The sequence below is a fragment of the Acinetobacter sp. YH12137 genome (genome assembly GCF_013418535.1).
In the GTDB taxonomy this organism is placed as follows: domain Bacteria; phylum Pseudomonadota; class Gammaproteobacteria; order Pseudomonadales; family Moraxellaceae; genus Acinetobacter.
This window is the reverse complement of sequence record NZ_VPBW01000005.1, coordinates 57,672-151,669: the sequence shown is the minus strand read 5'-3', so window position 1 is coordinate 151,669 and position 93,998 is coordinate 57,672. Positions and strand designations below refer to the sequence as shown.

Annotated in this window: 84 protein-coding genes and 1 pseudogene (1 of these 85 only partly in view); 41 read left to right on the top strand and 44 right to left on the bottom strand. The window is 42.6% G+C overall.

The window, feature by feature from the left end; translation table 11 throughout:
• A pseudogene (locus FTU72_RS16260) lies at positions 1–237 on the top strand (DDE transposase); the annotation flags it as partial.
• A gap of 38 nt (positions 238–275) precedes the next feature.
• Here FTU72_RS16260 and FTU72_RS04755 read toward each other — a convergent pair.
• Positions 276–4,799 (bottom strand): translocation/assembly module TamB domain-containing protein, encoded by a 4,524-nt coding sequence (locus FTU72_RS04755; RefSeq protein WP_180032299.1) that lies wholly within the window; start codon positions 4,797–4,799, stop codon positions 276–278.
• A 38-nt stretch (positions 4,800–4,837) separates the two neighbouring features.
• Positions 4,838–7,594 carry an autotransporter assembly complex family protein gene (locus FTU72_RS04750; RefSeq protein WP_180012066.1) on the bottom strand — a complete coding sequence of 919 codons (2,757 nt, stop codon included), beginning with the start codon at positions 7,592–7,594 and terminating at the stop codon, positions 4,838–4,840.
• Between the two features lie 174 nt (positions 7,595–7,768).
• On the opposite strand from FTU72_RS04750, the gene FTU72_RS04745 reads away from it, so the two are divergent.
• Both FTU72_RS04745 and coq7 read left to right on the top strand, forming a co-directional pair.
• Positions 7,769–9,088 (top strand): MFS transporter, encoded by a 1,320-nt coding sequence (locus tag FTU72_RS04745; RefSeq protein WP_180012064.1) that lies wholly within the window; start codon positions 7,769–7,771, stop codon positions 9,086–9,088.
• A gap of 3 nt (positions 9,089–9,091) precedes the next feature.
• Positions 9,092–9,727 carry a 2-polyprenyl-3-methyl-6-methoxy-1,4-benzoquinone monooxygenase gene (gene coq7, locus FTU72_RS04740; protein ID WP_004783823.1) on the top strand — a complete coding sequence of 212 codons (636 nt, stop codon included), beginning with the start codon at positions 9,092–9,094 and terminating at the stop codon, positions 9,725–9,727.
• Positions 9,728–10,163: 436 nt separating this feature from the next.
• Here the strand turns inward: coq7 and FTU72_RS04735 are convergent, their stop codons facing one another.
• The 5 genes from FTU72_RS04735 to FTU72_RS04715 form a co-directional block, all read right to left on the bottom strand.
• Positions 10,164–10,598 carry a 2-amino-4-hydroxy-6-hydroxymethyldihydropteridine diphosphokinase gene (locus FTU72_RS04735; protein ID WP_004783827.1) on the bottom strand — a complete coding sequence of 145 codons (435 nt, stop codon included), beginning with the start codon at positions 10,596–10,598 and terminating at the stop codon, positions 10,164–10,166.
• Positions 10,555–10,935, bottom strand: coding sequence for a dihydroneopterin aldolase (gene folB, locus FTU72_RS04730; RefSeq protein ID WP_004783828.1), 381 nt, complete (start codon positions 10,933–10,935; stop codon positions 10,555–10,557). Before folB ends, FTU72_RS04735 begins: the two co-directional genes overlap by 44 nt.
• A gap of 132 nt (positions 10,936–11,067) precedes the next feature.
• On the bottom strand, positions 11,068–12,366 hold the full coding sequence (locus FTU72_RS04725) for an AarF/ABC1/UbiB kinase family protein (RefSeq protein WP_159123174.1): 1,299 nt from the start codon (positions 12,364–12,366) through the stop codon (positions 11,068–11,070).
• A 58-nt stretch (positions 12,367–12,424) separates the two neighbouring features.
• Positions 12,425–13,195 carry a HesA/MoeB/ThiF family protein gene (locus tag FTU72_RS04720; RefSeq protein ID WP_166135057.1) on the bottom strand — a complete coding sequence of 257 codons (771 nt, stop codon included), beginning with the start codon at positions 13,193–13,195 and terminating at the stop codon, positions 12,425–12,427.
• A gap of 39 nt (positions 13,196–13,234) precedes the next feature.
• The gene (locus FTU72_RS04715) at positions 13,235–13,423 is read right to left on the bottom strand and encodes a hypothetical protein (RefSeq protein ID WP_180012062.1); all 189 of its coding nucleotides are present in this window, start codon (positions 13,421–13,423) and stop codon (positions 13,235–13,237) included.
• 258 nt (positions 13,424–13,681) lie between these two features.
• Here FTU72_RS04715 and FTU72_RS04710 point away from each other — a divergent pair, with 258 nt between their 5' ends.
• Entirely contained in the window at positions 13,682–14,191 is a 510-nt protein-coding gene (locus tag FTU72_RS04710) for a pyridoxamine 5'-phosphate oxidase family protein (RefSeq protein WP_180012060.1), read from the top strand.
• Positions 14,192–14,380: 189 nt separating this feature from the next.
• Here the strand turns inward: FTU72_RS04710 and FTU72_RS04705 are convergent, their stop codons facing one another.
• The 3 genes from FTU72_RS04705 to FTU72_RS04695 all read right to left on the bottom strand — a co-directional run bounded on the left by FTU72_RS04705 (position 14,381) and on the right by FTU72_RS04695 (position 18,281).
• Positions 14,381–16,027: an AMP-binding protein gene (locus tag FTU72_RS04705; protein ID WP_179993314.1), complete on the bottom strand. Its 1,647-nt coding sequence runs from the start codon at positions 16,025–16,027 to the stop codon at positions 14,381–14,383.
• A 254-nt stretch (positions 16,028–16,281) separates the two neighbouring features.
• A complete protein-coding gene (locus tag FTU72_RS04700; protein WP_179993313.1) occupies positions 16,282–17,418 on the bottom strand; it encodes an acyl-CoA dehydrogenase family protein in 1,137 nt (378 codons plus the stop codon).
• Between the two features lie 92 nt (positions 17,419–17,510).
• Positions 17,511–18,281 (bottom strand): 3-hydroxyacyl-CoA dehydrogenase, encoded by a 771-nt coding sequence (locus FTU72_RS04695; protein ID WP_166134944.1) that lies wholly within the window; start codon positions 18,279–18,281, stop codon positions 17,511–17,513.
• Positions 18,282–18,419: 138 nt separating this feature from the next.
• Between FTU72_RS04695 and FTU72_RS04690 the strand changes: the two genes are divergently transcribed.
• The 4 genes from FTU72_RS04690 (at position 18,420) to FTU72_RS04675 (ending at position 22,146) form a co-directional block, all read left to right on the top strand.
• Positions 18,420–19,442, top strand: a complete 1,023-nt coding sequence (locus FTU72_RS04690; protein ID WP_166134947.1) for an AraC family transcriptional regulator — start codon at positions 18,420–18,422, stop codon at positions 19,440–19,442.
• Between the two features lie 228 nt (positions 19,443–19,670).
• Positions 19,671–20,024 (top strand): hypothetical protein, encoded by a 354-nt coding sequence (locus FTU72_RS04685; protein WP_004783846.1) that lies wholly within the window; start codon positions 19,671–19,673, stop codon positions 20,022–20,024.
• A gap of 323 nt (positions 20,025–20,347) precedes the next feature.
• Complete coding sequence (locus FTU72_RS04680) at positions 20,348–21,319, top strand: aliphatic sulfonate ABC transporter substrate-binding protein (RefSeq protein WP_179993312.1); 972 nt, start codon at positions 20,348–20,350, stop codon at positions 21,317–21,319.
• Positions 21,319–22,146, top strand: a complete 828-nt coding sequence (locus FTU72_RS04675; RefSeq protein ID WP_179993311.1) for an ABC transporter permease — start codon at positions 21,319–21,321, stop codon at positions 22,144–22,146. Before FTU72_RS04680 ends, FTU72_RS04675 begins: the two co-directional genes overlap by 1 nt.
• 69 nt (positions 22,147–22,215) lie before the next feature.
• On the opposite strand, the gene prmC is transcribed toward FTU72_RS04675, so the two are convergent.
• Together prmC and prfA are read right to left on the bottom strand one after the other, a co-directional pair.
• Positions 22,216–23,034, bottom strand: a complete 819-nt coding sequence (gene prmC, locus FTU72_RS04670) for a peptide chain release factor N(5)-glutamine methyltransferase (RefSeq protein WP_159123180.1) — start codon at positions 23,032–23,034, stop codon at positions 22,216–22,218.
• Positions 23,034–24,122 (bottom strand): peptide chain release factor 1, encoded by a 1,089-nt coding sequence (prfA, locus tag FTU72_RS04665; RefSeq protein WP_179993310.1) that lies wholly within the window; start codon positions 24,120–24,122, stop codon positions 23,034–23,036. The genes prmC and prfA overlap by 1 nt, the downstream gene beginning before the upstream one ends.
• Before the next feature lie 359 nt (positions 24,123–24,481).
• Here prfA and FTU72_RS04660 point away from each other — a divergent pair, with 359 nt between their 5' ends.
• From FTU72_RS04660 to FTU72_RS04645, 4 genes are all read left to right on the top strand, one after another.
• Positions 24,482–24,910: a glycine zipper domain-containing protein gene (locus FTU72_RS04660; protein WP_034171622.1), complete on the top strand. Its 429-nt coding sequence runs from the start codon at positions 24,482–24,484 to the stop codon at positions 24,908–24,910.
• A gap of 249 nt (positions 24,911–25,159) precedes the next feature.
• Positions 25,160–25,609: a hypothetical protein gene (locus FTU72_RS04655; RefSeq protein ID WP_004783858.1), complete on the top strand. Its 450-nt coding sequence runs from the start codon at positions 25,160–25,162 to the stop codon at positions 25,607–25,609.
• Positions 25,610–25,764: 155 nt separating this feature from the next.
• Positions 25,765–26,769, top strand: coding sequence for an LLM class flavin-dependent oxidoreductase (locus tag FTU72_RS04650; protein ID WP_004783860.1), 1,005 nt, complete (start codon positions 25,765–25,767; stop codon positions 26,767–26,769).
• 280 nt (positions 26,770–27,049) lie between these two features.
• Complete coding sequence (locus FTU72_RS04645; protein ID WP_179992468.1) at positions 27,050–27,613, top strand: flavoprotein; 564 nt, start codon at positions 27,050–27,052, stop codon at positions 27,611–27,613.
• A 243-nt stretch (positions 27,614–27,856) separates the two neighbouring features.
• Here the strand turns inward: FTU72_RS04645 and FTU72_RS04640 are convergent, their stop codons facing one another.
• Entirely contained in the window at positions 27,857–28,693 is an 837-nt protein-coding gene (locus FTU72_RS04640; protein ID WP_166134959.1) for a pyruvate, water dikinase regulatory protein, read from the bottom strand.
• Between the two features lie 154 nt (positions 28,694–28,847).
• Here FTU72_RS04640 and ppsA point away from each other — a divergent pair, with 154 nt between their 5' ends.
• The 12 genes from ppsA (at position 28,848) to alr (ending at position 42,089) form a co-directional block, all read left to right on the top strand.
• On the top strand, positions 28,848–31,226 hold the full coding sequence (gene ppsA / locus FTU72_RS04635; protein ID WP_004783865.1) for a phosphoenolpyruvate synthase: 2,379 nt from the start codon (positions 28,848–28,850) through the stop codon (positions 31,224–31,226).
• A gap of 522 nt (positions 31,227–31,748) precedes the next feature.
• On the top strand, positions 31,749–32,555 hold the full coding sequence (locus FTU72_RS04630) for an RDD family protein (RefSeq protein WP_179992467.1): 807 nt from the start codon (positions 31,749–31,751) through the stop codon (positions 32,553–32,555).
• A 301-nt stretch (positions 32,556–32,856) separates the two neighbouring features.
• A complete protein-coding gene (gene cyoA / locus FTU72_RS04625; RefSeq protein ID WP_005236020.1) occupies positions 32,857–33,933 on the top strand; it encodes a ubiquinol oxidase subunit II in 1,077 nt (358 codons plus the stop codon).
• 3 nt (positions 33,934–33,936) lie between these two features.
• Positions 33,937–35,925 (top strand): cytochrome o ubiquinol oxidase subunit I, encoded by a 1,989-nt coding sequence (gene cyoB, locus FTU72_RS04620; protein WP_179992466.1) that lies wholly within the window; start codon positions 33,937–33,939, stop codon positions 35,923–35,925.
• A 4-nt stretch (positions 35,926–35,929) separates the two neighbouring features.
• Positions 35,930–36,550 carry a cytochrome o ubiquinol oxidase subunit III gene (gene cyoC / locus FTU72_RS04615; protein ID WP_166134969.1) on the top strand — a complete coding sequence of 207 codons (621 nt, stop codon included), beginning with the start codon at positions 35,930–35,932 and terminating at the stop codon, positions 36,548–36,550.
• Positions 36,547–36,876, top strand: coding sequence for a cytochrome o ubiquinol oxidase subunit IV (locus FTU72_RS04610; protein ID WP_171064814.1), 330 nt, complete (start codon positions 36,547–36,549; stop codon positions 36,874–36,876). Before cyoC ends, FTU72_RS04610 begins: the two co-directional genes overlap by 4 nt.
• A gap of 10 nt (positions 36,877–36,886) precedes the next feature.
• Positions 36,887–37,765 carry a heme o synthase gene (cyoE, locus tag FTU72_RS04605; protein WP_180052488.1) on the top strand — a complete coding sequence of 293 codons (879 nt, stop codon included), beginning with the start codon at positions 36,887–36,889 and terminating at the stop codon, positions 37,763–37,765.
• Between the two features lie 283 nt (positions 37,766–38,048).
• Entirely contained in the window at positions 38,049–38,435 is a 387-nt protein-coding gene (gene rpsF / locus FTU72_RS04600) for a 30S ribosomal protein S6 (RefSeq protein WP_004696436.1), read from the top strand.
• A 12-nt stretch (positions 38,436–38,447) separates the two neighbouring features.
• On the top strand, positions 38,448–38,675 hold the full coding sequence (gene rpsR / locus FTU72_RS04595) for a 30S ribosomal protein S18 (RefSeq protein WP_004278792.1): 228 nt from the start codon (positions 38,448–38,450) through the stop codon (positions 38,673–38,675).
• 9 nt (positions 38,676–38,684) lie between these two features.
• On the top strand, positions 38,685–39,131 hold the full coding sequence (gene rplI / locus FTU72_RS04590) for a 50S ribosomal protein L9 (protein ID WP_004783880.1): 447 nt from the start codon (positions 38,685–38,687) through the stop codon (positions 39,129–39,131).
• A 216-nt stretch (positions 39,132–39,347) separates the two neighbouring features.
• Complete coding sequence (gene dnaB, locus FTU72_RS04585) at positions 39,348–40,787, top strand: replicative DNA helicase (RefSeq protein ID WP_004783882.1); 1,440 nt, start codon at positions 39,348–39,350, stop codon at positions 40,785–40,787.
• Between the two features lie 231 nt (positions 40,788–41,018).
• Complete coding sequence (alr, locus tag FTU72_RS04580; RefSeq protein WP_179992464.1) at positions 41,019–42,089, top strand: alanine racemase; 1,071 nt, start codon at positions 41,019–41,021, stop codon at positions 42,087–42,089.
• A gap of 62 nt (positions 42,090–42,151) precedes the next feature.
• On the opposite strand, the gene FTU72_RS04575 is transcribed toward alr, so the two are convergent.
• The 5 genes from FTU72_RS04575 to FTU72_RS04555 all read right to left on the bottom strand — a co-directional run bounded on the left by FTU72_RS04575 (position 42,152) and on the right by FTU72_RS04555 (position 46,413).
• On the bottom strand, positions 42,152–42,583 hold the full coding sequence (locus FTU72_RS04575) for a BLUF domain-containing protein (RefSeq protein ID WP_179992463.1): 432 nt from the start codon (positions 42,581–42,583) through the stop codon (positions 42,152–42,154).
• Between the two features lie 114 nt (positions 42,584–42,697).
• Positions 42,698–43,432 (bottom strand): proteasome-type protease, encoded by a 735-nt coding sequence (locus FTU72_RS04570; protein WP_004783888.1) that lies wholly within the window; start codon positions 43,430–43,432, stop codon positions 42,698–42,700.
• 20 nt (positions 43,433–43,452) lie between these two features.
• Positions 43,453–44,232 (bottom strand): transglutaminase family protein, encoded by a 780-nt coding sequence (locus FTU72_RS04565; protein ID WP_179992462.1) that lies wholly within the window; start codon positions 44,230–44,232, stop codon positions 43,453–43,455.
• On the bottom strand, positions 44,229–44,831 hold the full coding sequence (locus tag FTU72_RS04560) for an alpha-E domain-containing protein (RefSeq protein WP_004783892.1): 603 nt from the start codon (positions 44,829–44,831) through the stop codon (positions 44,229–44,231). The genes FTU72_RS04565 and FTU72_RS04560 overlap by 4 nt, the downstream gene beginning before the upstream one ends.
• A gap of 22 nt (positions 44,832–44,853) precedes the next feature.
• Positions 44,854–46,413, bottom strand: coding sequence for a circularly permuted type 2 ATP-grasp protein (locus FTU72_RS04555; protein WP_179992461.1), 1,560 nt, complete (start codon positions 46,411–46,413; stop codon positions 44,854–44,856).
• Positions 46,414–46,654: 241 nt separating this feature from the next.
• Between FTU72_RS04555 and FTU72_RS04550 the strand changes: the two genes are divergently transcribed.
• Entirely contained in the window at positions 46,655–47,677 is a 1,023-nt protein-coding gene (locus tag FTU72_RS04550) for a YafY family protein (protein ID WP_166134987.1), read from the top strand.
• A 459-nt stretch (positions 47,678–48,136) separates the two neighbouring features.
• Positions 48,137–49,807 (top strand): FMN-binding glutamate synthase family protein, encoded by a 1,671-nt coding sequence (locus tag FTU72_RS04545; protein WP_004783900.1) that lies wholly within the window; start codon positions 48,137–48,139, stop codon positions 49,805–49,807.
• Positions 49,808–49,889: 82 nt separating this feature from the next.
• On the opposite strand, the gene FTU72_RS04540 is transcribed toward FTU72_RS04545, so the two are convergent.
• The 4 genes from FTU72_RS04540 to FTU72_RS04525 are packed head-to-tail and all read right to left on the bottom strand — an operon-like array spanning position 49,890 to position 53,628.
• On the bottom strand, positions 49,890–50,933 hold the full coding sequence (locus FTU72_RS04540) for an alpha/beta hydrolase (RefSeq protein WP_180012056.1): 1,044 nt from the start codon (positions 50,931–50,933) through the stop codon (positions 49,890–49,892).
• Positions 50,933–52,072, bottom strand: coding sequence for a YdcF family protein (locus FTU72_RS04535; protein WP_166134989.1), 1,140 nt, complete (start codon positions 52,070–52,072; stop codon positions 50,933–50,935). The genes FTU72_RS04540 and FTU72_RS04535 overlap by 1 nt, the downstream gene beginning before the upstream one ends.
• Positions 52,073–52,077: 5 nt before the next feature.
• A complete protein-coding gene (murB, locus tag FTU72_RS04530; protein WP_166134992.1) occupies positions 52,078–53,115 on the bottom strand; it encodes a UDP-N-acetylmuramate dehydrogenase in 1,038 nt (345 codons plus the stop codon).
• 3 nt (positions 53,116–53,118) lie between these two features.
• Positions 53,119–53,628, bottom strand: a complete 510-nt coding sequence (locus FTU72_RS04525) for a low molecular weight protein-tyrosine-phosphatase (RefSeq protein WP_004783908.1) — start codon at positions 53,626–53,628, stop codon at positions 53,119–53,121.
• Positions 53,629–53,746: 118 nt separating this feature from the next.
• On the opposite strand from FTU72_RS04525, the gene FTU72_RS04520 reads away from it, so the two are divergent.
• Both FTU72_RS04520 and FTU72_RS04515 read left to right on the top strand, forming a co-directional pair.
• Positions 53,747–54,904, top strand: a complete 1,158-nt coding sequence (locus FTU72_RS04520) for an iron-containing alcohol dehydrogenase (protein WP_125278997.1) — start codon at positions 53,747–53,749, stop codon at positions 54,902–54,904.
• A 54-nt stretch (positions 54,905–54,958) separates the two neighbouring features.
• Positions 54,959–55,393, top strand: coding sequence for a thioesterase family protein (locus tag FTU72_RS04515; RefSeq protein ID WP_104425981.1), 435 nt, complete (start codon positions 54,959–54,961; stop codon positions 55,391–55,393).
• Between the two features lie 7 nt (positions 55,394–55,400).
• Here the strand turns inward: FTU72_RS04515 and dnaX are convergent, their stop codons facing one another.
• The 5 genes from dnaX to FTU72_RS04490 form a co-directional block, all read right to left on the bottom strand.
• Positions 55,401–57,491 carry a DNA polymerase III subunit gamma/tau gene (gene dnaX / locus FTU72_RS04510; RefSeq protein ID WP_179992460.1) on the bottom strand — a complete coding sequence of 697 codons (2,091 nt, stop codon included), beginning with the start codon at positions 57,489–57,491 and terminating at the stop codon, positions 55,401–55,403.
• 275 nt (positions 57,492–57,766) lie between these two features.
• On the bottom strand, positions 57,767–58,210 hold the full coding sequence (locus FTU72_RS04505) for a copper resistance protein NlpE N-terminal domain-containing protein (protein ID WP_180012052.1): 444 nt from the start codon (positions 58,208–58,210) through the stop codon (positions 57,767–57,769).
• An 83-nt stretch (positions 58,211–58,293) separates the two neighbouring features.
• Positions 58,294–59,556, bottom strand: coding sequence for a serine hydrolase (locus FTU72_RS04500; protein WP_179992458.1), 1,263 nt, complete (start codon positions 59,554–59,556; stop codon positions 58,294–58,296).
• 59 nt (positions 59,557–59,615) lie between these two features.
• A complete protein-coding gene (locus FTU72_RS04495) occupies positions 59,616–60,470 on the bottom strand; it encodes a MaoC/PaaZ C-terminal domain-containing protein (RefSeq protein ID WP_179992457.1) in 855 nt (284 codons plus the stop codon).
• A gap of 157 nt (positions 60,471–60,627) precedes the next feature.
• The gene (locus tag FTU72_RS04490; protein WP_004783922.1) at positions 60,628–62,019 is read right to left on the bottom strand and encodes a 3-oxoacyl-ACP reductase; all 1,392 of its coding nucleotides are present in this window, start codon (positions 62,017–62,019) and stop codon (positions 60,628–60,630) included.
• A 240-nt stretch (positions 62,020–62,259) separates the two neighbouring features.
• Here FTU72_RS04490 and FTU72_RS04485 point away from each other — a divergent pair, with 240 nt between their 5' ends.
• Positions 62,260–63,777 carry an acetyl-CoA C-acetyltransferase gene (locus FTU72_RS04485; RefSeq protein ID WP_179992456.1) on the top strand — a complete coding sequence of 506 codons (1,518 nt, stop codon included), beginning with the start codon at positions 62,260–62,262 and terminating at the stop codon, positions 63,775–63,777.
• Between the two features lie 96 nt (positions 63,778–63,873).
• Here FTU72_RS04485 and aceI read toward each other — a convergent pair whose 3' ends face one another.
• On the bottom strand, positions 63,874–64,305 hold the full coding sequence (gene aceI, locus FTU72_RS04480) for a chlorhexidine efflux PACE transporter AceI (protein WP_034170552.1): 432 nt from the start codon (positions 64,303–64,305) through the stop codon (positions 63,874–63,876).
• 94 nt (positions 64,306–64,399) lie between these two features.
• Here aceI and FTU72_RS04475 point away from each other — a divergent pair, with 94 nt between their 5' ends.
• The 4 genes from FTU72_RS04475 (at position 64,400) to FTU72_RS04460 (ending at position 68,379) form a co-directional block, all read left to right on the top strand.
• Complete coding sequence (locus tag FTU72_RS04475; RefSeq protein ID WP_179992455.1) at positions 64,400–65,290, top strand: LysR family transcriptional regulator; 891 nt, start codon at positions 64,400–64,402, stop codon at positions 65,288–65,290.
• Positions 65,291–65,379: 89 nt separating this feature from the next.
• Positions 65,380–66,351, top strand: coding sequence for a transaldolase (tal, locus tag FTU72_RS04470; RefSeq protein ID WP_179992454.1), 972 nt, complete (start codon positions 65,380–65,382; stop codon positions 66,349–66,351).
• An 82-nt stretch (positions 66,352–66,433) separates the two neighbouring features.
• Positions 66,434–67,093: a leucine efflux protein LeuE gene (leuE, locus tag FTU72_RS04465; protein ID WP_179992453.1), complete on the top strand. Its 660-nt coding sequence runs from the start codon at positions 66,434–66,436 to the stop codon at positions 67,091–67,093.
• Positions 67,094–67,203: 110 nt separating this feature from the next.
• Positions 67,204–68,379 (top strand): benzoate/H(+) symporter BenE family transporter, encoded by a 1,176-nt coding sequence (locus FTU72_RS04460; RefSeq protein WP_180011521.1) that lies wholly within the window; start codon positions 67,204–67,206, stop codon positions 68,377–68,379.
• Positions 68,380–68,416: 37 nt separating this feature from the next.
• On the opposite strand, the gene FTU72_RS04455 is transcribed toward FTU72_RS04460, so the two are convergent.
• The 3 genes from FTU72_RS04455 to FTU72_RS04445 all read right to left on the bottom strand — a co-directional run bounded on the left by FTU72_RS04455 (position 68,417) and on the right by FTU72_RS04445 (position 70,054).
• Entirely contained in the window at positions 68,417–68,761 is a 345-nt protein-coding gene (locus tag FTU72_RS04455) for an SMR family transporter (protein WP_179992451.1), read from the bottom strand.
• A 66-nt stretch (positions 68,762–68,827) separates the two neighbouring features.
• A complete protein-coding gene (locus FTU72_RS04450) occupies positions 68,828–69,832 on the bottom strand; it encodes an alpha/beta hydrolase (protein ID WP_180031081.1) in 1,005 nt (334 codons plus the stop codon).
• A gap of 78 nt (positions 69,833–69,910) precedes the next feature.
• Positions 69,911–70,054, bottom strand: a complete 144-nt coding sequence (locus FTU72_RS04445) for a hypothetical protein (RefSeq protein ID WP_166135019.1) — start codon at positions 70,052–70,054, stop codon at positions 69,911–69,913.
• Positions 70,055–70,107: 53 nt separating this feature from the next.
• On the opposite strand from FTU72_RS04445, the gene FTU72_RS04440 reads away from it, so the two are divergent.
• Positions 70,108–70,551: a universal stress protein gene (locus FTU72_RS04440; RefSeq protein ID WP_125279008.1), complete on the top strand. Its 444-nt coding sequence runs from the start codon at positions 70,108–70,110 to the stop codon at positions 70,549–70,551.
• A gap of 125 nt (positions 70,552–70,676) precedes the next feature.
• On the top strand, positions 70,677–71,123 hold the full coding sequence (locus FTU72_RS04435) for a universal stress protein (RefSeq protein ID WP_104425970.1): 447 nt from the start codon (positions 70,677–70,679) through the stop codon (positions 71,121–71,123).
• 41 nt (positions 71,124–71,164) lie between these two features.
• Here the strand turns inward: FTU72_RS04435 and FTU72_RS04430 are convergent, their stop codons facing one another.
• Positions 71,165–71,374 (bottom strand): hypothetical protein, encoded by a 210-nt coding sequence (locus FTU72_RS04430; RefSeq protein WP_004783945.1) that lies wholly within the window; start codon positions 71,372–71,374, stop codon positions 71,165–71,167.
• Positions 71,375–71,583: 209 nt separating this feature from the next.
• Positions 71,584–74,193, bottom strand: coding sequence for an aminopeptidase N (gene pepN, locus FTU72_RS04425; protein WP_179992449.1), 2,610 nt, complete (start codon positions 74,191–74,193; stop codon positions 71,584–71,586).
• Between the two features lie 681 nt (positions 74,194–74,874).
• Here pepN and FTU72_RS04420 point away from each other — a divergent pair.
• The 3 genes from FTU72_RS04420 to thiM all read left to right on the top strand — a co-directional run bounded on the left by FTU72_RS04420 (position 74,875) and on the right by thiM (position 77,334).
• Entirely contained in the window at positions 74,875–75,132 is a 258-nt protein-coding gene (locus tag FTU72_RS04420; protein WP_004783954.1) for a hypothetical protein, read from the top strand.
• A 168-nt stretch (positions 75,133–75,300) separates the two neighbouring features.
• Positions 75,301–76,461, top strand: a complete 1,161-nt coding sequence (locus FTU72_RS04415) for a hypothetical protein (RefSeq protein WP_179992448.1) — start codon at positions 75,301–75,303, stop codon at positions 76,459–76,461.
• 39 nt (positions 76,462–76,500) lie between these two features.
• Positions 76,501–77,334 (top strand): hydroxyethylthiazole kinase, encoded by an 834-nt coding sequence (thiM, locus tag FTU72_RS04410; protein WP_166135031.1) that lies wholly within the window; start codon positions 76,501–76,503, stop codon positions 77,332–77,334.
• A 475-nt stretch (positions 77,335–77,809) separates the two neighbouring features.
• On the opposite strand, the gene FTU72_RS04405 is transcribed toward thiM, so the two are convergent.
• Entirely contained in the window at positions 77,810–79,333 is a 1,524-nt protein-coding gene (locus FTU72_RS04405) for a TerC family protein (RefSeq protein WP_179992446.1), read from the bottom strand.
• A gap of 960 nt (positions 79,334–80,293) precedes the next feature.
• Here FTU72_RS04405 and FTU72_RS04400 point away from each other — a divergent pair.
• Positions 80,294–80,758, top strand: coding sequence for a MarR family winged helix-turn-helix transcriptional regulator (locus FTU72_RS04400; protein WP_179992445.1), 465 nt, complete (start codon positions 80,294–80,296; stop codon positions 80,756–80,758).
• An 83-nt stretch (positions 80,759–80,841) separates the two neighbouring features.
• Here FTU72_RS04400 and FTU72_RS04395 read toward each other — a convergent pair whose 3' ends face one another.
• From FTU72_RS04395 to FTU72_RS04375, 5 genes are all read right to left on the bottom strand, one after another.
• Positions 80,842–81,504 (bottom strand): SOS response-associated peptidase family protein, encoded by a 663-nt coding sequence (locus tag FTU72_RS04395; protein ID WP_004783965.1) that lies wholly within the window; start codon positions 81,502–81,504, stop codon positions 80,842–80,844.
• 92 nt (positions 81,505–81,596) lie between these two features.
• Positions 81,597–83,039, bottom strand: a complete 1,443-nt coding sequence (locus tag FTU72_RS04390; RefSeq protein ID WP_179992444.1) for an aldehyde dehydrogenase family protein — start codon at positions 83,037–83,039, stop codon at positions 81,597–81,599.
• 464 nt (positions 83,040–83,503) lie between these two features.
• Positions 83,504–85,669, bottom strand: a complete 2,166-nt coding sequence (locus FTU72_RS04385; RefSeq protein ID WP_034702314.1) for a malate synthase G — start codon at positions 85,667–85,669, stop codon at positions 83,504–83,506.
• A gap of 363 nt (positions 85,670–86,032) precedes the next feature.
• Positions 86,033–87,184 carry a cell division protein ZapE gene (gene zapE / locus FTU72_RS04380; RefSeq protein WP_104425963.1) on the bottom strand — a complete coding sequence of 384 codons (1,152 nt, stop codon included), beginning with the start codon at positions 87,182–87,184 and terminating at the stop codon, positions 86,033–86,035.
• A gap of 83 nt (positions 87,185–87,267) precedes the next feature.
• Complete coding sequence (locus FTU72_RS04375) at positions 87,268–88,275, bottom strand: AraC family transcriptional regulator (protein WP_166135051.1); 1,008 nt, start codon at positions 88,273–88,275, stop codon at positions 87,268–87,270.
• Between the two features lie 144 nt (positions 88,276–88,419).
• Between FTU72_RS04375 and FTU72_RS04370 the strand changes: the two genes are divergently transcribed.
• Both FTU72_RS04370 and FTU72_RS04365 read left to right on the top strand, forming a co-directional pair.
• Positions 88,420–89,916: an NAD(P)/FAD-dependent oxidoreductase gene (locus FTU72_RS04370; protein ID WP_179992443.1), complete on the top strand. Its 1,497-nt coding sequence runs from the start codon at positions 88,420–88,422 to the stop codon at positions 89,914–89,916.
• 65 nt (positions 89,917–89,981) lie between these two features.
• Positions 89,982–90,890 (top strand): lysine exporter LysO family protein, encoded by a 909-nt coding sequence (locus FTU72_RS04365; RefSeq protein WP_179992442.1) that lies wholly within the window; start codon positions 89,982–89,984, stop codon positions 90,888–90,890.
• A gap of 101 nt (positions 90,891–90,991) precedes the next feature.
• Here FTU72_RS04365 and FTU72_RS04360 read toward each other — a convergent pair whose 3' ends face one another.
• The 5 genes from FTU72_RS04360 to rpsA form a co-directional block, all read right to left on the bottom strand.
• A complete protein-coding gene (locus FTU72_RS04360) occupies positions 90,992–91,213 on the bottom strand; it encodes a hypothetical protein (protein ID WP_005236122.1) in 222 nt (73 codons plus the stop codon).
• Between the two features lie 87 nt (positions 91,214–91,300).
• The gene (gene pyrF / locus FTU72_RS04355) at positions 91,301–91,981 is read right to left on the bottom strand and encodes an orotidine-5'-phosphate decarboxylase (RefSeq protein ID WP_373685617.1); all 681 of its coding nucleotides are present in this window, start codon (positions 91,979–91,981) and stop codon (positions 91,301–91,303) included.
• Positions 91,982–92,224: 243 nt separating this feature from the next.
• Positions 92,225–92,590 carry a lipopolysaccharide assembly protein LapA domain-containing protein gene (locus tag FTU72_RS04350; protein ID WP_005236124.1) on the bottom strand — a complete coding sequence of 122 codons (366 nt, stop codon included), beginning with the start codon at positions 92,588–92,590 and terminating at the stop codon, positions 92,225–92,227.
• Positions 92,591–92,612: 22 nt separating this feature from the next.
• Positions 92,613–92,918 carry an integration host factor subunit beta gene (locus FTU72_RS04345; protein WP_005097312.1) on the bottom strand — a complete coding sequence of 102 codons (306 nt, stop codon included), beginning with the start codon at positions 92,916–92,918 and terminating at the stop codon, positions 92,613–92,615.
• A gap of 164 nt (positions 92,919–93,082) precedes the next feature.
• Positions 93,083–93,998 carry the 3' portion of a 30S ribosomal protein S1 gene (rpsA, locus tag FTU72_RS04340; protein ID WP_004783987.1) on the bottom strand. Its footprint extends 761 nt past the window's final position, so only the last 916 of its 1,677 coding nucleotides appear in the window; its start codon lies beyond the right edge, outside the window; it ends in the stop codon at positions 93,083–93,085.

Here is a 93,998-nt window from a genome sequence, read left to right as displayed (position 1 = left end):
GCGCAACGTGCAAAAGTCAGTCCTTTGAGAATGAGCTTTCATATTACCTCTATTGCTATCCTTAACCTATTGAAGTTTGATTCTTTGGCTTCCGCAGGTAATTTGCCTAAACATCTAGAAAGTTTAATGGAAAAATCTAAAAGCTATGTTTTACCGAAAAAAAGAAGTAGAAACTACCCACGAGTTGTGAAAGGGAAACCACAGAAATACCCAAAAAAATGCCAGTCAATCTCTTAACTGACTGGCATTACTCATTTAGAGGGCTTTTTATTAGATTAGAATCTCCAGTTATAGAACAAGTCAATTGCACGCTCTAAAGACTGACTGGCTTCCAGATATAAACGCTGATTCATTTGATAACGTAAAGTCAGCTTGTTCACTGGGGTAAATACGCCAACCCCATAACGGATATATAAGTCTGGCGTAATATAACCGGTTACAGACACCTGAGTATCATCCCCGGTTCCCTGTGCATCCAGTGCCAGGCCGCTCAGGCCAAAGCTACGACCAATCTGGTTGGTCAAGGCACGCGTACCGCCCAAGCCCAGACTAATCCCTGCGGCTGCAATGGTGTTGTTTACATCAGATCTGAAACCTTCCGCCTGACTTAAACCTGAAGCCCCTTCATTGATACGACCAGTAATCAGGGCATTCAACGCTTCCTGTTCAGACAGACCAGCATCGTTATACACCTGAATGGCAGGACTTGAGGCTGTACCAGTGACACGTACACCCACCGTACTACCTTGAATGGATTTATTGGCATCAATATCTAAAGTTGGATTCGACAGTGGGCCATTAAAACGCGCAATCGCACGGTTCAGATCCAGACTTTGTCCATAGGCTTCAATTTTCACCCGTTGCGATACCCCGATCGCGCCATTGGCACGCATCGCAGATTCCAGACCACGTTGCGTCAGATTGACACGACCTAAGAGTGGAATACGGCTGTCAAAGCCCTGGAAGATCACCTGGTTTCCTAACGACACTGCAACATCTGCGCGAATATCCCATGGACGTGCAGCTTTCAGAATGGCGAGCTGGTCATCTCCCTCACGTACTACGCGTACGTCAGAAGACAAGCCCACCACAGGTTCAGACGCTTCAGGCATTGAAATCAGTGCACGAGGAACATCGACCTTGCCACTCAAGCTCAATTTTTTATTGAACGGATACATATCCAAGGTCAAATCAGGTGTAACCACCGCAGTAATCAGTGGTGCCTGACGAATCAGCAAATTTTCACCCTGAAGTTTAAGCTGTACGCGAGGATCCCCTTTCCAGTCTACAGAGCCAGTTAATTTACCAGCGCCACGACCACTATTAAATGCACCATTAATAGTCGCGGTATTTTGACGGACTGATGAATAGAGCTGCACATTGGTCAGATTGACTGGCAATGAAATCATACTGATCGCCCCGTCCTTAACCCGAATTTCACCTTCAAGTAATGGATCGGTTAACGTTCCACTAATTTTACCTGCATAAGACAAGGTACCATCCAGATTACGCACATCCTGAATGAATGGCTTAAAGACCTTCAGTTGAACCTGGTTAAAGGCAATCTCCCCACGCATTGGTTTATTGTCACGATATGGATCAATAATCACATTGGCATAGCCTGTACCAATATCCGGCGTTTTCACATCCAGACGAATCTGTAGTCCAGCAGCCACGCTTTTTGCGACCAGCCCCACTTCATCATATTTTAAAGTCGAGCCTAAATATTCCGGATCATCAGAAGATAAGCCGATCACCCCATTGCGGGTTACCAGACGTGCATCAATCTTCGGTTTGGCACCTTGTGCCCAAGCTGCCTTGGCATAACCGTTCACTTTACCGGTTAATGCTATGCCTTCTGGCAGGAAGGCACTAAAGTCAGCCAGATCCAGGTTACGAGTAATAAAAGAAGCACTGCCTCGGGTTTTATTGACTCGAATTGGCTGATCAAAGCAGAGCTGGCTTTGCTGGCTCATCCAACAATGAGCGCCGACAAACAGATCCGACTGAGCAGTGTTATAAATCACAGCTGCATTTTGACGCTGCACCAGATGGGTACGCAGTGAGTCAAAATCACCGCGCTGGATCTGGCCTAACCAGTTATTTTGCGCATTAAAACCACCTGCGAGCTGAACAAAAAATTTAGACAGCTTATTTTCAGCCTGAACTTGCAGCACATGCGCGGCGCGCGTTCCAGCTAGTGAAACTTCACCGCGTACAATCTGTCTATTGCCACTACGCAACTGATCCATGGTCGCAGTCAATAAAGTAGGTGTGGTTTGTGAAGTCGGCAACTGACCGCGTACCCGAATCTTGTCTACGCTAAACAGGTTCTTGAAGGCAAAATTATCCACTGCCAGATTTGCAGTTGCTTGTAAACGCGGTTGTGCCTGCATATTAATATAGCCTTGTACCCGGCCTCTTAATCCTGGATAAAGCTCATATAATGCCGGTGCATTCACTTTAAGTTGCAGATTCTGTGCATTACCTGTGGCCTGGAGCTGGTTGCTGGCATAAGACAGGAACAGGTTATTGGCTTCAAACTGTTGTGGTACAAAACCACGCTGCTTGGAGTCAATCAATACAGCCAGATTACCCTTACCACGTACCGGTTTATTATTCAACATACCGGCCAGATTTAAGCGTTGAATCTGGACACGCTTCACTGCATCCGACCAGACACCTTGGGTTTGCAGATTACCAGACAATTCACCTTTAAGCTTGGCATTAAAATACTGAGGTTTGAAACGCACCAGAGAGGCATTTACATTCCAGCCAATACCATTTGCCAAGTTCACCTGACCATTGGCATTAATTTTTCCAGCGACACCATCATGACGCAGTTCCTTGATATTCAGCATATCAGGCGTACCTGACAAGCGCAGTTTTAACAATCCTTGACTGGCCTTGATCTGGCTGGCACTTAATGCACCATCATAATTGACCGCATAACTTTTGAATCCGCCGCCTGCTTTTTCATCATGGAACAACAAGGCAATATTACTATTACCTGTCAGGTGAACGGTTTCATTTTGCGCAGCCAGTCGTCCGGTCAGATCTACACCGCTGAGATTAATAATTTGCTGATTCGGGCGTGCATAACCACTGGCTTTTACCCGACCATTCAAGCGGTCAATTGGTGAAGCTGCAGCCAGAGTCTGAGTATTCAGGTTCTGGGCATTTAATACTGCGGACCATCTGAGCTGACGTTTTTCTTCTGGCAGTTCAATTCGTGCATTACCTGTTAGACTGCCGGCCTGTCCATTTCCACTATATTTAAAACTTGGAACATTCAGGATGTTATTTTTCAGGTTCAATTGTGCCTGATACATTCCTGTCGGCAACAGCCCTTCTTCATGCTGAGCAACCTGGGTAGCGACATGAATATTTTGCTGGCCTTCGACCAGTACCAGATCAACATCGCCTGATTCACTTTTTAACCAGCCGATATAAGGCACAGCACGATCAATATTTTTCCAGGCCACATCCAGTAACATCGGTTGAGCTTTATTGTCTTTAACCGGCTTCTGATCCAGCTTGATATTCCAGGTTTCATAGCGGTCAAAATCCACCAGTCCTGTTAGATGCAGGCCATTTTCCAGGTTACCGGTAGAGGCAATATTACCGTCCAGACTTGGTGGCAGAAAGTCCTGCACCACCTGTGGAATTCGCCGATGTTTCGGATCAATCCCATTCATGCGACCTGTCAGATCCCAATCCACCCGATCAGCCCAGCCTACAGTACCCGCCAGGCTTACCGAGCCTTTCATCAGCTGACCATTTAAATCAGTAATATTGAGCTGATTGACCAGATCGGTATACATCACTGCGGTATATTGCCCATTCGGGATATTTTCACCTTCAATATCGGTGCGGACATTCAAATCCAGGCGCTTGGTATTCCCATTAAACTCAGCCACACCATCTTTCGTAAACAGTTTTTGCTCTGTCAGGATTGGCCAGTGATATTGTTTAAACTGGAGTTCACCACGCATAGGTACATTAGGACGCATCGGGTGCAGAACCGCCCAGCCTGTCAGCAAATCTGGAGTGTTGGTCGCGACCCCGGCCTGAATGGTATCCAGTGTACCTCTAGCACGTACTTGAATATCATGAATATTCAGGCTTTCTCTGAGTGAAGGCAGATTTAAAATACCACGTGCATCTAGTGGATACTTGCCTTCAAACTGCATTTTCCCGGTAGCTTCGCGTACTGACAGATAGCCCATATCCATGCGGGAATCTTCGAAATTCAGCTCGGTACCTGACCATAATGCTTCATTCAGTTCGATATTATAAAAATCAACTACATTAGTCTGGGTTTTAATCACCAAGTGATCGAGAAGTAAATGATCAACCCGCAATACAAACGGTAAACGAATAGCATTGAACTTGAATGGCTCATCACTTGGCGGATTTTTATTAATAATCTGTAAATTCAGTACATCTGCTTCAGTCAGATGAATTTCTTTTTTGATAATTGCTCGCCAACCCAGCTTGACATCAGCACGATCAATTTTGACATCGACCGGTTTCAGGGTAACCAGAACATTTTTCAGGATAATCCCGCGCCACAGGTTCCCGCCTTCATATTCATAATGAATGATTTCCTGGCGCTGCATCACCTGATCAAGCAGGAATTTACTGCCTTTATCAGTAGAAAACAGGATCGCCAGTACAGACAGCAGAAAAATAAGAGAAAAAAGAACTGACAATAGAATACTTCTAAAGATACGGCGCTTTTTCGGCACAACTTCAGGTTGTTGCTCTTGTTCTGGCTGTGGTTGGTTCTCGACCATGATCTACCCAAATAACTATTTTTTAATTAATAAATGTTTTATAACTGCGAGCCAATAAAGAAGTGCAGACGAATCGGATAATTGTCATCCGACAGTCCGGTCGCCACATCTAAACGAATTGGGCCAATCGGTGAAGCCCAACGAATCCCCAGCCCCGCACCATATTCTGTTGGATTACTAAAATCCTCATTATAGGCATTTCCGGCATCCGCAAATACCGCAGCGCGCCAGCCTTCCCTGAACTGATAATTATACTCCAGTGAAGCCACACCCAAAGCCTGTCCGCCCACTTTAAAGCCTTCAATTTCCGGAGAAAGACTCTTATAGTCGAAACCACGGATACTCTGGTCACCGCCACTAAAATAACGCAGGTTATAGGGTACTTTGGCAAAATCTTCAGTAAAGATATACCCCAGATCCGCACGACCGACAAACTGGTGATCGGCATTTTCACCCAGTGAATAGATAAAACGCCAGCCTGCGTTCACAATCGCCATATCGGCATCAGACAATAGAGCTTCACTGCCCAATTCGACTTTATAGGTCTGCTTAAAACCCTTGGTCGGGTTCACCCGGCGATCACTATCGGTACGGGAAACTTCATAACCCACCAGTAGAGACTGCTGTTCATCTTCAGTATTGAATCTGAACGCTTCCGGAATCTGGCTAAAATCAACCGAACCATCCTGAGTCAGACGATCGAGGCGGTAACGTAGACCGTAAGTTTGTTGCCAGCTGCCACGCGGATTTTTAATAATCCGGTCAGCACCGAGTACCGCGGATTCAATTAGCAGGCCATCACCTTGAGCCACACCATCACGTTCTTCACGCTCATAACCACCTACGATACTGATATAGTCATTAAGTGGATGGTTGTATGGAATATTATAACGGCCATCAATTGACTGACGGATTTGTGACAATTCAAGGTTGGCATCAAATGAGTGACCACGCTTGTTTACGATCGCGCGGCGATATTGTCCACGTAAGCGTGTTCCGGTATCCGTACCATAACCCAGACCAACTTCGGCACTGTTAAGACGGTCTGCATTCAGTGTCACGATCACCGGAATTTTTTTCTCTTCACGAGCCTGAGCCTTTAAACGTTCTTCTTCGTCTTCTTTAGTCTGTTGCTGAACCCGCAAAGTTCTTAAATTTGGATTCTCTGCATCACGACTACCAGCAAACTGATCTTCATCCACCACATCCTGTGTAACTTCCTGATCGGATGCCGGTGCAGCTTTCTTGGCTACACCTATTTCATCTTCTGAAAACTTCTGTTCTTCTATCAGACTCTGAATATCCGGTGCCAGTTCCAGCTCTCGATCAATAGGATCAGGACGAATCGCATCCACCAGCGTATAGTTAAAATAACGTGAGTTCGTCAGGTTGTTGGCCAGACTATTCACACGCCAGAAGGTGTAATCAGCACCATCTTCCCAAGTAACCAGACTTTCCAGTACATCACGATTTAGCGGAAATTCTTTTTCAGGATCACTCATCCTGAACTCTACATTACCCAGTTTATAACGCTCACCTGTTTCAAAGCGCAGGTTCACATCGGCTGTATTTTCGGGTTGGGCAATGCGCACATCATGCAAGCGCCAGTACGCATCAAAATAACCATTATTGCTGGCTGCGGTATTAATCCGGTCTTTGGTTTTTTCATAATCCCCATGGTTAAAGATATCACCTTCTTCCTGTTCCGGTAGAAGACTAATAACCTGGAACTGCGGCTGTTCACCACCTGGGCCACTAAACTCAATATTATGGGTATTGATAATGACCGGCTCATTCGGAGTCACATAGACTCTAACCCGACTGTCAGATAATTTTTCAAATCTGAACTGGGCATTGTAATAACCTACAGCTTGGGCAGCCTGATTGGACAGATTACGGAGTTGCGGTAATGCAGATGAAAAATCTTCAAAGGATTCCTGGGTAAAGCTGGAAAGTTTAGCTTTTACATTATTTCTGAGATTCGTATAACCTTCTGACTGGGCTTTACGATTCAATCCGCCATTGCTTTGCGCAGTGCCATTTCCATTCACAATGACCACATCTGCACTGATCCGAGGCAAACTGGCGGTCATAATCTGGCGAGGTGGACGGATTTTATAAAACAGTCGCTTGAAAATATTCGGACGTTTGTCATTTTCAGGCGTTGTTGGTGCAGGCAATTCGGATAAGGTCGCATCCGACTCATTTCTTTGCACGATGATCTGACTATCGGCCTGAATGGACTGCATAAGCTGATCAACATTCACAGGTGCCTGATTGATTTCAACCAGTTCCTGCTGACTCATATCATTGACTACTGTTTCAGTTTGCGCGGTCTGGCGATAGGCTTGCGCCTCGCGTTTCGCTTCTTCCGCAACCTGATAAATCTCATTGGCCATGCTCTGGTCAATCGTTTGCACCGGCAGGCTTTCTAAATCATCAAACTCAATTGGCTGAAATTCACCCAGAGACGTTCCCATAGTCTGCTGCTCTTGCAGCATTTGCATACTATCTACGGTCGAAGTTTCAGGTTCTAAGGCTTCTTCAACTTTTTCTGTCGCTTCAGCTTCGGTCGTAGCTACCCCTTGTCGAACGGCTTCCTGGGATAACTCTTCGATCATTTCTGCCTGAGAGAGTGCTACCGGAGTTTCCGTCTGCTCAGTTTGTGCCATGCCCTGATGCGATAACATCATGAAAAATATACTCATACATAGCCTGGCTCGGCCATGATACGGTACGAGAGACCCCATACTACGATTCAGCATCGTTTGTTTAAATTTTCTCTTTGCGGGCATAGCAAACTCTAAACGAATACATTCTTTAATTGATTATTTGACCGAAAAAGATAAGCTAAAGAACTTAAATTATTGGGTTTTGCCTTTACATGGACGAAAGTATCTTACATGATTTTTCTCAATGTTTACGTATATCTCACATTTCTTAATAAATCTTAATGTAGCACGTCTTATATGAACAACAATGAACATTTGTTAGCGAGCCGCCGCTTTTTACCCATGTTCCTGACCCAGTTTTTTGGTGCACTGAATGATAATGTTTTTAAACAGGCATTATTACTGGTGATTACCTATGGTTGGATTCAGCAACAATCAGCCAGTATTAGCACACTAAATAACCTTGCCGCATTATTGTTCATTTTGCCTTATTTTATTTTCTCTGCGACGGCAGGCCAGATTGCAGACAAATATGAACGTTCCCAGCTGATTCGCTATCTAAAGATTTTTGAAATTGTGATCATGATTCTGGGGACTGTTGGTTTCCTACTCGGTCATTTATGGATGCTATTGTTCGCCCTGTTTTTAATGGGTACTCAATCCACTTTTTTCGGCCCGATTAAATATGCCATTTTGCCTGAAGTATTAAAACCGGATGAATTGATGTCAGGTAACGCACTATTTCAGTCAGGCACTTCATTAGCGATTTTATTCGGTATGATTCTGGGTGGTGCAGTCATTGCTGCTTCTACAGGCAATCTGATCTGGATCAGCCTGACGGTGTTAAGTATTGCCGTGGTTGGCTATCTCTCCAGTCGTTATATTCTGAAGCAGAGTATTCCAGCACCCGAAATCAATATTGACTGGAACTTTTTCCGGACCAGCTTTCAGACCATTAAATATGCTAAAAGTTTACCGCTGGTTTTTTTAATTCTGCTGGGTAACTCCTGGTACTGGTTTTATGGTGCGACTTATTTGACCCAGATTCCACAGCTTACCTTACAAAACCTGCATGCTTCTGAAAATGTTGCCAGTCTGCTTTTAACCTTTTTCTCTGTCGGGATCGGTTTAGGTTCTTATCTATGCCGTAGATTAGGTGGTACTGAGGTCAATATTAAAATGGTTCCTATTGGCGCTATTGGTCTTGTAGTTTTTGCATTGTATCTGGCAGCAAGTCTTGCCTTTGTCCCGGAACGTACTGGTGCTCTACTTGGCTTGGCAGATTTATTCCAGCAAGGCTGGAGCTATTATCATGTCATGCTGGCAGTAATTTTATTGGGCATTAGTGGCGGTTTTTATATCGTGCCGCTGTATGCCATGATGCAAGCGCATTCTCCCCGCTCACATCGTGCACGTGTGGTTGCAGCAAATAACATCCTGAATGCCGTTTTCATGGTATCTTCTGCTATATTCTCAATTATTATTTTAAGCATTTTAGAGTTTGATCTTAAAATACTTTTCTGTATTACTGCAGTGTTGAGTGGCCTGTTTACTTTATGGCTGCTTTATAGATTGAAATCGATGATCAAAACTGCAAAAGCCCCTTTGGAGGATTAATTCATGCGTCAATATACAGGTGTCGATAAGCTTATTCATTCTTTTGACCAGGCATTACGCAGTCTTGTTCCCGGAACGACTTCCTCACAACGGGAAAATCCAGCCAAACCGGTCGAAACTCAGCTTACCGTAAGTGATGCCCGTCATGTGGCTGGTTTAATGCGTGTGAATCATAGTGGTGAGGTTTGTGCCCAAGCGCTTTATCATGGACAGGCATTAACCGCGAAATTACCAAATGTACGTCGGGAAATGGAACAGGCGGCAATTGAGGAGCAGGATCATCTGGCCTGGTGTGAAGACCGCTTACAAGAACTGGATAGCCATACCAGTTTACTTAATCCGGTCTGGTACGGCCTTTCCTTTGGGATGGGTGCAATTGCCGGCATTGCGGGTGACAAATACAGTCTGGGTTTTGTTGCTGAAACCGAACGCCAAGTGAGTATGCATTTACAGCATCATATTAATCAGCTGCCCGCACAGGATGAACGCTCACGTCGCATTCTGGAACAAATGAATGAAGATGAACTGCATCATCGTGATACAGCTTTGGCTGCAGGCGGTGTAGATTTACCCCTTCCAGTCAAGATTGCTATGACCGGTATTTCCAAGTTAATGACTAAAACCAGTTATTATATTTAAGTATCAAATGAAGCCCTCTTTTTTGAGGGCTTTTTTTATTCTTATGAATTCTTAAACAAGATAACTCATTGATCGTTTTTTGAGTGTAGATCAATCAATTTAACCGCCTATCCAACAGAATATTGATTCACATTTTAATCAAACTCTATTCGTTTATTTAACTGTTATAATCGAACCGGTTTCATCTCGTATTTATTAAAATTCTAGAACGATTGAGACAGGTATAACTATTAAATAGCTATGACCTATTTATCAAAAAAATAATGCTTTAAAGGTGACGTATGGAAACAGGTATTATTCTTGGCATTCTATTCGCAATTATTGTGTTGTTAGTTATTTTTTATAAAAAGAAAAAGTAAATAACAGTTTTTTGGCAAATACAGATCCCCTACTTAGATAAAACTGAAAAATTCATTAGATTAATTTCAGATACAGATTAAATTTTGACTTGTGGATATTGAAGACGGCGATCATATTCAAATGCAGGATGAGACCAGATGTCATGCATCGGGATTTTTACGTCTAGTGCAAGCGGTAATTTTTTGGGATTAAATTCCATCTGGCTTAAATCATTTCCCCATGCAATCAGGTCGACATCCAGGCTGATCTGATGCGATGGTCGAACCCGCCCTGAATCCGTTTCCATTTGCTTTAATAAATCTGTCATATCTTGAACAGAAACTTCACTGTATAGGAGGCAGGCCGCATTCCAGTAATCTGCTCCGATACTATCCCGACATGGAATGAGGTAAATTGGAGAAAACCGGACTTCCCCCAACTCACTGATCCGTTGCTGGGCAGCCTGAAAATGTTGCTGTGGATGACAATTACTCGCCAGTGCTAGGGCGAATATCGTTGCGGTGGCGTTCAAGACGTATCCCTACAGAATTGGCTTGCGCGATAATGGCAGGCTTACGGATCGTAATCATAATCGATTCTACACTTTCAAAGGTAGCAAAAAGCGCGTCTAGTACCAGTTTTGCTGCATGTTCGATCAATTTTGGCTGAGCTTCCTGAATCACCCGCGCTGAAATCTCGCAGATTTCGGCATAATTCAAAGTATCTTCCAGTTCATCTGACTGTGCCGCTTGTTCTAAGTTGGTACGAATGTTTAGATCCAGCATTAAAGGCTGAATGATTTGACGCTCCCAATTAAAGCAGCCGACTACTGTATCGACCTTTAAGCCTTCAATAATAATTGCGTCCATTTTAAAACTCGGAATTTAATATTTACCAATAATCTCCCTAAATCCCTCTTTAATACAGAGGGACTTTCATCACTTCTATTTATTTTGTAATGAAAGCCTCCCTTTCTTAAAGGGAGGACGGGAGGGATTAAATTAGTGCTTTAACAGCAAATTTGGGTCCATAGTCTGAACCATCTGCAAACGCTGATCTGCATAGATATCTGTATACGGCGCCAGAATTCTCATGAAACGGTCGAAATACAGCATTTGCTTGAACAATAAAGCAAAGTCACGTGGGAAACGAATGCCATGACGTTCACCGACTGCTACCATATCCATCATGATATCGTTGAGATCTGCAGGGCTTGAAGTTAATAGATCCTGAGGATCAGCTAACATCACACCACTAAATAAACGTTCAAGATCAGCCGCAAGCACTTTGGTATCAATCTCAACTGCAGTCATACCCATTTTCAGCATATTCTCTGCCATCAGGGTATAATTGGTATGCTGCAAGGCATCCATAAAGGCCATACACGCTGTCCAGACTTCTGGTTTAAGCTGGCCGACAATACCAAAATCAATAAAGCCCACACGACCATCTTCAAGCAGCATCAGATTACCCGCGTGTAAATCAGCATGGAAACTGTTACACATCATCAGGCTGCCAAACCAGGTGTTCATTGCAGTGATGAGAACCTGTGACGGGTCTTTAGCGACCTTTTTCACCACTTCAAAATCAGTCAGTGGCACGCCATATAAACGTTGCATGGTCAGCACACGACGTGTTGAATATTGATGATAAACCTTAGGAGCAGTTGCTGCCTTATTATTGGTGATATTCAGATAATTGACGAAATCATCCAGATTTTGTGCTTCCTCGATGAAGTCAACCTCACGCACCATTCGGGTTTTGATTTCTTCGACAATATCTGCCAATGACGCAAATTTTACTTTCGGCACTGCTTTTTCCAGCAGTTTGGTCGCCCAATGCAATACATTTAAATCGGTATATAGAATTGTTTCCACACCCGGTTTTTGTACTTTAATGACCACATCTTCACCAGAAACCAGCTTGGCCGCATGTACCTGTGCAATGGAAGCAGAAGCCAGTGGTGTTTCCTCAATTGAGGCAAAGATTTCATCCAAGTTTCGGCCAGAAAACTCTGATGCTAGCACTTCCTGGATATAGCTGAATGGCAAGGTCGGTGTTTGATCCAGACAGCCCTGAAACTCTTCCACATATTCACGCGGAAACAGCGACGGCGTACTGGCAATAAACTGACCGAGCTTGATATAGGTTGAGCCTAAAGACTCAAATGTTTCACGCATGAGTTTGGCATTACTTGGCTTTTCAGTGGCATATTTAATGCCGGCCTTCGCCGCAACTACCGCGGTTTCACCCATACGGGCAACCGAACGTATTCCATCTAACCAGATATTTTTTTTCATAATGTCTTAGGAAAAATTAATTACATGCAGTGTAGCAAAAAAATTAAATTTTGCAGGCCTATCTTGCCTGACAGACCGGGCAATCTGTATCTTTTTCGAAACTTAAAATGCGCTGTTTGAAACTCAGACCATCCCAGAGTAGAAGTTTCTGTCTAAGTGGCATTTTACCCAGGCCTAAATAAAGCAATGCATGATGAGCTTGCAAACTCGCCATCACATTTGGCGTAGTCGCCAATACGCCTGAATCTGCACAACGCAAACTGGTATCAGCCTGATGTTCAGGTGGAAACAGGCAGGCATAGCAAGCTGAATCCCCTTCCATCATGAACAGTTGCCCTTGCAAACCAATCGCAGAAGCACTGATTAAAGGCACATTCAGTTTTACACAGCTTTGATTGATCAGATAACGTGTCTCGAACTGATCACATCCATCCAGCACCAGATCTTGATGTTCAATGATACTTTCTGCATTTTCAGTTGTTAAAGCCTGATTAATATATTCAACCTGAACATTCGGATTAATCTGAGCCAGCCTTTTCGCGAGTATTTCTGCCTTATAAAAGCCTAAATCATTTGGCGTAAATGCCAGTTGTCGTTGTAGATTACTCATCTCGATGGTATCAGGATCAATCAGAGTAATTTTGCCTACACCCGCTCGTGCCAGAAGTTCTGCCAAGGCACAACCAATCCCGCCACACCCCACGATACAGATATTAGAAAATTTCAGCTTTTCCTGTGCTTCAATATCCCAACCATCCAGAAGAATCTGGCGACTATATAAGTGCAATTCAGCATCGGTGAGTTCAAACTCTGGGGATATGGCATCCATAGTCGATATAGACAACGTCGTTCCTTGTTTCGAAGATTTTTAAGAAGCATATGCCACAAAAAGTGCATTTACCGAAATTTCAATATGCGGATAAATCTCGAGCAAATTAACTTCTCTGCGCATAAACAGCAAATCAATAAATGGCTTGGCAATACTAGCGCCAAATAGCATATCAGTTAAATGCTCCGTATCAAGCTGATAGTGTCCTAATAAATATGTAATAGTCATATTATGAATGCACTTAACTTGATCTATATGCCACTTAATTTATTCACGTATTACATCTTCCTGGAACCTCGTTCTTCTATTCTTTTATCACCCTGTAACTGAATTTCGATTGTTTAGCACTTCTGTAGCTGCTACCTGCAATTCAGTAGGAAAATGTATCAGTTCAGTGAGACCCTCTGTATCCATTCCCAAATATGATTAAGCTGCTTAAGGAATAGCAATTATCCTCGCTTTCAATAAATAGTATGGAGCATATAGATGAACGAACAAAATCAGCATAATTATCGTGAAAAATTATGGGAACTAATTAAAGATGTGCGTTACACCATGATCAGCCATATGACCGAAAGTCAGGAAATTCATTCTCAGCCAATGACCATGCTCAATTCTGAGCAAATGAATGAAGATCAGAATTTGTATTTCATCATGCGTGACACCAATGATCTGGTGAAAGCTGCCAATACTGGTCGTACTCAGATTGGCCTGTCTTTCGCTAAACCTTCTGATGGTATTTATGTATCAATCAGCGCAAATGCACAGATCAGTACTGACCGTATTTTGATTGAAAAATTATGGAATCCATGGGCAGAAAACTGGTTTGAAGGTAAAGATGATCCTAGCGTGCGTGTACTGATTGCTGAAGCTGAAAGTGCAGAATACTGGAATGTCACCGATAACAAAGTAACGCAGCTATTTAAGGCATTAAAAGGTGGTGTGACTGGCGAAGCTGGGGAACCAGATGCTGAGCACAAAAAAGTTGATCTATAAGTAAATAAGAATTCCACCTTCAATTTAGCCTCTTAATAAGAGGCTAAATTTTTGATTTATTTTATTTAAAAGATGAAATATATTATATTGTAATGACAATTATTTTCTCTGATAAATTCGAACATAAACAAATTAATCGTATAAAAAAGGCCGCAATTGCGACCTTTTCAATATATTTAAATGAATATATTAACTGACCTGTTTAATGCCTTGAATCTTAGCAATTTCCTGTTGTTTAAGCAGATTACGCTGAATTTTACCGCTAGATGTTTTAGGTAAATCACTTACAAACTCAATCTCTTTCGGATAGGCATGTTTAGATAAACGGGAACGCACATAGTTTTGCAATTTCAGCATCAGTTCTTCACTAGCGGCATATTGTGATTTAAGCACTACAAAGGCTTTCACAATTTCGGTACGTTCCGGATCTGGTTTTCCAACCACAGCGGACTCGAGCACCTCTTCACACTCCAGCAAGGTACTCTCTACATCAAAAGGTCCAACTCGATAACCCGAAGTCGTAATGACATCATCCGCACGACCAATGAAATCTATTCCACCATGTTCATTCAGTTTTACGGTATCTCCTGTTAAATAGTACTGTCCCACAAAGGCTTTCCGATTATTACCGCCATAGCCTTCAAACCACATCAAAGGTGAGGCTGAGTAGTCCATGGCCAAAGTACCAATACCACCTTTTTCGACTTCCTGATGCTCTTTATTTAAAACTGCAAAACGATGTCCTGGAATGGCAAAGCCAGCAGAACCGATTTTCTTGTGATGCTCCAGCGCATGATGATTGGCAATCACCATCCCAAGTTCAGTCTGTCCATACTGGTCGTAGATATTCACGTCCATTTCATGATTAAACCACTGAATGACTTCAGGCGTTAATGGCTCACCTGCACTACTGACCACACGTAAACACGAGCTAATCTCAGCATCAAATTTCTCCTTAAAGCCAAAGAACATCCGGAATGCAGTTGGAGAACCAGTCAGGTTATTCACCCGATATTTTTTAATGACTTCAACAGCATTGTCTACACTAAAGGCACGTTCATCCAGAATAATGCTATGCCCCAAACTTAATGGACCTGCAATTCCATAATACAGACCATAAGCCCAACCCGGATCTGCCAGATTCCAGAAAGTATCTTCGTCACGTAAATCTACGGCGTGCAGCATATAGCCTTTAAATGCCAGTAAAGCTTTAAGGGGAACAGGCACTGATTTTGCCAGCCCCGTTGTACCTGAAGTAAACATCATCAGGAAAATGTCACTAAAATGACCTTGAACCGGCTCAAACTCAGTTGGATATTGCTTCAGTTCAGTCCAGAAATCTGCATCCTGATTGATACTTTCAGGCGTTTGATGGACGGTTAAAATATGTGGAATATCCAGATCATTCAGTTTCGCTCGCTGTTCCTGATTGGTAATAATGAGTCGGGTATGTGCGGTATTAATACGATGCTCGATTGCCTTGCTTTCAAAAGCGGTAAATAAAGGCTGATAAATCGCACCAATACGCCAGGTGGCTAGAATGGTAATTAATAATTCTGGGGTTCGTGGGAGCAGTCCGGCAATACAGTCTCCTGCTTGTAAACCCAGTGAGGTCATATAATGAGCCAATTGTCCTGAAGCCTCAGCCAATTGTTCAAAAGTCCAATATTGGGTCTTGCCATTTTTACCTTCCCAGATTAACGCGATCCGGTTTTGTCCCAGAAAACGTCCACAGCATTCTGTATAGGCATTGAGTGAATCTGGCGTTCCTGCCAGATGTTGTTGAACCATAGTGTCAAAATCAAATTCACGATACGCTTGTTCTAGTGTCTTCATCACGACAACCTCTATTCCGTTTATAAACAGACTTTATGTCTGTGTCCGTTGTATTTGTTGTTCTGTCTACCGTCTGCGAATTCCATTGCAATGCCGGTTTTATATAACATGCCCTATTGCTAGGACATGTTAGGTGTCACTCTACTGAGTCACTTTTCGCTTTATCAATAATTGACCATGTTTTATAGACCCTCACAATTTCCATCTCCCTCAAATGAGCTGCAGGATTTGAACAGTCGGCTATTTCATGACTTTTAAACTTTGCTCACTTCCCGGGCAATGACCAGACGCTGAATATCTGATGCACCTTCATAAATCTGGCTCACTCTGACATCACGGTAAATACGTTCAACCGGGAAATCTGAGACATAGCCATAACCGCCATGAATCTGAATCGCATCCGAGCAGACTCGCTCTGCTATAGTCGAAGCAAACAGTTTAGCCATGGACGCTTCTTTTAAGCATGGTAATCCTGCATCTTTAAGCGTTGCTGCATGTAAGACCAGTTGTCTTGCTGCCTCAATCTGGGTGGCCATATCTGCGAGACGGAATGCTACTGCCTGATGCTGCACCAGCTCTACACCAAAAGATTTACGTTCATTGGCATATTCAACAGCAGCATCCAGTGCAGCTCGTGCCATACCTACGGATTGTGCCGCAATCCCGATCCGGCCAGATTCCAGATTAGACAAGGCAATCTTGTAGCCTTCACCTTCTTTTCCGAGCAGGTTCTCAGCCGGAATCCGGCATTGATCAAAAATAATGGTCGCGGTATCGGAACAATGCTGCCCCATTTTTTCTTCCAGATTCGAGACGATATATCCTGGACTATCGGTAGGTACCAAGAAACATGAGATTCCTTTCTTGCCCGCAGATTTATCTGTCACTGCAAATACCAGTGCAATCTGGGCATGCTTACCGGTAGTAATAAACTGCTTGGTGCCATTTAATACCCATTCATCGCCATCACGTTCTGCCTTACATTCTAGTGCGCTGGCATCGGAACCAGCTTGAGGTTCCGTCAGGCAGAAACACCCCAACCATTCACCAGTTGCCAGTTTGGTCAGGTATTTCTGCTTTTGTTTCTCGGTACCATAACGCTGGGTAATCCCGCAAGGTAATGAATTCTGCACACTGACAATGGTCGATATGGCTCCATCTCCAGCAGCGATTTCCTCAAGGGCCAGTACCAGCGACACATAGTCCAGGCCTGCTCCACCCCATTGTTCAGACACGGTCATACCGAGTGCACCGAGTGCACCGAGTTCTTTCAATTCTTGTGCTGGAAATTGAGCCGTTTTATCCCTTAAACCAGCGGTGGGTTTCAGTTTTTGCTGCGAATAGTTTCGCATCATTTCCTGAATCATTTTCTGTTCGTCATTTAAAAGCACTGCGTATATCCCTTACTTATCTTTTAATTTTCCATATAGAGTGAATAAACCTATCTACTCTGACTTTTGTATTTTGCTTCGTTGGCTCGAACTTATTTTGGAGCCATACGGATGGCGCCATCCAGACGAATCACTTCACCGTTCAGATAGCTATTTTCGAAGATATGACCTACTAACTGGGCAAACTCCTGAGGTTTAGCCAGACGCGGCGGAAATGGAACCATCTGCCCCAGAGCATCCTGTACATTTTGCGGCATGCCTTTCAGCATTGGGGTTTCCATAATGCCGGGTGCAATGGTCATGACACGAATCGCTTCACGTGCCAGCTCACGCGCGAGTGGCAGCGTCATCGCAACGACTGCACCTTTAGACGCAGAATAAGCTGTCTGACCAATCTGACCATCAAAGGCTGCAACTGAAGCCGTATTCACGATTACACCGCGCTCCTCTTCATCGGTTTGCAGCTCATACTTCGCGATTAAAGCCGCTGCAAAACGAAGCATATTGAATGTGCCACTTACATTGATATTCAACACTTTCTGGAACATCGCCAGTTCATGGATTCCATTGCGGCCCAGTACCTTGGCAGAAGGTGCAATACCAGCACAGTTCACCAAGCCATTGAGTTGGCCATACTGATTTTCAACATGATTAAAGAAAGCTTCAACCGCCTGCTCATCCGTTACATCCAGTTGTACAAATTCAGCCTGCTCACCCAGTTGCTGTTGTAAGGCATTGCCCTGCTCCTGGTTCATATCCACCAGAATCACTTTTGCATCCTGTTCCACCAGATGAGTCGCTGTGGCTGCACCCAGACCTGATGCACCACCAGTTACCACAATCACTTTTCCCTGAATTTTCATGTTAATGTCCTGTTCCTATTTTTATGACAAGCTACGACTTAATAGGCAGAGTAAACAGAGATTTTATTCTGTACAATTTCCAAATGTTGCATCTTCACTGATGGATTTGGACAATAAAGAAGGGATATCTGACTGGCTATGCATTTACCAGCCTTGGAATATAGTAAGGGAACCATTTCGATTGATCTGGTTCATGAAGCACTGCTGAATGCCAAAGCACAGCATTATGATATTGCTGCGATTTTAACTAAGGCTGCCATTCCATTAGAGATTCTTCATTCCGCTAAAGCACGGGTGTCAGTGGCGCAGTATGCCGCGCTATGGACTGCACTTGCCGATAGCATGAATGACGAATTTTTTGGCATGGACAGCCATCCAATGCGCCGTGGCAGTTTCAAACTCTTGTCAAAAATGCTGTTACAGACCGATACGCTGGAAAAAGCTCTGCAGCAAATCCTGCAATTTTTTAATCTGATTCTGGATGATCTGCACAGCACACTGATGGTCGAAGAAAACTTTGCCTATATCGTGATCTATGACCAGAACCAGACCAAGCGCATGTTTAGTTATGCAACCTATCTAATGCTGATTCATACCCTGCTATGCTGGTTAAGCGGACAGCGGGTTTTACTTAATCAGATTCAACTGAAATGTGCCGCACCACTCGATGATTTTGATTATAAAGTCCGTTTTTGTGAGCAGATTGAATATCAGGCCAGTGAAAACTATATCCAGTTTGATGCAGCCTATTTGCAGCTCCCAGTAAAACAGGATCAAACCTCCTGGTATCAGTTTATTCAACAGACTCCGCATAACCTGCTAGTTCGCTTTAAAAATCCTTATGCGCTAAGTGCACAGATCCGCAAACAGCTTTTAAAAGTACCTCCGGCTGAATGGCTTGAACTGAATGAGCTTGCTTTGAAAATGAATATGTCTGAAGCCACCATGCAACGGCGTCTTAAAAATGAAGGTGTGACTTATCAACAGCTCAAAAATGAAATTCGTCGTGATACAGCCATTGAACTATTAACCCGTACGGATCAAAGTTTGCAGGACATCAGTGATCAGCTTAACTTCCAGGAAGTCAGTGCTTTTCATCGTGCCTTTAAAAAATGGACAGGGGTTAGTCCAGGTGCCTATAGACAAAATATTACTAGATAATTTATATTTAATAAGACTTAAAAACGATTAAAATTTAGCATATAAATTTAAATTTATATTTTCTCAACAGTTATATTTTTCAAGGCTTACAGCCCAAAAATAGAGGACTGAACGGTCATCCATAATGCTTTGCATTCCCTATTAATATAGTTTATTTTTCAATCAATTTTTAGTGCTTCACTTTTGGCTGTACTCCCTTTCCCTCTTTCCTTGTTGAAGGTATTTTCCATGTTAAAGATGACTGATGTTCTTGGACAAAATCTTGTTCAAAACTTCGCCCAGGCTTTAGTTTCTTCGACCGATCTTAATGCAGAGCAATTGAATCAAGGCATCTTGAATGCGTCTGATTCTGCCCTCAAAGATGCTATTGTGCACTTCTTTAACCAGATTGATGCCACTGAAGCTGCGAAATCGCTTGAAATTCCGGCTGAGCGCATCGTTGCATTACAACAAGGTATTGCACTGAAAGATGAACAATATCTTGCTGATACTGCCAAAGTCGTGGCTCTTTGCCTGGCAATGGAAACTGGTAGCCTAGATCAAGTCGAGGTTTATGACTGTCTGCAAGACTACCCAATGTAAGCTATCCAGATTGATAAAATAGTGACTCAAAAAGCGATGCTAATGCATCGCTTTTTTTATGGCACTCGTTATTTATAAAACTTCCTACTGCAAAGACGAATGATTAAAAAAACAGCTTATCAATTTACGCCATACCATTTTTAAAATTTTATCTAAGCAAAACCTTTCTATTCTTTATTTAATAAATTCAAATAAAAACAAATACCTATATTTAAAACTGTTAATTATTTCATTTTTTGATTTGATTATCTTTTTTTCTTTTTTGTGTGCTTATCGATTTATCGATATGAATGTAAAAAATTTAATTCAAGATTGAGATATTCATGAAAAAAACATTAAGAACTTCGGGTCTGACTTTACTCGGTCTTTCTATTTCTTTCTTTACCGGCTTGGCTAACGCAGCGATTCCATCTGAATTAAAATTGGATTATGCCTATTACGCACCGACCAGTCTGGTGGTTAAAGAACAGAAACTGCTAGAAAAAGCTTTGCTAAAAACCAAGATTAAATGGGTATTTAGCCAAGGCAGTAACCGCTCACTCGAATATCTAAATAGCGGTAGCACAGATTTTGCTTCTACTGCAGGTTTAGCGGCAGTGCTTAGCCGCGCCAATGGTAGCCCGATTAAAACGGTTTATATTCAGAGCCAGCCTGAATGGACAGCACTGGTCGTTAATAAAGATTCAAATATCAAATCTCTGAAAGATTTGAAAGGTAAAAAGATTGCTGCCACTAAAGGTACAGATCCTTTCTTATTTACTTTACAAGCCTTAGATACGATTGGTTTGGGCAAACGCGATGTAGAGCTCGTTCATTTACAGCATCCGGATGGTAAGACTGCGTTAGAGCGTAAACAGGTCGATGCCTGGGCAGGCCTTGATCCTTTAATGGCATCTGCGCAGGCACAGTCAGGTGCCAAATTACTATATCGCAATGTCAGTTTTAATTCTTATAGCGTACTGAGCGTAAAAGACCAGTTTGCCAAATCCAGTCCGGAAGCGATTGAAGCAGTGATTAAAGCTTATGAACAGGCACGTCAATGGGCGAAAGCCAATCCCGACAAATTGGCTGAATTACTGGCACGTGAAGCCAAGCTTCCGATTGAAGTCGCCAAGCTTCAACTCAGCCGTACTAATCTGGATCAGAATATTCCAACCACCAAACATACCGGGGCATTACAAAAAGCTGGTCGTATCCTGACGGAAGAAGAACTGGTTCGTAAAGGAACCAATGTCAATCAGGTCGTGACTCAATTATTTGATGCCCGCTATGCTAAAAAGGTTGCAACTAAGTAATGGCTATACCGAAAAGCATCTCGGAACAGTTGAGCGTGGAAGAACAGTCAAAATCCGCTGTGTTACCACGCAGCATTTCGCTGATCAAAGCCCTCACCCTGCCTGTTATTTTTATCGTATTGGTAGAAATACTGGTCCGTAATGGCGTAATCGAACCTTATCTGTTGCCTGCACCGAGTAGCCTGTTTCAGTCCTTTACTGAACTGGCTGAGGGCGATTTATGGCAACACATCTGGACCAGTAGCTGGCGGGTTTTTCTTGGCTTTGGGATTGGTAGTGGATTGGGACTGATCTTTGCGATCCTGGTTGGGCTAAACAGACATGCAGAAGATTTTCTGGAACCAACGTTTTCTGCAATTAAATCCATTCCGAGTCTGGCTTGGATTCCGTTACTTTTACTTTGGTTAGGGATTGATGAATCTTCTAAAATCACCTTGATCGCGATTGGTGCCTTCTTCCCGACATATACCAATACTGTGGCAGCGATTCAGGGTGTGGATCGTAAGCTGATTGAAGTCGCAAAAGTCTATCGCCTGAAATACTGGCAACAGGTTCAGCAGATTGTATTGCCTGCTGCCTCACCGGGAATATTGACTGGCTTAAGGAATAGCCTGAGTTTATCCTGGATGTTTATGATTGCAGCTGAATTGATTGCTGCCACTCAAGGGATTGGTTATCTGCTCAGTGATGGTCGTGAAACTTCACGTCCGGATATTGTGATTATTGCGATTATCCTGTTAGCAGTCCTAGGCAAAATCACCGATAGCATTATGAAATTGTTCGAAACCCGCTTACTGCGCTGGCGAGATGTGATTAAAAAGTCATAATTTATTGAATAAAAGAATTAAAAAAGCGACCTATCCAGGTCGCTTTTTTATTAAATCAAGCTTTAAAAATTAATGTGGCCACTGACCTAAAGTTACCCGGTCATTTCCGCCATAATCTTTCACTGTACGGACCTGTTTATAGCCAGCTTGAGTAAACAGATGGCGGACCGCATCGCCCTGATCATAGCCGTGCTCAAGCACAACCCAGCCATTTACGGTTAGATGCTTTTTAGCTTGCTGAATAATCATCTCAATATCAGCCAGACCATTTTTGTCTGAAACCAGCGCACGTTCCGGCTCAGTCGCCAGATCAGGCATATGCTCATCGTCTGCATCAATATACGGTGGATTAGATACAATCGCATCAAAGAACTGCCGACCAAATGGTTTTAGCCAGGAACCAAGCACAAACTGCACCTGATCTAAATCATGCTGTTCCGCATTATATTTCGCAACTTCCAGTGTGGGTTCATAAATATCCGAAGCGGTAACAGACCAGTTAGGGCGCTCAGACGCCAGTGACAAGGCAATAGCACCGGTACCAGTTCCCAAGTCAACAATTCGTGCATCTTCCGGCAGGTCTAATTTCAGGACTGTTTCGACCAGCACTTCGGTATCCGGGCGTGGTACTAGCGTATCTTTAGTGACTTTTAGATCCAAAGTCCAGAACGGTTGTGAACCTGTGACATAGGCCAATGGCTCACCTGCAGCAATCCTCGCCAGGCTTTCGACATAGGCCTGTTCCTGTTCAGGCGTTAACTGCTGGTCTTTTTTCATTACCAGATCAAAAGCATCAATCTTGGTAATGTGTTCCAACAGCCAGGCATTTTCCTGACGTTCATAACTTTCAGGTTCACCACGTAAAGCCAGTGCTTCTTGAATGTTCATTAGCCACCATTCTGCTGTGCAAGCATGGCCAACTGATCGGCCTGATATTCACGATGCAGACTGTCTAATAGCTCAGTCAGATCACCTTCCATCACGGCATCCAGCTTATATAAAGTCAGGTTAATACGGTGATCGGTCATACGACCTTGTGGATAGTTATAGGTGCGAATACGTTCTGAACGGTCACCCGAACCGACCAGGTCACGGCGCATTTCAGAAGTCGCTGCATCTGCTGCGGCACGTTTGGCATTTTCCAGACGTGAAACCAATAAAGCCATCGCTTTGGCTTTGTTTTTATGCTGTGAACGTTCATCCTGACATTCCACCACAGTACCGGTTGGAATGTGCGTAATACGCACCGCAGAGTCAGTTTTGTTAATGTGCTGACCACCAGCACCTGATGCGCGGTAAGTGTCGATACGTAGGTCAGCCGGGTTAATGTCGACTGAAGTATCTACATCCACTTCTGGAAGAATTGCTACAGTACATGCTGAAGTATGTACACGACCTTGCGATTCTGTCGCAGGCACACGTTGTACACGGTGTGCTCCACTTTCAAATTTCAGGCGACCATATACCCCTTCACCATTCACCAGGCAGATGACTTCTTTATAGCCACCATGCTCACCTTCATTTTCAGACAGGATTTCAATACGCCAACCTTGAGATTCCGCATATTTGCTATACATACGGAATAAATCACCCGAGAAAATCGCAGCTTCGTCACCACCTGTTCCGGCACGAATTTCCAAATAAGCAGAGTTGGCATCATTCGGATCTTTTGGAATCATCAGGATATTCAAATCAGCCTCAAGCTGTTCGATCAGGGCTTTATTTTCCTTAATCTCTTCCTGCGCCATTTCCTTAAAGTCAGGATCAGACAGCATGGCTTGCGCAGTTTCAATATCTTCTTCAGCCTGTTTGTACTTGGTCCAAACGTTGGTAATCTCGGTTAAATCATTATGCTCACGTGATAACTGGCGAAAACGCTTGTTGTCCGAAATCACTTCAACATCTGCCAATAACGCAGTCAGTTCTTCATGACGGTCAGAGAGTTGGTCTAATCGTAAACGTAACGATTCTTTCATTTTCTAAAAAATCTCAAACATAAGGCTGTGACTAAACTAAACAGTGATTTAGCACAGCGAAATCAAAAAATTGCGCCTAGTTTAACGATTCTCTGGGTCAATGAACATCATTATTCAGTAAGTCAGTGTTTAGATGCAGCGATGTCACCGCCATTTGTTAACAAATATAAATAAAATCTTCAGTTTTGGATTTTTTCTGCTCAATTCGATCCTTATTTATTTCTCATTTTACAAATTGGCAAATAAACACATTAAATATGGAGGTAGATCTTCACATTCTTTTGGGCATGATTTGTTACATTTTCTGCGTCGAAACACACTAACATATGAAAGTCCTATCAGGGACACGGAGTTACAACATGAAACTCAATGCAATTTTACTGAGTGCTGCAATGGCTGCAGGCTCAATGATGACAGTGAGTGCGCATGCAGACAGTACTGCACGTGTGGCAGCAGCAAGTGCTTTAGGTAGCGTTGCTGGTACTGCACTGGGCAAAAACATGGGGGGCAACACTGGCGCAACAATTGGTGCTGCATTAGGTGGTGCAGGTGGTGCTGCTGTTGCAAGTAACAAGAAAAACCGTACCTCATCTGCAATTGGTGGTGCTTTAGGTGGTGGTGCTGGTTATACCGTAGGTAAAAACATGGGCGGTTCTAATGGCGGTTACATCGGTTCAGCACTCGGTGCTGCGGGTGGTGCAGCATTAGGTAATAAAATTTCTAAAGATAAAGCAGCCGATCGTGCCAAAGCGAATCGTGCTAAACACTGGAAAAAACGTCACCGTTAATTTCTTGCCCTTAGGCTCTTTAAATTCGACGCTACATTTAACATTAAAAGCACCTGTTTGGGTGCTTTTTTTATTATGCGTTCAACGTATTCAAATTCATGTAATACATCAACTTATTCGAACAAGATCATGAATAAATTAAGGAGATAAAAATCACAATTCGCCAACACTGCCTCCATGCTATTTGACGGTTGCTAGATTAAATTTATCTCATCAACAAATACAGCTAGATATATAAAAGGTGTACTCATGAATTACAAATCTCTAATGATCGCTGTCGTAGCAACCTCAGCCATGGGTATGACAGCCGCCAATGCCGGAAATACAACGAATACGGCTTTAGCTTCTGCTTTGGGTGGTGTCGTTGGTGCCGCAGTGGGCAATAAAATGGGTGGTACAACTGGTGCAACAATCGGTTCTGCGATTGGCGGTGGTGCTGGTGCCGCAGTAGCAGCGAATAAACGTGACCGTAATGGTGCGATTATCGGCGGTGCTTTAGGTGGTGGTGCCGGTTATGCCGTAGGTAAAAACATGGCGGGTTCTAATGGCGGCTTAATTGGTGCTGCATTAGGTTCTGCTGGTGGTTCTGCCCTTGGTAAAAAAGTCAGCGAAGACCGTCGTTATGATGACCGTTATGACCGTCGCTATAGTTCAAAAAACTATCGTACTAGCAACTACCGTTATAACCACCGTCGCTAAGATTTCCTCTAATCACTTTTCCTCCTTGAATAAGCATCTTCGGATGCTTATTTTTTTGCCTGTTATTTTGGTTTACATATATATCGATTTTTTTCGATATACAAATACAATGCAAAGTCGTATGCTCTTAGTCATGTTTATTCAAGAGTAATATTATGCGTACGCTTACCGATACCCAGTTCTCTATTCTCGAACTGGTTCCAGTTCGTGACGATAAGACCATTCAATTCTCCCTGCAACATGCGTTGGAATTGGCCCAGACCGCAGAACGTCTAGGTTATAGCCGGATGTGGCTGGCCGAGCATCATAATATGGATGGTATTGCCAGCTCAGCGACTGCCGTTCTCTTAGGCTATTTACTGGCAAATACCAATAGCATCAAACTTGGCTCTGGCGGCATTATGTTGCCAAACCATGCACCCTTGGTAGTAGCAGAACAGTTCGGTACATTAGCGACTTTATATCCAGATCGTATTGAGCTGGGTCTAGGCCGTGCTCCTGGTACCGATCAAATGACCATGCGTGCTTTACGTCGTGGCCGTCAGGAAACTGAAGATCAGTTCCCGCAGGATGTTTTAGAAATTCTGCAATACTTTAAAGATCCGATTCCAGGCCAACGCATTGTGGCAACTCCAGGCCAAAGCACACACGTACCTGTGTGGTTATTAGGTTCGAGCCTGTTTAGCGCACAACTGGCAGCAAAACTTGGTCTACCCTATTCTTTTGCATCTCACTTTGCTCCGCGTATGCTTGGTCAAGCGATTCAATTGTATCGGGACAATTTCGAACCGTCTGAATATCTGGATCGTCCTTATGTTTCTATGGGCGTACCGACTTGTGTCGCAGATACAGATGAAGAAGCTGAATATCTGGCAACAAGTGCTTACCAGCGTGTCCTTGCCCTGATTCGCGGTCAAAGCCTGAAATTGAAAGCGCCGATTGATTCTATGGAAGGACTCTGGTCACCACCTGAAAAAATGTCTGTCGACAATTTCTTTGCCATGGCGCAAGTGGGTTCCAAAGAAACTGTTAAAGCCGGTTTGGAAGCACTCATAGCAAAATATGATGTAGATGAGTTTATCTTCACCTGTGACATCTATGACACAGAGAAACGTCTGCATAATTTTGAATTGCTGATGCAGATCAAAAACGGGCAATAATGCTGTCTTGCTTTGCCTAATTTATTCTGATCTATATACCCACTCTTAGGAATGGGTATATTTTTTAAAACTTTGTTTGAAAATTTTAAGTCTCCAAATAGATAAATCCATGTCTAAGATGGATCTCCTGCGCTTTAATACATCTATGTCTCATTAAAAATACAATAGAAAAAAGAATGACTGTCTAAGTTAAATTTTGAACTTTACCGCTCTAGGGCTTTTGTTAATATCTATAACAAAGCAAATAAGACCAATTATTAAATAATTTCAAGGAAAAACAATGTCCACCAAGCAGGATGCATACGCGGGTATATTTGAGAATCGTCCCGAAAATTTCCAGCATTTTACTGGCATTAAAATGCCCTCTTCCCAGCTCGCTGAACTTGACTGTGCCGGAAAAGATATTGCGATTATCGGTACGGATCAATTTACCGTAAGCCAGCTCAACAAGATTAGCCAGCAAGCTCACTCAGTAAAAGTTTTTCAGATTAATCCGCAATTTGTATTGCCAGGTACTGAACGTGGTTTGCAGCGGTTATTAAATCACCCCTTAATCATTAAAAATCGACGCCTATTTAATAACCGCATTAAAAGCATTTTATCATTACGTTATCTAGAAAATCAGGTACAAAATTTATGGCTCAGACGCCAGCTCATGCCAAATCTTGCAGCCGCATCCAAAGTTTATCTTAAATCAGATCACTATTATGCTGCTCTGCAACGTGAAAATTGCCAGCTGATTACCTGGCCTATTGCAAAAATTTCCGAAAATAGTATTCATTGTATTAATGGAGATGAACATCAGGTTGAGCTAATTGTGCATACTTTTCAATCAGCAAGTTAATCTGTTTTTAGCACATAAGATTAAAAATTCGGAGTGTATTTGGAAAAATTTAGCTCTGCAAAATTGAATTTTTGATTTCATTGAATAGCAAAAAAGTTTAAAAAACAATCACTGCATTTTTTATTAAAATATTGAATATTTCAACAACTTATAATATTCATATTTTATTTCTATGAAAGCAGTATTTTTATTAATTTTTATCTATAAATCAGAGCCAAACTGAAGTCTGGCTCTGAATTCTTTTTAGCCAATTCGACGTTTTAGTCCTGTCATCTGTAAGACACGCGTTGAGATTTCTTCAATCGACATTTCCGAAACATTCAGGTACTTTATCCCTTCCGAAATATAGATGCCTTCAATTGCACGCAGTTCCATCTGACACTGGCTAAAGCTGGCATAACGGCTGTTGGCCTTACGTTCTGTACGAATTGCAACCAGACGTTCTGCATCAATCATCAAGCCAAAAAGCTTGTTTTTATGCGGTCTTAGCACTGCTGGCAGGCGGTTATCGTCCAGATCTTCTTCAGTTAGCGGATAGTTCGCTACACGAATTCCAAATTGCAGAGACAAATAAATTGAGGTTGGAGTCTTACCGGAACGCGATACGCCAATCAGGATCAGATCAGCCTTATCATAGTGACGCGTACGCGCACCATCATCATTGTCGAGCGCAAAATGTACGGCATCAATACGTGCCTTATAAGACTCAGAATCGGTCACCGCATGGGTCTGACCGACTAAAGTCGTAGGTTCAGTACCAAGCTCTTCTGATAATTTACTGATAAGCCCTTCAAAAACATCAAGATTTACTGCATTTGCAGTATTAATAATTTCACGCACATAGGGATCCACCAACGTATCGAAAACCAAAGGTTTTTGACCGTCTTTTTGGGCACGTTCATTGATCTCTGTGACCACATTCATGGCCGCTTCTTCAGAGCTAATATAAGGGATAATATGAATGTCAAAATCCACATGCGGAAACTGCGCTAACAGTGAGTGGCCAAGGGTTTCAGCAGTAATGGCAGTACCATCGGAAATAAAAAACACACTCCGCTGAATTTGTTTACCTTCTGACATTAAAATTCTCCTCAAACATTTGTCTTAGTACTATATAATCTTTATAGTAAACCGATCTTACATGACTGTCGCTTAGTAAAATCAAAAACCTAGAAGATTTGCTATACTCTCATGCCAAGATAGTGATTAATACTGCAAAAGTGGAGTAACAACTTTGGAAGCGCGCGTAATTGGTCTAGAAAAATTAGGGAAGCACGATGTTGAGCTTGTAGGTGGGAAAAACTCATCTCTGGGCGAAATGATCAGCCACTTATCTAATGCTGGTGTATCAGTACCAGGTGGCTTCGCAACAACAGCTGCTGCTTATCGTGAATTTCTCGAGCAAAGTGGCCTAAACGCTAAAATCAATGCAGAGCTTGCTGCACTTAACGTTGATGACGTCAATGCACTTGCTGAAACTGGTGCAAAGATTCGTCAATGGATTGTGGAAACTCCACTTACTGCTGAACTGGAAAAGGAAATTCGTGCAGCTTTTGCAGAACTTTCAAACGGCAACCCTGACATCGCGGTTGCCGTTCGTTCATCTGCGACTGCAGAAGACTTACCTGATGCTTCTTTCGCAGGTCAGCAAGAAACCTTCCTGAACATTCGTGGTATCGATAACGTTCTGATCGCGATCAAAGAAGTGTTTGCATCTTTGTACAATGACCGCGCGATCTCTTACCGTGTACACCAAAACTTTGCGCATGACGTGGTTGCTCTTTCTGCAGGCGTACAACGTATGGTTCGCTCAGAAACTGGTGCTGCTGGTGTAATGTTCACTCTAGATACTGAATCAGGCTTCCGTGATGCAGTATTCATTACAGCTTCTTATGGCTTGGGTGAAATGGTAGTTCAGGGTGCAGTAAACCCGGATGAATTCTATATTTCAAAACCGCTTCTAAATGCAGGCAAACACGCTGTACTGCGCCGTAACTTAGGTTCTAAACACCAGAAAATGATTTATGGTGAAGAAGCCGCTGCGGGTAAATCAGTTGTTGTAGTTGATGTAGAAAAAGCGGATCGTCAACAATTTGCATTGAACGATCATGAACTGCAAGAATTGGCTAAGCAAGCACTGATCATTGAAAACCACTACGGTTCTCCAATGGACATCGAGTGGGCGAAAGACGGTGATGACGGCAAAATCTACATCGTTCAGGCGCGTCCTGAAACTGTGAAGAGCCGTGAAAATGTCGGCACGATGGAACGCTACCTGTTAAAACAACGTGGTACTGTAATCTGTGAAGGCCGTTCAATTGGTCAACGTATCGGTTCTGGTAAAGTCCGCATCGTAACTTCAATTAAAGAAATGGACAAAGTACAAGACGGTGATGTACTTGTATCTGATATGACTGACCCGGATTGGGAACCAGTAATGAAACGTGCTGCTGCGATTGTAACTAACCGTGGTGGTCGTACTTGTCACGCTGCGATCATCGCACGTGAACTTGGGGTTCCAGCTATCGTAGGTTGTGGTAATGCAACCGAAGTCCTGGTTGACGGTCAGGAAGTGACTGTATCTTGTGCTGAAGGTGATACTGGTTTCATCTACGAAGGTGCGCTTGATTTCGAAATCCAAACCAACTCTATCGAATCTATGCCAAAACTTCCGTTCAAAATCATGATGAACGTAGGTAACCCGGATCGTGCATTTGACTTCGCGCAAATTCCGAACGAAGGTATTGGTCTTGCTCGGCTAGAGTTCATCATCAACCGTATGATCGGTGTGCATCCTAAAGCATTATTGAACATCGATAGTCTGCCACGTGAAACTCGTGCTGCTGTACTTGCTCGTACTGCAGGTTATGCATCTCCAATCGAATTCTATGTAGAAAAACTGGTTGAAGGTATCTCTACTCTTGCTGCTGCGTTCGCTGACAAACCAGTGATCGTACGTATGTCTGACTTCAAGTCAAACGAATACGCTAACCTGATCGGCGGTAAACTGTACGAACCTGAAGAAGAAAACCCAATGTTGGGCTTCCGTGGTGCAAGTCGTTATGTATCTGACAACTTCCGTGACTGCTTCGAACTTGAATGCCGTGCACTGAAAAAAGTTCGTGACGAAATGGGTCTGACTAACGTTCAAATCATGATCCCGTTCGTACGTACTGTTGCTGAAGCTAAACGTGTTATTGAGCTATTAGGTCAAAACGGTCTGAAACGTGGTGAAAATGGTCTTAAAGTGATCATGATGTGTGAATTGCCAACTAACGCTTTGTTAGCTGAACAGTTCCTTGAACACTTCGATGGTTTCTCTATCGGTTCAAATGACTTGACTCAGTTAACGCTTGGTCTTGACCGTGACTCTGGTATCGTTTCTCACCTATTTGATGAACGTGATCCAGCAGTAAAAGCGCTTCTTTCTATGGCCATCCATGCTTGCCGTAAAGCCGGTAAATATGTAGGTATCTGTGGCCAAGGTCCTTCTGACCACCCAGATCTTGCACAATGGCTGATGGAACAAGGTATTGAATCTGTATCTCTTAACCCAGACTCAGTATTGGATACCTGGTTCTTCCTATCTGAAGAGAAAGCTCAAAAAGCTTAATTAACTCTTTAAAAAAAGACCCTTTCATAGGGTCTTTTTTTATGTTCTCAATATTACCTAGATATTAGACCTCTTGCGAAAGTATTATTTTTGACTATTTTAGACTTTGATATTTATTTAAAAATCAACGTTTATCACTGATTAAATTTTGACTAACGCAAGAGGTCTATTATCTTAATTATATTTATAGTTAAGTGATTAATTATATGTTTTTTGATTTAACAGAAATCAAATTATTTATATAAGCATAAGCTTCTTAGTGCAATGACAAACAAACACCAACAAACATCATGATAAAAAATTGCATAATTAAATTTAAGTGAATTTTCACATCTTGATAGCAAAATTATCAATCCTTGCTACACTGTCTCAATTATGGAGGAATTTGGTGATGAACATTCTTGAAAATCCTAAACTTATCCATATATTACACTTATATTCTTTTATTTGTTTTCAGCCTGAAAATACTTAAACTCCTAGTTCAATTTTTGTCTAAATTTATATTTTTGAGATTCAGTTTATATGCAGATTTACTTGGCACGAAATAATCAACAAGCTGGCCCATATACGCTCGAGCAATTAAATCAGATGCTTGCCAACCAACAGGTACTTCTGACTGATTTGGCTTGGCATCAAGGTATGACCGAATGGAAAGCTTTAGGTGAACTCACCCAAGGGAAACTGATCTATCAGCCTGAAGGCTATGTAGCACCAGAAATGCCAGCGACACCTGCCTATCAGGCTCCACAGAACGCAAATGAGTTAAGTACAGACCATCTTCGTGCCCGCAGCTCTCAAAATGTTGCAGCAAAAAAAGAACTGGCGAGTATTCCAAGCCGTATTTTAGCCAAGATTGTGGATCTGCTTTTATGGCTGCCTGCGACGTTTATTTTGACCGCATTTTTTACTCCTGAACAGGAAACCCAATTCGCACAACTGAACCAGGAATTTATGAATGTGATGTTAAGTAGTGATGCTGACCCTGCTTTGGCACAGCAGCTACAGACTCAGATGTTTGACATGTTTTCACAGCAGGCATGGATTGCGACTGCAATTTACCTGGTGATCATGCTCGCTATTCAGGCTTTTCTGATTGCCAAATCGGGTCAAAGTATCGGTAAAAAACTGACTAAAATTAAGATCGTAGATGCTGAGACTGGTGAAAAAACCAGCTTGATGCGTGCCTTCACTATTCGCAGTGTGTTCTTTATTTTCCTGAATATTATCTTCATGCCACTCAGCACAATCATTGACTGGGCGTTCGGTTTAGGGCAAAAACGTCAAACCGTGCACGATAAACTGGCAAAAACTCAAGTCGTTAAACAATAATTAGTTATGCCATAAAACGGGATGTTTTGGCATCCCATTTTCCTACATAACTTTGAAATTACAATAAAATTCCTATAAATATTCTTGAAACTCGACCGACAAAATCGGTTTTTATTACAGTCATTTAAAGCACCTTTATATATAGCTTAGTTTGGCAATATCAGGCATAATGCCCTACAACGTAGCGGTGTATTATGATTAGAAGGGTGTTTTGTAAAAAAACGGCCTCTTTTATCATGCGACACTTTAATCGCTATCCCATATTAAATTAGGGAATGGGACTCTTCACCGAGGTTGTAAAATGAGACAAACGATTTTAGCTGTATTGTCTTTATCAACGATGGCTGCACTTTTAACAGGGTGTGGTGGTGATCTAGTACTTCTGAACTCTAAGGGTCCAGTTGCTGAAGGCCAAAGTAGCCTGATGATGACTGCGATTTACTTAATGCTATTGGTGGTAATTCCATCAATTATCATGGCATTATGGTTCGGTTGGAAATATCGCGCATCGAATAAAGACGCAGACTATAAACCTACATGGGCACACTCTACTGCGATTGAAATTGTAGTTTGGGGTATCCCTGTCATTATTATTGGTATTTTAGCTTGGTTAACTTGGTGGGGTTCCCACAAGTACGACCCATACCGCCCACTTGAGGCAGATAAAGCACCATTAACAGTTCAGGTTATTGCTGAACAGTTCAAATGGATCTTCATCTACCCAGAACAAAACATTGCGACTGTAAACGAAATTCGCTTCCCAGAGAAAACTCCGGTAAGTCTTCGTTTGACTTCTAACTTCACGATGAACTCATTCTTCATCCCTGCGTTAAGTGGTCAGATCTATGCAATGGCGGGTATGCAAACTCACCTGAACTTAATGGCAGACGAAACTAGCCCAGCTGAAGGCTACCGCGGTTTCTCTTCTAACTATTCAGGCTATGGCTTCTCACAAATGCGCTTCCGTGCACATGCTGTGACTGATGCTCAGTTTGCTGAATGGGTAGCTGCAGTTAAAGCAGGTAACGGTACTTCAGTAAATCCAGAAGCAGTTCAAAAAACTGTTTTAGACCAAGCTGAATTTGCAAGCTTGCGTGACGGTAACCGTGGTAAACACCAAATCGAAGCGATTATTGCAAAAGCTACGACTCCTGAAGAGAAGGCTGCTGCTGAAGCAATGAAGCCTTACCCAACTAAGCCACATCCAGTGACTTACTACTCTTCTGTTGAGCAAGGTTTGTTTGAATCTGTGATCAATAACTACATGAGTAACTATCACGGTGCTGATCACTCAGCGTCTTCTGTTGCTCACCAGGAAGCAGCTGCTTCTGAAGCACATGTAGATGTTGAACATGCGACTGCTTCTCAAGGAGAATAATTCATGAGCTTCTTAGGTAAGTTAGGTCCAGATGCAATTCCGTACGATCCAATCGTACTGGTAACTGTTGCAATGATGATCTTAGGTGGTATCGCAGTTGTTGCAGGTATTACCTACTTCAAAAAATGGGGCTACCTGTGGAACGAATGGTTCACATCTGTAGACCATAAAAAAATTGGTATCATGTATATCTTTGTATCAGTGATCATGCTGGTACGTGGTTTCGCCGATGCGATTATGATGCGTCTTCAGCAGTTCCTTGCAAAAGGTGGCGGCGAAGGCTACTTGCACCCAGAACACTATGACCAGATCTTCACCGCACACGGTGTGATCATGATCTTCTTCGTGGCAATGGGTCTTGTTGTTGGCTTAATGAACATCTCTGTACCGCTTCAAATCGGTGCACGTGACGTTGCATTCCCATTATTGAACTCTTTAAGCTTCTGGCTGTTCGCTGGTGCTGCGGGTCTGATGATGGCTTCACTTGCGATTGGTGAATTCGCTGCGACTGGTTGGATGGCTTATCCTCCACTATCAGGCATTGAATACTCTCCTGGCGTCGGTGTGGATTACTACATCTGGGCACTGCAGATTTCAGGTCTGGGTACGCTATTAACGGGTGTTAACTTCTTCGTTACCATCATCAAAATGCGTGCGCCTGGCATGAAACTGATGGAAATGCCAATCTTTACCTGGACATCTTTATGTACAGCAGTATTGATTATCGCAGCATTCCCAGTGTTGACTGCTACTATTGCAATGCTGTCTCTTGACCGTTACTTCGGCTTCCACTTCTTCACAAACGAGCTAGGCGGTAGCCCAATGCTTTATGTGAACTTGATTTGGACTTGGGGTCACCCAGAAGTATACATTCTGGTATTGCCAGCATTTGGTATTTACTCTGAAGTTGTATCGACTTTCGCTCGTAAAGCATTGTTCGGTTATAAATCAATGGTGTATGCAACAGTTGCAATTACAGTATTGTCATTCGTTGTATGGGTTCACCACTTCTTTACCATGGGTGCAGGTGCCAACGTTAACGCGTTCTTCGGTATCATGACCATGATTATTGCGATTCCTACTGGTGTGAAAATCTTCTCTTGGTTGTTCACCATGTACAAGGGTCGTATCGTTTACACTACCCCAATGCTATGGACACTTGGCTTCCTTGTGACTTTTGGTATCGGTGGTTTAACAGGTGTATTGATGGCAGTTCCACCAGCGGACTTCCTGGTACATAACTCTTTATTCCTGATCGCTCACTTCCATAACGTAATTATTGGTGGTGTAGTATTCGCGATGTTCGCGGGTATCATCTTCTACTGGCCGAAAATGTTTGGTTGGAGACTGAATGAGACTTGGGGTAAAGCAGCATTCTGGTTCTGGTTCTTCGGTTTCTACTTTGCATTCATGCCACTTTATATCCTTGGTTTCATGGGTATGACTCGTCGTCTGAATACATTTGATAACCCAGACTGGGATCCGTATGTAAACATCGCAATGTTCGGTGCAGTTCTTGTAGCACTTGGTATTGTATGTTTCATCATGCAAATCGTTGTTGGTTTCCTACAACGCGATCAACGTCTAGATTTGACTGGCGATCCATGGGATGGTCGTACACTTGAATGGTCTACATCTTCTCCTGCTCCGTTCTATAACTTTGCTCATCTTCCAAAGATCAATGGTATTGATACTTTCTGGGTCGAGAAAGAAAACGGTGTTGCTTATGCAAAACCTACGAAGTACGAAGATATCCATATGCCGACTAACCGTGCTGCTGGTTTCATTATCGCAATGTTCATTACTGTTATGGGCTTCGCGTTAATCTGGCACATCTGGTGGTTAGTAGCGGTTACTTTCGTAGCAGCTATCATCAGCTTCATCGTGTCTTCTTTCACCAAGAAAGTGGATTACTATGTTCCTGCTGCTGAAGTTGAGCGTATTGAAGGTGAACGTTATGCGATCCTTGAAAAACACTTGAAGAAGGACTAAGACCATGGCTGAAGTACTTCATCACGATAACCACGGACACGATGAGCATCATCATCACGATGATACTGACATCACTGTCTTTGGTTTCTGGACTTACTTGATGAGTGACCTTATCCTTTTCGGTACACTCTTCATTGCATTCGCTGTTTTAAGTAGCCACGTTCCATTAGGCACTCCAAGCGCGCGTGATCTGTTTGGTGATTCATTAGGCTTCGTTTTAACTGAAACGTTTGCCCTTTTGATCTCTTCCGTAACTTTTGGTTTTGCCGTTCTAGCTGCCTACAAGAAAAACGTTAGTCAGGTTCTTACCTGGTTAGCGATCACTTGGTTATTTGGTGCTGCCTTCATCGGTATGGAACTTTATGAGTTCAATCATTTAGTTCATGCTGGTCATGGCCCTAGCACTTCTGCGTTCCTGTCTTCGTTCTTTACGCTGGTAGGTACGCACGGTATCCACGTGACTTCAGGTTTGGTATGGATGATCGTGTTAATGATTCAAATCAAGAAATATGGTTTGACTCTGCCTAACACTCGTCGTCTTGCGTGCCTAAGCTTGTTCTGGCACTTCCTTGACATCGTATGGATCTGTGTATTCAGCGTAGTTTACTTGATGGGAGTTCTATAATGAGTCATGATCATAACGCTGCTGGCGAATCACACGGTAACATGAAGCAATATACTGTTGGCTTCATCCTGTCTGTTGTCCTTACTGTAATTCCATTCGGTATGGTCATGGCAGGTGGTTTTAGCCGCGGTATCTTGATTACTGCTATTGCAATTACTGCAGTCGCTCAGATTCTTGTGCAATTAATTTACTTCTTGCACATGAACTCTTCTTCAGAGCAACGCTGGAACGTAATTGCATTTGTGTATACCATCTTAACCATCGCTATTCTTTTAGTGGGTTCTGTATGGATCATGAACTACCTACACTACAACATGATGATCTAAACTGGTTGTCATGCTGAAAAAGTATTTATTCCTGACTAAGCCAGGAATTCTCTTCGGTAACTTTGTTACCACTTTGGGTGGCTACTTCGTAGCCACTCAAGGTTCTGTAGATTTCCTTCTCCTGCTTCTTACTCTTATTGGTACTACTCTCGTAGTGGCATCAGGATGCGTGGTCAATAACGTTATTGATCAGGACATCGACCAAAAAATGCAGCGCACGCAAAATCGCGCACTTGTCAAAAAAACTATTTCTGTACCTGTTGCTCTCACCTTTGCTTTTGTACTGGGTGTGATCGGTTTTGGCTTTTTATGGTTCTGGGTAAATGCATACGCTTTCCTATTCGCAGTTATTGGTTTTGTCGTATACGTTGGTTTTTACAGCTTATGGACAAAACGAACAACTATTCACCAAACACTGGTAGGCAGTATTTCTGGTGCAGCACCGCCTGTGATCGGTTATACCGCAGTTGCAAGCCAGTTTGACCTGGGTGCCCTTTTAATTTTTCTAGGGTATGCACTCTGGCAAATGCCCCATTCATGGGGAATTGCAGTCTATCGTTTTGAAGATTACAAAAATGCAGGCATTCCAATTCTGCCTGTCGCCCGTTCAATTCGACGTACCAAGATCGAATCTTTGATCTACGTGATATTGTTCGGAATTACCATGAATGCTTTATTTGTTTATGGTTATGCAAACTGGATCTATCTGGTGGTATTAAATCTGATGACGCTTTACTGGATCTATCTCAGTATTCAGGGCTTTAAAGCTGAAGATAATCAGGCATGGGCAAAACAGTATTTCATGTTCTCGGTCAAACTAATTACCGTGATCAGTATTATTTTCAGTTTTACTTCTACTGCCCCGCAGAATCCAATCATATTCTTTTAAGAAGATAGAGTTTTACTCTATCTTTTTTATTTCTCCTGCTAAATACCTAATTCCTTTCAAGCTTACTTAAAGTAACTGTGTTTCTTCTAGAAATTTCCCTCTTGTAAATTTTTATTTGCTTCCATACCTACTTAAACATTCATCATCTGGCAAGATTTGCTTGTATTTCAGCCCCAAAACCACTAAACTTCACGCTTCGCATATTATGCGACACAACCAAGGTTGTGACTCCTTGCTTCAATTTCACTTAAATTGGGGCTGTTTAAACCGTAAGGAGCTGACAATGCGTCACTACGAAATCGTACTATTGGTACATCCAGACCAAAGCGATCAAGTTGTGGGTATGGTAGAACGTTACCTGACTCACATCAAAGAAGCTGAAGGTCAAATCCACCGTCTTGAAGACTGGGGCCGTCGTCAATTGGCTTACCCAATCAACAAGATCCACAAAGCTCACTACATTCTGATGAATGTTGAGTGTGGTCAAACTACTCTTGATGAGCTAGAAGAATTGTTCCGTTATAACGATGCAATCATTCGTAGCCTTATCATCCGTCGTGAAAACGCTATCACTGAAGAGTCACTATTGGCTAAGAGTGCTGAAGAAAAACGTGCGCGTAAAGCTCAACGTGAAGAAGCACAACAAGCTCAAGACTCTGCTGAAGCATAAGGAGAACCTAACATGGCACGTTTTTACCGTCGTCGCAAGTTCTGCCGCTTTACAGCTGAGAACGTTACGTACATCGACTACAAAGATATCGACACTTTAAAACAGTACATCACTGAAAACGGCAAGATTGTTCCTAGCCGTATTACAGGTACTAAAGCTCGTTACCAACGTCAGCTAGCACTTGCTATCAAACAAGCTCGCTACTTGTCTTTGATCCCTTACACTGACAATCATAAGTGAGGTTGAGCTGTGGATATTATCTTATTACAACGCATTAAAAACCTTGGTAAACTTGGTGATAAAGTTTCAGTTAAAGCTGGTTACGGCCGTAACTACTTGATCCCTCAAGGTAAAGCAGTTGCAGCTACTGAAGCTAACACTGCTGCTTTTGAAGCTCGTCGTGCTGAACTTGAGAAACAAGAAGCTGAAGTATTAGCTGCTGCTCAAGCACGTGCTGACCAATTGAACGAAGTAAACATCGTAATCACTGCGAAAGCTGGTGATGAAGGTAAACTGTTCGGTTCAATCGGTACTCGTGACATCGCTGACGCGTTGACAAATGCTGGTCTTACAGTTGACCGTGCTGAAGTTCGTCTTCCAAATGGCGCACTTCGCAACACTGGTGAATTCAACATCGCAATCCAATTGCACCATGATGTTGCTGCAGAAGTTCTGGTTACTATCGTAGCTGAGTAATTTCTCACCGAAAAAAGGGCATGCTTTGGCATGCTCTTTTTTTATCTCTAAAAAATATAATCTGCTCAACAGTAGAAAATTCAATTTATTCTTCGCGTTCACAAAAAATTGCACTTCGCATTTTGGTTCAGACCGCGTATCATTTCATCTCGTAGTGAATAAACCTTATTCATCTCCGACAATATTTAACCATTGTATTTAAAATCAGGGATTTATATGTCACAGGCGAATGCCAGCAAAAAGGCACCTACCGCTAAACCAGAAATTGTTGCTGATACCCAACTTAAGGAGTTCCGTACTCCCCCGCACAATTTAGCGATTGAACAGGCTGTACTTGCTGCCCTTATGACTGTGGCTGAATCTTTTGAACAAGTCGGCGATGTACTTACCGAAAATGATTTTTATGCGACCCGGCATAAATATATCTTCCGTGCCATTGAACAGCTTTCTAAAGAAAACTCGCCTTATGATGCAGTACTGGTTCATGACTGGCTGATCAAGCAGAACTTACTCGATGCGGTCGGTGGTGAAGAATATTTAATGCAGCTGATGGCTGATTCGCCTTCGAGTTTCTATAACCTGGAAACCTATGCCGGAAAAATTAAAGAGTTCTCTACTTTACGTAGCATGATCAAGGTCAGCTCTGAAATTTTACAGAATGCCTATGACACTAAAGGCCGTCCGGTGAGTGAAATTCTGGATCTGGCTGAAACTAATATTTTCTCGATTGCCGAACAACATAATAACAATGCCAAGGCTCAAGGTCCAAAAGCGATTAATACCGTTGTAGCTGACGTGTTCGACAAGTTGAATGAACTGTCCCAATTAGAAGGTTCAATTACCGGTCTGACCACCGGTTTCGTGGAACTAGACAACAAAACTTCCGGTATGCAGGCCGGCGATTTAATTATTGTCGCAGCCCGTCCCTCTATGGGTAAAACCACCTTTGCCATGAACCTGGTCGAAAGTGTGCTGTTTAACAACAACCTTCCTGCGCTGGTCTATTCGATGGAAATGCCAGCGGATTCGATTGCGATGCGTTTGATTTCCTCTTTCGGCCGTGTACATCAAGGTCACTTACGTGCTGGTAAAATGGACAGCGATGAATGGTCAAAAGTGACTAGTACCATTGTGCATTTACAGGAAAAGCATCTTTATATCGATGATTCCTCTGCACTACCACCGACTGAGGTTCGTGCGCGTGCGCGTCGTATTGCCAAAATGCATGGCGGTAAGCTCGGTTGTATCATGGTCGATTATCTTCAATTGATGAAAGTACCGGGTATGGGTGATAACCGTGTAGGCGAGATCTCGGAAATTTCTCGAAGCTTAAAAGCCTTGGCCAAAGAGATGCAATGTCCAGTCATTGCCTTATCACAGTTGAACCGTTCTCTAGAAAACCGTCCCAACAAACGCCCGGTGATGTCTGACCTTCGTGAATCTGGTGCGATCGAACAGGATGCCGACTTGATCATGTTTATTTACCGTGACGAGGTTTATAACAAGGAATCGAAAGAAGCCGGCACTGCCGAGATTATTATCGGTAAACAGCGTAATGGTCCAATTGGTACCGTACGTCTGGCATTTGAAGGTCAATATACCCGTTTCAGTAACCTCTCTCCTGAGTTCTATGCCCAGTATGATGATGAAGAGTAAGTATTCAAGTTTGATCTGAGTGTAGAAAAGAGGCCGAAATGGTCTCTTTTTTATTTAGAATGCTTGCTGTGCATGAAATTATATAAATGAGCATGTCCATTTATAGTAGATAGGTCTACAATATTCACAATTTTGAAATGACCGCTTTTGTTTTCACAATCCTGTTATTTCTCTCCCTGTTTTGTGTGTTCCACACGATATTATTTTTGTCATCCCGCAGGAGTATCTAGGGTGCGCCAAGCTACAGTTTATATTGACAGTGAAGCACTGCAATATAATTTAAACCGTGTCAAACAACTTGCCCCAACCGCTAAAATCGTCAGCATGGTCAAAGCCAATGCTTACGGACATGGAATTAAAGACTGCTTAGCAGCCTTAAAAGATAGTGATGCCTTTGGTGTCGCCTGTCTGGAAGAAGCCCTGGAAATTCGTGAACTCGGCTACCAGCAACCCATTACCCTAATCGAAGGCATTTTCTCTGCAGATGAAATGCAGGTTGTGATCGATCAGAATATTGAAGTCATTGTGCATCATCAGCCACAACTGGACTGGTTACTGGCAAATAAAGAAGCCTATATTGCGAAAGGCCTAAAAGTTTGGGTAAAACTCAACAGCGGTATGAACCGTCTTGGTTTTAAAATTGATGTGATTAAAGATGTGATCAATCAATTAAAAGCAGAAGGTTTTACCTGCGTGCTGGCGATGCACTTTGCCAATGCTGATGCGGAACATCCTCTCAATGAACAGCAAATCCAGCAGTTCTTGGAAGTGAAGAATGACTGCGCACCTTTAATGGGTTCTTGCTGTAACTCAGCTGCGATCTATAAATATCCAGAATTGCATTTTGACTTTGTTCGTCCGGGCATCATGCTCTACGGCGCGACTCCATTTGCAGACAAGACTGTACATGATCTAGATCTAAAACCAGTCATGACTTTTACCGCTGAAGTGATTGCATTGAATAATATCAAACCTGGTGAACATGTCGGTTATGGTTCAACTTTTACTGCTGACAAAGACATGACCTTGGCCATTGTTTCTATCGGTTATGGTGACGGTTATCCACGTGCTTTCCCAAAACAGAACCATGTAGCGATTAATGGTCAGCAAACCCGTGTGATTGGCCGTGTGGCAATGGACATGATTGCCATTGATGCAACTGGTCTCAATCTGGAATTGGGTACTGAAGTCGAACTATGGGGCAAATCCCGTCTGGTCGATGATGTGGCTGAAGCCAATGGCACCATTGGTTATGAATTGCTTTGCCGTATGTCTGCCCGCCCGGTACGCAAACTAGTTTAAAGAAAAACTATTTAAAAATAAAAAAGCCCAACTCATGTTGGGCTTTTTTATATTGTCAGCATTCAAGCTGATTTTTGCTCTTCATTTTCGATTAATGACAGTTCAAATAATAAAGCATCTACTTGTTCCTGGTTAAAATCATTAGGCGTAAAAACCTCAAATCCCATTTCTTGGCAGAATTGTTGAATAGAACTACGTTTAGAAATATATTTCATTGACCAGTCGCCAAAAGTACGCTGCTCAATCTCTTTGGTTTCAAATAGTTTAATATTTTTATGGCGTGGATCTTTAGACAGTCTCTCTGTCAGTAAAGCTTTTAAAACCAGACATTCCCCTTCCAGGCACTGGAAAAAATGTCCATCAGCAAAATAAAGCACCCCTGTTATTTGATTAGAATGATTAAAATCATGTGCTTCTTTAAGGATATCCGTTAAATCTTGAAGTAAGTCGGCTTTGGACGAGGTACTTTCACTGGCGTAACAAAATTGGTACATGCGGCTAACCTCTATTCTTATCTATGCAATATCGTATAGAAGTTAGCACTGTACACTAAGCAGTCAATTTTTACTAATTCTTATAAGAAAAACTTATTTTTATTTCTATAAATATTATAAGAAATAATCATTCGATGGGGTGGGTAATTCAGCCAGGCCTTTCTTTAAAGTTTCTGACCATTGCCGACTGATATCCGTAAAATATTCATCGTCTTCAGCAATACGTTTACCTTTCGGCATCATTAAGCTGTCTTTTTTATAGACAAGTACATCCAGTGGCATACCGACAGATACATTTGAACGTAAGGTAGAAGCAAAAGAAATCAAAGAACAACGTAATGCTTCATCGAGTGGCATATCATAGGTCAAGGCACGATCCAGAATCGGCTTACCGTATTTGCTTTCACCAATCTGGAAATATGGCGTATCTCGTGTCGCGCAAATAAAATTGCCTTGCGGGTAGATATGATAGAGCTGCATTTCCTGATTTTTAATCTGGCCGCCGACCAGGAAATTACAATAGTAAGTACTTTGTTCTAAACTATCATCCGTGACATTGGCAATCACTTTTTTGAGTGTATTACCCACCAGTTCCGCAACATCAAACATGGTCGGTAAACTCAGGATATTCGGTTCCTGCCTGAGTTCCAGCTGATTTCTGATATGTCCGATTACCGCCTGTGTTGTTGCCAGGTTTCCGGAAGCCTGGAGTACGATAACGCGCTCCCCATCTACCCCAAAGGTATATAATTTTCGAAATACCGAAATGTGATCCACACCAGCATTGGTACGTGTATCACTGATAAATAGCATACCTTGCTCTAAACGAAGGGCACAACAATACGTCATTTTTTGTCCTTATTAATGAATTAACATCCTAGTACCTGGACGATGGAATACATGGATTCCACACCGCCTTCTTCTCTTACACCACGTACTGGTGCAACATCCCAATAGTCGCGCCCCACCGCAACATAGACATGCGCACTAGGCGTAAATAACAGGTTACTCACATCAAAACAGTACCATGCCTGTTCAATAAATACCTCAGCCCAAGCATGACTCGCCAGATGTGAGGCATTCTGTGCATAAAGATAACCTGATATATAACGTGATGGTAAACCTAAATGTTTACACATGGCGATAAAAATATGACTGTGATCCTGACAGACGCCCTGACGTGCTTCAAAAGCATCAATAGCAGACCCCTGTACCGTAGTACTATTTGATATATAAGGAACGTGTTCGAGTACGGCTTGAGCCAAGCCGATTAAATGTTTACGAGTTAATGCTGGAACATGACGATCTGCAAAATCCTTCATCTCTGCATTGCATTTTGTTGCTTCAGTCGGCTGTAAAAATAGATATGGATTTAAGGAATCATTTAAGCCCTGCTCATGCGCGAGATTTAGCTCAACGATGCCTTGTGCCATGATCATCAGGCTATGATAGGATTCACGCTGTGTACTGGTCATCCAGAGATTTTTAAAGGCATCATGCCGAATCACTTTCTGACCCGGTACACTGACATCCCAATAATGCACCTTCTGATGTTCATTGGTGGAAGGCATCATTTTGATGTACTGAATACTGTTCCTCACCTCGGCTGTGTACGTGTATTGCGTTTGGTGATTCACCATCAATTTCATACATCAGCCTCGAACAAGCGATGAATATGATCACTAAACTGGTAAAACTGCTTCAGATCAGGTGCGGCACGTAACTGTGTCCAGTATTGTTTTACACTGCCCCAACCAATCTCACAGAGTGTATCCACAATATAATCGATTTTACATAAGGTACGGGTAGTATCCTCACCGAGACGTAACTGCTGATCTAGCTGTTCCAAACATTGGCCCAGACTGAAAAATAGAAATACATCTGATGATTCTGCTTCTAGAATTTCGGCACAATCTGTCACGACATCGCAGATATAACCGGCATTCTGATCCGCAGTTTTAATCAGTTTCAGTAGTTCGGAATAGGCTTTGCCAGACAATACACCGCGTAATTCCTGAATATTGTCTTTTGCCACCTGAAACTGTTGGGTAAATGAAGTCGGTTGGGTACTATCCAGAACCAGCTCATTTAATGAACTGGCATCAAACGCAGGCAAACAGAAAGCATGTGCATAAGCCACAGCGGCTTCATCATCTAAAAATGGAAAATGCGAACATAAAAACTGGGTACGAGATAAATAACGGCCTAACCAAAAAATATGTTGCGCATTGGTATTTAACAAAACCATGACGTTATCCTTCTTTGGAATGTTATGAATGTAAGTTGTCGACTACCCAAGTATCTTTGATCCCGCCACCTTGCGATGAGTTGACCACCAGTGAGCCTGCCTGCATGGCTACCCGGGTCAGACCACCTGGCACAATTTCAGTGCGGTAAGGTGAGCTCAAGACAAAAGGACGCAGATCAATATGTCGTTCAGCAATACCAAAATTGCTTAAAGTCGGACTGACCGACAAATTCAAAGTTGGCTGCGCAATATATAAATGCGGCGCAGCTAAAATTTTATCTCTGAAAATATCAATATGCTGTTGAGAGGCTTGTGGCCCAATCAGCATGCCGTAACCGCCAGAACCTTGTGCTTCCTTGACGACCAGCTGATCCAAATTTGTCAACACATAGTCCAGATCTTCCGGATTACGGCATTGGTAGGTTGGAACATTATTTAAAATCGGTTTTTCACCCAAATAAAAATGAATCATTTTATCGACATAAGGATAAATCGATTTATCATCTGCCACACCTGTACCCGGGGCATTTGCGATTACAACATTGTGCTGTAAATATGCGGACATTAAGCCCGGAACACCCAAAGTACTGTCTGGTTTAAAGCACAGTGGATCAAGATAGGCGTCGTCGACTCTTCTATAAATAACATCAACCTGTTGACGCCCACGTATTGTTTTTACATAAACCTTCGAGTTCTCAACAAAAAGATCACGTGATGTCACTAAAGGCACATTCATCTCCCTTGCAAGGCAAGCGTGTTCATAGTATGCACTATTGAAACGACCCGGGGTCAAAACTACAATGAATGGATTATCGGTATAAGCATTTTCCGCCAGAATTTCTTTTAAGAGTTTTGGATATTGTTCAATACCGGCAATATTGGATTGCTCAAACACTTTTGGCATTAACTTCTGGCTGATCTTGCGGCATTCCAGCATATAAGACACCCCAGATGGCGTTCTCAGGTTATCTTCCAGTACATAAAATTCACCTTTGGAATCTCGGATAATATCAATCCCGCTAATCTGGCTATAGATACTGCCTTTCAAATGATGCTGGTACATATGTGGCTGATACGCTTCATGGGTGAGCACCTGAAGCTCAGGGACAATATTGGCTTTAAGAATATCCTGCTGATGATAAATATCATGCAGAAACAGGTTTAAGGCTTGAACACGCTGTGCTGAACCGAGTGCCACCATATTCCACTGTTTACGGGCAATCACCCGTGGGATTACATCAAAAGGAATAGTCCGCTCAGTGCCTTGCTCATCTCCATACACGGTAAACGTAATACCGTCATAAAGAAAATGTTCTTTTGCTACTTCATTTAGCTGATTCAGTTCATCTAGTGTATGCTGTGACAGCCATTCTTCAATTCGTTGACCTGCCTGACTGTGTATTACCTGATGATCACGCATTTCATTGAAAAATTTCGAAGAAATCTCTTGGTATAAAAAATGCGGACTGTGCTTGATTGAAATATTAAGTGCTGTAGTATCTGTAAAATTTTTGCTTAAATCTGCTGCAGTATGATTTTCTACTGTTGTAATAGTATTTGTATCCTGGCTTTCTTTTAGCATACAAACCTCTTCATTGTAATCTATTATAATAAAATCAAAGCAATATCCATGCCATGACATCCGTTTCGAAGTCTGTATTAACCCAGTAAAGTGCCTATTCACTCAATATCATTTTTCGCCAAGATGTTTACGGATTGTAGGTCAATTGTTGCGCAGAATAACTTGCGAAAAAAATTCAGATTTCTTATTGTGGTAAGCTCATATTTAATTTGTTTCCACTGATTGCCAGTAAAAATACATTATGTCAGCACAAGAAAAAGAAACCTCCAATAGCCTTTACCGCCAATGGCAAATCTTGTCGCGTCTTTCTACCGGCAAATGGATGGGAACCCGTGAACTCCAGGAAATCCTGAATCGCGAAGGGATCGAGATCAGTTTACGCACCATTCAGCGTGACCTGAATCAGATTGCCCAGCGTTTTCCGATTGAGAGCAGTAAAACCACACCACAAGGCTGGCGCTGGCGTTCAGATGCCCCTATTCAAAGCTTGCCGCATATGACCAGTTCACAGGCGGTGACTTTTATGATGGTGGAAGAACATCTCAAACACCTACTGCCACCTAGTCTGATTGAAGAAATGAATCCCTGGTTTGATCTGGCTCGACGCAGCCTGTCTTCACAAAATAACGTACGACAATGGATTAACCGGGTCAGAATCGTGCCAGCTACCCAACCGCTTATTCCGCCTGTCGTTGATAAAACGGCCCAACAGGCGATTTACGAAGGCCTGTTACAGGACAAACAGCTGGAATGTGTTTATCAGGGTCGTGGTCATAATGGCGAAGAGAAAACCTATATTTTAAATCCGCTGGCATTAGTGCAAAAAGGTTCAATTATCTATCTGGTCTGTACCCGTCATGATAAATCGGATATTCAGACCTTTGCCCTGCACCGTTTTAAATCAGCAGAGGTGCTGAATTCTCGTGCCCTACACCCGGTAAATTTTGATATTGATGAATATATTGAATCTGGCGCTTTAGGATTCCGGGTCGATTTTAACCAGCCAACGGAAAATGTATTGCTTCAACTGAGCATGCCTGAATCTGATGCGCACTATTTTGAAGAAAGTCAGCTCAGCAAAGATCAAAAAATTGAAAAAATTGAAAATGGCATAGCCCTGATTAGCGCAACTGTGCCTTTTACCTCACAACTGGTTTGGTGGTTACGAAGTTTTGGCAATAAAATCAAAAATATCGAACCAAAAATAGTGGCAGATGCTGTTTACCAAGTGAATGAAACTGATTCAGTCTCTTCCAAAGAATAAAAAAGTCCCCATTTTGGGGACCTGATCAATTTATCATTTTATTTTTATTATTGCTCTGGTGGTCTGCTACTGAGCCAGTCTGCTTTCCTCTTGCCCCAGAAAACAGACCGGATGTGTCACATTAGAAATTAAAGAGTACGGCAGCATGAGCAAGCCAGCTCTGCATTATTAAAACGGATCGATTTTTTTGTCATAATTTACACTCCTACTGTGGGGGTAAAATCACTATAAAACGCTTAAGCCTGTTTTTGAAATAAAAAGAATGCATGCCTTTTGCACAATTTTTCCATAGAAGATTATTTGGAAAATTTATTATCTATCTAGAAGTCAGGTATAGCGGCCTACGCCCCATTTTCAGCAAGTTTATAAAATTAAAAAACAATTCTATGCTTGTATAAGCCAGGGAGCTCTGCACATTATTAAACGCTATCGTAGTGGAAATAGGGATTTAATTTCATAATGGCTAACCCTGCGCAATTAGTACGACACAAATTACTTAATACTTTCTTTTCACGGCATTCGGTCTGGTTTGCCTGCATCACCATCGCCGTTATTTTTACGATTTTTCATATCGGTTATGAGCCGCGCTATATTTATTATTTTATGCCGGCAACCTTAGTGAATACACTATGGATCGTTAGTATTCTGCTGAGCCTGCTAGGCCTATATGACGTCTTGCAGAACAGACATTCAATCTTAAAAAATTATCCGATTATGGGCCACTTCCGTTTTATCTTTGAAGAATTCCGCCCCGAAATTCGTCAGTATTTTATCGAAGCAGATCGGGATGCTTTGCCATTTTCACGTATGCAGCGTAGTCTGGTGTATCAACGGGCCAAAAATGAAAATTCAGATAAGCCCTTCGGCTCAATCATGAATGTCTATGAAGAAAACTATAAGTTTATTAGCCATTCCCTCACCCCTTGCCGACCTGCTGATCCAGAAACCTTTCGTATTCTGATCGGCAATGAGCAATGTACCCAGCCTTATTCTGCTTCTATTTTGAATATCTCGGCTATGAGTTTCGGGAGTTTAAGTGCCAATGCGGTTCGGGCTTTGAATCTTGGTGCGCAAAAAGGCAAATTCTTTCATGATACCGGTGAAGGTAGTATCAGCCCTTATCATCTGGAACATGGCGGTGACATTGTCTGGGAAATTGGTAGCGGCTATTTTGGTTGTCGGACCTTAGAAGGTCAGTTTGATCCGGTAAAATTTGCAGAAAAAGCCAAACTTCCTCAGGTAAAGATGATTGAAATCAAGCTTTCACAAGGTGCCAAGCCTGGACATGGGGGGATTTTACCTAAAGCCAAGATTTCAGAAGAAATTGCTCAGATTCGCGGGATTAGCCGTGAACATGACTGTGTCTCACCTTCTGGACATCCGGCGTTTAAAACCCCGATTGAAATGATGAATTTCATTCAACAACTACGTGAGCTTTCTGAAGGTAAGCCAGTCGGATTCAAGCTTTGTCTGGGTCAACCTTGGCAATTTATGAGTATGGTGAAAGCCATGCTACATACCAAAATTTATCCTGATTTTATTGTGGTAGATGGATCTGAGGGCGGTACCGGTGCTGCACCAATTGAATTGATTGACTATATGGGTACTCCTTTAAGAGAAGGTCTTTTGTTTGTGCACAATACCTTGGTCGGTGCAGGATTGAGAGACAAGATTAAAATTGGTGCAAGCGGGAAAATTATCAGTGCCTTTGATATTGCTAGTACCATGGCACTTGGGGCTGACTGGGTTAATTCAGCGCGCGGATTCATGTTTGCAGTCGGATGTATCCAGGCTCAAAGTTGTCATACCAATCAATGCCCTGTGGGAGTCACTACTCAAGATAAAGAGCGTCAAAAAGCCCTGCATGTCCCGACTAAGGCCGAGCGAGTGTTTTATTTCCATAAAAATACAATGCATGCCCTGTCTGAGCTAATCGCTTCAGCAGGTTTAAAACATCCTTCTGCTATTAAACCGCATCATCTGGCACAGCGAATCAGCAATCATGAAATCAAGAACTTTGCCCAGATTCATTTCTGGCTTAAAGAAGGTGAATTATTACATTGCGAAAATAAAGATGAGGAAAATTTCTATTTCCGTATGTGGAATATGGCCAAATTGGAAAGTTTTTGAGCTTATAAGAATCAAAACTTAGTCAAATTAGACAAGAAAAAGGCGTTTACTGAAACGCCTTTTTAATTGGGAGTAAGATAATTTAATAATAGGTCTTACTGCCATGCGCATGTAAAAAGGCTGGAATTAAACCTGTTAATGCTGCACGGATATCCGCGCGCTCATTAATCAGTTGATGTGAACCTTCTTCCAGCATTAACAAAGTTTGCAGGCGGAACTTGCGACGGATAAATTCAATATTATAACGCCAGTCCACTGTCTGATCCTGAGCACCTTGAGCTAACCAGACAGGGATTCGGCAAGCTGGACGTGCTTCCATTTCCAGCATCCAGCGTGACATCGCCAGAATCCAGTCCATGCCCATCATGCGGGGTTGCAAAGGATCTTTAAGGCGGATAAAACGCAGAAATTCAGGATTATGGTTATTACGGCGGAAATGACGCGGTACTTCACGCTTGATCCGGCTGATAATGCCAAGTCCGAGCGGATTATGCCACCAGGCAGTTTTAGCCGGACGAATCAACGGTGACAATAACAGCACGCGATCTACAAACGGATTTTCGCGTCGTTCTGCAAATTCGAGCAAATGATGCATCCAGATCGCACCACCGGTACTTTGTCCAATGCCAACCCAAGGTTTAGGTAATTGCTCGGCATGCTTCACATAACGATATACCGCATGCAAAACCTGCTGGTAATGATCAAAATTCTGGATACTGGCAGATGAACCATCGCTGAGACCATGCCCCGGCAGGTCATAGGTCAGGACGCTAAAGCCCTGTTCCAGCAACTCACGTACAATCGGCTGATAAATTCCGCTATGTTCCAGATATCCATGTAACAGAAAGGCCGTTCCCTGAATCTTGTCAAAACGGGTATTTTCCAGATTTGGCGTAAATACCTGCACATGCAATTTAAACAGCGGCATCTGTACATAGCCCTGCCAATGCTTGCAATCCAGTAAATCAAAACCATACAGTCTGCGATAAGACAGCAGATCAATAGTCGGCTGGTCATCCCTGTTCAAGTTTAAGGGCTGCAAAAGATGTGGCGTTGTTTCCCTGCTTGGCACAGGTAAATCCAGCTGCTTCAGGATGGTCGGATTTAAAAACGGAATATCAGACATTAAGGCACCTCCCGACAGTCACTGGAGCCAAACCACATATCGCGGATAGTGGCCAGCATTTCATAATTGGCACGGCGACTATGATCATAATTTTGTCGACTTGGACGCCAACGGGTCAAGGACTTCGGCATCGGTGCTTCCACTGGAATGGTTTGAATACCATTCAGTGCAAACAGACGACGGGTACGCGGCATATGATAACGGTCAGTAATCAGAATCACAGTCGGTGCCCCACCTTTTTTTTGCAATAATAACGAGCTGAAACGGGTATTTTCACAGGTATTCATGCTGCGGTCTTCAAGCAATTTGGCATCGACATTGTAATTTTGTAACCAGCGCTGCATATACGGCGCTTCCACACCACTTAATACGATCGGTAACTGATACTGTTTTTCAACTGCGAGTGTGGTTTCCAGACGTAAACGGGTATAGTCATTGACCACAATATCCTTGCCATTTTCATGCAAGGTTAGACCACCACCTAAGACCACAATGGCATAAGGTTTAGACTGATTGACCGGTTTCTGTTGCTGCTGTTCCTGCAGTAAAGCCAGATCTTCCTTGATTTCCTCTTTCGCTGTGACCTGTACGGCACTCGCTTCTTCATCTTCCAGAGGATGAGTCGTTAAGAATTCAACATATTGTTCAATCCGTTCCTTGTTTTCATTACTGTCCCATTCCAGCAGTTCGCGGACCTTCTGAGTCGGGTCAACGGCTTCCACAGGTTCTTGCTGGGACAATAAAGGCACTTGTGCAGGCTGGTTCTGTTCTGCTTTTTCTTCCTGCTGTTCACGCTGATGTTCTTCAATCATCTGTTGCAGTACCTTGTAACGTGCCTGAATCAGCATCAGATTGGCAGAATGATTTTGCTGGATATCCTGCTCCATCACACGCAAATAAGCCTGACGGGCAATCCACTGATCAGAACCTGGTTCGAGCGTATCATCTTCACTCAAGGAAGCCATTTTCTGGCTTTGTGCTGCAACTTCGTTAATTTCAAAGGACACAAATCGATTGAGTCCCTTAACCACAAGCTGCGAATAAAATGGCGAATAGATCAACATCACCAGACAGCCGAAAAATACAAACAGTCCTGCGACGATTTGTACTAAACGGACCATCCAATGGGTGTTTTTCATATACGTTATTTATCCTGATGAGATCGAATTAAGCCTTTACAATCAAATAATACCGGTTCAGGTTCGAGCATAATCTTGAATTTGTCCCAGACAGCCTGCTGTACTGCGCCATAGGCTTGACGGACATCCGTCAGAGAAGCATGACCATAGTTCACCAGAACCAGTGCCTGTTTATGGAACATGCCAACTGGCCCAAGCTGTTTCCCCTTCCAGCCTGCCTGATCAATCAGCCAGCCTGCCGCCATTTTAACCTGATCATTGGCCTGTGGATAATGGGGCAAATTAGAAAAATGCACAGCAATTCGGTCAAAAACCTGTTGATTTACGATAGGATTTTTAAAGAAACTTCCCACGTTTGGAAATTCTTTAGGATCAGGCAGTTTGCTCTGACGAATCCGGATCACCTGCTGCTGCAAGTTTTCTGCTGTGAGATTATCACCCACCGCTGCTTTAAGATCACCATAATTCAGTTTCAGATTTGCCTGTTTTAGTAATTTAAAAGTAACGTGTGTAATCACATAACGTGTTGGATCATCTTTAAAAATACTATGACGATAGGAAAAATGACAGTCTGAAGCAGGAATGGAATCAAATTTTTTCAGCTTACGGTCATAGACCTCTACCGCATGAATAAATTCGCCGACTTCGACACCATATGCCCCAATATTCTGCACTGGAGATGCGCCGACCAGTCCGGGAATCAGGGCCAGATTCTGTAGACCATAGAGTTTCTGTTCTGTCGTCCAGAGTACGAAGTCATGCCAAACTTGGCCCCCACCTACCCGCAGACATTGATGCTGCTCATTTCCTTCTAGCATTTCAATGCCCTGGATATCCATATGCAGGACGAGAGCATCAATCTGTTCCGGCAATAACATATTGCTACCGCCAGAAAGAATCAGCACATTCAGTTGTTGCTGCTCAGCAAACTCCAGTGCAGCAATCAGATCATCAGTTGATTGGATCCGGCTGTAGTAAGCGGCAATCACTTCGAGATTTAGCGTATTAAAAGGTTTAAGTTGAACCTGAGTCTGAATCTGCATGACTTAAACCTTTTCTGTTTGATGTTGTTTAAAAATTTCTACCCAGGCCCGACTGCTGGACTCACATTGGTTCAGGACACGCTCAAAACCATCTGCCCCGCCATAATATGGATCTGGCAAAGCCTGTTTTGGATAGTGCTGATCATGTTCACTCATTAAAGCAACCTGGGCACGCAGGCGTCCGAATTCTGCCTCTGCCTGATGCTGGAGCGCCTGAATATCTGCCAGATTTTCCAGATCCATCGCTAGAATCAGATCATAATCAATAAAATCATGGGTTTTGAGTTGACGCGCACGCAGGCCAGAAAGATCATAACCCCGTTTTAAGGCATGTTGCTGGCTACGCAAATCAGGTGCTTTCCCCGGATGGTAATTACTGGTTCCTGCTGAGTCGACCACAATATCGAGTTTCTGTTCATCACAATAATGTCTGAGTACCACTTCTGCCGTGGGAGAACGACAAATATTTCCCAAACAAACACATAACACCTTATATGGCGTTCTGGATGACATAAACAACCTCAGAGTTAATCATTTTCAAGATACTTATGTTAAGTTATTTACCTGATGAATCCTATATCACCGCCCCATAATAATTTTGTATTTGCGATAAAAATTAAAGGATAAAGACATGAATCGATTTCAGTTTCAAACCGTTCCCAACATCATCGCCGGCCTCGGCACGATTCAGGAATTATCCTCTATTCTCAAACAGGGCCGTTATCAGCGTGTTTTACTGGTCACTGATCCAGGCATGCTACAGCATCAATTACACCTGCCTATTCTGGAAATTATTGAAGATGCGGGACTAGATTATGCAATTTATTCCGATGTACAGGCCGACCCACCTGAGCATGTAGTGCTTGAAGCAGCAGATTTTGCCAAACAGGAAAATGTCGATATCGTGATTGGCTTTGGTGGTGGCAGCTCTATGGATGTCGCCAAGCTGATCGCAATCTTGAGTCATCCGGCACAGCACCAATCTTTGTCTGATCTGTATGGCGTAAATCAGGCTACTGGCCCCCGTTTGCCCTTGATTTTGGTTCCTACCACTGCAGGTACAGGATCTGAAGTTACTCCGATTTCAATTGTCACTACAGGTGAAACTACCAAAACCGGAATTGTGGCACCGATCCTGTTTGCAGATACTGCCATTCTGGATGCAACCTTTACCCAAAATCTGCCGCCCTTAATTACTGCTGCGACCGGCATTGATGCCATGGTCCATGCCATTGAAGCTTATACTTCTAAAATCAAAAAAAATCCCTATTCCGATATGCTGGCCAAGCATGCCTTAAAACTGTTAAATGCCAATCTTCAACGTGTGCTAGATGATGGTCAGGATCTGGACGCACGTCAAAACATGCTGGTCGGCTCGATGCTAGCAGGTCAAGCTTTTGCCAATGCACCAGTAGGTGCAGTGCATGCTTTGGCTTATCCATTAGGTGGACATTTCCATATTTCGCATGGACATAGTAATGCACTGGTATTAACTGAGGTGATGAAATTTAATACGCCGGATGCCAAAGCCCTCTATGCCGAACTGATGTGCTGGTTAGATCCACAAAGCAAAGGCTGCCATGATGGCCTGACTGACCTGTTTATCGATCATTTTAATAATCATCTGGTGAAAAGTGGCTTAACCCTGAAACTTAAACAGTTAGGAATTCCTGAACATATGCTAATGATCATGGCCGAAGATGCCATGAAACAGAGCCGCCTGTTACAGAACAATCCACGTGAACTTACTCTGGAAGATGCTTACAACATTTATCAGGCGATCTATTAGATTTAGGATTATTTTCGACTCAGCAGATCTAGCCACTACAAGTTATTTAAAAATATGAAAGCAGCTCTTAAACAACGCGAACATTATTCATTTTTTCTGCCGATACAGACTCGTTGGGCGGACAATGACCTGTATGGCCATGTCAATAATGTCACTTATTACAGCTATTTTGATACGGCCGCGAATGCCCTTTTGATTCAGGAAGCCGCATTTGATCCCAAATATTCTCCAATGATTGGACTGGTGGTCAGCTCGCAATGCCAGTTCAATCAGGAACTGTCTTATCCGGAAATTATTGAGGTAGGTGTCGCCATAGAAAAAATGGGGAATAGTTCTCTCAGCTATGATCTGGCAATCTTTAAAATGAATTCTGATACGGCAGCCGCTCAAGGCAGTTTTGTGCATGTGTTTGTCGATCGCTACACACGAAAAAGCACCCCGATTCCAGCTGAAATGCGGGATGCTTTAGCGCGTTTTGTCTCAGCCTAAAATTATTTTATTTCAGCTGAATATTGTGCAATTCACCATCAAACTGTTCCAGCAAGTCACGTACAGCCGGTTCAGCATGCAGCAGCTCTTCTGCGCGTTTAAAAGCGCGTACTTTACGTTCTTGCTGCATGGTATATGGCGTTAACTGCTCTACATCTTCAAACTTCACCTGGAAAATGGTCTGTGGCCATTGTTCCCGCAAAGCTGCTTCCAGATGATGTTGTAGCTGCGACAAAAGCGGCTGATAACGCTCTGGAATATGAAAGACCGATGCTGCATTAATCTGACCAGTCATGATGCCATACTGAGCCAATTCCTGAACTGCCGGAGATAACTGACTGTTACGGAACCAGAATTCCCATTTTTCTACCGTCCATTCACCCTGCATATCCTGTACCGGAATTTGCAGAATATCCTGAGGCATCAGATTACGGTCTGTAGAAATATTTGTATTTTCGATCTGAGTAGATGCAACCTCAGTCTGAGTAGAAATTTCTGGCTGGCTTTCATCTGCTTTATGAATCACTTGTTCTGATTCAGGAGCTAAAGCATCCAGACTAAACTCGGATTCTTGTTCTACTGGTGCAGCAATATCATTTTCAGGAATGAATTCTTCTAAGAGAAAATCATCACTGCTGGCTTCAGGGCTGGATGGAACAGGTTCTGCAGGAACATCGTCAAAACCAAACAGGCCATCTTCCAGGTTTGGATCAAATACAATCTGATCAGACTCAGATTGTTCTACTCTAGTTGATTCAGCTTGTATGACTTGAGGCTCAGAATTGGTTTCTGGCTCGTCTTCATCCAGAAAATCATTCGAAGATGGTTCAGACTGTGCAGTGACTGGATGATTATCCTGATCGTCTTCATAGCCAGCATCTAATGAAAAATCTTCTCCAGCAGCTTGAGCAACCGGCGCACTTTCCTGCTGCGTTATCTGATGTTGCTGTGGAACTGATGCAGCAGGTACAGCTTGTGGTATCTGAGCTGTATTGGCTGGAATTTCATTGGGCTGTAGCGGACGGAAGGCTAGCAAACGCAGCACCGTCATCTCAAAGCCTTGCTCCTGCGTAACCGCAAGCTGTAGGTCAGCCCGGCCTTTACAGGCAATCTGATAATACAGTTGCAAATCTTGTGCTGAAATCAAAGCCGATAACTGCATGATCTTTTGATTGATCTCGGCACTGTATTTCAGGCTTAAATCCGGCAGATATTGTAATAAAGCCAGTTCATGCAGGGTAGAAATCAGCTGATCTAATACCAGTGATACATCCAGCGCCTGCTGACGGAATTGCAATAATAATTCGCTAACACGTGCTTTCTGATTCTGATGAATCGCCAGAATCAGATCGTAAATGATGGTTCGGTCGATCAAGCCCAGCATGTCTTTGACATCCTGATGTTGAATGGCACCCTGACCATAAGCAATCGCCTGATCCGTTAAAGACAAAGCATCACGAAGCGAACCCTGTGCTGATTCGGCAATCTGCCAGATCGCATCCTGATCAGCCTGAATGCTTTCTTTGGTGAGAATATTACCCAGATGTTCAGTAATTTCATCAACAGCCAATGGACGCAAAGTAAATTGCAGGCAGCGAGAAATAACAGTAATCGGCAGCTTTTGCGGATCTGTGGTTGCAAACAGAAATTTGACATGCTCCGGTGGTTCTTCCAGTGTCTTTAATAGAGCATTGAAAGAATGCGTGGACAGCATATGTACTTCATCGATCAGATAGACCTTGAAACGACCCTGAGTTGGCGCATAAGGGACATTGTCCAGCAGCTCACGGGTATCTTCAACTTTGGTACGTGATGCCGCATCGATCTCAATCAGGTCAATAAAACGGCCTTCATTGACGGCGGTACAGGTCGGACATACCTCACAAGGAGTCGAAGTAATACCGGTTTCACAGTTCAAGCACTTCGCCAAAATACGTGCAATCGTGGTTTTACCAACACCACGCGTTCCCGTAAACAAATAGGCATGGTGCAAACGGCCACGCTCCAGTGCGCTGGTTAAGGCACGTGAAACATGGTTTTGACCGACCAATTCGTTGAAATTGCGGGGACGGTATTTTCGCGCAAGTACTTGATACATGTATGCTCCTTTTTACAGGTCTAAGCATACTGTTTTTTTATAAAATAGTGAATGAATTAATCAGTTATGATCTGGAGAGATAGACCTATCAATCTGATTTAAATCAACTATCTCGAAGCTGTTTGCTCCATTTTTATGCCTGACTGAAATATCAGGATATTTTTAGTATATTTGGAAAATAAAATATCTATTGATTTTCGCTCTATTTGAGCGGATTAATACAATCTTAGAAATAAAAATTTCTGATCAAAGATAAAGGATTGGGTTGAATCTGTTTAAGCGAATCGCCCTAAAATAAAATCACTCTGCATCTGGTAGCGTTTACCGCTTTTGTCTTCACGGATTTCCAGCACATGCTCTTCCAAATCAACATACAGTAAATTACGAGTCGCTACATTCACCAGCTCAATTTTCTGATGAGAATCATCTTGGAAACGAATCGGGCCACTAAAGGTTTCCACCTCATTATGACCACTCAGGCTTTCACGTTCTAAAGTATAAGTTTGATCTTCGTGCAGAGTTAGCATGACAGCCATGCCCGGACAATCATCACAACGGGACAAGCAGCCCATGCAAGGAGTTGTACCCTGATACTCTCCCGCCCATGCTGGAATCTGTGCCTTGGCTTCAACAACAGTATTTTTAGCTGACTGGGTTTGATCCTGACAACCGAATAAAGCACCGGTTGCCACTAAGGGAATCAGTATTACTTTTTTCATGGTTTCATTTCGCAGCGCTGGAATTTGCCACAAAATAGCATATTTTAAATGGCTGACTAAACTCCCAAATCAAGGATATTCAGTTAGCGCCAGCCTTTTCTTCCTGTCAATACCGCATCAGCACAGCGTAAAGTTTCCTGCGTCAGCCCCCAAAGACGGTAATCTCCAGTTAATGAACCTGTTGGGAAGTTATGGGTATAGGCAAAACTTAATTCGCGTTCCGGATCACACCAGGCACCAGAACCGTTAAAACCCATATGACCAAAACCTGTAGAGGCTTTACCCAAGGTCAATATACGGTGATAACCCAGACGCCAGTGCATGGGTACAGGCATCACCCGATCACGACGGGTATATTGCACCTGGCTTAGTCGCTGGAATACTGGAGGTGAAATCAACTGCTGGCCTTGCCAAGCACCGTGATTGGCCAACATCGCATAGATTTTTGCCAGACTGTCTGCAGTAAAGACGCCATTAGCTGAAGGAATAATCGCCTGTAATCCCTCATCACTAAAGAAGCTAAAATTCTTCATGCCTTTAGGAATCATGCCATCCTGAAAATCTTGTGGACTCTGACCACTCCAGACCAGAGCACGCTCCATTAAACCGGGTTTGCGTGTAACTACTCTTTTGCCTTTAGAAGATTGAGATGCAGATTTTGCTTTAAAGATCGGTCGCGCAACTCGAGGCAGTTCATCCAGCGGCACACTAAAATAGGCACCATTTAATTGCAGAGGCTGAACTAAATATTCCTGCATTAATTGGCCTAATGATTTACCGGTTGCCTTTTCCAGTACTCCACCCACCTGCCAGCCAAAAGTCAAAGGTTGATAAGCGGCATCAGTCGTGGTCTGAAAACGTGGTTCAGCTGCCGCGATCCGCTCCAGCATGTGTGACCAGTCAGCCATTTCAGTGGCATCATCAATGATATTACGGATATCAAACAAACCACTTTGATGGCTCAGCATATGTGCCAAAGTAATCGACCGTTTACCTTTCTGGGCAAATTCAGGCCAGTATTCTGCAACTGATCTGTCATAGTCCAGATAACCTTTACTGACCAGAATGTGTGCCAATGTCGCCAGTACACCTTTGCCAGTGGAATAGCATAGTGACATGGTATCGGGCTGCCAGTTTTCTGTGGCAGACTTCTTTCCGGTATAAATATCGACAACTTTTTGTCCCTGAAAATATACGACAAGTGCTGCACCACCCTGATTAGTACGTGCATCCTGTAAGCGGCTAAACTGACGAGCAAGGTCGCGAAAACGTGTATCAACATCGCCCTGATAATTATGCTGATCAGCAAACAGATAATCTTTGATTGGCTGCATCATTCTATCCATAGAATTTTGATCCCTTAAAATGAAAAAGCCTAAATCGAGTTTAGGCTTTTGATTTAGATTTAAATCGCTTTTACATGGCCGGTCACATGCGGCTTCTGGTTTTTGCTATTCCGGATCAGGAAATCTGTATCATTCGCTGCTTGAGCCGTTAGAAACTCAACTTTAGAAGGCAAGTACATCGGTAGCTTGAACCAGACATCGGCTTCATACGCATCCGGCAATAACAGATTAGCCAGCGCTTTGGCTTTGCTCCACATACCATGTGCAATCGCCTGTTTAAAACCAAAAGCCTTCGCTGTAACAGCATGAATATGAATCAGATTAAAATCACCTGAAGTCATGGCATAACGGCGGCCGGTATTTTCTGAAATTTTCCATTCAGTATTTAGCTTATAGTCTGGCGCTTTACTTTCTGCCGGTTTAACAGCCGCTTTAACATCAGTCTTTTGACGTGAAAGATATGTAGTTAATGCCTCAACGACAACTTCATTGCCCACTTTGACTGTGGTAATAAAATCAAACTGAACGCCTTTGTCATGGGGCTGTAATTCACCAAATTTGCATGACAGGGTTAAAGTCTCATTTACACCGACTTTACGGTATTGCTTGACCTGATTACGGATATGTACCAGTCCTAAAATCGGGAACGGAAATGCTTCCGAGGTCATCATGTGCATTTGTAGACTTTGAGACAATACGGTCAAATAAATAGCTGGAATATAACCATTATTTTTAAAGCCACATACTTCATTATAGGCTTTTAAATGTTTCTGATCGACCTTGAATGAATCCACCACATATTCAACTTGCGGTAGAACTTTTTCAGCTTTCGGCTTTTTAAAAATCAAGCCTTGAATCACTTTTGGATAGGCTAAATAAGGTTTTGGAAGTTGACTAAAATGGCGCGTATTCATACTGAACCTTTAAAATATTCTTTTCATTTATATATGAGTGGAGTTCTCTCTCCCTTTGGGAGAGAGTTAGAGAGAGGGCTAAAAAAAGGCCCCTAATCTCCCTCTCCTAAATCCTCTCCCTGAGCTTTAATTAAACTGCAAGAAAGGACTTGATGCTTTAAGCCCCTAATAGGCTTTGACCACAGACACGAACCACGTTGCCATTTAAACCTGTTGAAGCCGTAGAAGCAAACATGGCAATTGTTTCTGCAACATCTACAGGTAGACCACCTTGGCTCATTGAGTTCATACGGCGGCCAGCTTCACGGATTGCAAATGGAATCGCAGCCGTCATTTGTGTTTCGATAAAGCCCGGTGCAACGGCATTAATCGTTATACCATTTTTTAAGGTTGGTGCTGTGAATTTCACCACACCAATCACACCCGCTTTAGACGCTGCATAGTTGGTTTGACCCAGGTTACCTGCAATGCCTGAAATTGAGGATACACAGATAATACGGCCATTGGCATTTAGACCATCGTTGGAGATTAAATAGTCATTTACACGTTCAATGGCAGACAGGTTGATGTTAATCACCAGATCCCATAGCTCAGGTTTCATATTGGCCAAAGTCTTGTCGCGGGTAATACCGGCATTGTGCACAATAATGTCCAGACCGCCTTGCTCAGCTGCTGCTGCTTTGATTTTCTCACCTGCATCTGCAGCAGTAATATCGATGGCTAAAGTTGAACCGCCAATTTCGCCGGCTACACGGTCAAGGTCTGCTTGCTGTTGCGGAACATCCAGACAGATGACATGTGCGCCATCACGTGCCAATACATGAGCAATCGCTTCACCAATACCACGGCTCGCACCAGTCACTACAGCAGTTTTGCCCGCTAATGGTTTAGTCCAGTCTACATCCACTTTTTCAGCAGGTGAAACACGGATCACCTGACCAGAAACATAGGCAGAACGTGGAGAAACTGCAAAGCGTAAAGCAGATTCAAGATTTGCTTCAGCACCGGCATCTACATAGATCAGGTTTGCTGCAATTCCCTTTTTAAACTCTTTACCCACAGATTTTACAAAACCTTCCAGTGCGCGTTGAGCAATTGACTGACTGACTGATTTAGCAGTTTCAGGCGTAGTCCCCACAATCACGACACGGCCAGAACTTTGGATTTGACGCGCAATCGGGTTGAAGAAATCATAAAGTGATTTTAACTGTTCTGAATTTTCGATTCCTGAAGCATCAAAAATGACAACTTTGAATTTTGATTCTTTATCGCCCGGATTAAACGCGCCCAGATTCAGTCCAGCCGATGCAGCAGCCTGTTGCAGTTCAGCATTGTTACCTGCATAACTATTGGCATGAATATTTGCCAGAACCTGAGCAATAGCACCAGTCAAGGTACTTGCCGGTGCTGCTCCAAACAATACCGCACCTTTGACAACTGGTGTAGCAGACTCAAAACGGTCTAAAGAAGTTGGGGATGGCAGACCCAAATTTTTAATGACAAATTTACCAATAGGAGATTTTGCAAAAGTTTGGTACTGATCAGTCATGTTTATTATCTCTCATACAAATTAATTTTTGGTTGATCTAAAGTTATCCTTAAACTTCAGTATGATGCCAGACACTTATATTTCAATAGATCTACCAGTTTCCGCCCAATCATACTTGAGATAACAGGCAGATGACTTGACCTAAGCGCAGTCTGTAATGTCATTGTAGTCAATACAGCCTATCTTCTTCTATGCTAATGTAACCGCCAAGAAGACGATCTATTTGCCTGGTAAAGCCTTATGAGCAAAACAACTCAAGATAATCCAGCAGTCGAGAACTCTGCGACAGAAACTGTGTCAAAACCATCAACGCGTAGCAAGCGTAGCACTAAAAATCCTGATACAGCCAATGCCGCAGAAAAAAGTCCGGCTAAAACCACACGTACACGCAGTACATCTGCACGTACCAAAAAAACGACTTCAAGCCAACAAGATTCAACATCTATAACACAGACTTCTGTTCAACAGGAACCAAACATGAGCCAAAATACAGTTCGCCGCGTTGCTATTATCGGTGGTAACCGCATTCCATTTGCACGTTCTAACGGTGCTTACTTTACGGCATCCAATACTGATATGTTCACAGCAGCCCTGAATGGTCTGGTTGAACGTTTTAACCTTCAAGGTCAACGCTTAGGTGAAGTGGTTGCAGGTGCTGTACTGAAACACAGCCGCGACTTCAACATGACGCGTGAATGTGTACTGGATACTGCTCTTGCACCGGAAACCCCTGCTTATGACATCCAGCAAGCATGTGGTACTGGCCTTCAAGCGGCCTTCCTGGTCGCGAACAAGATTGCTCTAGGTCAAATCGAAGTGGGAATCGCAGGCGGTGTAGATACGACTTCTGATGCACCAATCGCTTTCGGTGATGGCTTACGTAAAGCATTACTTGAGCTGAACATTGCGAAAACAGCGAAAGACCGTTTAAAAGCCCTGACTAAAATCAATGTGAAAGACCTGATGGACGCACCAAAAAATGGTGAGCCACGTACTGGCCTGTCTATGGGTGACCATCAGGCAATTACTACACTAGAATGGGGTATTTCCCGTGAAGCGCAAGACGAGCTTGCAGCCTCTTCACATCAAAAAATGGCAGCAGCCTATGAAGAAGGTTTCTTTGATGACCTGGTGACTCCATTCCTGGGTCTTGAACGTGACAACAACTTGCGTCCAGATTCTTCAGTTGAAAAACTGGCGAAACTAAAGCCTGCTTTTGGTAAAGGCGATGCACGTACCATGACGGCGGGTAACTCTACTCCACTGACTGATGGTGCGTCTTGTGTGCTATTGGCTTCTGAAGAATGGGCTAAAGCAAATGGCCATGAAGTACTGGCTTACCTGACTTTCCAGGAAACTGCTGCCGTTGATTTCGTAGAGAAGAAAGAAGGCTTGTTGATGGCACCTGCTTATGCAGTTCCTCGTATGCTGGAACGTGCTGGTCTAAAACTTCAAGATTTTGACTACTATGAAATTCACGAAGCATTTGCATCGCAAGTACTTTCAACGCTGAAAGCTTGGGAAGATCCAAAATTCTGTAAAGAACGTTTAGGTCTGGATGCTCCACTAGGTTCAATTGATCGTGCCAAACTGAACGTAAAAGGTTCTTCTCTAGCTGCAGGTCACCCGTTTGCAGCAACTGGCGGTCGTATTATCGCAACTGCAGCAAAACTGATTAACCAGAAAGGTTCAGGTCGTGTACTGGTTTCGATCTGTGCAGCTGGTGGTCAAGGCGTAACAGCAATTATTGAAAAATAATCCAAGCCTCATATAAAAAAACCGCTCTCTATGAGCGGTTTTTTATTGCAATATTATTAGCGAAGCATTTGAGGATTACTCTAGTAAAGACTCAAGTTAAGCTTTTCGGTAGTCTGGTTCCAGCCCCATTTTGGCCTCAAGGTGGTCATAGCACCACTGGAAAATAAAGGTATACACCAGAATACATAATGTCATCGCCAAATCCAGAAGAAAAGCCTGCGCCAGACTGATCTGCAATGCATAAGCTACCATCGGAATCGTGGCCAGCATCAAACCACCCTCAAATCCAATCGCATGAGCAATCCGCACTTTGATGGTTCTTTTCAGACGATGTTTGGCTTCAAACTTTTCAAAATAATGATTAAACAGCATATTCCAGAACATTGAAGTGACAGCCATCGCAATTCCGAGAGCGCCTGTGACCTCAAGCGGCATATGCATGAGCGTACTCAGTAATATGGCAATCACCACCAATAAAATGCCTTCATATAAGGTGGCATGAATCAGTCTTCTTTTTGAAATTAACATTTCAGTTCATCAAGTCAGGAGATAAGGGAATTTTATTTCTTTTAATTTGATTATTCGAGTTAGAATCTATCAATAAAAATGAAAGATGGAATGCATGAATATTAATCAAGAACAGCTACAGATGTTTAAACTGGTTATGGAAACTGGCTCCTTCTCTGCTGCTGCGCGTAAACTTGGTAAAGTTCCTTCTGCAGTGAGTATGGCCATTGCCAATCTAGAAATTGATCTTAATCTGGTGCTATTTGAACGCATTGGCCGTGAGCCAAAACCAACTGCACAGGCGAAAGTACTGTATGAAAAAACTGAGCAGCTTTTGGTTGAAATCAACCAATGGAAGCAACATGCCCTAGCACTTAGTTCAGGTCTTGAATCTGAACTGAATATTGTGGTGGTGTCTGAGCTCCTCCATACCCGCTGGACTGATTATATCGTTTTGCTGGAACGGGAATTTCCAGCGCTGCAAGTTAATGTCTTTAGCGCACCTCAGGAAGATGCTCATCACATGCTATTTGAAGGTTCAGCGCAGTTAGCGCTGATGTTTGAGCGGGAGCAATTAGAAACCCGTGAACAGTTTATAGAATTAAAGCGTGAGGTACTGGTTGCTGTGGCGGCCAAACAGCATCCATTAAGTCAATTTCACCAGGTCAGCTATGAACAGATTTTACAAAACCGACAGATTGTTGTTGCCAGTCGTGATCGTAGCATTAAGCCAGAACTGCTCTTTTCCCGGAATTACTGGCGCACTGACAATCATCATTCAGCCTGTAACATGATCCAGCAAGGTTTGGGCTGGGGTGTACTCCCTCTGGAAATGATCAATGAACAGCTACATTTGCAGGAGCAGCTACAGATCTTGCAGCTGCTCGATTTCACCCCAAAATTTGAATATTTTGTCGATCTGGTCTGGAGCCGGGAAACTCGACTGGGTACAGCTGCTCATTTTTTGATTAATCACTTGCGTCAGCAGCGAAAAACCGACCATTAATCACAGAAATTCAACGACAGTCTACTTGGTAAGAGGATGATTTATGATATATAAGAATGCATAAGCAATAACCATAGAACTAGATCGTAATGACATTAACTGCATTAAACCAATTAAAAAACTTGACGACTATTGTGGCAGATAGCAGTGATTTAAGCGCAATTGAGAAATTTCGCCCTCTGGATGCAACCACAAATCCATCTCTGATTACTGCAGCAGCGAAACAACCTGAAAATCAGGCATTGATTGAAGCTGCTTTTCAACAAGCCCAGCAAGAAGGCTATGTGAATAATGCCCTGATTGAACGCACGATTGATATTTTGACCGTCAAATTCGGTGTTGAAATTTTAAAACTGATTGAAGGTCGTGTTTCGACTGAAGTGGATGCCTCCCTGTCTTTTGATACTGAAGCGACCATCGCCAAGGCTAAAGAATTACTCGCGCTGTATGATCAATATGGAATTAATTCTGACCGCATCCTGATTAAGATCGCATCGACTTGGGAAGGTATTCAGGCAGCGAAAGCACTGGAAGAAGAAGGTATCCATACCAACCTGACCTTATTGTTTGGCCAGCATCAGGCCCATGCCTGCGCTGATGCCAAAGTGACTTTAATCTCGCCTTTTGTCGGCCGCATTCTAGACTGGTACAAAAAAGCGGAAGGTGTTGAGTCGTATCCAATTGAAAAAGATCCGGGCGTACTCTCAGTGAAGCGCATTTATGAATTCTATAAAGCGCATGGGATTAAAACTGAAATCATGGGTGCAAGCTTCCGTAGTATTGAGCAGGTTTTGGGCCTCAGCGGTTGTGATCTACTGACTGTTGCACCAAACTTGCTGGAACAACTTGAAAATGATCAGCGTGAAGTTCAGGCTCAGCTTTCAGCCAAAGATATTCAATCTCAAGGTGAACTGAGTCCAATCAGTCATGCCGATTTTGATGCACAACTGAAACAGGACCAGATGGCCAGTGAATTACTGCAAGGTGGTATCGATGGCTTTATCAAGGCACGTGAGCAACTGGCGGCTTTATTAAAGGAAAGTTTTTTGAGCACCACCTAAATTCACAGCGAATTTATAGAGTTTCTCCAGGCCGATGTTGCTATAATGCCGCATCGGCTTTTTTCATTTTTGCGAGTTCTTCGTGTTTGGTATCACAGATCTAACGACCTTTATTATTGGGACAACGTTAATTGTGTTACTGCCGGGGCCGAATTCCCTCTATGTCATGTCAATTGCCTCTCGTTTTGGCATCAAGACCGGTTATATGGGTGCCTTAGGGGTTTATACCGGTGACTTGATTCTGATCCTATGTACGGCGTTAGGCGCAGCCTCTCTACTTCATGCGTTTCCCGTGCTGTTTATTGCCCTGAAAATTATTGGTGCTGTTTATCTCAGTTATCTTGGGATCAAACTGATCATTGCCGCCTATCAGACTTTCTTTCCGAAACAGTCATCACAACGTGTTCAGATTAAAAAGACTACTCCTGAAACTGTCGGGTCGATTCAGCCCTTCCGTACAGCATTAACAATCAGTGTTTTAAATCCTAAAGCGATTCTGTTCTACCTGTCTTTTTTCGTGCAGTTTGTTGATCCTGTTTACCCTTATCCGGCACTGACTTTTGCACTCTTGGCTTTAATCCTGCAACTGATCAGCATGACCTACCTTTCAATCCTGATCTTTTCCGGGGTCAAACTCGCGAGCTATTTCAACCAGAATTATAAATTGACTGCTGGCGGGGTTGCTTCAGTAGGAATTCTCTTCTGCGGGTTCGGCATCAAACTGGCGACATCTACTTTCTAAGAATCAGCAGCTTTCTGGCAAGAGCAGCGCTTTCAAAAATTGTTAAAAACATTGTGTTGATATATGAAAAGCGTATGATTTAAACGCATTTAAAAATAGTGTCATGGATGATGCCTAAACTTTTACAAGATCTCTCCTTTCCTGCCATCATGGCGGGTTTTATTACCTGCATGATTGGGATCAGCGTATCCGCCGTACTGGTCATTGAAGCAGCCCAAAGCCTGGGTGCAAATGCAGCGCAAATCAGTTCCTGGTTATGGGCACTCGGCATAGGTATTGGGGTTTCCGGCTTTCTGCTTTCCTGGAAATATCGTTATCCGATTTCCACCGCCTGGTCGACAGCCGGTCTGGCGTTAATTATTGCCTCCGCAGGCCATTACAGTCTGGCCGAAGCGATTGGCGCTTTTCTGATTTGCGGTATCCTGATTGCCTGTCTGGGATTTTTCGGAATATTTGACCGGATTTTTCAGTTTATTCCACAAAGTCTGACCAGTGCCATGCTGGCTGGTGTCTTACTGAAATTTGGTATTTCAGTATTTGGCAGCCTGCAACAATCCTGGAGCTTTGTGCTTACCGTACTGGCCATTTATCTCATTTCCAAAAAACTGAGTACCCGTTATAGCATTGTCATTACTGTGCTGCTTGCAATTGCACTCTGTCCGTTCTTTATCGATTTTACGCTTCCACATTTGGACTGGAGCATCGCTCAGCCTGTATGGACCACACCAGAATTTAGCCTGCAAGCTATTTTAGGACTGGCTCTTCCGCTGATGGTGATTAATCTGGCTTCACAATATTTACCTGGCCTGGCCGTGATTAAAAGCTATGGCTATCCACCCAAGGTGAATCCAATTTTAGGCTGGACGGGCCTCACTCAGGCACTACTCGCTCCCTTTGGCTGTTTCAGTGTTAATCTTGCCGCGATTAGCGCAGCAGTCAGTCTGGATGCACAAGCCCATCCTGATCCGGCTAAACGTTATATCGCGGGTATGAGCTGTGGACTATTTTATATCCTGATGGGTTTCTTCGCTGCAACCCTGACCAGCTTATTGATGGCTTTTCCGGGTATTCTGATTACGGTTCTGGCTGGCATTGCCCTATTTGGTACCATTGGCCACAACATTGCACTGGCTTTTCAGGACACTCATGACCGGGAAGCCGCACTGATGACCTTTCTGTTCAGTGCATCCAATATCCAGTTTTTCGGCATTGGTTCTGCTTTCTGGGGCCTACTGCTTGGTTTGATGGTTTATTTACTATTTAAGCTTAAACCTCAGTTGGCTTAAATTTATAAAAGTAGAGATGACTTATGTCTATCTTTTTTTAATGCCCTGCTGCTTGAGAAAACAGATTTATGACCACTACACCGGAAATAATCAGTGCAATACCAATAAAAGCAGGAAGATCCAGCGCCTGCTTAAATACAATATAACCGACAATGGCCGTGAGAATGATCCCGACACCGGCCCAGATCGCATAAGCAATGCCTAAAGGAATCACCTTAATCACCTGAGACAGCAAATAAAAGGCGATACAGAATAAAACAACCACCGCTAAAGAAGGCCACAAATGGGTAAAGCCTTCAGATTTCACCAGAAATGTAGAGCCAGTGACTTCGGCAATAATGGCCAAACCCAACAAAAAATATGCCCAAGTTGCAGGATTCATTTTTTCACTCTCCAAATTTATCTTTCCTAGACCTAAACTTAGTTATGGTCTTAAGAAATAAATTTTTTATAAGTTTATGCTGAGGGGCGAAAGCTGATGCAAAAAATCCAGCGTCTTGATAAAAGTCTGCTGACTTTCTTTCTTGCCCATAAAGAACTGATATTCATGAATCAGCCAAGCTTTAGATTCGGGATAAAAAACTTCTGTTACTGGAACCTGCTGCGCTTTTAAAGCTTTGATAAAAGGCAAGGATTGGGTGTCGGTCAGAAAATCCTTGTTGCCCCCGCTAATGAATACTGGCGGATAAGATGGCGTAATATACTGGATTGGAGAAATACGTTTTAGAAACTCGGTATCATTTTTACGGTCACCTGTATAAGCCTGAATCAGGCTATATACTCCCCACTCTACGATCTTCATTTCATCAGGTGCGGTACTGGCGAATGACTCCAAGTCATAAATACCACAGTGCAGAATCAGACCTTTAAGCTGGGAAGGTTGCAGATAAGGTTGAAAATCCGATTGTTTGGCAAAGGCGGGATTTGTTAAAAGTGCAGCATAGTGGCTGGCCATATTCGCCCCGGCAGAATCTCCGGCCAGATATAAATTTTCGGCATCAATCTGGTATTCGGCTGCATGTTGAGTAATAAACTCCAAGGCCTGATCAATCTGATGTAACTGGCTTGGATAAATGGCTTGAGGTGCAAACTGATATTGGACCGATACCACATTATAACCTTGCGCAGCCAGAAGTTTAAAATAACCCCGGGCATGTTCTTTGGAACCAGAAATCCAGCCACCACCATGAATCCACACAATGGTTGGTTGCGGGCCGATATTTTCGATATTTTGTGGTTGATACAGATCCAGAGATAGTTTTTGCTGCGGTTCATAGACAATATTCTGATGCACGATGACCGAACCTGGTGCATAGCGATCCATCACCTTTTGCTGCATCCCTGTGGTCAAATTAAAAGCACTGGCAATGACCCGGCTGTTCTGTACAGTATTTTGACAGCCTGCCAGAATAATTGAACAGAACAACAATAAATGAATAGCAAAAAACCTCAAAACCTTCCCCCTCGATCAGCCCAAAAATAAGCTCAGGCAGTTTAAACCATCCCCAGAAAAACAGCGTCATTTATCCTGTTATTTTTGATCAATAAAACCTGAATCCCTAGTTTTTTGCTCTGTTTTTTCTTTCATCAAATCTCTGCATTTATGTGAAAATACCTGTAATTTAAAGATTTTTTGCCATTTTTCAGCTTTTTGCAATTGCACCCATGGGTACATTGTGCTATCAATAAATCAGAGCGTAAAAAACACACAACATACGGAGAAAAATCATGGCTTACCAACATATTTTAGTCCCAGTAGACGGTTCAGATATTTCCTTTTCTGCAGTTCGACATGCAGCCAAAATTGCCAAGGCATTTGGCAGTAAACTTTCCCTGATTAGCCTGATTGCAGAAGACCCTTTTACTGAAGCTGACTTCTACTACAGTTCAACGATTATGAAAGAGTATTTTGCTCAGGCTCATGCCAATGCAAAAAATGCCCTAAAAGAAGCCACTGCAATTGCAGGCAGTGAAGGTATAGAAGCAGATTCCCGCATTGTGACTGGCCTGGTGAATGCCGAACATATTGCTGAGACTGCAGAGGAAACCCAGGCTGATCTAATCGTCATGGGTTCACACGGCCGTAAAGGCTTCCAGAAAATGATTCTGGGCAGCTTTGCACAGGATGTTCTTGGCGCCAGTCAAATTCCGGTGTTAATCGTTAAAAAATAATCTGATTTGCGCATCTTCAAGGTGCGCAATTTTTTCAGGCAGTGTTTCTGTCTGAACCCTTCTACAGTAAACCTCCATTTTCTAAATGATCATTTCACTGCATATTCTAAAAATGAGGAAGCACCATGCAAAACTATGAACATATTCTTGTCGCACTCGATGAATCCTCGATGTCCTATGCTGCAGCTGAACATGCCCGTGAGCTGGCCAAAGCTTTTAATAGTAAGGTGACATTGGTCAGTATTATTGCTGTAGACCCATTTAAAGGCGTGGACTTTTATAAGGTTGCTCCCGCAGTCACTGACTATTTCATGCAGGCAGAACAACATGCACTGGATCTTTTAAATGAGATTAAGGCAAATTTTGTGCATGATGGTACACAAGTCACGACCAAGATCATTCATGGTATGGCACCTTCTGAAGGAATTCTTCAGGCAGCGCAGGAAGTTCCGACCGATCTGATTATCATGGGATCACATGGCCGTAAAGGTCTGCAAAAACTGATGCTGGGCAGCGTGGCACAGAATGTCCTTTCCCAGTCCGAGATTCCGGTATTGATTGTGAGACCTTAACGTAACCCAGACAACAAAAAAGCCTGCGATGCAGGCTTTTTTTAGCGAACTTTTTGATTCAGTTCGTTCAGGAAGAGTTCAGCATCCAGCTGGCTATTAAATACTTTTTTGTATTCTCCAGCTTGCTGAATAGAATGCGGTGTATATTGAAGGGAGATTTCAAACAGACCAGTCGCAGCATTTCTGCTGACATGAACCGCAATAATATGCCGAGTATTTAAATAAAAACCATCTTCGATTTTCACTAACATCTTGAATAAGACCTCTAGTATATCAATTTGAAGATTTCTTCATGTTTAATAGAAAAGTATAGTTTTACTTTCCTGTCTAGCCTCTTACTGTAAACCTTTTATGTGACTGATTTCACATTATAGTATTTTAAATGCGCTTAAATTCACCATTTAAAATAAGTCAATAATAAAAAGCCGGATCAGTTGATCCGGCTTTTTACATAACGATCTTATACGCTTAACATACTGTTCAATGTCTCTGAGACATTTTTCGATTTCACCTGTGGTTTTAAAGCTTCAAGTTGTGCTTTGACTTCACTGCGTTGTGGTTCAATCAGGGTATACCAGCGTGAAAGCACCTGAAGTAGACGTGAACCGACAATCGGGTTTTTCTGATCCAGATATTTCGCCAGCTCGATATAATGCTGCACACCAAAGCTCCAGGTATTGACCGGATTGGCATTCAAACCGCCACTCACCGCACGGATACGGTTTGGCACTTTCAAGTCATAATCCGCATGCTCAGTGAGTGCTTTAATTGTTTCTGCAGTCGCTTTTGGATGAGCTGCTTGCAGCATGAACCATTGATCCAGTGCCAGTGCTTCATCTTTAAAGCGGTTATAGAAATCATCCAGGAATGCTTTGGCTTGAGGCGCATCATTCCATACCAGCACACGCAAGGCACCCAAACGTTCAGACATATTGCCTGTATTTTGGTATTGCTGCTCTGCCAGTTCAAATGCACTTTCATCACCTTGACGTGCAATCAGCATCAACATGATATTTTTCAGTGCACGCACACCCATCGCCTGAGAGAAATCTGACTGCAGCTCAGGATCCAGACTCAGATAGATTTCTTTAGCTGTTGCTCCAAAGGCACGTGCCAATTTATGCAGCAAGGCATCACGTTTTTCCTTGATCATGGCTGGATTATAGTCTGTATCAATACGGCTACCCAGGTAACCTTCAGCCGGTACATCAAACAGACGGGAAGCCAATAACGGATCTTTTTGAATCAGATCAGGCAAGGTATTTAGCATTGCCTCGATATAGATTTCAGAAGGTTGATCATCCAACAAAATGCGTTCTAATAAAGTCTGGGTCGCCTGCCACTGGTTAAAACCATTGGTTTCATATTGCAACAGGAACGCCAGTTCTTGTTCAGAGTAATCAAAATGCAGATCAACGGGTGCAGAGAAGTTACGTAGTAAAGAAACCACCGGCTTGCTGGTTAGACCGCTAAACTCGATGGTCGCTTCATCCTGATCAAACAGATACACCCCATCTTTGACGCCATTTTCAAATAAGGCATCAGAGTGCAGGCTCAGCTGCTCGCCTGTAGCCGCATCAAACAAAGCCAAAGCCACTGGAATCGGAACAGCTTTCAGATTCGGATATTTCGGATGAGCTTTCAGACTTTGCTTAAAGCGAAGACGATAAGTTTGTGTATCTGCATCATACTCACCTTTAGCGACCAGTTTCGGTGTACCTGGCTGGTTATACCAAGTCAGGAAGTTTGATAGATCTACCCCTGAACCGGCAGTCAAGGCAGCTACCCAGTCTTCAACCGTTACGGCCTGACCATCATGACGGCGGAAATACTCATCTGTACCTTGACGGAATTTTTCTTTACCGAGCAAAGTCGCCATCATACGGTTAATTTCTGCACCTTTTTCATACACGGTCGCCGTATAGAAGTTATTAATTTCTACAAAATGATCCGGACGCGGTGGATGCGATAAAGGGCCAGAATCTTCCGGAAACTGATGCGCTTTCAGGACTGCCACATCATCAATACGTTGTACCGCAGCAGATTGTAGATCTTCAGAAAAAGACTGATCACGGAATACGGTCAAACCTTCTTTCAGACACAGCTGGAACCAGTCACGGCAGGTAATCCGGTTACCTGTCCAGTTATGGAAATATTCATGGGCAATCACTGATTGCACACGCATGATGGCAACATCAGTTGTATATTCTTCATCAGCCAATACACATGAGGTATTGAAGATATTCAGACCTTTGTTTTCCATCGCACCCATGTTAAATGCGCTGGTTGCTACGATCATATAATTATCAAGGTCGTATGGCAGACCATAATGCTCTTCATCCCAACGCATGGAATGTTTCAACGCTTCCATCGCGATTTTGCATTTTGGAATGTCTTTTTCTTCGGCATAGATTTCCAGTGCGACATCACGACCCTCTGATGTGGTATAGCGATCTTTCATCACTGCCAGATCACCAATCACGCAGGCAAATAAATAGCTTGGTTTTTTGGTTGGATCTTGCCAAAGTGCATAGTGACGGTTTTCATCCACTTCACCAGTTTCGATCAGGTTACCGTTAGCCAGTAGAACCGGATACTTTTTGTCGGCTTCAACACGAGTAGTAAATACAGACAATACATCTGGGCGGTCTGGATAGAACGTGATTTTACGGAAACCTTCCGGCTCATTTTGAGTCACGAACAGATCTGAACTGGCCTGATACAGACCTTCCAGCATGGTATTGCTTTCTGGATGAATCTTGACCACTGTTTCAATAGTCGCCTGATCTGGAGCATTGCTAATCACCAGTTGCTCAGCATCTAGAATATAATCTGATGCATTTAGTGGCTGACCATTTAACTGGATTGATTGCAGTTCCAGGTCACGACCAAGCAATACCAGATCACCTGCTGTTTGACGCTGCATCTCCAGTTTGCTGCTGACCAGCGTATGATCGTCATAGACTTGAATATTCAGGTCGATTGAATCTACAACAAAAGAAGGTTTTTGATAGTCTTTTAAATAAATGGTTTGATCTGCTTCGATCACCGGATTCGCCGCGATATTCATATAATGTCCTGATCCTTTTTGCACAGCTTCTAAGGCAAAAGATTGTCAATGCATTGATCATACGCCTTGATCTTGAACCTGTCTGTGCGTTTCATTTGTATTGTATATGGGAATAATTACTGATCTTTTCAATTGAGCTACATCAAAATATACGATAATCGCCTTATATTTGCCCGATATCTAAAATCCCCATCTCTAAAACAACTTAAAGATAAAATAAAAAAAGCTTTCATCTGCACTGTATGATTCCTCTATGCATGATTCCTGCACATGCAAAGTATTATTCCAATATGAAAAATTACTGCCTGGGTTCAGGACAACCTTATATCTAATTTAGATGCTGGGCGCTGCAAAACCTGACTTCTAAAAGATTAAGTTCTGGTTAATCTGCGTTCCAAATTTCATTTTAAATGCACAAATGACATGCACCAGTTTGAATGCATTTTGCATCACCCAACAGCAATGGCAGGATTCAAAGAAAGATATATGCCAAGTTTTCGGCTAATATCATATTTTTTTACATTTTCTTATGTGCTTGATTTAAAAATATATAATTTATGATTAATAGCAATTCCGAAATATTGATTAAAAAATGAGCATAGTTTTTGCTACAGTTTAAGTGTGTTTTCTCCAAGCGCAAAGACTCCAAAAATAACGACAACAAAGAAATTGAGGTGAGCTATGTATTTAAAACAGCATGTGGTACGGATTGAAAATCTTAAAACACTTCAGGTTCTGGATCAGGCCAATATTGATCATAAAGTTATTGCCCTGTTCATGAGTTCTGAAGGCGTTCAGCTACAGGCGCATGAGGTCAGTGCGATTCTGAATACTTATGATGCACTCGGTGCCAAAAAGGTTCCATCCAAAAAAGTGCAGGCGTTGATTCAAGCGAAACATCAGGGAGAGGAAGACGAAACATTACCCTGCCCCGTTTAAAAACGATGATCTAGTTTTCTTGAATACAGGGCTACTTCGGTAGCTCTGTTCGTTTAAAGGCTCTCTTCTTCTGAAATCTGCTTTATTAAAAATATTGTCAAATGACGCGTGACTTTGATGAGCTGTGTATAATCGCAGTTTCTCTTTATTCTGGAGTTGTGCGCAATCATGGTATTCAACGTTCTGCAAAAACAGCTTGATGAAAGTACGCAGTGCCCGTTATGTAAGGCCTCCATGTACTGGATCGAGGCAGAACAGTATGATCAGGACATTACTTATCATGAATGCAGCCACTGCCAGCATCAGCTCTATACCGACCAGAAACATAACTGTTATTGCGATCAGTGTCTGGCTCAGCGTAAACGTATGCTGAAAGAAGTCCGTTTACAGGAAAACCGGAAATTTCATAAAAAACAGGATCGGCATGAATATGAGCTCAATCAGCTCAGCTTTATTAATAAACTGTTTCTGCTCTCGATTCTGGATGAACAGGTTCAGGAACATAGCCAGCATCAGGAATATATTGACTGGCATGCCATTAAATATTATTCCATCAGCCCGAATTACCTGTATCAGCATGGTCTGGTCAAAAATCTGCTGAAAGACCAGATTCTAGTTCCTAGAGATATTCAACAAGAGAATCAGCAGTACTATATTAATGTACGTCTGGATGGCTATTCTGAGCCAAGCCTGTTTAGTATTACCCAGCAATTGCGTTACTGGTTCTATGAAAATCTGAGCAAAGGCGTACCTTTTAAAAGTGCGGATGAAGTCAAAGATGCACTGTATTGTCTGCTGTATCAGGAAGTCATTCAATTCGCTCAGTTCTATTGCCGTAGCTGGGGTATCCAGATTGCGGGCAATCAAAGTTTTCAGGCTTTCTGCTATCGCCTGCTCGATGTTTTGGCTGTGGGACAGATTTATTATCTGGTGCAATCGGCCCTCGAATATCTGTATCAGCAGAAAGCTTTAAAACCACGAAATGAAAATTTCATTAATACCAATTTACTGAAAAAGACCCTACAGCAATATCGGGAACGTTCAGTGAATGAAAAATGGGAAACCTCTATCCTGCCTCGTCCACCGCAATTGCCTTTGAGCAAAATGAGCAGCATCCTGTTTTTCCGCTTCCTGGGTTATGATGAAAATATTTTCTTCCAGCCGGTCTGGCGTTCATGGCAAAAGATTGAACCACGCCTGAAATTTTATTCACAAAAACGCTGTATGCATTGCGGCTCACAAGAGCTTACTGTTGAATATGATGCCAGCGATTATGTCAGCCTGTTATGCCGTAACTGCAAACATCAAGACCATTATTTTACCCGCTAAGCATTTAGCAGCTCTATTCATATTTGAAAGATCAGGATGATGAATACTTCCGTGCAACAATTACAAAATACTCTTTTCGATCAGATCTGTGAAGCCTGGTCATTGCTTCAAGAGCAGCAACCCTTGGTGCATGTGATGACCAATGCGGTGGCCAGCAATTATGTGGCCAATATCTTGCTGGCTGCGAATGCTTCGCCCGCTATGATTGATAATCCTTTTGAAGCAGAGAGCTTTGTCAAAATTGCTGGAGCACTCAGTTTAAATTTGGGAACGCCGACTACCGAACAGGTCGAGGCGATGCAGATCGCTGCTAAAACAGCACACAGTATCCAAAAGTCATGGGTACTAGATCCTGTTGGTTATGGAAATGTACTGCATTGGCGTTCAGGTGTTGTGGATCAGCTCATGACCTATCAACCCACAATTTTACGGGGGAATGCTTCAGAAATTGGTGCTTTGGCAGGGAAAAATATTGAGTCCAAAGGCGTCAATAGCACTGTCGATAGCTCAGAAGTCTATCTACAGGCGCAGGCCTTACTGGAACAATGTGAATGTATCGCTATTTCAGGTGAGTCTGATTACATCATTTCCAGAGATTATCCGGTGATTCAGGTTTTAGGCGGTTCATATTTACAGCCGCGCGTCACAGCAACTGGATGTGCCCTAGGGGCCCTGATTGCAGCGTATAGTGCAGTAAGTTCTCCTGCGATCGCAGCGCTCTCTGCTCATGTTCATTTTGCAATCGCCGGTCAATTGGCTTTTGCCAAAGCACCGACCTTAGGCCAGTTTAATGCTGCATTTACCGATGAGATCCATCAATTGAATATAGAAACGATCCGTCAATATGCAGACTTTCGGATTTTGGCGGATTAAGCATCAGTCGGGTGTTTTATAATGAACACATAGAACACCCTATTACACTATTCAACTTATTTTTAGATAATTAAATTCAGCCCTAATCTGGCAAAAATAATTTTTCAAGCGCTCAAGCTGAGTATTGTGTAAGCTTTAGATGAGCTTTTGTATCTCGAATTTGACTAATATCTTTCAAAATTACGTGAAATATATATTTTACCACTTAGTCAAATTCACACTTATTTTTAAACTTTATTTAAATTTGTTTAATAATTCTAAATAAAGCATGTCTGGATTTTGATACTTCAGTAAGATTTATTACTTCTAAACCTGTAAAACCTATTACGCATTCTTGGCTTCCGAAATATTCAATACTCCATTTAGCCTGAAGAATAAGCTTAGGTGAGCATTAATATCTAAGTCATAAATAATATTCAATAAAAGAGTCAGTTGCCCTTAAGCAACTGACTCAAAAAATAATCAAGACAGGCGATTAACCCTGATAATGGATACTCACCGACTTAATCCGGTTATTTTCGATTTCCATTACCTTGAATTGAATACCTTGGTAGTTCAGTTCAGTGCCTACCTCGACCACACTATTGGTTTTATCCAGAATCAGACCGGCAACACTGATATAGCCTGCATCTTCATCAATCAGATCCAGCATACCGAGCTCAAGTTCTAACTGGTACAAATCCAGCATACCAGATGCAATCCAGTGTGTATCATCAACTTTGACCAGATCCAGCTGCTCATCGGCATCCGGGAATTCACCGGCAATTGCCTCAAACACATCTAGCGGTGAAATCAGACCTTGTACATGACCAAATTCATCGCTTACCAGCACCAGAGAGCCTTTTGAGGTACGTAAGGTATTAATCGCGTCAATCACCTTCATTCTTTCAAAGATATAGATAGGGCGATGACGCTTGATCAAAGCTTTTAACTCTTCCGGTTCATCCAGTACATCTAACAGCTCTTTGGCACGAACGATGGTAATCACCTTATCCAGACTGCCCCGACAAACCGGAAACAGGCTGTGGGGTACAGACAGGATTTTTTCACGGATTTGTTCCGGACTATCCTCCAGATCGACCCAGGAAATCTGACTTCGTGGGGTCATGATCGATGCTACAGAACGCTCTGCCAAGGTCAATACCCCGCCAATCATATAGCGTTCTTCATCCGCAAAGGTTTCCTGTGCTTCATGCTGAGTAGTACTGGTGGTTTCAAGCTTAGCGCCCATCAGTTGGAGAATACTGTTAGCAGTGCGATGACGCAACGGAATCTTGGCTTCATGTTTCGCAGCATTGCGCTGACTAAACTGGTTAAAGGCTTCAACTGCAATTGCAACGCCAATACCAGAATAGATGTAACCTTTCGGAATATGGAAACCGAAACCTTCTGCCATCAGGCTGATCCCGATCAGTAGCAGGAAGCTCAAACACAGAATCACGACCGTAGGATGACGATTCACAAAGTCAGTCAATGGTTTAGACGCCAATAACATCACGGCCATCGCGATAATCATGGCCGCCATCATGACATAGATATTATCGACCATACCTACGGCGGTAATCACCGAGTCCAGTGAAAATACGGCATCCAGTATGACAATCTGAGCCACAACTGCTGTAAAGCCTGCATATGCCACCTTGGTCGTAACCTGTATTTCAGGCTTGCCTTCAATTTTTTCATGAAGTTCGGTAACAGCTTTATAGAGCAGGAATAAACCACCAAAGAGCAGAATCAAATCCCGTCCGGAGAAGGTCCAGTTAAATAATTGAATAAGCGGTTGAGTCAAGGTGACTAACCAGGAGATCGCGAACAACAGACCTAAACGCATCAGCAAGGCTAAGGATAGACCGATCACACGGGCCTTATCACGCTGTTCAGGGGGAAGTTTCTCAGCCAGAATGGCAATAAAGACTAGGTTATCAATACCTAAAACGATTTCGAGAATAATAAGAGTAATTAAACCAACCCAAATTCCGGGATCTAATAAAAATTCCATTAGAACACCATCCCGTTTGAGTATGTAAGCAACGAATATGGAAGATCAACGCACGGCGAGGGATCCATTTAATTTAACCTTTTCGACTTAAGATGTATCTATTATGCATAAACTTATGATTTTTGAACAATAAAATTTATGAAAAACTGTTGCACCGCTTTGCCTCTCCTCATTCTAAAATCTTTTAATTTTCAAATCATTGGCCTGAATCTGTTATGTTCTACATAACTCATTACAAATTAAAGAAAATTTAGGCTTCTTTTTGACCCTAAGCGCATTAAATCTAACTGATAGAAGCCTGAGATATAAATTACTGTTTCTCTTAATATTCATATCTAATCATGCATCATAAAATATTGAATCATCCACTATCCGACTAAGTCCATTAAATCCACTTATCTAAAGACATATTTTAAATATGGATTTTTTTATTAAAATGGTTCATACACGTTATGAATAGTTAGTCGTGGGATCAAAAAGATGCATAAGTTTCTCATCCAAAACGGTTTTATTCGATGAGTGACCAATTTAAATGTACTCGCTCTAGCTTTCGGTCAGATTTGAGAAATCCGCATCTGCATCGTGCTACAGATTAAAAATGTATCAGAGCATTCATTTAAACAGCATCGATTTTGAATTGTATTTCCGCATACTCACCAAAAGTAAGATATGCGCAGGTCGGCCATTTATCCATATGGTTTGCCAACCCAGCTCTTATTTAGACTCTAAACCTAATCTGGAGCCTTAAGATTTGCATGTCATATCAATGCCATTCATCTGGATAAAGACAGTTACAATTTGCCCCGATTGAGCTACAACATGTAAATCGCCTGATTTTTTGATGTTAAGAAGATCTAACAAATGCAATCTCGTTAACATTTTAAAAATAAAGGTTGAAACATGTATAAACTTTTACATAAAATGTCAGTGCCCTAGAAAAATAAATAAAAGGAACATTTCATGACTAAAAAATATGCAAAATTTTTACCTTGTGCAGAAGACTTTAATTTAGAAAACTTTCCATACTACTGGGTGACTCAAGTCCATGCCCAATATGTCCTAAATGTAGATCATGCACTAAAAAAGTATGGTGTCGATAATTCACGTCGCCGTATCTTGCTTGCTCTTAAAGCCAAACCACATGCCAGCGTTTCTGACCTGTCAGAAATGGTCGTATCTAAAATGTCGACAACCACCAAGATCGTTTATCGCTTAAAAGATGAAGGTCTGGTTGAAACCTATTCCTGTGAAGACGATGCTCGTATTACCCGTGTCGTGCTGACTGAAAAAGGAATGGAAATGACACATAAAATTAATGACCTGACCAATGTTGTACTGGAACAGTCATTTGAAGGGCTAACCCCATTACAAATTGAAAAAACTATGGAAAGCTTACGCCATATCTTTAAAAATTTGGCTCGTTAAGTATTTTTTCAATTTTGAATTTAGCTGGCGAGATCAATAACACCTTTTATAATAATTAACGATCCGCCATTGCTTTCTAGGTTTTAGGAATCAAAAAAGTTCAGCTGTGGACTGGCTTTTTTGATTCTTTCTTTTGGTACATGTGAACATTCGAACTCCTCCACTGGAAATCCCTGTACAAAGCTACGAATATCCGGTTGCGTGAGATTCAGCCATTCATGTAAACGTTCGTGCGGAATCACAATAACTGAACGTTTAATATTCCCCGGCTCATGAAACTCTTTCATCATGGGATGGTCTATTGCATCCATCGTAATCATACTAGCCGAACGTACGATTTCATCCTGCACCCGAGCAATTTCATACAGTGCCGCAATAAAGGTCGCTTTTCCATCTTTACGCCTGACGCCCCAGCGCTGTGGTTTATTATCAAAATACTTTGACTCATAAAATTCCGAGACGGGAATCACCCCAAACTTGCATTTGGCTGTCGCTTCTGCAAAGGTTGGTTTTTGCAGCAAAGTTTCATTTCTGGCATTGTAGGTTTTTGTCCCAATCGTTTTATCCTCTGCCCATTTGGGAATAAAGCCAAAGTTAACCGAGCGCCATTCCAGACCTTGATCAGATTGAAATAACAAGGGGGTAGCATAATTCGGATAGACTTCTTCCGGATATTCAAAGGGAATTTCCGGCAAGCCCAGATCATGTATTTGCTGTGAAGTTAAAGGCTTAAAGTTGGCACACATGCTTAATCAGACAGATCACTTGATGTTCTGATTATAGCTTGATGCCAAGCTTAAACCTGTATGGATTATGGATAAGTTTCTATCATTTAATATTATTCACTGGGTACAGTCAGCCAGTGAGTACGGGTGAATTCCTCAAAAATCCAGCGTCCATTAAAACGCCCAAGCCCAGAGTTTTTCTCTCCCCCAAACGGAGCATTAGCCTGATCTGCCACACTAATACCATTGATATGAGTCATACCGATATCCAGCTGTTCTGTAAAACTAATACCACGTTCAATATTCGAGGTACAAACCGCACTAGATAAGCCAAAACGGGTATCATTGGCCAGCTTTAAGGCATGTGCTTCATCACGAGCTTTCAGTACTGGCAGAATCGGTCCAAAACTTTCTTCCTGAGCCAGTGGAGATTCAGGTGCTACCCCAGTAAAGATATGTGGATAGACCAGATTACCTTCTATCCCCCCTTCGTATACCAGCTCTGCACCCTGCTCTTTTGCACTTTGAATAATCTGCTGATGTTTTTTGATCTGACTCTGATTGATGATCGGCCCAATGATGGTCTCTTCTAGATTTGGATCACCCACAGCAACAGTTTTCACTCGCTCTAAAAGTTTTTCCACATAGGCATCATGAATAGACGCATCGACAATGACCCGATTGGTGCTCATACAGATTTGCCCCTGATGCATAAAGCGTCCCATGATTGTCAGTTCTACTGCCAGCTCAAGATCAGCATCATCCAGAATCACCAGTGGCGCATTTCCGCCCAGTTCCAGCGCCAGACGTTTAATTCGAGGGCTGGCTAAGGCTTTACTTCCTACATTCTGTCCGACTTCAGTAGAGCCCGTGAATGAGATCATTTTTGGAATCGGATGTTCGACAAAATAATCACCGATTTCACTGCCTGCACCTGAAATCACATTGAGCACACCTGCGGGTAAACCAGCTTCTTCAAACAATTTGCCTAATAAGGTTCCACCTGTCACTGGTGTATCACTTGCTGGCTTGAGTACCACACTATTTCCACAGGCAATCGCTGTTGCTACCGAACGCATGGATAAATGAAATGGAAAATTCCATGGGCTAATGACACCAATCACACCCAAGGGTTTACGCAGTACCAGACTTTTACGTTGGGGATCTTTGCTCTCCAGCTGTTCAGTCTTGATCTGCTCCGGAAATTTCTGACTTTCCTGAATAATGGATAAAGCAGCGCCAACTTCCAGACCCGCTTTAAAACGGGTACTTCCAGACTCAAGAATTAACCAGTCAATAATTTCATCTTGGCGTGCCTGAATCACCTGTTGTAGTTTTTGCAGGATTTGCTGTCTTAACTCAACTGATTTAATAGCACCCTGTTGAAAGGCTTTATCAGCTGCCGCATAAGCCGCATCAACATCTGCTGTACTGGCAGCCTGCAAAGTAAAAATCGTATCTTGAGTATAAGGATTCAAATTCTGAATCATTTTCTGGGAACGGCCAGGTTGCCACTGACCCGCAATAAACTGCTGATCCAAATGTTGATATGCCATGCTGTTCTTCCCTGCAATTTATTGATTTGCTTTTACTTTAGCAGAGCCATTTCAGGATGGAAGTGACAGCGACGAATTGTTACGCTTTTATCTTTAACTTTATAAGTAAGTGGAACTTACTGATGCATGATTCTCTTTTATCGCAGTTTAAATCTTCCAGTACATCAGCCAAAATACGATTCTTAGAAATTAAAAATTGCGAATTAAACTGAGTCTTAAATATCACTATCCAAAGCTCTACAGCTACCCAGCATGAGGAACTGTAAACGCTCATAGGAATACCGACTGGCAGATATAAAGCTACTGTTTAACAGATAATTATTATTAAAATTTTCTTCTGTGACATTGTTCTGTTTTAGGTGTTCAGTCAGTTAGTTTACCTTCCAAAAGAACATTTTTATCCTTAGATCTTTTTTAAGAGCAATAAAAAAGCCTCCGAAGAGGCTTTTTTTCAAGTTACAGGATTAGTCACCTGTATAACCTTTAAGTTTTAAACGAGCTGCATGTAGAAGCGGCTCTGTATAGCCTGATGGCTGTTCACCACCTTTGAAGATCAGATCAGAAGCAGCCTGGAATGCAATGCTGTTGTCAAAGTCAGCAGCCATTGGCTTGTACAGTGGATCATTCGCATTTTGCTCATCCACAATTTTCGCCATGCGTTGCATTACTTCTTCAACCTGTTCACGCGTTACAATTCCGTGACGTAACCAGTTTGCAACATGCTGAGAAGAAATACGTAAAGTTGCACGGTCTTCCATCAAGCCCACATCATTGATGTCTGGAACTTTAGAACAACCTACACCCAGATCAACCCAACGAACCACATAACCCAGGATACCTTGGCAGTTATTTTCCAGTTCTTTCAGTTTCTCTTCTTCAGACCAGTTAGTATCAGTTGCAAGAGGTGGAGTTAACAAATCATCTAAAGGCAATGCTTCAGTTGCAAGAAGTTCCTGCTGACGGTTCGCTACATTAATTTGATGGTAGTGAATCGCATGAATCACTGCACCTGTTGGAGATGGAACCCATGCACAGCTTGCGCCTGCTTCAGGGTGCTCAGTCTTAGTCTTGTACATGTCTAACAGCATGTCTGGTTTTGGCCACATGCCTTTACCAATCTGTGCTTTACCACGTAGACCTGTTTGCAAACCTACCATGACGTTACGGTTTTCGTAAGCTGGGAACCATTTTTGGCCTTTGATTTCGCCCTTACGCACGAATGGACCTGCTTCCATGAAGGTATGGATTTCATCACCTGTACGATCCATGAAACCGGTGTTAATGAAGATGGTACGGTCTTTCGCCTGAGCAATACAGTTTTTCAGGTTAACTGAAGTACGACGCTCTTCATCCATGATACCAATTTTCAGCGTTTTAGCAGGTAAGCCAAGCGCCTGTTCAGCACGTTCAAACAGTTCAACCGCAAATGCAACTTCTTCCGGACCGTGCATTTTTGGCTTAACGATGTACATAGAACCGGTACGTGAGTTCTTGATCGTGTTCTCACCACGGATATCAGCCACAGAAAGCAATGGAGTGACCAATGCATCCATAATGCCTTCATAAATTTCTTCGCCATCTACAAGGATCGCCGGGTTTGTCATCAAGTGACCAACGTTACGAAGCAGCATCAATGAACGGCCATGAACCTTGGTCTCACCGCCTTCAACATTTTTGAAAGTACGGTCAGCATTTAGTTTACGGGTAATGGTCTTGCCATTTTTCTCGATAGACTCTTCAAGCGTACCTTTCATCAAGCCTAACCAGTTACGGTAGCCTTCTACTTTTTCTTCAGCATCAACTGCTGCAACAGAGTCTTCCAAGTCCTGAATCGTCGTTACAGCTGCTTCAAGCACAACGTCTTTTACGCCTGCAGCATCTGTTTGGCCAATTGGGCTGTTTGCATCAATCTGGATGATCGCATGCAGGCCGTTATTTTTCAATACAATTTCAGTCGGTGCAGAAGCTTCGCCATTGTAACCAACGAATTTAGAGCTATCCGCAACAGTTGTGGTAGAGCCGTCTTTCAGCGTTACAACCAGTGCATTACCTTCAACTGCATATTTGGTTGCATCAGCATGTGAACCTTGTGCCAGCGGGAATGTTTCATTTAAGAAGTTTTTCGCGAATGCGATAACTTTCTCACCACGTTTCGGGTTATAGCCTTTACCTTTTTCAGCACCATCTTCTTCAGAGATCACGTCGAAGCCGTATAAAGCGTCGTATAAAGAACCCCAGCGTGCATTCGCTGCGTTCAGGCAGTAACGTGCATTACGTACTGGAACTACCAGCTGTGGGCCAGCCAATAGTGCAATCTCTTCGTCTACATTTTCAGTGCTGATCTGGAAATCTTCTACTTCTGGTAATAAGTAGCCAATTTCAGTCAAGAAAGCTTTGTAAGCTTGTAATTCAAATGTGTTATTGCGATGCCATTCATCAATTTTAGCTTGAATATCATCACGCTTAGCCAAAAGTGCTTTGTTTTTAGGGCTAAGATCAACAACGACTTGTTCAAAGTTCTTCCAGTATGTTTCGCTGTCCAAACCAGAACCTGGTAGTGCTTCATTTTCGATAAAATCGTAAAGTTCTTTAGCAATCGCTAACTTGCCTTTTTGAATACGTGCAGTCATTGTCTTTCCTGATATTGCTACTTTTTATACAAGAGATTCTAGTATACCGATTAAAATCTAGCTGAATAGTACTATCACACCGCAAAATAATGAGCATTTTTCTAATAAGAATACCCTCATATTCTTATTAAATGATGTCACACACGATGCAATATCATCCTGCTAAATACCCTCATGACAGTGTATAAAGTTTTTGAAATGTAGAAATTAGACTTAAGTTCAGATTTTTGAATAAAAGTTGTCCGTTCTTTTTATACAAGGTCATATTTAGATCAAGATTAAGCCATGTTTGGCTGAGCTTGTCGATCTTTGACGCAATGGAATGCATAAAAAAGCGCCGGTCATGACCAGCGCTTGTTGTATTTATTCAGGCTCACTTGAAGCTATTTTCTCGATCTGGCGATGTTCTGAATGCAGATATTCATCTGATTGCATCTCTAGCAAACGTGAACGGGTCCGTTCAATTTCGAAAGCCAGTCGCTCACCTTTATAAAGATCAATAATATTATCTTCTGAAGTCAGCAGTAATTTGACTCCACGGTCATAAAATTCATCGACCAGATAAATAAAACGGCGTGTGGCATCATTTAGGAAATCGGTTAAATGCGGCACATTGCTGACCAATACCGTATTGTAGATATTCGCAATTTCAATGAAGTCAGCCGGACTACGCGGTTTTAGGCATAGTTCAGAGAACTCACACCACAACACATCTTCAGTATGTGCCACAGTTTCAACAATGCGGTTATTGATGATGATTGGTTCTTGAGAAGAGGTTTGGGTTTGAGTCAGTGCGGTATAGCGATGTGCCAACCAGTTTTTATTATCATGCGTTAGTGGATATTTGAATAATTGCGCCTGCTTTAAGACACGTAAACGGTAATCCACACCGGCATCTACATTCAGAATGACACAGTTTTTCTTGACCATTTCAATGGTTGGCAGAAAACGGTCACGGTGAATCCCATTTTTATATAAACCATCTGGTGCAATGTTCGAAGTTGCCACCAGCGTAATGCCACGCTCAAACAGCTTCTGGAACAGATCACTCAGGATCATGGCATCTGTCACGTTAGATACAAAGAATTCATCAAAACAGATCACCACAGCATCTTTATAAATCTGATCCGCTACCAGATCCAGAGGATTGCGCTGACCCGAAAGCTTGTTTAATTCACGATGCACATGTTGCATGAAATGGTGAAAGTGCATACGGGTTTTACGGCGAAATGGAATCGATTCATAAAACTGATCCATGAGCCAGGTCTTGCCACGACCTACTCCGCCCCACATATATACGCCTTTTGGCGAAGTCTGACGACGAAAACGGCGAAAGGCTTTTTTAGACGCTTTGAAGCGCTGAATTAATTCCAGCCAGGTACGATTCAGCTCATGTACTGCCATGGCCTGTGCATCATCAGGCATAAACTGTCCTGAAGACAAAGCCTGTGCATAACGTTCTGCAGGAGAGATCGGACTAAAAGCGGTGCTGTGCTGTGAATTAAAATCGGACATAGGTTTCGTACTATTCAGGATCTGTTTAATTATAGCGGAGTTTAGAACGCACACTATAACACTTTGGCATTAACTAACTTAGGCTATTTTATATATTGCCGAGGACTTTGCCCAAACCAACGCTTAAAGGCATGGTTAAAAGCAGCCGGTTCGGAATAACCCAATAACTCTGCAATCATTTCAATCGAATACTGTTTATATTCAATGAGTCGCAAAGCTTTATCTTTAATAATCTCTTCGCGAATCTGTTTATAACTGGTATCGAACTGCTGTAATTGATGGCGTAAAGTACGTTCTGGAATATTCAGAGCCTGAGCCGTTTCAGCCATACTCGGCATCAAACCGGTTTGCAGCTCCAGATAATCCTGTACTCGCTGTACCACAGTCGGGACATCAGCATCTTCCGCCAGACGTTCCAGTTCAGTCAGACACTTTGCTTCATAGACTGCAAAGGTCTCCGCATCTGCTGAAGGAATTCGGATATCCAAAATGGCCTCATCAAACCAGAATGCAGCTCTTGCAGCACCAAACTGTACCTGTGTTCCATAATAATCATGATAGATTTTCTGGGTAGCAGGTTGTTCCGGTGCGGCGAAAGGCAGTTCAATCTGCAAGTCAGGCTTGGACAAACCCATCATCTTGTAAATATCGCGAATGAACTTGAAAGTACCTGAAATCTCAGCTTGCGCGACCAGCATTCCCAGATGATCTTCCGTTTTCTTGGGATAATAGCAAAGCGCACTGCGGTACTCACTTTGCTCCACTCCCAACTGACCGGTAAGATGCGTCAATTGCTGAAAACGAATCACCTGGTGCATCGCATCACGTACAGTAGGACTGGTCACCAACAACATCAGCAAAGGCCCATAACCTGCCAATGCATAATGCTGGCCGATCAATAAACCCTGTTCTGGCTGGATATCCTGACCCACCACCTTGAGCACATCATATTCCACGCTTGGGTGAATAATTGAAGTCGGATCAAGCGCATCAACACGCAAGCCGATATTTTGCAGTTTTTGATCGACCTCTATGCCAGCCTTGCGCATGCCCTGGATCAGATACATCAGACTGAGAACAGAACGTTTCATAACCATACAAATACAATGTGATAGCTCTAGTTGTACTATAAAAATAAGCAGTCGGCTATTGCCGTTTAGATCAATTTTATATCTAATGGCCAGTTAATAAATCAAGATAATTATCCATTATTAAAATAAGCAAGGAATGCGAAGATGCTGGACAATACAAGCCTTACCCACACTCATCCTTATACCAAAGTGGCCATTATCGGTGCCGGTTTTGGCGGGATAGCGATGGCAGTACGTTTACAGCAGCAAGGCATCCATGATTTTATTATTTTAGAAAAAGATAGCGATTTTGGTGGAACTTGGCGCGATAATCAGTATCCGGGAGCGGCCTGTGATGTGCAATTACATATGTATTCCCTTTCCTTTGCTCCCAAAACTGACTGGTCAAAACGCTATGCCGAAGCACCGGAAATTTTTAGCTATATTCAGGATTTAGTCAGTGATTATAATCTTCGGGCTTTTGCTCGGCTGAATACCGAAGTACTTGGGGTTCATTACCAGCAAGACCGATGCTTATGGCAGATCCATCTGCAGGATCAAAGCATTCTGGAAGCCCAGTTTGTAGTATTTGCCTCTGGCCCTTTACATATTCCTCAAATTCCCCATATTCCGGGCATTGAAAAATTTAAGGGCAAAATCTTTCATTCTTCTCACTGGGATCATCATTATGATCTCAAGGGAAAAAATGTCGCATCGATTGGGACAGGTGGCAGTGCAATTCAATATATCCCTGAAATTGCACCCGAATGCAAACAGCTCTATGTCTTGCAACGCACTGCGGTTTGGGTCATTCCACGGGATGAGCGCCTATATCATGACTTGGAAAAAAAGCTGTTTTCCAAATATAAATGGTTCCGCAAGTTACACCGTATTCGGCTGTACTGGTCCAATGAATCACGCGTGGTGCCTATCGTTAAACCAGCTGTCATGAAATATGCTCAGAAACTGGCTGAAGCTTATATTCGTTATCAGGTCAAAGACAAGGAAACTGCCAAGAAATTAACCCCAGATTACATCATGGGCTGTAAACGGATTCTGGTGTCTAATCAATATTTCCCCACCTTTAACCGTAAAAATGTGGAACTAGTGACTGAAGGCATTCGTGAAGTGACCGAAAACAGTATTATTACAGCAGATGGTAAAGAACGTCCGATTGACTGCCTGATCTACGGTACCGGATTTATTACTGATCCTAGAATTTATCTGAAAAATTTTGATTGCACTGGCTTGAATGGCATTCACTTGAATGATGTCTGGAAAGATGGTGCCGAAAGCTATTATGAAATCTGTGTGAAAGGTTTTCCGAATCTGTTCCAGCTATTAGGACCGAATACTGTGCTGGCACATAACTCAGTGCTTTTCATGATTGAAGCCCAAGTAAGTTATATCCTACAAATGATCGCTCTAGTGGATCAATCACATAGTGATGCAATTGTGGTCAAAGATCAGGTACAGGAAAAATTCAATCAGGATGTCCAACATATGCTGGATAATACGGTCTGGCAATCTGGCTGTGTCAGCTGGTATCAACAGGAAGGTGGGAAAAATTTTGCCTTGTGGCCCACTTATACCTGGAAATACTGGCTCAAAATCAAAACCCTTAATGCGGCAGATTACTATTTTTTAAATAAAGCCAGTTAAAAGCCCTTCACATACATAGTGCTAGCGATGGCATAATAAAGACTGATTTATCATACTTTTTTATTATGCAATCGCTTTGGTTAGTATCCCAACTTCTGGTCTGTTTAGCACTTGGCTTTGTTTTTGCGAAACGGCTTCCTGCTCCCTTCACAAAAATCTGCTTTAAGGTTCTTCCTTATTTTAGTTATATCTTACTGATTGCCATCGCTTTTGAGTTTTCTGAACTTTTAGCGGAATTACCTCATCCTGCTCAGATTCTAAATACCTCTATTACAATTGCTTTTCTCACCTCTATTGGGGCATTTGGCTGTTGTTATCTGCTATTTAAATGGGCAGATTTTCAACCTTCTTCTGGACGAGTCTCCACTGAGCTAGTGATTAAATCACTGATCAATATCAGTTATGCGTTCTTCGCCTTAGCCGCTGGCTACTTGCTGCATTATAGTTCCACTCAAATGGGTCTTTCTATTCAAATCAGCACCTGGCATTTATTACTGGTCTTTATGTTTCTGATTGGACTGGATCTTGCCTATTCACCACTTGATCGCTCATGGTTGAACTGGAAAATCCTGCTGGTTCCGGCAGGTTGTATTGCTGGTTCATGTGTGGCAGCAATTGTCTATTCTTTCTGGAATCCAGATATTCATTTAAAAGACCTGATTATGCTGTCGCAAGGTTATGGTTTTTATTCCATGTCGGGTGTTGTCGTCACAGAACTGAGAAATGCAGAACTGGGTAGTATTGCCCTGATGAATGACCTGTTTCGGGAAATTTTTGCGATTTTACTGATGTATTGTGCCGGCTGGCGTTACCCAAGATCAGCAATTTCTGCTGCAGGTGCGACTGCGATGGATGTGACTTTACCCATGGTCAAACAGGCCTGTGGCAATGATTTTATTCCACATGCCATGGTGAGCGGTTTTATTTTATCTGTATTGGCGCCAGTAGCGGTAAGTGTGTTGGCGGTAATTTAAAAATCCCTCCCGACCTCCCTTTTTTAAAGGGAGGAGAAGTCCCCCTTTCATAAAGGGGGATTTAGGGGGATTCAATTAGAAATAAAATAAACTACGGAATATTAAAAATTCAAATCAACCCTACTCAATGAATCTCCTACTGTCTCCATCATCTCTGAAGCGAGTTCTACAATATCTATGCTATCAAGGCCTGACATCCAGTCCCATGAACCCGACTGTGCCTGTTGTTTATATTTTTCCTGCTGTTCGAACTGATCTGCTATTTTTTCCATCTCCAGCCTTTGTTCTAGCATCTTTTGTTCTGGTGTCTTTATTATTCTCATTTGAAATTCCTTTTTATTTTTATACAGCTTTTCTTAATGTATAAAAAAAGCCTTTCATATGAAAGGCTTTTCATCAGGTAACCGGAATTACAATGTTGCCAGAATATCTTTTAGGGTTTGACGAGGATTTTCAGACTTGGTAATTGGTCGACCAATCACCAGATGTGTTGATCCGTCCAGCATTGCCTGCTTTGGTGTCACAATACGTTTTTGATCGTCTGCATTTGAACCTTCAGGACGAATCCCAGGAGTGACCAGTGCAAAGTCTTGTCCAATGGTTTCACGCAGCATTTTCGCTTCTTGTGCGGAACAGACCACCCCATCCAGGCCACTGTCTTTGGTGAGTTGAGCCAGACGTTTTACATGTTCATTAGGCTCGATATCCAAGCCAATATCTTTCAAGTCTTCACGCCCCATTGAAGTCAACACAGTTACCGCAATGAGTTGAGTCTTATAGTTACCTGCTTTTAAATGCTCAACACAGGTCTCCATCATTTTACGACCACCTGAAGCGTGGACATTGACCATCCACACGCCCAAGTCTGCCGCAGCACATACCGCTTGTGCAGTGGTATTCGGAATATCATGGAACTTCAGATCTAAAAACACGTCAAAACCTTTGTCTTGAAGTGCTTTTACAATGATAGGACCTTCATGAGTAAATAACTCTTTGCCCACCTTTACTCGACATAAGGCAGGATCGAGCTGCTCTGCAATCGTTAAGGCATCAAATTGACTTTTAGCATCCAGTGCAACGATGATACTCATGAGAAGACCCTTCAAATTGACAAAATTAAACCATTATACGGATTAGCCCTATAACAACCAAGAATATTTTCGCAAAAATGATTTTTTGATTCAAATTAAGTCATTTATTTATATAATTTTTATATATTTTTTCTAAATATAATTTAACAATAAAAAAACGCCTTAGAAGCTAAGCTAAAAGGCGTTTAATCAAAACAGGCGAAGTAAAAAAATCAGTAGATTACTTCGACTTCTCATTTTTGTCTAAAGCGGTGCCGATGGCCTGTCATTAGAATTAATATCTAATACTGTTTTCTCATGTCGTGTATGAGCTGCCGCTTCTGCTGCCATCATCTTGGCAGTATTCAACTGTTCCTTACGTAGATGTTCAATATCTTTACGTAGTCGTTTAATTTCCCAATTACTCTGAAAAACGCGGAAAACCTGCACACCGAGTAACAAGCCAACCACTATTCCTAAGGAAAGAGTCAAAAGGAGCAATAACCCTAAGCGCATTGCAGGAACTTGAGTAAATAACAAGTCCACTGAGACCTCAGTCCCGTTTTGCAACACCAAAGCTAATGAATAGCCAAAGACGAGCAATAAAAGAATGACCAGAACGTAACGCATGAACACCCCGTAAATATCTTGTTTATTTGTTTGCAGATTCGTTTACTGCATCACGAAGTGCTTTACCTGGCTTAAAGTGTGGAACAGCTTTTGCTGCAACTTCAACAGATTTACCAGTTTTAGGATTACGACCCACACGAGGCTCACGATGATGCAATGCAAAGCTGCCAAACCCGCGAATCTCAATACGGTTATCAGATGATAAAGCTTCAATCATTTGATCAATCATAATTTTAACTGCTTCTTCCACTAAAGGTTCAGCCAAATGCGGATTCTTTAGCGCGATGCGCTCTATTAAGTCAGACTTATTAAGTGCTTCAGTAGTCATCTGCGACCTCTTTAATTATCAAGCTACTCGGGATCTATTTTCCGATAATAACCTGTTTAAATACAAAACGGTAGCGCAATAATTAAATACTACGCTACCGTTTACAGTATTTGTGTAAAAAGTATTACTTAACTTACATTAACAATACAATTCACCATCTACTCTTAGTGATTCATTTGCGCTTTGATCAAGTCACCAATAGTTTTAGGACCATTGTCTTGACCAGCAGCAGCTGTTTTCAGGTTAGCAACAGCTTCTTTCTCTTCAGCTTCGTCTTTCGCTTTGATAGACAAGTTGATAGAGCGAGATTTACGATCTACATTGATGATCTTAGCTTCAACTTCTTGACCAACTTCTAGGAATTTAGTCGCATCTTCAACGCGGTCGCGGTTGATTTCAGATGCTTTAAGAGTTGCTTCAACTTCATCAGCTAACTTAACAGTAGCGCCTTTAGCGTCAACTGCAGTTACAGTACCTTTAACAAGCGCACCGCGTTCGTTAGCAGCTAAGAAATCGTTGAACGGATCGCTGTTCAATTGTTTGATACCAAGGCTGATACGGTTGCCTTCAGCATCTACAGACAGGATAACTGCTTCAACAGTGTCACCTTTCTTGTAACGACGGATAGCTTCTTCGCCTTGTTCGTTCCAAGAGATGTCAGACAAGTGAACTAGACCATCGATACCGCCTGGTAAACCGATGAAGATACCGAAGTCAGTGATTGACTTGATAGTACCTGAAACTTTTTCACCTTTGTCGTGGTTCTTAGCAAACTCTTCCCATGGGTTAGCACGAGTTTGTTTAATACCAAGAGAAATACGACGACGCTCTTCGTCTACTTCAAGAACCATAACATCAACTTCGTCACCGATCTGAACTACTTTAGATGGGTGGATGTTTTTGTTAGTGTGGTCCATTTCTGAAACGTGTACTAAGCCTTCAACGCCTTCAGCGATTTCTGCGAAACAGCCGTAGTCAGTCAGGTTAGTTACGCGAGCTTTAACGATAGAACCTTTAGGGTAACGGCTCATGATCGCTAACCATGGATCTTCACCTAATTGTTTAAGGCCTAAAGATACG

Excerpts from the sequence above, each read along its gene's own strand:
- murB (WP_166134992.1), bottom strand. The coding sequence starts at position 53,115 with ATGCAGATTCAGACTCAGGTTCAACTTAAACCTTTTAATACGCTAAAT.
- FTU72_RS04360 (WP_005236122.1), bottom strand. The coding sequence starts at position 91,213 with ATGAGAATAATAAAGACACCAGAACAAAAGATGCTAGAACAAAGGCTG.
- FTU72_RS04715 (WP_180012062.1), bottom strand. The coding sequence starts at position 13,423 with ATGACTATTACATATTTATTAGGACACTATCAGCTTGATACGGAGCAT.
- FTU72_RS04630 (WP_179992467.1), top strand. The coding sequence starts at position 31,749 with ATGCAGATTTACTTGGCACGAAATAATCAACAAGCTGGCCCATATACG.
- FTU72_RS04705 (WP_179993314.1), bottom strand. The coding sequence starts at position 16,027 with ATGAAGACACTAGAACAAGCGTATCGTGAATTTGATTTTGACACTATG.
- cyoB (WP_179992466.1), top strand. The coding sequence starts at position 33,937 with ATGAGCTTCTTAGGTAAGTTAGGTCCAGATGCAATTCCGTACGATCCA.
- FTU72_RS04545 (WP_004783900.1), top strand. The coding sequence starts at position 48,137 with ATGGCTAACCCTGCGCAATTAGTACGACACAAATTACTTAATACTTTC.
- FTU72_RS04560 (WP_004783892.1), bottom strand. The coding sequence starts at position 44,831 with ATGGTTTTGTTAAATACCAATGCGCAACATATTTTTTGGTTAGGCCGT.
- cyoA (WP_005236020.1), top strand. The coding sequence starts at position 32,857 with ATGAGACAAACGATTTTAGCTGTATTGTCTTTATCAACGATGGCTGCA.
- cyoE (WP_180052488.1), top strand. The coding sequence starts at position 36,887 with ATGCTGAAAAAGTATTTATTCCTGACTAAGCCAGGAATTCTCTTCGGT.
- FTU72_RS04650 (WP_004783860.1), top strand. The coding sequence starts at position 25,765 with ATGCGTACGCTTACCGATACCCAGTTCTCTATTCTCGAACTGGTTCCA.
- FTU72_RS04745 (WP_180012064.1), top strand. The coding sequence starts at position 7,769 with ATGAACAACAATGAACATTTGTTAGCGAGCCGCCGCTTTTTACCCATG.
- FTU72_RS04515 (WP_104425981.1), top strand. The coding sequence starts at position 54,959 with ATGAAAGCAGCTCTTAAACAACGCGAACATTATTCATTTTTTCTGCCG.
- FTU72_RS04390 (WP_179992444.1), bottom strand. The coding sequence starts at position 83,039 with ATGGCATATCAACATTTGGATCAGCAGTTTATTGCGGGTCAGTGGCAA.
- FTU72_RS04495 (WP_179992457.1), bottom strand. The coding sequence starts at position 60,470 with ATGAATACGCGCCATTTTAGTCAACTTCCAAAACCTTATTTAGCCTAT.
- FTU72_RS04540 (WP_180012056.1), bottom strand. The coding sequence starts at position 50,933 with ATGTCTGATATTCCGTTTTTAAATCCGACCATCCTGAAGCAGCTGGAT.
- zapE (WP_104425963.1), bottom strand. The coding sequence starts at position 87,184 with ATGTCCGATTTTAATTCACAGCACAGCACCGCTTTTAGTCCGATCTCT.
- FTU72_RS04455 (WP_179992451.1), bottom strand. The coding sequence starts at position 68,761 with ATGAATCCTGCAACTTGGGCATATTTTTTGTTGGGTTTGGCCATTATT.
- prfA (WP_179993310.1), bottom strand. The coding sequence starts at position 24,122 with ATGAAAGAATCGTTACGTTTACGATTAGACCAACTCTCTGACCGTCAT.
- aceI (WP_034170552.1), bottom strand. The coding sequence starts at position 64,305 with ATGTTAATTTCAAAAAGAAGACTGATTCATGCCACCTTATATGAAGGC.
- FTU72_RS04475 (WP_179992455.1), top strand. The coding sequence starts at position 64,400 with ATGAATATTAATCAAGAACAGCTACAGATGTTTAAACTGGTTATGGAA.
- folB (WP_004783828.1), bottom strand. The coding sequence starts at position 10,935 with ATGGACGCAATTATTATTGAAGGCTTAAAGGTCGATACAGTAGTCGGC.
- FTU72_RS04400 (WP_179992445.1), top strand. The coding sequence starts at position 80,294 with ATGACTAAAAAATATGCAAAATTTTTACCTTGTGCAGAAGACTTTAAT.
- FTU72_RS04375 (WP_166135051.1), bottom strand. The coding sequence starts at position 88,275 with ATGAAACGTTCTGTTCTCAGTCTGATGTATCTGATCCAGGGCATGCGC.
- FTU72_RS04570 (WP_004783888.1), bottom strand. The coding sequence starts at position 43,432 with ATGACGTATTGTTGTGCCCTTCGTTTAGAGCAAGGTATGCTATTTATC.
- FTU72_RS04460 (WP_180011521.1), top strand. The coding sequence starts at position 67,204 with ATGCCTAAACTTTTACAAGATCTCTCCTTTCCTGCCATCATGGCGGGT.
- FTU72_RS04505 (WP_180012052.1), bottom strand. The coding sequence starts at position 58,210 with ATGAAAAAAGTAATACTGATTCCCTTAGTGGCAACCGGTGCTTTATTC.
- FTU72_RS04345 (WP_005097312.1), bottom strand. The coding sequence starts at position 92,918 with ATGACTACTGAAGCACTTAATAAGTCTGACTTAATAGAGCGCATCGCG.
- pyrF (WP_373685617.1), bottom strand. The coding sequence starts at position 91,981 with ATGAGTATCATCGTTGCACTGGATGCTAAAAGTCAATTTGATGCCTTA.
- pepN (WP_179992449.1), bottom strand. The coding sequence starts at position 74,193 with ATGAATATCGCGGCGAATCCGGTGATCGAAGCAGATCAAACCATTTAT.
- FTU72_RS04430 (WP_004783945.1), bottom strand. The coding sequence starts at position 71,374 with ATGTTAGTGAAAATCGAAGATGGTTTTTATTTAAATACTCGGCATATT.
- FTU72_RS04695 (WP_166134944.1), bottom strand. The coding sequence starts at position 18,281 with ATGAAAATTCAGGGAAAAGTGATTGTGGTAACTGGTGGTGCATCAGGT.
- rpsF (WP_004696436.1), top strand. The coding sequence starts at position 38,049 with ATGCGTCACTACGAAATCGTACTATTGGTACATCCAGACCAAAGCGAT.
- FTU72_RS04350 (WP_005236124.1), bottom strand. The coding sequence starts at position 92,590 with ATGCGTTACGTTCTGGTCATTCTTTTATTGCTCGTCTTTGGCTATTCA.
- prmC (WP_159123180.1), bottom strand. The coding sequence starts at position 23,034 with ATGAACATTCAAGAAGCACTGGCTTTACGTGGTGAACCTGAAAGTTAT.
- FTU72_RS04640 (WP_166134959.1), bottom strand. The coding sequence starts at position 28,693 with ATGTCAGAAGGTAAACAAATTCAGCGGAGTGTGTTTTTTATTTCCGAT.
- FTU72_RS04405 (WP_179992446.1), bottom strand. The coding sequence starts at position 79,333 with ATGGAATTTTTATTAGATCCCGGAATTTGGGTTGGTTTAATTACTCTT.
- FTU72_RS04435 (WP_104425970.1), top strand. The coding sequence starts at position 70,677 with ATGCAAAACTATGAACATATTCTTGTCGCACTCGATGAATCCTCGATG.
- FTU72_RS04440 (WP_125279008.1), top strand. The coding sequence starts at position 70,108 with ATGGCTTACCAACATATTTTAGTCCCAGTAGACGGTTCAGATATTTCC.
- FTU72_RS04395 (WP_004783965.1), bottom strand. The coding sequence starts at position 81,504 with ATGTGTGCCAACTTTAAGCCTTTAACTTCACAGCAAATACATGATCTG.
- thiM (WP_166135031.1), top strand. The coding sequence starts at position 76,501 with ATGAATACTTCCGTGCAACAATTACAAAATACTCTTTTCGATCAGATC.
- FTU72_RS04575 (WP_179992463.1), bottom strand. The coding sequence starts at position 42,583 with ATGTACCAATTTTGTTACGCCAGTGAAAGTACCTCGTCCAAAGCCGAC.
- FTU72_RS04675 (WP_179993311.1), top strand. The coding sequence starts at position 21,319 with ATGGCTATACCGAAAAGCATCTCGGAACAGTTGAGCGTGGAAGAACAG.
- FTU72_RS04535 (WP_166134989.1), bottom strand. The coding sequence starts at position 52,072 with ATGAAAAACACCCATTGGATGGTCCGTTTAGTACAAATCGTCGCAGGA.
- FTU72_RS04565 (WP_179992462.1), bottom strand. The coding sequence starts at position 44,232 with ATGAAATTGATGGTGAATCACCAAACGCAATACACGTACACAGCCGAG.
- FTU72_RS04555 (WP_179992461.1), bottom strand. The coding sequence starts at position 46,413 with ATGCTAAAAGAAAGCCAGGATACAAATACTATTACAACAGTAGAAAAT.
- FTU72_RS04490 (WP_004783922.1), bottom strand. The coding sequence starts at position 62,019 with ATGACTGATCAGTACCAAACTTTTGCAAAATCTCCTATTGGTAAATTT.
- tal (WP_179992454.1), top strand. The coding sequence starts at position 65,380 with ATGACATTAACTGCATTAAACCAATTAAAAAACTTGACGACTATTGTG.
- FTU72_RS04655 (WP_004783858.1), top strand. The coding sequence starts at position 25,160 with ATGAATTACAAATCTCTAATGATCGCTGTCGTAGCAACCTCAGCCATG.
- FTU72_RS04370 (WP_179992443.1), top strand. The coding sequence starts at position 88,420 with ATGCTGGACAATACAAGCCTTACCCACACTCATCCTTATACCAAAGTG.
- FTU72_RS04485 (WP_179992456.1), top strand. The coding sequence starts at position 62,260 with ATGAGCAAAACAACTCAAGATAATCCAGCAGTCGAGAACTCTGCGACA.
- FTU72_RS04365 (WP_179992442.1), top strand. The coding sequence starts at position 89,982 with ATGCAATCGCTTTGGTTAGTATCCCAACTTCTGGTCTGTTTAGCACTT.
- FTU72_RS04420 (WP_004783954.1), top strand. The coding sequence starts at position 74,875 with ATGTATTTAAAACAGCATGTGGTACGGATTGAAAATCTTAAAACACTT.
- FTU72_RS04445 (WP_166135019.1), bottom strand. The coding sequence starts at position 70,054 with ATGTACCCATGGGTGCAATTGCAAAAAGCTGAAAAATGGCAAAAAATC.
- FTU72_RS04755 (WP_180032299.1), bottom strand. The coding sequence starts at position 4,799 with ATGGTCGAGAACCAACCACAGCCAGAACAAGAGCAACAACCTGAAGTT.
- FTU72_RS04660 (WP_034171622.1), top strand. The coding sequence starts at position 24,482 with ATGAAACTCAATGCAATTTTACTGAGTGCTGCAATGGCTGCAGGCTCA.
- FTU72_RS04690 (WP_166134947.1), top strand. The coding sequence starts at position 18,420 with ATGCATTTACCAGCCTTGGAATATAGTAAGGGAACCATTTCGATTGAT.
- FTU72_RS04725 (WP_159123174.1), bottom strand. The coding sequence starts at position 12,366 with ATGAAAAAAAATATCTGGTTAGATGGAATACGTTCGGTTGCCCGTATG.
- dnaB (WP_004783882.1), top strand. The coding sequence starts at position 39,348 with ATGTCACAGGCGAATGCCAGCAAAAAGGCACCTACCGCTAAACCAGAA.
- FTU72_RS04645 (WP_179992468.1), top strand. The coding sequence starts at position 27,050 with ATGTCCACCAAGCAGGATGCATACGCGGGTATATTTGAGAATCGTCCC.
- FTU72_RS04415 (WP_179992448.1), top strand. The coding sequence starts at position 75,301 with ATGGTATTCAACGTTCTGCAAAAACAGCTTGATGAAAGTACGCAGTGC.
- FTU72_RS04525 (WP_004783908.1), bottom strand. The coding sequence starts at position 53,628 with ATGTCATCCAGAACGCCATATAAGGTGTTATGTGTTTGTTTGGGAAAT.
- FTU72_RS04520 (WP_125278997.1), top strand. The coding sequence starts at position 53,747 with ATGAATCGATTTCAGTTTCAAACCGTTCCCAACATCATCGCCGGCCTC.
- FTU72_RS04710 (WP_180012060.1), top strand. The coding sequence starts at position 13,682 with ATGAACGAACAAAATCAGCATAATTATCGTGAAAAATTATGGGAACTA.
- rpsR (WP_004278792.1), top strand. The coding sequence starts at position 38,448 with ATGGCACGTTTTTACCGTCGTCGCAAGTTCTGCCGCTTTACAGCTGAG.
- FTU72_RS04680 (WP_179993312.1), top strand. The coding sequence starts at position 20,348 with ATGAAAAAAACATTAAGAACTTCGGGTCTGACTTTACTCGGTCTTTCT.
- FTU72_RS04385 (WP_034702314.1), bottom strand. The coding sequence starts at position 85,669 with ATGACTGCACGTATTCAAAAAGGCAAGTTAGCGATTGCTAAAGAACTT.
- FTU72_RS04500 (WP_179992458.1), bottom strand. The coding sequence starts at position 59,556 with ATGGATAGAATGATGCAGCCAATCAAAGATTATCTGTTTGCTGATCAG.
- FTU72_RS04750 (WP_180012066.1), bottom strand. The coding sequence starts at position 7,594 with ATGCCCGCAAAGAGAAAATTTAAACAAACGATGCTGAATCGTAGTATG.
- FTU72_RS04685 (WP_004783846.1), top strand. The coding sequence starts at position 19,671 with ATGTTAAAGATGACTGATGTTCTTGGACAAAATCTTGTTCAAAACTTC.
- cyoC (WP_166134969.1), top strand. The coding sequence starts at position 35,930 with ATGGCTGAAGTACTTCATCACGATAACCACGGACACGATGAGCATCAT.
- dnaX (WP_179992460.1), bottom strand. The coding sequence starts at position 57,491 with ATGTATCAAGTACTTGCGCGAAAATACCGTCCCCGCAATTTCAACGAA.
- FTU72_RS04550 (WP_166134987.1), top strand. The coding sequence starts at position 46,655 with ATGTCAGCACAAGAAAAAGAAACCTCCAATAGCCTTTACCGCCAATGG.
- FTU72_RS04720 (WP_166135057.1), bottom strand. The coding sequence starts at position 13,195 with ATGGATGCCATATCCCCAGAGTTTGAACTCACCGATGCTGAATTGCAC.
- coq7 (WP_004783823.1), top strand. The coding sequence starts at position 9,092 with ATGCGTCAATATACAGGTGTCGATAAGCTTATTCATTCTTTTGACCAG.